This window comes from Luteolibacter rhizosphaerae (assembly GCF_025950095.1).
Classification (GTDB): domain Bacteria; phylum Verrucomicrobiota; class Verrucomicrobiia; order Verrucomicrobiales; family Akkermansiaceae; genus Haloferula; species Haloferula rhizosphaerae.
The window spans coordinates 172,495-286,961 of sequence record NZ_JAPDDR010000007.1 but is presented as its reverse complement, the minus strand read 5'-3'; the positions used below and the strand labels follow the sequence as shown (position 1 = coordinate 286,961).

100 protein-coding genes (2 of these 100 only partly in view) are annotated in these 114,467 nt (G+C 62.8%); 47 read left to right on the top strand and 53 right to left on the bottom strand.

The annotated features are described in order from the left end of the window. Positions 1–512 carry the 3' portion of a LysE family translocator gene (locus OJ996_RS15100; protein ID WP_264514452.1) on the top strand. 112 nt of this gene lie to the left of the window's left edge, so 512 of the gene's 624 nt are visible here — the last part of the coding sequence; the start codon falls outside the window, past its left edge; it ends in the stop codon at positions 510–512. A 47-nt stretch (positions 513–559) separates the two neighbouring features. Here OJ996_RS15100 and OJ996_RS15095 read toward each other — a convergent pair whose 3' ends face one another. Both OJ996_RS15095 and OJ996_RS15090 read right to left on the bottom strand, forming a co-directional pair. Beyond that, positions 560–1,243, bottom strand: a complete 684-nt coding sequence (locus OJ996_RS15095; protein ID WP_264514451.1) for a L,D-transpeptidase — start codon at positions 1,241–1,243, stop codon at positions 560–562. A 66-nt stretch (positions 1,244–1,309) separates the two neighbouring features. Beyond that, positions 1,310–1,765: a hypothetical protein gene (locus OJ996_RS15090; RefSeq protein WP_264514450.1), complete on the bottom strand. Its 456-nt coding sequence runs from the start codon at positions 1,763–1,765 to the stop codon at positions 1,310–1,312. A gap of 127 nt (positions 1,766–1,892) precedes the next feature. On the opposite strand from OJ996_RS15090, the gene OJ996_RS15085 reads away from it, so the two are divergent. Continuing rightward, a complete protein-coding gene (locus tag OJ996_RS15085; protein WP_264514449.1) occupies positions 1,893–2,177 on the top strand; it encodes a 4a-hydroxytetrahydrobiopterin dehydratase in 285 nt (94 codons plus the stop codon). Positions 2,178–2,265: 88 nt separating this feature from the next. Here the strand turns inward: OJ996_RS15085 and OJ996_RS15080 are convergent, their stop codons facing one another. Beyond that, complete coding sequence (locus OJ996_RS15080; RefSeq protein ID WP_264514448.1) at positions 2,266–3,042, bottom strand: VC0807 family protein; 777 nt, start codon at positions 3,040–3,042, stop codon at positions 2,266–2,268. 77 nt (positions 3,043–3,119) lie between these two features. Between OJ996_RS15080 and OJ996_RS15075 the strand changes: the two genes are divergently transcribed. Both OJ996_RS15075 and OJ996_RS15070 read left to right on the top strand, forming a co-directional pair. Continuing rightward, positions 3,120–3,593, top strand: a complete 474-nt coding sequence (locus OJ996_RS15075) for a GNAT family N-acetyltransferase (RefSeq protein ID WP_264514447.1) — start codon at positions 3,120–3,122, stop codon at positions 3,591–3,593. 25 nt (positions 3,594–3,618) lie between these two features. Then, the gene (locus OJ996_RS15070) at positions 3,619–3,948 is read left to right on the top strand and encodes a DUF3820 family protein (protein ID WP_264514446.1); all 330 of its coding nucleotides are present in this window, start codon (positions 3,619–3,621) and stop codon (positions 3,946–3,948) included. Between the two features lies 1 nt (position 3,949). Here OJ996_RS15070 and OJ996_RS15065 read toward each other — a convergent pair whose 3' ends face one another. From OJ996_RS15065 to OJ996_RS15045, 5 genes are all read right to left on the bottom strand, one after another. Then, positions 3,950–6,679, bottom strand: a complete 2,730-nt coding sequence (locus tag OJ996_RS15065) for a hypothetical protein (RefSeq protein ID WP_264514445.1) — start codon at positions 6,677–6,679, stop codon at positions 3,950–3,952. A gap of 86 nt (positions 6,680–6,765) precedes the next feature. Further along, entirely contained in the window at positions 6,766–7,236 is a 471-nt protein-coding gene (locus tag OJ996_RS15060) for a GNAT family N-acetyltransferase (protein WP_264514444.1), read from the bottom strand. Between the two features lie 93 nt (positions 7,237–7,329). Next, on the bottom strand, positions 7,330–8,361 hold the full coding sequence (gene fbaA / locus OJ996_RS15055) for a class II fructose-bisphosphate aldolase (RefSeq protein ID WP_264514442.1): 1,032 nt from the start codon (positions 8,359–8,361) through the stop codon (positions 7,330–7,332). Between the two features lie 194 nt (positions 8,362–8,555). After that, on the bottom strand, positions 8,556–9,155 hold the full coding sequence (locus tag OJ996_RS15050) for a PEP-CTERM sorting domain-containing protein (protein WP_264514441.1): 600 nt from the start codon (positions 9,153–9,155) through the stop codon (positions 8,556–8,558). Between the two features lie 23 nt (positions 9,156–9,178). Beyond that, positions 9,179–14,110, bottom strand: coding sequence for a beta strand repeat-containing protein (locus OJ996_RS15045; RefSeq protein ID WP_264514440.1), 4,932 nt, complete (start codon positions 14,108–14,110; stop codon positions 9,179–9,181). Between the two features lie 77 nt (positions 14,111–14,187). Here OJ996_RS15045 and OJ996_RS15040 point away from each other — a divergent pair, with 77 nt between their 5' ends. After that, positions 14,188–14,484: a DUF6916 family protein gene (locus OJ996_RS15040; protein ID WP_264514439.1), complete on the top strand. Its 297-nt coding sequence runs from the start codon at positions 14,188–14,190 to the stop codon at positions 14,482–14,484. Here the strand turns inward: OJ996_RS15040 and OJ996_RS15035 are convergent. From OJ996_RS15035 to OJ996_RS15010, 6 genes are all read right to left on the bottom strand, one after another. Continuing rightward, positions 14,481–14,972 (bottom strand): GNAT family N-acetyltransferase, encoded by a 492-nt coding sequence (locus OJ996_RS15035; RefSeq protein ID WP_264514438.1) that lies wholly within the window; start codon positions 14,970–14,972, stop codon positions 14,481–14,483. The two genes, OJ996_RS15040 and OJ996_RS15035, sit on opposite strands and share 4 nt — an antisense overlap. A 2-nt stretch (positions 14,973–14,974) precedes the next feature. Beyond that, positions 14,975–15,496: a phage tail protein gene (locus OJ996_RS15030; RefSeq protein WP_264514437.1), complete on the bottom strand. Its 522-nt coding sequence runs from the start codon at positions 15,494–15,496 to the stop codon at positions 14,975–14,977. Between the two features lie 7 nt (positions 15,497–15,503). Beyond that, positions 15,504–16,013, bottom strand: coding sequence for a phage tail protein (locus tag OJ996_RS15025; protein WP_264514436.1), 510 nt, complete (start codon positions 16,011–16,013; stop codon positions 15,504–15,506). Positions 16,014–16,026: 13 nt separating this feature from the next. After that, positions 16,027–16,527, bottom strand: a complete 501-nt coding sequence (locus tag OJ996_RS15020; protein ID WP_264514435.1) for a phage tail protein — start codon at positions 16,525–16,527, stop codon at positions 16,027–16,029. A gap of 24 nt (positions 16,528–16,551) precedes the next feature. Then, the gene (locus tag OJ996_RS15015; RefSeq protein ID WP_264514434.1) at positions 16,552–17,085 is read right to left on the bottom strand and encodes a DUF6916 family protein; all 534 of its coding nucleotides are present in this window, start codon (positions 17,083–17,085) and stop codon (positions 16,552–16,554) included. Between the two features lie 175 nt (positions 17,086–17,260). Continuing rightward, positions 17,261–18,133 carry a helix-turn-helix transcriptional regulator gene (locus tag OJ996_RS15010; protein WP_264514433.1) on the bottom strand — a complete coding sequence of 291 codons (873 nt, stop codon included), beginning with the start codon at positions 18,131–18,133 and terminating at the stop codon, positions 17,261–17,263. A gap of 123 nt (positions 18,134–18,256) precedes the next feature. Here OJ996_RS15010 and OJ996_RS15005 point away from each other — a divergent pair, with 123 nt between their 5' ends. From OJ996_RS15005 to OJ996_RS14990, 4 genes are read left to right on the top strand one after another with little or no spacing between them, the layout of a single operon-like run. Further along, positions 18,257–19,216 carry an aldo/keto reductase gene (locus OJ996_RS15005; RefSeq protein WP_264514432.1) on the top strand — a complete coding sequence of 320 codons (960 nt, stop codon included), beginning with the start codon at positions 18,257–18,259 and terminating at the stop codon, positions 19,214–19,216. Between the two features lie 39 nt (positions 19,217–19,255). Continuing rightward, positions 19,256–19,903, top strand: coding sequence for a cyclase family protein (locus tag OJ996_RS15000; RefSeq protein ID WP_264514431.1), 648 nt, complete (start codon positions 19,256–19,258; stop codon positions 19,901–19,903). Continuing rightward, a complete protein-coding gene (locus OJ996_RS14995; protein WP_264514430.1) occupies positions 19,900–21,390 on the top strand; it encodes a UxaA family hydrolase in 1,491 nt (496 codons plus the stop codon). The genes OJ996_RS15000 and OJ996_RS14995 overlap by 4 nt, the downstream gene beginning before the upstream one ends. A 24-nt stretch (positions 21,391–21,414) precedes the next feature. Continuing rightward, entirely contained in the window at positions 21,415–22,485 is a 1,071-nt protein-coding gene (locus tag OJ996_RS14990) for a mannitol dehydrogenase family protein (RefSeq protein ID WP_264514429.1), read from the top strand. A gap of 4 nt (positions 22,486–22,489) precedes the next feature. Here the strand turns inward: OJ996_RS14990 and OJ996_RS14985 are convergent, their stop codons facing one another. After that, positions 22,490–23,230, bottom strand: a complete 741-nt coding sequence (locus tag OJ996_RS14985; RefSeq protein WP_264514428.1) for an exosortase-associated EpsI family protein — start codon at positions 23,228–23,230, stop codon at positions 22,490–22,492. After that, entirely contained in the window at positions 23,227–24,213 is a 987-nt protein-coding gene (locus OJ996_RS14980; RefSeq protein WP_264514427.1) for an exosortase/archaeosortase family protein, read from the bottom strand. Before OJ996_RS14980 ends, OJ996_RS14985 begins: the two co-directional genes overlap by 4 nt. 69 nt (positions 24,214–24,282) lie before the next feature. On the opposite strand from OJ996_RS14980, the gene OJ996_RS14975 reads away from it, so the two are divergent. Further along, the gene (locus OJ996_RS14975; protein ID WP_264514426.1) at positions 24,283–25,209 is read left to right on the top strand and encodes a ribose-phosphate diphosphokinase; all 927 of its coding nucleotides are present in this window, start codon (positions 24,283–24,285) and stop codon (positions 25,207–25,209) included. A 16-nt stretch (positions 25,210–25,225) separates the two neighbouring features. Here OJ996_RS14975 and OJ996_RS14970 read toward each other — a convergent pair whose 3' ends face one another. Together OJ996_RS14970 and OJ996_RS14965 are read right to left on the bottom strand one after the other, a co-directional pair. Further along, entirely contained in the window at positions 25,226–25,666 is a 441-nt protein-coding gene (locus tag OJ996_RS14970; protein ID WP_264514425.1) for a hypothetical protein, read from the bottom strand. A 32-nt stretch (positions 25,667–25,698) separates the two neighbouring features. Then, the gene (locus OJ996_RS14965; RefSeq protein ID WP_264514424.1) at positions 25,699–28,290 is read right to left on the bottom strand and encodes a carboxypeptidase-like regulatory domain-containing protein; all 2,592 of its coding nucleotides are present in this window, start codon (positions 28,288–28,290) and stop codon (positions 25,699–25,701) included. A 301-nt stretch (positions 28,291–28,591) separates the two neighbouring features. Between OJ996_RS14965 and OJ996_RS14960 the strand changes: the two genes are divergently transcribed. The 4 genes from OJ996_RS14960 to OJ996_RS14945 all read left to right on the top strand — a co-directional run bounded on the left by OJ996_RS14960 (position 28,592) and on the right by OJ996_RS14945 (position 30,721). Further along, entirely contained in the window at positions 28,592–29,179 is a 588-nt protein-coding gene (locus OJ996_RS14960) for a 50S ribosomal protein L25 (protein ID WP_264514423.1), read from the top strand. Between the two features lie 60 nt (positions 29,180–29,239). Continuing rightward, positions 29,240–29,827 carry an aminoacyl-tRNA hydrolase gene (gene pth, locus OJ996_RS14955; RefSeq protein ID WP_264514422.1) on the top strand — a complete coding sequence of 196 codons (588 nt, stop codon included), beginning with the start codon at positions 29,240–29,242 and terminating at the stop codon, positions 29,825–29,827. 13 nt (positions 29,828–29,840) lie between these two features. Continuing rightward, positions 29,841–30,131 carry a 30S ribosomal protein S6 gene (gene rpsF / locus OJ996_RS14950; protein ID WP_264514421.1) on the top strand — a complete coding sequence of 97 codons (291 nt, stop codon included), beginning with the start codon at positions 29,841–29,843 and terminating at the stop codon, positions 30,129–30,131. Between the two features lie 68 nt (positions 30,132–30,199). Beyond that, positions 30,200–30,721: a single-stranded DNA-binding protein gene (locus OJ996_RS14945; RefSeq protein WP_264514420.1), complete on the top strand. Its 522-nt coding sequence runs from the start codon at positions 30,200–30,202 to the stop codon at positions 30,719–30,721. A 69-nt stretch (positions 30,722–30,790) separates the two neighbouring features. Here OJ996_RS14945 and OJ996_RS14940 read toward each other — a convergent pair whose 3' ends face one another. Together OJ996_RS14940 and purE are read right to left on the bottom strand one after the other, a co-directional pair. Next, positions 30,791–31,954, bottom strand: coding sequence for a 5-(carboxyamino)imidazole ribonucleotide synthase (locus tag OJ996_RS14940; protein ID WP_264514419.1), 1,164 nt, complete (start codon positions 31,952–31,954; stop codon positions 30,791–30,793). A gap of 81 nt (positions 31,955–32,035) precedes the next feature. After that, on the bottom strand, positions 32,036–32,530 hold the full coding sequence (purE, locus tag OJ996_RS14935) for a 5-(carboxyamino)imidazole ribonucleotide mutase (RefSeq protein WP_264514418.1): 495 nt from the start codon (positions 32,528–32,530) through the stop codon (positions 32,036–32,038). A 125-nt stretch (positions 32,531–32,655) separates the two neighbouring features. On the opposite strand from purE, the gene OJ996_RS14930 reads away from it, so the two are divergent. Together OJ996_RS14930 and OJ996_RS14925 are read left to right on the top strand one after the other, a co-directional pair. Continuing rightward, positions 32,656–33,618, top strand: a complete 963-nt coding sequence (locus OJ996_RS14930; RefSeq protein WP_345783789.1) for a homoserine kinase — start codon at positions 32,656–32,658, stop codon at positions 33,616–33,618. Between the two features lie 5 nt (positions 33,619–33,623). Beyond that, the gene (locus tag OJ996_RS14925; protein WP_264514416.1) at positions 33,624–34,166 is read left to right on the top strand and encodes a hypothetical protein; all 543 of its coding nucleotides are present in this window, start codon (positions 33,624–33,626) and stop codon (positions 34,164–34,166) included. A 7-nt stretch (positions 34,167–34,173) separates the two neighbouring features. Here OJ996_RS14925 and OJ996_RS14920 read toward each other — a convergent pair whose 3' ends face one another. Further along, the gene (locus OJ996_RS14920) at positions 34,174–35,562 is read right to left on the bottom strand and encodes a hypothetical protein (protein WP_264514415.1); all 1,389 of its coding nucleotides are present in this window, start codon (positions 35,560–35,562) and stop codon (positions 34,174–34,176) included. Positions 35,563–35,696: 134 nt separating this feature from the next. Here OJ996_RS14920 and thrC point away from each other — a divergent pair, with 134 nt between their 5' ends. From thrC to OJ996_RS14905, 3 genes are all read left to right on the top strand, one after another. After that, positions 35,697–36,992 (top strand): threonine synthase, encoded by a 1,296-nt coding sequence (gene thrC / locus OJ996_RS14915; RefSeq protein ID WP_264514414.1) that lies wholly within the window; start codon positions 35,697–35,699, stop codon positions 36,990–36,992. 54 nt (positions 36,993–37,046) lie between these two features. Beyond that, on the top strand, positions 37,047–38,258 hold the full coding sequence (locus tag OJ996_RS14910) for a DUF2264 domain-containing protein (RefSeq protein WP_264514413.1): 1,212 nt from the start codon (positions 37,047–37,049) through the stop codon (positions 38,256–38,258). Between the two features lie 100 nt (positions 38,259–38,358). Next, a complete protein-coding gene (locus OJ996_RS14905; RefSeq protein WP_264514412.1) occupies positions 38,359–40,491 on the top strand; it encodes a hypothetical protein in 2,133 nt (710 codons plus the stop codon). Positions 40,492–40,522: 31 nt separating this feature from the next. Here the strand turns inward: OJ996_RS14905 and OJ996_RS14900 are convergent, their stop codons facing one another. From OJ996_RS14900 to rpe, 4 genes are read right to left on the bottom strand one after another with little or no spacing between them, the layout of a single operon-like run. After that, positions 40,523–41,086 (bottom strand): hypothetical protein, encoded by a 564-nt coding sequence (locus OJ996_RS14900; protein ID WP_264514411.1) that lies wholly within the window; start codon positions 41,084–41,086, stop codon positions 40,523–40,525. Between the two features lie 48 nt (positions 41,087–41,134). After that, entirely contained in the window at positions 41,135–41,986 is an 852-nt protein-coding gene (locus tag OJ996_RS14895) for a peptidylprolyl isomerase (RefSeq protein WP_264514410.1), read from the bottom strand. Next, positions 41,986–42,930: a hypothetical protein gene (locus OJ996_RS14890; protein ID WP_264514409.1), complete on the bottom strand. Its 945-nt coding sequence runs from the start codon at positions 42,928–42,930 to the stop codon at positions 41,986–41,988. Before OJ996_RS14890 ends, OJ996_RS14895 begins: the two co-directional genes overlap by 1 nt. 42 nt (positions 42,931–42,972) lie before the next feature. Next, positions 42,973–43,641: a ribulose-phosphate 3-epimerase gene (rpe, locus tag OJ996_RS14885; RefSeq protein ID WP_264514408.1), complete on the bottom strand. Its 669-nt coding sequence runs from the start codon at positions 43,639–43,641 to the stop codon at positions 42,973–42,975. Between the two features lie 106 nt (positions 43,642–43,747). On the opposite strand from rpe, the gene OJ996_RS14880 reads away from it, so the two are divergent. Genes OJ996_RS14880 through holA form a run of 3 tightly spaced genes read left to right on the top strand, consistent with a single transcriptional unit; the run spans position 43,748 to position 45,837 of the window. Then, a complete protein-coding gene (locus OJ996_RS14880) occupies positions 43,748–44,098 on the top strand; it encodes a hypothetical protein (RefSeq protein WP_264514407.1) in 351 nt (116 codons plus the stop codon). A 58-nt stretch (positions 44,099–44,156) separates the two neighbouring features. Next, entirely contained in the window at positions 44,157–44,684 is a 528-nt protein-coding gene (gene tadA, locus OJ996_RS14875) for a tRNA adenosine(34) deaminase TadA (protein WP_264514406.1), read from the top strand. A gap of 31 nt (positions 44,685–44,715) precedes the next feature. Then, positions 44,716–45,837 (top strand): DNA polymerase III subunit delta, encoded by a 1,122-nt coding sequence (gene holA / locus OJ996_RS14870; protein ID WP_264514405.1) that lies wholly within the window; start codon positions 44,716–44,718, stop codon positions 45,835–45,837. 304 nt (positions 45,838–46,141) lie between these two features. Here the strand turns inward: holA and gloA2 are convergent, their stop codons facing one another. From gloA2 to OJ996_RS14845, 5 genes are all read right to left on the bottom strand, one after another. Further along, positions 46,142–46,528 (bottom strand): SMU1112c/YaeR family gloxylase I-like metalloprotein, encoded by a 387-nt coding sequence (gene gloA2 / locus OJ996_RS14865; protein WP_264514404.1) that lies wholly within the window; start codon positions 46,526–46,528, stop codon positions 46,142–46,144. Positions 46,529–46,538: 10 nt separating this feature from the next. Continuing rightward, positions 46,539–48,617, bottom strand: coding sequence for an MFS transporter (locus OJ996_RS14860; RefSeq protein WP_264514403.1), 2,079 nt, complete (start codon positions 48,615–48,617; stop codon positions 46,539–46,541). Positions 48,618–48,683: 66 nt separating this feature from the next. Beyond that, positions 48,684–50,759, bottom strand: coding sequence for a hypothetical protein (locus OJ996_RS14855; RefSeq protein WP_264514402.1), 2,076 nt, complete (start codon positions 50,757–50,759; stop codon positions 48,684–48,686). Positions 50,760–50,811: 52 nt separating this feature from the next. Beyond that, the gene (locus OJ996_RS14850; protein WP_264514401.1) at positions 50,812–52,869 is read right to left on the bottom strand and encodes a hypothetical protein; all 2,058 of its coding nucleotides are present in this window, start codon (positions 52,867–52,869) and stop codon (positions 50,812–50,814) included. After that, positions 52,869–54,926: a hypothetical protein gene (locus tag OJ996_RS14845; protein WP_264514400.1), complete on the bottom strand. Its 2,058-nt coding sequence runs from the start codon at positions 54,924–54,926 to the stop codon at positions 52,869–52,871. Before OJ996_RS14845 ends, OJ996_RS14850 begins: the two co-directional genes overlap by 1 nt. 509 nt (positions 54,927–55,435) lie before the next feature. Here OJ996_RS14845 and dnaE point away from each other — a divergent pair. Then, complete coding sequence (dnaE, locus tag OJ996_RS14840; protein ID WP_264514399.1) at positions 55,436–58,942, top strand: DNA polymerase III subunit alpha; 3,507 nt, start codon at positions 55,436–55,438, stop codon at positions 58,940–58,942. A gap of 104 nt (positions 58,943–59,046) precedes the next feature. Here dnaE and OJ996_RS14835 read toward each other — a convergent pair whose 3' ends face one another. The 4 genes from OJ996_RS14835 to OJ996_RS14820 form a co-directional block, all read right to left on the bottom strand. After that, positions 59,047–60,750, bottom strand: coding sequence for a M56 family metallopeptidase (locus OJ996_RS14835; RefSeq protein WP_264514398.1), 1,704 nt, complete (start codon positions 60,748–60,750; stop codon positions 59,047–59,049). A gap of 80 nt (positions 60,751–60,830) precedes the next feature. Further along, the gene (locus tag OJ996_RS14830) at positions 60,831–62,459 is read right to left on the bottom strand and encodes a M56 family metallopeptidase (RefSeq protein ID WP_264514397.1); all 1,629 of its coding nucleotides are present in this window, start codon (positions 62,457–62,459) and stop codon (positions 60,831–60,833) included. A 7-nt stretch (positions 62,460–62,466) separates the two neighbouring features. Continuing rightward, positions 62,467–62,847: a BlaI/MecI/CopY family transcriptional regulator gene (locus tag OJ996_RS14825; protein WP_264514396.1), complete on the bottom strand. Its 381-nt coding sequence runs from the start codon at positions 62,845–62,847 to the stop codon at positions 62,467–62,469. A gap of 123 nt (positions 62,848–62,970) precedes the next feature. Next, a complete protein-coding gene (locus tag OJ996_RS14820; protein WP_264514395.1) occupies positions 62,971–65,991 on the bottom strand; it encodes a DUF7133 domain-containing protein in 3,021 nt (1,006 codons plus the stop codon). Positions 65,992–66,204: 213 nt separating this feature from the next. Between OJ996_RS14820 and OJ996_RS14815 the strand changes: the two genes are divergently transcribed. The 7 genes from OJ996_RS14815 (at position 66,205) to argB (ending at position 78,255) form a co-directional block, all read left to right on the top strand. Next, on the top strand, positions 66,205–67,113 hold the full coding sequence (locus tag OJ996_RS14815) for a nucleotidyltransferase family protein (protein ID WP_264514394.1): 909 nt from the start codon (positions 66,205–66,207) through the stop codon (positions 67,111–67,113). A gap of 864 nt (positions 67,114–67,977) precedes the next feature. Continuing rightward, positions 67,978–72,429: a DUF1800 family protein gene (locus OJ996_RS14810; RefSeq protein ID WP_264514393.1), complete on the top strand. Its 4,452-nt coding sequence runs from the start codon at positions 67,978–67,980 to the stop codon at positions 72,427–72,429. A gap of 20 nt (positions 72,430–72,449) precedes the next feature. Beyond that, entirely contained in the window at positions 72,450–73,964 is a 1,515-nt protein-coding gene (locus OJ996_RS14805; protein ID WP_264514392.1) for a DUF1501 domain-containing protein, read from the top strand. A 2-nt stretch (positions 73,965–73,966) separates the two neighbouring features. Then, complete coding sequence (locus tag OJ996_RS14800) at positions 73,967–74,464, top strand: hypothetical protein (protein WP_264514391.1); 498 nt, start codon at positions 73,967–73,969, stop codon at positions 74,462–74,464. 102 nt (positions 74,465–74,566) lie between these two features. Next, the gene (locus tag OJ996_RS14795) at positions 74,567–75,529 is read left to right on the top strand and encodes a phosphotransferase (RefSeq protein ID WP_264514390.1); all 963 of its coding nucleotides are present in this window, start codon (positions 74,567–74,569) and stop codon (positions 75,527–75,529) included. Beyond that, a complete protein-coding gene (locus OJ996_RS14790; protein ID WP_264514389.1) occupies positions 75,526–77,334 on the top strand; it encodes a hypothetical protein in 1,809 nt (602 codons plus the stop codon). Before OJ996_RS14795 ends, OJ996_RS14790 begins: the two co-directional genes overlap by 4 nt. Positions 77,335–77,376: 42 nt before the next feature. After that, positions 77,377–78,255, top strand: coding sequence for an acetylglutamate kinase (gene argB / locus OJ996_RS14785; RefSeq protein ID WP_264514388.1), 879 nt, complete (start codon positions 77,377–77,379; stop codon positions 78,253–78,255). A 72-nt stretch (positions 78,256–78,327) separates the two neighbouring features. Here argB and OJ996_RS14780 read toward each other — a convergent pair whose 3' ends face one another. Beyond that, positions 78,328–79,260 carry a hypothetical protein gene (locus OJ996_RS14780; RefSeq protein WP_264514386.1) on the bottom strand — a complete coding sequence of 311 codons (933 nt, stop codon included), beginning with the start codon at positions 79,258–79,260 and terminating at the stop codon, positions 78,328–78,330. A gap of 238 nt (positions 79,261–79,498) precedes the next feature. Here OJ996_RS14780 and OJ996_RS14775 point away from each other — a divergent pair, with 238 nt between their 5' ends. From OJ996_RS14775 to OJ996_RS14750, 6 genes are all read left to right on the top strand, one after another. Next, complete coding sequence (locus OJ996_RS14775; protein WP_264514385.1) at positions 79,499–80,389, top strand: NAD(P)-dependent oxidoreductase; 891 nt, start codon at positions 79,499–79,501, stop codon at positions 80,387–80,389. Positions 80,390–80,406: 17 nt separating this feature from the next. Then, complete coding sequence (locus OJ996_RS14770; RefSeq protein ID WP_264514384.1) at positions 80,407–81,135, top strand: alpha/beta hydrolase; 729 nt, start codon at positions 80,407–80,409, stop codon at positions 81,133–81,135. Between the two features lie 6 nt (positions 81,136–81,141). Next, entirely contained in the window at positions 81,142–81,540 is a 399-nt protein-coding gene (locus OJ996_RS14765) for a hypothetical protein (RefSeq protein ID WP_264514383.1), read from the top strand. Positions 81,541–81,705: 165 nt separating this feature from the next. Beyond that, on the top strand, positions 81,706–82,473 hold the full coding sequence (gene hisF / locus OJ996_RS14760; protein WP_264514382.1) for an imidazole glycerol phosphate synthase subunit HisF: 768 nt from the start codon (positions 81,706–81,708) through the stop codon (positions 82,471–82,473). Between the two features lie 188 nt (positions 82,474–82,661). Beyond that, entirely contained in the window at positions 82,662–83,165 is a 504-nt protein-coding gene (locus tag OJ996_RS14755) for an RNA recognition motif domain-containing protein (protein ID WP_264514381.1), read from the top strand. Positions 83,166–83,353: 188 nt separating this feature from the next. Then, on the top strand, positions 83,354–84,430 hold the full coding sequence (locus OJ996_RS14750) for a PIN/TRAM domain-containing protein (protein ID WP_264514380.1): 1,077 nt from the start codon (positions 83,354–83,356) through the stop codon (positions 84,428–84,430). A gap of 77 nt (positions 84,431–84,507) precedes the next feature. Here OJ996_RS14750 and OJ996_RS14745 read toward each other — a convergent pair whose 3' ends face one another. The 10 genes from OJ996_RS14745 to OJ996_RS14700 all read right to left on the bottom strand — a co-directional run bounded on the left by OJ996_RS14745 (position 84,508) and on the right by OJ996_RS14700 (position 91,550). Further along, positions 84,508–84,876: a hypothetical protein gene (locus OJ996_RS14745; RefSeq protein ID WP_264514378.1), complete on the bottom strand. Its 369-nt coding sequence runs from the start codon at positions 84,874–84,876 to the stop codon at positions 84,508–84,510. 68 nt (positions 84,877–84,944) lie between these two features. Beyond that, positions 84,945–86,411, bottom strand: coding sequence for an NAD(P)H-hydrate dehydratase (locus tag OJ996_RS14740; protein WP_264514377.1), 1,467 nt, complete (start codon positions 86,409–86,411; stop codon positions 84,945–84,947). Between the two features lie 17 nt (positions 86,412–86,428). Next, the gene (locus OJ996_RS14735) at positions 86,429–87,034 is read right to left on the bottom strand and encodes an N-acetylmuramoyl-L-alanine amidase family protein (protein ID WP_264514376.1); all 606 of its coding nucleotides are present in this window, start codon (positions 87,032–87,034) and stop codon (positions 86,429–86,431) included. A 103-nt stretch (positions 87,035–87,137) separates the two neighbouring features. Further along, positions 87,138–88,010 carry an arrestin family protein gene (locus tag OJ996_RS14730; protein ID WP_264514375.1) on the bottom strand — a complete coding sequence of 291 codons (873 nt, stop codon included), beginning with the start codon at positions 88,008–88,010 and terminating at the stop codon, positions 87,138–87,140. Between the two features lie 88 nt (positions 88,011–88,098). Next, a complete protein-coding gene (leuD, locus tag OJ996_RS14725) occupies positions 88,099–88,701 on the bottom strand; it encodes a 3-isopropylmalate dehydratase small subunit (RefSeq protein WP_264514374.1) in 603 nt (200 codons plus the stop codon). A 30-nt stretch (positions 88,702–88,731) separates the two neighbouring features. Next, positions 88,732–89,235 carry a DUF2059 domain-containing protein gene (locus OJ996_RS14720; protein ID WP_264514373.1) on the bottom strand — a complete coding sequence of 168 codons (504 nt, stop codon included), beginning with the start codon at positions 89,233–89,235 and terminating at the stop codon, positions 88,732–88,734. Between the two features lie 14 nt (positions 89,236–89,249). Beyond that, a complete protein-coding gene (leuC, locus tag OJ996_RS14715; protein ID WP_264514372.1) occupies positions 89,250–90,674 on the bottom strand; it encodes a 3-isopropylmalate dehydratase large subunit in 1,425 nt (474 codons plus the stop codon). 95 nt (positions 90,675–90,769) lie between these two features. Further along, positions 90,770–90,985, bottom strand: a complete 216-nt coding sequence (locus tag OJ996_RS14710; RefSeq protein ID WP_264514371.1) for a hypothetical protein — start codon at positions 90,983–90,985, stop codon at positions 90,770–90,772. Between the two features lie 145 nt (positions 90,986–91,130). Continuing rightward, positions 91,131–91,283 (bottom strand): hypothetical protein, encoded by a 153-nt coding sequence (locus OJ996_RS14705; RefSeq protein ID WP_264514370.1) that lies wholly within the window; start codon positions 91,281–91,283, stop codon positions 91,131–91,133. A 141-nt stretch (positions 91,284–91,424) separates the two neighbouring features. Next, on the bottom strand, positions 91,425–91,550 hold the full coding sequence (locus OJ996_RS14700; RefSeq protein WP_264514369.1) for a hypothetical protein: 126 nt from the start codon (positions 91,548–91,550) through the stop codon (positions 91,425–91,427). Positions 91,551–91,707: 157 nt separating this feature from the next. On the opposite strand from OJ996_RS14700, the gene OJ996_RS14695 reads away from it, so the two are divergent. From OJ996_RS14695 to OJ996_RS14685, 3 genes are all read left to right on the top strand, one after another. After that, positions 91,708–92,709 (top strand): aspartate-semialdehyde dehydrogenase, encoded by a 1,002-nt coding sequence (locus OJ996_RS14695; RefSeq protein ID WP_264514368.1) that lies wholly within the window; start codon positions 91,708–91,710, stop codon positions 92,707–92,709. Between the two features lie 78 nt (positions 92,710–92,787). Next, entirely contained in the window at positions 92,788–93,669 is an 882-nt protein-coding gene (locus tag OJ996_RS14690) for a polyprenyl synthetase family protein (RefSeq protein ID WP_264514367.1), read from the top strand. 307 nt (positions 93,670–93,976) lie between these two features. After that, positions 93,977–94,369, top strand: a complete 393-nt coding sequence (locus OJ996_RS14685; RefSeq protein WP_264514366.1) for a PIN domain-containing protein — start codon at positions 93,977–93,979, stop codon at positions 94,367–94,369. A gap of 10 nt (positions 94,370–94,379) precedes the next feature. Here OJ996_RS14685 and OJ996_RS14680 read toward each other — a convergent pair whose 3' ends face one another. Next, positions 94,380–94,595 carry a hypothetical protein gene (locus OJ996_RS14680; RefSeq protein WP_264514365.1) on the bottom strand — a complete coding sequence of 72 codons (216 nt, stop codon included), beginning with the start codon at positions 94,593–94,595 and terminating at the stop codon, positions 94,380–94,382. Between the two features lie 156 nt (positions 94,596–94,751). Here OJ996_RS14680 and OJ996_RS14675 point away from each other — a divergent pair, with 156 nt between their 5' ends. Both OJ996_RS14675 and OJ996_RS14670 read left to right on the top strand, forming a co-directional pair. After that, on the top strand, positions 94,752–96,179 hold the full coding sequence (locus tag OJ996_RS14675) for an aminotransferase-like domain-containing protein (protein WP_264514364.1): 1,428 nt from the start codon (positions 94,752–94,754) through the stop codon (positions 96,177–96,179). After that, a complete protein-coding gene (locus OJ996_RS14670; RefSeq protein WP_264514363.1) occupies positions 96,176–97,099 on the top strand; it encodes a DMT family transporter in 924 nt (307 codons plus the stop codon). Before OJ996_RS14675 ends, OJ996_RS14670 begins: the two co-directional genes overlap by 4 nt. A 6-nt stretch (positions 97,100–97,105) precedes the next feature. Here OJ996_RS14670 and OJ996_RS14665 read toward each other — a convergent pair whose 3' ends face one another. Both OJ996_RS14665 and OJ996_RS14660 read right to left on the bottom strand, forming a co-directional pair. Next, positions 97,106–97,372 (bottom strand): VF530 family protein, encoded by a 267-nt coding sequence (locus OJ996_RS14665; RefSeq protein WP_264514362.1) that lies wholly within the window; start codon positions 97,370–97,372, stop codon positions 97,106–97,108. Next, positions 97,369–97,785: a DUF5069 domain-containing protein gene (locus OJ996_RS14660; RefSeq protein ID WP_264514361.1), complete on the bottom strand. Its 417-nt coding sequence runs from the start codon at positions 97,783–97,785 to the stop codon at positions 97,369–97,371. The genes OJ996_RS14665 and OJ996_RS14660 overlap by 4 nt, the downstream gene beginning before the upstream one ends. A 95-nt stretch (positions 97,786–97,880) precedes the next feature. Between OJ996_RS14660 and OJ996_RS14655 the strand changes: the two genes are divergently transcribed. After that, positions 97,881–98,468, top strand: a complete 588-nt coding sequence (locus OJ996_RS14655) for a hypothetical protein (protein ID WP_264514360.1) — start codon at positions 97,881–97,883, stop codon at positions 98,466–98,468. A gap of 3 nt (positions 98,469–98,471) precedes the next feature. Here OJ996_RS14655 and OJ996_RS14650 read toward each other — a convergent pair whose 3' ends face one another. The 3 genes from OJ996_RS14650 to OJ996_RS14640 form a co-directional block, all read right to left on the bottom strand. After that, positions 98,472–99,356 carry an HvfC/BufC N-terminal domain-containing protein gene (locus OJ996_RS14650; RefSeq protein WP_264514359.1) on the bottom strand — a complete coding sequence of 295 codons (885 nt, stop codon included), beginning with the start codon at positions 99,354–99,356 and terminating at the stop codon, positions 98,472–98,474. Continuing rightward, positions 99,343–100,206: an MNIO family bufferin maturase gene (bufB, locus tag OJ996_RS14645; RefSeq protein WP_264514358.1), complete on the bottom strand. Its 864-nt coding sequence runs from the start codon at positions 100,204–100,206 to the stop codon at positions 99,343–99,345. Before bufB ends, OJ996_RS14650 begins: the two co-directional genes overlap by 14 nt. A gap of 74 nt (positions 100,207–100,280) precedes the next feature. Further along, positions 100,281–100,724, bottom strand: a complete 444-nt coding sequence (locus tag OJ996_RS14640; protein WP_264514357.1) for a hypothetical protein — start codon at positions 100,722–100,724, stop codon at positions 100,281–100,283. A gap of 140 nt (positions 100,725–100,864) precedes the next feature. Between OJ996_RS14640 and OJ996_RS14635 the strand changes: the two genes are divergently transcribed. Beyond that, positions 100,865–101,809, top strand: a complete 945-nt coding sequence (locus OJ996_RS14635) for a GNAT family N-acetyltransferase (protein ID WP_264514356.1) — start codon at positions 100,865–100,867, stop codon at positions 101,807–101,809. Between the two features lie 9 nt (positions 101,810–101,818). Here the strand turns inward: OJ996_RS14635 and OJ996_RS14630 are convergent, their stop codons facing one another. Continuing rightward, complete coding sequence (locus OJ996_RS14630) at positions 101,819–102,787, bottom strand: 6-phosphofructokinase (protein ID WP_264514355.1); 969 nt, start codon at positions 102,785–102,787, stop codon at positions 101,819–101,821. Between the two features lie 231 nt (positions 102,788–103,018). Between OJ996_RS14630 and OJ996_RS14625 the strand changes: the two genes are divergently transcribed. The 3 genes from OJ996_RS14625 to OJ996_RS14615 all read left to right on the top strand — a co-directional run bounded on the left by OJ996_RS14625 (position 103,019) and on the right by OJ996_RS14615 (position 105,903). After that, positions 103,019–103,189 (top strand): DUF1328 family protein, encoded by a 171-nt coding sequence (locus OJ996_RS14625; protein WP_264514354.1) that lies wholly within the window; start codon positions 103,019–103,021, stop codon positions 103,187–103,189. 300 nt (positions 103,190–103,489) lie between these two features. Next, the gene (locus OJ996_RS14620) at positions 103,490–104,578 is read left to right on the top strand and encodes a lipid A deacylase LpxR family protein (protein ID WP_264514353.1); all 1,089 of its coding nucleotides are present in this window, start codon (positions 103,490–103,492) and stop codon (positions 104,576–104,578) included. Positions 104,579–104,646: 68 nt separating this feature from the next. Further along, a complete protein-coding gene (locus OJ996_RS14615) occupies positions 104,647–105,903 on the top strand; it encodes a S1 family peptidase (protein ID WP_264514352.1) in 1,257 nt (418 codons plus the stop codon). A 158-nt stretch (positions 105,904–106,061) separates the two neighbouring features. Here the strand turns inward: OJ996_RS14615 and OJ996_RS14610 are convergent, their stop codons facing one another. Continuing rightward, the gene (locus tag OJ996_RS14610) at positions 106,062–111,239 is read right to left on the bottom strand and encodes a fibronectin type III domain-containing protein (RefSeq protein ID WP_264514351.1); all 5,178 of its coding nucleotides are present in this window, start codon (positions 111,237–111,239) and stop codon (positions 106,062–106,064) included. Between the two features lie 634 nt (positions 111,240–111,873). Here OJ996_RS14610 and OJ996_RS14605 point away from each other — a divergent pair. Continuing rightward, positions 111,874–114,467 carry the 5' portion of a choice-of-anchor D domain-containing protein gene (locus tag OJ996_RS14605; protein ID WP_264514350.1) on the top strand. The gene runs 514 nt beyond the window's last position, so 2,594 of the gene's 3,108 nt are visible here — the first part of the coding sequence; the start codon lies at positions 111,874–111,876; its stop codon lies beyond the right edge, outside the window.

Here is a 114,467-nt window from a genome sequence, read left to right as displayed (position 1 = left end):
GGGCCGGAGTCATGGTGGCCTTGGGAATCGCCACCGGATTGGTGATTCATACCTCGCTGGCAGTGGCGGGGATGGCCGTTGCCTTCGAGCGCAGTCCCGTCCTGAGGAAAGGCCTCGCTTGGCTCGCTGCCGTCTATCTCGGCTGGATCGCCTATTGCCTGCTGCGCTCCGCGTTTTCCAAGCCGCTTCCGGCGAGCGGATCCGCGTCCGTTCCGGCACCCGCGGGCAATCCCTACCTGAAAGGCTTCGCCTGCAATCTCTTCAACCCGAAGGTGGTCGTCTTCATAGCGGCTATCTGCGCACCCTTCCTCCGCGGCGAGCACCCTTCATGGTGGCCCTATGCGCTGATTGCCATCGTGGTGATCCAAGGCGGCGGACTCTGGGCCCTGTGGGCGGCCCTGCTGCAGTGGCGACCTCTCCGCACCCGCTACGAGCGCTCTGCACGCTGGATCGACGGGGCCTTCGGCATCGCGCTCATCGCGCTCGCCATCAAGCTGGGGCTCGACGCCTGAGCACGAAAAAGCCCCGCCGTTTCGGGCGGGGCTTCTTGGAGATTCGCTTAGTTGTAGTTCGGCGCCTTGTGCTGGCTGAAGTAGCCGTCGCCGGTGTACATGTTCACCGGGTAATCGGGCAGCGGACCGGCATCCGGCGGCAGCTTGATGTTGCCCAGCGTCGAGTCTTCCGGCTGCGTGCGGGCGATGCTCACGGGCGTGCCGACCTTCACCAGGTTGAAAAACTTCGGCGAGAGGTTCTCATGCATGCGGATGCAGCCGTGCGTGCAGGGCGTGTGCTTTACCCAGCCGGTGTGGAAGCCGTAGTTCGGCTTGAACTCGCACCAGTAGGGCATCGGCGTACCCTTGAAGGACCAGCCGCCCGGCTTGCTGGAGAGCATGGTCTTCTTCACGTTGTTGCCGGAGTAGGCGTAGCCGTGGCTGTTCGCGCGCTTCTTCGCCACCTTGTTGTAGATGGTGAAATTCCCGCTCGGAGTCGGGGAGGACGGCGTGCCCACGGAGACCGGCATGACCATCAGCGGCGTGCTGCCTTCCATCACGTAGACGCGCTGCTTGGCCAGCGAGACCTTCACCTTCACGGCGGAAGGATTCGAAGGCTTCTTGGTCGGCACGTCGTATGACTGATAGGCTCCGAGCGAACCGGAGCTGGAAGTGGTCGTCGTGGTACAGGAGGAAAGCAGTCCGGCGGCAAGTGCCGCCCCGGCGAGCAGGATCGGTTTCAAGGGATTCATAGCGGCTACGTTCGCGCTACCATCCCCAGATTACCGGGGAGTGCAAGTCTGCGAGTCCGCTCCTTTTCACCGCGTGCGTTCCCACGAGGAAACGCTGCCATCCCGGAACAGTACGCTGGCGCGGCGGTAGGGCACGTAGGTCACTTCCGGACCGAATCCGGCGCCGTAGTAGTGGTAGGGTCCGTAGCCATAGTTCGGGCCGAAGCGTCCATAACCCCAGCCGAAGGCGCCGAAGTAACCGTTCGTGGAATACACCGGCGTCGAGCCGTTGTAGTCCCACCGCAGGGTTCGCGCATTGCCCTCGTAGCCGTCGTACTCGCGGCTCGCCCGGCCCCAGGCCAGATACACCGCGTCGGTGCTCATTCCCTTGTCGATCCGTCCCTGTCGGACCATTTCCTTGTGGCGCGCGGGCAGCCCGGCGAACATCCCCGGCTGCGCCGCGATCCGCCCTTCCGGAGTGGAAGGTGCGCACGAGGCAAAAATTCCCGCCGAAAGAGCGGCCACCGGCAGTATCGCTTTCATGCGCTACGCCTACACCCGCAAGGCTCCGCCTGCAAACTTCCGGCATGTCGAAAAAACTGCGTCAAACTCTCTTGCCAAGCTTCAACCGGGAAACGCAATCTCGCGCCGCAAACGTTTCCCTCTCGCCATGTCCGACCTGCTCGAAGACGACGAACTGTCCTCCGCCCTCAAGAAATGCCCCGAGTGGGAATACGAAAAGAAGTCGATCACCCGCACGGTCGAGTTCGAGGAATTCATGGAAGCAATCGACTTCGTCAACGATCTCGCCGAGATCGCTGATGAAGCGCAGCACCACCCGGACATCCGTATCCGCTACACCAAGGTGTCGCTGGTGTTGACCACGCACGATGCCGGCGGTGTGACCGAGGCGGACATCGAGCTGGCCCAGCGGATCGACAATCTCGTCGACTGAGTTCCGGCATCTCTGCCGAACCATTCTGATCAAGAAGTCCCGCATCCGCGGGCCTTTTTGTTTTTGCGGGGAGGGACTGGAAGCCGGCTTACCGCGGCATCATCAATTCCTCATCCTTCAAACCCGTCAGCTCGCGCAGGCCTTTCAGGAGCCGCGTCAGGATCAGGAACAGGATTCCCATCAGCGGCAGGCCGATGATCAGGAAGCCCGCGCCCGTCAGCTTGCCTACGATCTCGTTGTATTTCTCCAAGGCATCCACGGCCTTCTCATTGAAGCCGCGGAAGAACCACAGCGCCATTCCCACGTTCAACAGAGCGCTCAGGAAGAAGGAACCGGCGAACATCCGCGTCGCCCCGTTGAGCAGCATGGCATAGCGGGTTGTCTCCTGGCGCTCTGCGACCTTCGACTCGATCTTCGGGATGTCGAAGATACTGTCGTTGTAGAGGAAGACCCGCAGCAAAGGAGTCGTCGACTTCTGCGAGCTAAGGATTGCGAAGCCGAGGATCAGCGGGATCAGCCCCTCCTTGATGCCGAAGAGGATATCCGCATTCGGCTTCACGCTGCCGTCCTTGTTCCACAGGTAGAGGGTCAGGCCGCCGGTGAGCAGCACGGAGACCAGCCCGAGGGCGGAGAAAAAGTTGCCCTTCTTGGTCTGGATGAAGTGCCAGATCCCGTAGCCCAGCGGCAGCGCCAGCGCGATCACCATCGACCACAGCGGCCCGATGTGCCATGGCCGCACCGTCTTGCCGAGCTTCTCCTGCAGCACGGGATCCTTCCCCAGGAAGCTGAGTACGATCACCGGCAGCAGCACGTTGATCAGGATATTCGCGAGCGGGTGTTCTTGCTTGGGCTTCGCTTCAGGCATGGCAATCGCCCGCAGGGAAGCGGGTTGCGGCGGATATGGGAATGCAAAATCCTTGGGTTTCCCGTAACAGCGATCCCGTGACCGCCGCTCCGCTTCTGTTCTCTCCCCATCCGGATGACCGCGAGGCGTTCATCCGCCTCTTCACCGACCCGGAGCTGAGACGCTATCTCGGCGGTCCGCTTTCGCTCCCGCAGGCGGAGCTTCGCGCTGACTCGATCATTGTTGGAGAAGAAGCAGGCCTGAGCGTGATCCGCCCCGCACCGGATCACGAGGCGATCGGCCTGATCTGGTTATCGCCTTATCACGATTCTGTGGAAACCGAGCTGTCCTTCGTGCTGCTGCCGGACTGGCAGGGCAGGGGATTCGCGTTCCGCGCGGCATCGGAAGCCCTCATGATCGGGTTCCGCGATTTGGATCTTCCCCGGATCGTTTCGGAAACCCAAGCCGCGAATGTTGCTTCCATTGCACTACTCAAACGCCTCGGCATGAGGCTGGAGCGTCGCCTCGAACGTTTCGGCGCGGAACAGTTGCTCTTTGCCATCTCGCGCTGATCCTCTAGCTTCCGCAGCAGACGCGATGTTCCAGCTCACCGACATCGACCGCGAAGATTTCCGCAATCTCCTCAACGAGATCGCCCGCACCTACATGCCCTTCGGCAAGTACGGGCGCACCGCCGTCCCGCCCCTCGGCATGCCGATCTACGATCTGCCGGTAGAGTATCTCTTCTGGTTCAAGGAGCGCGGCTTCCCGAAAGGCAGGCTCGGCGAGTTGATGGCCATCGTCTGCGAAGTGAAGGGCGTGGGAATGGACTCGCTCTTCGATCCCATCCGCCAGGCTCGCGGAGGCCGGGTCACCTTCCACCCGAAGCGAAAGAAGGTGCACCGGTTCCCGGATTCGGATTCCTAGCTCAGCGATCCCGGCTCACGTCCAGCCGCACGAATCCCCGCGGATGCGCGACCCGTTGCGCGGGCGTGGCCCATACGGTGACCAAACGTTGCCCTACCTGCACCTGGGGATCCGGATCGGTCACGGTATTGATGAAGAACCCGGCGGGTGGCACCGCGAACGTCTGGAGATCCGAGCTGTAGGCGATCTGGTAGCGGAACTCACCGAACAAGCTGACTCCGGTGGCGCCGGAAGTGAGCGGCACCTTCGGATGGCGGTAACGGGCCCCCATCTCCAACTGCAGGCCGCCGCTGTTGTAGGTGAAGGTTTCCATGCGCGGCTTCAACGACGCATCTGCCATGAAGCGCGCCATCGCGTGGGCATTCTCCGCAAGCAGCGGCACACCGTCTCCGTCGTCGTCGAGCGAATCGGCCTTCCGCGAGATCAGGACATCATCGAAGAACGTGAGCAGAGGGAAGCCTCCGCTGAGATGGCTCGACGCGATCACCGGAAAACCATTGGCATCGAGAACCATCGCGAGATCCGGACCCAGGCTACCCATTCCACCGCGCGTGTTCACGAATCTCCCCTGCGTTTGAGGCGTGGTGGCCACCCCGTCGAAGAAGCGTGTATGGTGGAGGCTGCCCCCGTCCCGCGTGCTGTGCGCGCACACATCGATCCGGTTCCCCGAGGCCACGGCTCGCACCGTTGCCCCCGGACAGTCGAACGGAAGGTTCTGGCTCAAGACCGCGCCACTGGAGTTGAAGCGTAGGTCCTTGATCAGATTTCCTTGGCCGGTCAGCACGTGCGGAACACCGGAGGACGGAATCACGCAGGCCGTATTCAGCGGCAGGGTTCCTCCCGCGCCGAGTGTGAGAACATTCACCGTCACCGGCGCCAGGAGCTTCGCGCCGTTGGCGACATTGATGTTCGTGCGGAGCTTGACGATGCGTACACCGGGATCGACGTAGGAGATCGCGTAAGCCCCATCCGCCCGCACGGCCAGATCGATGCCGGTCGGATCGCCGGGGATGATATCGAGCGGATACCACTGGCGGCGGATGGTCTCCAAGCCGGGTGGCGGTTCTGGTGGCGTGCGGGTGATCAGTCGGCCCGTGCCGTCCTCCGCGGTGAAGGTGAGGTAGAGGCGATCAGTGGCATCCGAAGCCAAGCGCAACGGAGCCCGCTTCGCCCGCTGTCTCTGGAAAACTCCGCTGACAACCGCGCCGACCGGTGCAGTGGCATTCGCCGCGCTTCCGAAGTGCTGGCCATAATGAATCTCGCCGCTCGTATCAAAAGTAAGCGCACCTTGCAGGGTGACGAAGTAGGTGAGCCCGCTGGCCGTGGTGACCAGCGCGTTGGCGAAGTGCGGGCCGTCCGTCGTCCCCACGTCCGTAACCAGATCCGGCCCGTGGCGCTCGGTGACAATCTTCGGGGTGCGGTAGACGCGCTCCGAAAACAAGTCCGCCTGCGTGGCCACGGATGCCAGCAGCATCACCTCTCCCTTCGGGTTCAGAGCCAGCGCGGGCGCGAAGCTATGCTGGTAACTCGCATCCAACGCTGCGGAGGTATCCGTCGTCACCGGCTGGGCCCATGGGCGGGCAAAAGTGAAGTTGGAGTCCGTCGTGTTCGTATCATCCTCGAAGACAAACGCCGGATCTCCCGCACCGTTGGTCGCCAGATCCAGATCGCCGCAGAAGTCACTCCCCAACTCTTTCACCACCGTCATCTCCCAGCCAATGGCAGGCACCCGTCTGCGAAAACGAATATCCCGGGTGAAGGCGTCGAAGATCACGAAGACATCCCGCTTGTAGCCCACCAGCGGCTCGCCCGTCGCATCGAAGCTCATCTCGAGATTCGATGAGAAGAAATCGAACTCGCTCTCCATTTCATCCGCCGCCGTGATCGTCTGCACCGTCCACGATCCGCTGGCATTGTCCGCGTAGCGGATCGCCCGAACCGGTGTCTCACCGGATGAATCCGTGAAGGAATAAGCCACCCCCAGCTTCCCTAGGTGCACATCTACGCTCGGGCGCGTGGCCGCCGGGCAGGGAGCGACATTAACGGGAGCCTGCCATGAAGAGCTGATCAAGGAATAGTAAGAGACTTGCACGCGCTTCAGCGTGTCGCTGTAGGTGAAGATCGCGCGCGGAGTCGTCGTCGGCACCACCAGCCCGCCATAGGTGTCGGTCAGCGAGGGAGCGAAACCGGTATTGGCACCCGTGGTCACCGCTACCGGTGCTGCCCATACGCTGGTCTTGTCCGTGAATCTCGCGCTGCCATCCGTCGCCGTGAATGCCAGCGAAGGCCGCGAGAAACCATTCCCCGAGGCCACGATGCTCACCCCCCCGGTGGCAGCGGTCGATCCCCCCGCCACGGCGACCGTGTGGATGGAAAGCACGCCACCGCTGGTTCTCTCGTAGACGACCACATCGCCATTCCCCAGCACGGCGGCGGCTTGGACCGTGTAGTCCGTCCCCACATCCAGATCCAGATGAGCGACGCTGAGCGTCGAGCTCAGGAGCGTCTGCACTGCGCTGAAGCCGCTGCCGCGGTTCGGCCGCATGGAGTAGGTCAGCGTCGTGGTGCCGGAGGATACGGTGGTGTGGACCGTATGAATCCGCCCGGCCGGATCCACCGCCACCGCGCAGCGGGTGCCAGCTTCAGGGCCGGAGGCGACGGACTGCCAGACCCAGTCGAGCCCGTGCAGCGGAGATATCAGGAGGAGAAGGGGAACGAGGAACCGGATCATAGAGGAATGGGATTGTTCCTCCCCATTCTGGCATTCCGGTTTCCGAAGTTACATGATTTCTGCTCCCACCTGATATTTTCCTCCAGTCATCCCGGATCGGAAACGAATCGGGACTCCATGATGAAGTTGATCAGAATCTGATCTCCGATCAGCACCTGATTGTCCCTCACTAGCACGAATCCGTGCTTCTCGAAGAAGGGCCGCGCCGTGATCGACACCTCTGCGAATAGCCGCTTGATGCCCATGCGCTCCGCCTCGGCTTTCACCGCGGCCATGATTTCCGACATGACCCCACGCCGCGCATAGACCGGGTTCACATAGGTGCAGTCGATGTGCCCGTCGGGATCCATTTCCATGAATCCCGCCACCTCGCCTTCGATCTCCTTCACGAAGGGCTGCTTCCTCTCGCAGCGCTCCCGCCACTTCTCCCAATCGATCTTCCCGTTCGACCATGCGGCCAGTTGCTCCGGCGTGTAGTCCGCCGCGGCGAGACGATGGATTGCCTCATGGTAGATCCGCCCGATCTCCAAGTGATCTCCCTCCCGATACCGTCTCACCATCGTGACGAAGATCTCATCGATCGCGTCCTTTCCGGTCCAAACAAAAAAGGCGGACCCGTCACCGGGTCCGCCTTCTTCAAAGGATCTCGCTCAGACGGTTCCGAAGATCGTCTTACCGGCGGAGAGCAGGTCGTTGCAGGCTTCCTTCATGCGCTCGCAGAGGCCCAGCTCGGCCTTCTTCAGGTAGGAGCGCGGGTCGTAGGTCTTCTTGTCGCCCACTTCGCTGTCGATCTTCAGCACGCCTTCGATGTTCTGGCAGATGTGCGTCACGATCGGGCGGGTGAAGGCATACTGCGTGTCGGTGTCGATGTTCATCTTCACCACTCCGTAGTCCAGGGTCTCGCGCAGGTCGCTCTCGGAGGTGCCGGAGCCGCCGTGGAAGACCAGGTCCATCTCCGCTGCCGCGCCGTGCTTGTCGGTCACTGCCTTCTGGCCATCGCGCAGGATGGAGGGCTTCAGCTTCACCGCACCCGGCTTGTAGGTGCCGTGCACGTTGCCGAAGGTGGCGGCGAAGAGGAAGCGGCCGATCGGGCTGAGCGCCTCGTACACCTGCACCATGTCCTCGGGCGTGGTGTAGAGCTTGTCGGAGGGCAGGCCGGAGGTGTCGTGGCCGTCTTCTTCACCACCCACGCAGCCGGCTTCGACTTCGAGGATGATGTCCAGCTCCGCGCACTCCTTGAGCAGCTCTTGGGAAATCTTGAGGTTCTCGTCCAGCGGCACCACCGAGCCGTCGAACATGTGGCTCTGGAACAGTGGGCCCTTGCCAGCGGCGATGCGCTCGCGGGAGGCCTGCAGCAGCGGCTTCAGGAAGCCCTCGACCTTCGCCGGGTGGCAGTGGTCGGTGTGCAGCGCGATCAGGACATCGTACTTCTCGGCCAGGCGATGGCAGGCCTCGGCCAGCACGATCGCACCGAAGGCGGCATCCTTCACCGAAGTGCCGGAAGCGAACTCGCCGCCACCGGTGGAAACCTGGATGATGCCGTCGGACTTGGCCTCGGCAAAGGCGCGCAACGCACCGTTGATCGTGGTGATCGAGGTGACGTTGATGGCCGGGTAAGCGTAGCCACCTTTCTGGGCGGCATCGAGCATGGCGCGGTATTGCGCGGGAGTTGCGACGGGCATGGCGGGGAGCGGGGTAACGGACGATGGGCGGCAGCGCAAGGCCGGAACGTAGCAGTGGCCGCGGTACGCAAACCGCGTGCCAGTTGCTTTCCTCACTCCTCCGCCCTCAAGGTGACATTTGTGTTGGAAAAGGATCGGGCGAGGCAGGGAAACCCGCCTCGCCCGGAACTTTCGCAACGACAACGAATTGATCTTCAAGCGCGCCGGCGACGGCGCAGCAGGAGCGGCGCGAGGCCGAACAGAAGCAGTGAGGACGGCTCCGGCACCGCACCCGTCAGGATCGGCGCACCGGTATCTTCAAAGGCCCAGCCGGTCACGACCCCGCCCGGGTTGTTCGCCGTCACCTCGATCAGCAGCCAGCCGAAGTAGGGACCGTCGGAGTCATTCGTGGTGAAGGAGAAACCGATGTAGCCTTCCACTCCCTCTTGGAACTGGCTGGTGCCGGGCCCCATGTGGGTGCTCGATCCTCCCGGCGAACCGGCGAAAACCAAGGCGCCGTTGATCTCCACCCCCTCATCCAGTCGCAGGATGCTGGAGGTGTTCAGCACGCCATCGGCCACCGGGTGGAAATCCACGCTGGTGGAGATGACCGAGCCGCCGAAGAAGGGGTTGATGTCCCAGCCCGCCGTCTCGGTGGTGCTGGAGCTCATCCCGTCGATATCGATGTAGATCCCGTCGAAGTTGGTCGGGATGCTGAGGTTCACGACGCCGCTGTAGACGATCGCGGCATCGGCGCTACCGCTGGCGGCGAAGAGTCCCGCTGCCAACAGGCCGAGAATGGAAGTGGTTTTCATAGGCGATGGGTGGGGATCGGGATTCAGGGTGCGAATTCGACGCGGACTCGGAAGAAGCGGGCCTTGCGCCCGTCGGAGAGGAAGAACGGATAAGGCACGCCCACGAGCTCGTAGGCACCGCCGGCCAGCAGCACCTGCGGGGTCGCCGCGGAGGTCTGCCAGGTGGTGAGATCCGCGCTGAACTCGACGTGGTAGCTCAGGCCATCGGTCGCGTAGCTCACGCGGCGCATGAAGAGGGCCTGCATGCTCGGTGCCCCGTTGGTATTCGTGATCTCGTGGAAGGGACGGCCGCGCTGGTTGAGCGTCCGGTTGCCTGCCACCACCGGTGCGTCCAGCACCTGCGGCGAGGAAACGGTGGGATCGGTGCCGAAGGCGAACTCCAGCAGGTTGACCACCCCGTCGCCATCGTAGTCGTCGTCTTGGCCCAGGTCCTCGCCGGTCATCCCGTAGGAGGACAGCCACGCGAGGTAGGCGTTGGCGCTCACGTTGACCGTGAACTCGGTGAAGCCCGTCTCACCCAGCGTATCGGTGCCGGTGATGCGCACGGTGTAGTTGCCCGGCGCGGCGTTCGGATAGTTCCAAGTCCAGGCTCCGGCCGTGCCGCTTACGGAACCGAAGGGATTGCCTCCGCTGGTGGCGGTCAGGGTCACTGCTTCGTTATCCGCGTCGGAGAAGGTTCCGGTCGCGTTCGCGGTCTGGGTCTGCTCGATCGTCACCGTCAGCGGCGCACCGTTCACGGCCAGCACCGGTGCGGCGTTGGTCACGTTGACCGTGCTTTGAACCGTCGGCGCCGGCAGGTAGGTCGCGTTGCCCGCCTGGTTGGCATTCACCGTCACGTCACCCGTGCCGCTGAAGCTGAGCGTTCCTGCGCTGATCTGGCCGGGGCCGCTCTGCAGCGAGAAGGTCACCGCCTCGCCGCTTGCTCCGCCGGTGGCCGAGAGCGGGATCGTTCCCGTGTGGCTGATCGTGGAGGGCAGCGAGAAGGTGATGGCCTGCGTCTTGCGAGCCGCGGAGTAGGTGAAGCTCGTCTGCGTCACCGAGTTCGACAGGCTGGTGCCGTCGTTCGCGCTGATCGTCACCGTCACCGGGCTGGCCGTCTCGGCCACCGGGGTGTAGGACCAGCTCCAGGTGCCGTTCACGTTCTGGGTGATCGTGCCGATGCTGGCGCTCAGGCTCACCGTCTGGGCCGTGTCCGGATCGCTCCAGGTGCCGGTGTTGGTCAGCTCGTCGCTTACGAAACCGCTGACCGCTGCCGTATTGGCCGCTACCACCGGAGGCAGGTTGCCTTGGTAAGGAGTCACCGTCGCATCGTTCGCCGCGCCCGTCGCCGGGTCGTTGGTCACCACGTTCGCGAAGTTGCTTCCGGAGACGGTGCCCTGCACCGAGATCGAAGTGCCCACTGCCAGGTCGACTTCGGCTTGGAAGGTCAGCGTCACCGACTTGCCGGCCGGCAGGTCGCCGATGACCAGTGCGGAGGTCAGATACTCGTCATGGGACTTGCCCGTGGGGATCGCACCGTTGGCTTCGCCGGAGTGCGGCAGGCGCCGTTCGCCGGGGATCAGGTAGCCATACATCAGCTTCTCGCGGGCGCTGCTCTCGTAGATGTCGCCGAGGCCGAACTGGTGACCCAGCTCGTGCATCACGGTGGTCAGCAGGTCCATGCGGTTCTGGCCGAGGCTGCCGGGGCCCGCCTTCAGGCGGCCTTCACCCGCGAACTCTTCGTCGCTCGCCGGGGTCTCGTCGATGAACCACCCGGTCGTCGCGGCATCCGAGTCCAGCTCGATGAACCCGGGGCGGCTGGCTCCCAGGTGCAGGCCGTGCAGATCGGCCACCGTCACGCGGACCGCGGAGAGAAGCTCTTGCTGGGCGGGATTCAGGCCGGTGGCCATCCAGCGTTCGCGTGCCGCGGTGGTGATCACATCCAGCTCGTCCTGCGTGAGGTTTGTCGTCACGCGGCCGGCAGGAGCAGTGGTTTCGCCCTCTTCGATCGCCGGCTCGGCGATCTCGGCCGGAGCCGGAAGCGGCAGGAATTCGGGATCGAGCATCAGCGGCAGCGATGGTGCCGTCGGTGGCACGGCCGCCGGGATGCTGGCATTGTTGTTGAAGACCGTGGTGCCCGCGCCGATCTGGGCGAGCCCACCGCCGGACAGGTTGGCGCTCTGGATGTTCGTCGCGCTGACCGCGCCGGCGCCCGGGCCCTTCACGTTGACCTGTCCGCCGTTGTTGATGAGGTATTCGATCGGACCGATGTTGGTCCCCGAGTCGGCGGTATTACCGGAGAGGTCGAGGTTCATCACCCCGCCGATGCGACTGTCTGCATAGAAGACCGGCGCACCTACCGCGGCGTCGTCGTTCTTGAAGGTGTTGCCGTTCACCGTCGCATTCATCACGCAGCCGGCGGCTTCGGAGGTGATCTCCACCACGCCGTCGCCGTTGCTATTGCCGTGGCTGCGGATATTGTTGTTGCTGACCAGCACGTTGGCGGTCTTCGGCACCGCATCGCGCAGGCGGATGCGGGCGCCTTCGAAGCCATTACGGCGGGACACCGCATCGGTCTGGCCGATCATGTTGTTCCGCACCACGATGTTGGCAGGCGTGCCGTTTGAGAGCGCACGACCGCGGACTTCCACCGTGAAGGCATCATCATCGGTTTCGTCGATCGTGTTGTTCTCGATCAGCACGTCGAACTTGGTTGGTGCGGGATCCCCTCCATTGATACCCCCGGCATCGCCTGCCGTGATGTTCACGCCGATGCGGCCTGCTTGGTTGTCCAGAGCATCGCCGTCCATCGTGTTCCCCGTGAAGAGGAAGGAGCAGGCCGAGCTGCCGCGGGCGCGGAGATTGACGTTACCCGCGGTGAAATTCCCCATGTAGAGGTCGTGGAAGGTGTTGTTGCGGATGTTGACATTGCAGGTCGCGCTGCCGTCCGCACTGAAGTCGATGCCGCCGAATCCACCCAGCTTCGCGGTCGCCGAGTTGGCATCGTGATCCCACTGCACGGCATCTGCGAAGCTCGAGTTCGCCACTTCCACATTCAGGGTGCCGCTGCCCGAGTGGACGATCTGTACCCCTTCCCCGTCGGAGAGGTTTCTGAAGCTGCAACCGTTGAAAATCTTGATCGCTCCCGATACCGCGCCGGTGAAGACCGCCTCCACGCCGTCCGCTCCTTCCAGCCCGTGGGCAGCGGTATTTTCCATGTCCACGTTGTCGAGACGTAGTTGGGAGAAGCTCACCCCGTTGTTGCGGAAGTTGATCCCGCGCTCCTGGTGTCCCGTGCTGTCATTCCCGGCATCCACGGCACCGTGGAAGCGGCGGATGATCGTGTCCTTCACGGACAAGGTGCCGCTCAGGTCGCGCACGAAGATACCGGCACTGTCGGTCGATACCGTGTTGGAGGATGCCAGGCCGATGTCCTGGATCGTCATGTTGGTGAGCGTGAGGCTTGCCGAGTTGCGGATGTCGATACCGTCGCAGGCCAGGTTGGAAAGCGTGCCGCCGTTGATGGTGACACCGGCGGTCTGGTTCTTGATGAAGATCGCGTCGCCGTCGCCGTCGTTGTCGGGGATGGCGTCGCCACCCGGGTCCGAGGTCGCGACCGTCTGGCGGGTGCCGGCAATCGTGGTCGAAGCGAAGGTAACCGCGGCATTGCCTCCTTCGATGCGGATGCCGTGTCCCGCTGCGCTGCCCGAGAGGCTCGGCATCGAGACCGCGCCGAAGTTGGTCACACCGGTGGAGCCATTGAGGGAGATACCGGTGTTCAGTCTGCCATTCACCGTTACGGCCGCGAAGTTCACCGCTGCCGCCGAGCTGGCGATTGAGATCCCGCCGCCATTCGCGCAGGTGATATTCGTGGCGCCGCTTACCGTGAAGCTGCCGGGGATTCCGCTCAGGAAGACGCCCGTGCCTCCGGCATTCACCGAGTTGACGGTGATCGTGCCCACCGTGATGTTGGTAGCTCCGGTGCCGCTGCTCACCCGCAGCGCCGATCCGTTGGTGGAGGTCAGCGCGCCCACATTCATCGCCAGGAGGCCTACGCTGGCTCCGTTGACTGCGTGGTTGTTCGTGCTCGTGATATCGAGGCCCGAAACCGTGTTGTTCTGACCCAGGGTCAGTGCCACGGCGGTGTGGGAAAGGGTGGGCCGTGTACCGGCGCTGATCAGCGTGGTGCCGTTCACTTGCAGCACGCTACCCGCGCCGATCAGTCGCTGGTCGTTCAGCAGGGTCAGGCCGCCGGTGTGCGTTCCTTCGTAGAGGTAGATCACGTCGCCCGCTTCATCCGGAGCACTGCCGTCGTTCAGCTTGGTGAGGGTCTTCAGCGGCGAGATCGCGGTGCCGGTTCCATCGCTCGCGGCTGCGGGATTCACATACCACACCGGCGTGTCCACCGCGATGGTCACGGTGCCCGTGCCGGTCAGGCCCTTGGCGTCCTTGATCTGATAGACGAAGCTGTCGTTGCCTTCGAAGCCCGCGTTCGGCGTGTAGGTGAAGCTGCCGTTGGCGTTGAAGACGACCTGGCCGTTGGCCGGAGACACCGTCACTTGGTCGAAGCTGAAAGTGTCACCGAGGAACTCGCGGTCGTTGTCGAACGCTGAACCCGCCACAACCCTCTCCGGGCCGGTGCCGGCCGCCACGCCGACCTTCAAGGGCGTGTTGCCGATCGCCTGATAGCTATCGTTCAGCGCGAGCGGCGAGATGTTCTCCTGTCCGTTGAGCTGGTGTGTTTTCGGATCCAGCGGCGCATCGAAGCTCACGCCCGTTGCCGTTTGGTCGCCCGTGTTGGAGATCACCGCGCGGTATTCGATCACGTCACCATCGTTTGCCGTGCCGGCCGGAGCGCCGTCGGTCGGTAGCGAGTCTTCCAAGGTGGCTTGGATCACGGGTGCCGCTTGGGTCGTCGGTATCTGGATGAGCGACCCGAGGAGGAAGGGTAGGACGGTGCTGAAACGGGGTTTCATGGGATCTGGAAGGGGACGGTGTGAAAAGCGTGAAAAACAAACTATCGGTGCTCACCCGGATGAACTAGACCGCTGTCGTGATCGACGCAGGCGAGTTAACCCGGGAGTTCTTCGAAACTAAGATCGGTGAGGTGTTCACGTTGGGCACGCAGCCGGTCGTGGAGTTGAAATTGCTGGAAGTGGTGGCATGGGGTGCCCAGCTCGCCAATGGCGGGCGGGATCCCTTCAGGCTTGAATTTACCGGTCCTGCAGGACTGCGCATGCCGCAGCAGATTTACCGGATGACGCTGGCTTCAGGTGAAGCGATGGAGCTGTTTCTGGTGCAAGTCGCGGATGCCCCGGAAGGCTCGCGTGTCGAAGCGATTTTCTCCTAACAGCTCCGCCATTCCATGAGCTGATAGACTTCGCTGTCGCCCGGCTTCGCTTCGAAGCCGAGCCTTTCGTAAAGCTGTCGAGCCGGGTTCTGATGCTCGACGTGGATGGACAGGCTGCAGCCCGCGGCGGCCGCGCTTGCTTGCAGGTCCCGCAGGATCGCGGTGCCGGTTCCCCGGCCGCGGAATCCGGAATGCAGGGTGATGTCCACGATCCGGTGCTCACCCTTGCGATGATCGAGAACCAGGCGACCCGCATCTTCGCCCGCGAGGGTGATGATGTGCCACTGTGCCCCTGGCATGTGCAGGTGGTAGTGGGCGGTCTGTGCGCTGAACTGGTGATCGATGAACACCTCCTTCTGCTCCCGCTCCCAGCCGGTGACCGCCAACTCGTCTTCCCGCGTCTGACCGTAGAGAACCCGCATGAAAGCGAGGTCTCCGTCGGTTGCGGGGCGGAGTTGGTAGAGCAGTCCTTCATCGGCGGGAATCATGATTAGCCGCGTGGCGGGAAGACCCCCTGCATGGCGATGCAGAAGTTCAGGCAGAGATAGGGCATCATGTTGTTGTGCGGCAGGCTGCCTCCGGTGGGAGCCAGTTCCGTCAGGGCCATCAACTCGTAAGGGCCGGTGTTGGCTCCGTAGAGATCCACCCCGCCACCGGGTAGCATGTTGTTGGCTGGCGAGCCCAGGTCGTCGGAGCGGTCCTGCGAGCCACCCAGCACGTGGGTGTGAATCGGAATCTCCGATTGGAGCAGGGTGACATTCTCGCTGCCCGCCATTTCCCCGAGGAAGCGATCGGATAGTCCCGGACCTTGGCCGGCGGCCACGGCCGCATTTCCCTGCATGTCCGGCAGTGCGAAGGTGGATTTACCATCGCCGCCATAATAGGTTCCCAGCAGGGAGAAGAGCGCGGTATTCTGGCTGATGGGCAGGAGTTGCCCGTTGCAGAAGGCCCAACCCCGCGGCGCGAAGTTGAAGGCGAAGATGCGGATTTCAGCAACAAAGGGATCGGCCATGGCAGTCTTAGGTTTGGCTCGGAAAGATTCCGAAGAGCGAGATGATGTAGTTGATCACCAGGTAGGGCTGCATGTTCTCATGCGGCTGGGATCCTCCGACGGGCGTGATGCCTTGCACCCCCATTGCCGAGGGCGGGCCTGCCGGTGAATAGATGTCGGCTGCGGCATAGACTTGGCCTGTCGGGGAGGGCCCCGTCGCCGAATTGCTGGAAGCCAGAAAGGAATGCGAGTGATTCGGGATCTGGGAAGTGCTGAGCGTTACGCTTTCCACGCCCGCCGCCTCGCCGATCTGATAGGTCACTCCGCTTGAGCCGGTGCCCATGTGGATCGGCACGCGGCTGGCGAGGTTCGGCAATGCGAAGGTGGACTCACCATCCCCGCCATAGGTGGTTCCGATCAATTGGAACAAAGTTTCGTTTTCGGAGATCGGCAGGATCGATCCGTCACAGAACATCCAGCCGGCGGGGGCGAAGTTCCCCGCGAACATCCGGATTTCTCCTACATAAGGTTGGGCCATGAGTCGTGAGGTTTCAGGTTTGGCTCGGGAAGATGCCCTGTAGGGCGACACAGAAGTTCAGCGTCAGGAAGGGCTGCATGTTCTGATGGGCTTGGCTGCCACCGATGCTGGTGACCGTCTGCGGCGCCATCGGCACCAGACCGGTCGCGGAGCCATAGGCATTGCCTGCGGCGCGGCCCGGAAGACGGTTGGATGGATCGTCCGTCGCGGCACCGGTTGGCGTGCACTGCACCATGTGGGCATGGGTCGGCAGCTCCGAGATGGTCACGGTGTGGGCCTCCTGGCCGGCGGCCTGGCCTTGGGTGAAACCGGCGCCCATGTGGATCGGCACCCGTCCGCGCAGGTTGGGCAGCGCGAAGTTAGTCTGGCCGTTGCCGCCATACATGGTGCCCATCAAGGAGAAGAGCGCTTGGTTCTGGTTGATGGGAAGGAACTGTCCGTTGCACAACGCCCAGCCTTTCGGCGGGAAGTTGAAGGACATGATCCGGATTTCAGCGAGGAAGGGTTCGGCCATGGCTCGGAAAGGAAAGGGATCGGGTCAGACGGCGCGGGAGATGATCGCTTCGCAGCGGGCTTGGACGGTGGGTCCTCCCACCGACACGAAGTAGAGGCCGCTTTCGCCCAGGGCCTCGTGGCTGAGGGTCACCATCCCGTCGCCGGGCAGGTTCCCCTTCGGGATCTTGAAAAGGAGGGAATACCCCTCGAAGCGCTTCTGGCCGCCGGCCATCACCAGCAGCGGCCCCACGGTCTCCAGGATCAGGTCCAGCTTGCCGCCGCCTTCCGGACTGCCGCGGAAAGTCTCGCCCACGTGCTGGGCATAGCGCTCGCGTTCGCTCGCCACGCTGGAGTTGGAAACGGTCGTCTCGGCGGCAGCTTCGTTCGCGGCTACCTCTTCGGTCTCCGCGATACGCGGCGCGGCGGTCTTGGAAACGGCAGGCGCGGCGACTTCCTCGTCTTGCTTCCACGGCCAGATCGCGGCTGCGACACCGGCCAGACCGCTGGCACCTGCGAGCGCGATGACGCGCCGTCTGCCCGGAGAATAACCTCCGGGACTATCGGATCCTGAAACCATGGGAGTGAGGGAAGGGGTGAAGATGTGCTGCGGCACGGGAGTGTCGCGGATGCACGCCCACGCTTTCACCCCAAGCTTCGGTTTCCGTCAATCCTAAGTTTCAATTAAACTAAATTATATCGCGTTTTGAAAGTTTTGGGAATGTTATTAAATTGTCACAATTGGGCGTTAAGAGTTAAGTTGCATCGATTCTTGCCGATGCCCGGCGCTTCAGGAATTCCGCGGGTGAGATTCCGTGGATACGCTTGAAAACACGGGAGAAATGAAAGGGATCCAAGCCGAGCGCCTCCGCCACCTCGCGCACGATCAGCCCGCCGCCATCTAGCAGGGCGGCCGCGTGCTGCATCCTCCGGCGTAGCAACACGTGATAGGGCGACGCGTGACCATGCATGGCAAATAGGCGCGAGAGATACGCCGGATCCAAGTGGCAGGCCGCCGCCAGTTCTGTCGCCGTTTTCAGCCCCAAAAACTGAGCATCAATGCAGTCCCGGCATCTCAAATAGCTCTGGTAGGATTGCTCCCGCCCTCCCGTTCCGATCGCGCCATCCGCCAAGGTTCTCAGCAGGATCTCCGTCTGTAGCGCTGCGATCTTCTCCGCCTGCGGTCCTGATCGGCGCCCGCTCTCCAGCACCGCCTTGAAGGCCTCTTCCACCCGCTCCGGATCTCCCGCGCTGCGGAAGCTCCCCGGCACCAGCGCTGCCAGCTTCAAAAGCTCGATTCCCTCCTGACCTGAGAAATCCAGGAAGTACTTCTGCGGCGGATCATCGGGATCCGCCGCAATCACATGCCCGCAGCCCGGCCCGTAGGAAAACACGCTGCCCCGCTCCAAGGCTCTCTCTTTTCCCCCCAAGCTTACCCTTCCTTTCCCTGCCGTCACGAATTCCACACAGAGAAAGGGGAAGTCCTTCCTCTCCACCCGGAAGTCCGCCGCACAGCGCTCCCAGCCCCCGCACACCACCGTCAGCGGATACCCCGGAGCGGGATTCAGGTTCAGGTAAAACCGCCGCGCCTCCCGCACCTGCCGCGAGACAAATTCTGGTGGCTCCAACGCCGGATGATCCATCCTTCCAACATCTCCAATCCTAGCATCAGGTCAAGAATCGTCATGGATTGGCCAAGAACCGCCATGGTCCCCACCACCCCTTTAGCCCATGCTGACCCCCACAAACCCATGAAATACCGCCCGCTCGGCTCCACCGGACTTGAGGTCTCCGTCCTCGGCTTCGGCGGCTCATCCCTCGGCTCCGTCTTCCGCCCGGTCACCCTCGACGATGCCATCGCCACCGTGCACGCCGCCTTGGAGGGCGGCATGAACTTCATCGACGTCTCGCCTTCCTACGGCGAAACCCTCGCCGAACTCCGCCTCGGCCGCGCGCTGGAAGGCATCCCGCGGGATTCCTACATCCTCGCCACCAAGATCGGCAGCTACAGCGAGCCCCGCGGCGATTACGATTTCTCCCGCGCCAGCACCGAGCGCAGCGTCGAGCACAGCCTGAAGCGCCTCGGCGTCGACCACATCGACCTCATTCAGTGCCACGACATCGAGTTTGCGGATCACAATCAGGTCATCGATGAAACCCTTCCGACGCTCCATAATCTGAAGGAGCAAGGGATCGTGCGTCACATCGGGATCACCGGACTCCCGCTCAAGATCTTCCCGTCCATTCTCGATCGCGTCCCGCCCGGCACCGTGGAGACCGTTCTCTCCTTCTGCCACTACGAGCTGAATGACACCTCGCTCGCTGACCTCATTCCCTACCTTCAGGAGAAAGGCGTCGGCATCATCAATGCCTCGCCCACTGGCATGGGTCTGCTCACGCAGCGCGGCGCGCCCTCGTGGCATCCATCCACCCCCACTATCCAGGCAGGCTGTCGGAAAGCCATGGAGCACTGCCGCTCACGTGGCGTCGATATCGTCCAACTCGCCCTTCAGTTCGCCTGTGACAACGAGGCGATTGCCAGCACCTTGGTAGGATCCGCGAATCCCGATAACATCCGTGCGAACATCGCCTACCTCGATCAACCCTTCGACCGCGACCTGCTGGCCGAAGTAATGGAGATCCTCGAGCCCATCCACAACTTTAACTTCACCCGCGGCCTCCCCCAGAACCGCGACCCCATCATCGGCTAGCTTGCTTCTTCGACATTCGTCATTCGTCATTGTATCTACATGCGCTTCTTCGATCTCTCCCAACCGCTCTTCGATGGCTGCCCGAATTGCCATGTGCACCCGCCCGTGCGTTTGCCGCGCAGCGCGGATCACCCGGTGGATGGTTGGCGCATGGAGGAGTTTCACATGGCCTCGCACACCGGCACGCACCTTGATGCGCCGCTGCATAAGATCGCAGGCGGCGCCTCCATCGATGAGCTTCCGCTCGAAACTTTCTGCGGAGAACAGACCATCATCGACCTCACTCATCTCCCCGCTTCGCATGCCATCGGCCCCGCGGATCTCGATGGGGCAGGGGATGTTAGCGATCGCATCCTTCTTCTCAATACCGGCTGGGGTCACAAGCGGGTCATGACAGACGAGTGGATCCATCGCTCGCCCTACCTTTCTCCCGCAGGCGCGCAGTGGATGGTGGCCCAAGGGGTGCGTGCCGTCGGCATCGATCACTTCTCCATCGGCGGCACCGGCCCGGACAATACTCCCACGCATGAGATACTCCTCGGGAATGGGGTGTGGGTCATCGAGGAGCTGTGCTTTCGTCAGGGCTGGCGCGAGTTCGCACAGGGTGCCACCTTCATGGCGCTACCTCTGCTCGTGCCCGGCTTCTCGGGCTCACCTTGCCGTGCGGTCCTCGTGCAAGTCCCATGAAGCTCCTCGTCCAGATCCACCCGGATGACAATGTGGCCGTCGCGCCACAGGCCATCGCCGCGGGTACGCGGGATGAAAGCGGGCTGCTCTTCGCGGCGATTCCCGCCGGGCACAAGGCTGCCCTGCGCCCCATCGCCGCGGGCGATCCCGTCATCAAGTACGGCTTTCCCATCGGGATCGCCAGCATCGCCATCGCAGCCGGGGATCATGTCCATGTCCACAATGTTCGCACCGGTCTCGCGGAGAATACCCGGCTGAAGTACGATCCGGATCGTACTTCAATCGCGCCGGAACCGGACCCTCCCGTCTTCATGGGTTACCGTCGGCCGGATGGCAGGGCCGCCACCCGGAACGAGATCTGGATCATCAATACGGTGGCCTGCGTGAATGTTCCCAGCCAGCGGATCGCGGATCTTGCCGCCCGCGAGTTCCTCGTTCCCGGCGGGCCCATCGATGGCATCCACGCCTTCACGCATCCTTACGGCTGCTCCCAACTGGGCGATGACCTCGGCTACACCCGGAAGATTCTCGCCGGTCTCGTCCGTCATCCGAATGCCGCCGCGGTCCTGATCCTCGGTCTCGGTTGTGAGAACAACACCCTCAAGTCCTTCTTGGCCGAGGCTGGCACGCTCGATCCACAGCGTGTCCGCTTCTTCAATGCGCAAGAAGTGCAGGACGAGATCGAGCACGGTCTTGAAGCGATCCGTGAACTCGTTGCCTATGCCTCCGGATTCAAGCGCGAGCCCATTCCCGCCAGCGAACTCGTGCTTGGCATGAAGTGCGGCGGCAGCGATGGCTTCAGCGGTATCACCGCGAATCCCTTGGTCGGTCGCATTGCTGACCGGCTTTGCGCTTGGGGTGGCACCGCCATCCTCACCGAGGTGCCAGAGATGTTCGGCGCCGAGGCTCCGCTCTTCAACCGCTGCGATAACGAGCAGACCTTCGACGAAGCGATCGGGATGGTGAACCGCTTCAAGGATTACTTCCGACGCCATGGCGAAGCGGTCCACGAGAATCCTTCGCCAGGTAACAAAGAGGGCGGGATCACCACGCTGGAGGAGAAGTCGCTCGGCTGCATTCAGAAAGGGGGGCGCGCTCCGGTGAAGCAGGTCGTCGGCTACGGCGACTCCGCCCGTCAAAGCCTCGGTGGTCTCTGTCTGGTCGAGGCCCCCGGCAACGACGGTGTCTCGAGCACCGCCCTCGCCGCCGCAGGAGCCCATGAGATCCTCTTCACCACCGGTCGCGGCACTCCGCTCGGCGTTCCCGTGCCGACCTTGAAGATCGCCTCCAATCACGAACTTGCTGCCCGCAAGCCGAACTGGATCGACTTCGATGCCGGCCAACTCCTCGACCCCGGCGTCTCCGCCGGCCAAGTCACTGATGACCTCATGACCCTCATTCTCGACGTCGCTTCCGGCAGGCAAGCCCGCAACGAGCGCAATGGCTTCCGCGAGATCACCCTCTGGAAGCAAGGCGTCACTCTCTAGCGATCCCAAGTCTCCCGCCTTCTCATGATCCTCCAATTCGGCGCCGGCAATTTCCTCCGCGCTTTCGTCGACCTCTTCGTCTCCCAAACCGGCTTCGACGAGATCGTCGTGGTCCAATCGACCGGCATCGAAAGAGCGGAAGCAATCAATCGTGCCGGCGGGAAGTACCACGTCGCCATCCAAGGCTATTCCGAAGGCCGGGTGATCGATGAGGTGGAAGAAGTCTCGTCGATCTCCAGCGCGCTCCATGCAGACACGCAGTGGGACGAGGTGCTCGCAGTGGCCCGGCGGCCGGATCTCCGCTGGATCGTCTCGAATACCACCGAGGCTGGCTTCGCCCTCGACCCTGCCGATCATGTAGGGTCCGTTCCGCCCGCTTCCTATCCTGCCAAGCTCCTCGCCGTGCTACTCGCCCGTCATGAAGTTGGCCTACCGGGACCGACCATCCTCCCCTGCGAGCTCATCGAGCAGAATGGCACCAAGCTCCGCGAACTTGTGCTTGAGCAAGCCATTCGCTGGAACGCGGCGCCCGTCGCGCAGGAATGGCTGCGCGATGCCTGCGTCTGGGTGAACAACCTGGTCGACCGCATTGTTCCCGGTCCTCCAAAAAATCATCCGCTACTCTCCAGCGATCCACTGTTGCTCAGTGCGGAGCCCTTCGCGCTCTGGGCGATCGAAACGGCCGAGGCTTTTCCTCTCCGCCATCCCGCCGTGATTTCGGCAGGGGACATTGAGCCGTACTACCTGAGGAAAGTCCGCATCCTGAACGGCCTGCACACTGCTCTCGTTTGTCGTGCCTTGCCGATGGGGATCGGGACGGTCGGGGAATGCTTGGACCACCCCGAACTAGGAACGTGGCTGGAGGATCTCCTCTACTACGAGATCGTCCCCGTGCTTGAAGGTCGGGTCGAGAATCCCGCCGCCTTTGCCAAAGCCACGCTCGATCGCTTCCGGAATCCATTTCTCGAGCACAAGCTCTCCTCCATCGCGCTCAATCACGAAGCCAAGCTCCGCGTCAGACTCATCCCTACCTACGAGGAGTATCGTAGCAAGTTCGGGCGCAAGCCGCCGCTTCTCTCCGCCTTGATCGGCTGAAGGGTCAATTGACCGCCGCGATCTGCTTCCACTCGATGTTCTTGGCGGAGATGTCGCCCAGCAGGGATTTCACCTTCTCGTCCGCCATCTCCAGCGGGGGGAGCTTCTCCAGTCCTGCGACCGTCGTCCCCTCCGCTTTGAAGGGCATGCTCACGAGCACGTAGGCCCATTGCTGCGCCTGGCCCTTCTTAAGCCGGTCTTTCATGTCCACCAGCGCCCGCTCCGAATGGCTCTCGGTGATGTTCTCGTGACCTACGAAGAAGTAGTAGGTCAGATAGTTGAGCTCGACGAAGTCGTCGTTCGATTTGCCGGTCGGTAGCTTGATCTTGGATAGCAGGCGTCGCGTCGGCACCGTGCCCGATCCCGGGATCTCCAGGCTGGTCTTCTCGGAATTGTAGATGACGTGGCCTTGGGCGCCCATGCAGCGCTCCGGCCGGTGAATCGAGTTCGCGAGGTCTTTTCCGGAGAGGACGATCGAAAGGTCAGCGGAGTCGGCAAAGCGGCGTCCGATCGAGTCGAATTCGCCCTCACGCACCAGAATGCAGCGAGCCTTGGAGAAGCGGGTGTCCTTTGCCAGCGAGCCGATCTCCTGCGGAGTGGGGTCTACCTTCTCGGTCATCCAGCCTCCCAGATTCTCCGGAATCTCCATCTTCATCGCCGATCCCGTCACTTGGAACGGGGGCAGGAAAAAGATGGTGGAAAGCCCTGCCGCGAGAACCGCTGCCAGAATGAAGCCGCGTTTCATGGGACGGATACGGTGCTGGCCTTCGGTTCGGATTCACCCACCACCCGGCGCACCTGCCGCTTCCGCGGGCGCTTCCAAGGGAGGCCTTGTTCGAGGGCGGAGTGCACCAGCAGCAGCAGGAACAGGGAGATGGGATAGAAAATCACCAGGCCCGACCAATCGTGCCAAGTGTTGGCGGCGAATTTTGGATCGCCGAACTCGGAAATCACGAAGATCGAGGTCAGCCGCATCATGTTCCCCAAGATCGCCAGTGGGAAGGCGGAGAGCAGCAGGATCGCCTTCTTCCAAAGCGAGACCTTGGCCAGGTAGGCCCAGACCGAGGAGATCATGATCAGCGCCATCAGCGAGCGGATGCCACCGCAGCCTTCGTTGATCTCCAGCGGCTCCCAAGTCCCGTGCGCGGAGAAGATCTGCGTACCGCGGACGATGGTTTCGATGCCGAACAGGCTCGAACCCCACTGCGCCATGTGCGTGGAGAGCACTTGGAGATGCGTGGTGGCCTGCTGGAACTGCGGCACCGGGATCCCGATCCACAGGAAAAACAGCGGGAAGAACAGCACCCGGGACACCGGCCAACCCCACAGGTAGAGCGAGGCCCCCCATAGGATCATCGGCAGACCGCCGATCGCCAGCCGTGGCTGGCCGCAGCGATGCGCGATCACGAAAAAGGCCATTCCGAGGATCGCCGCCGCCATCCCGATCCCCATCCCCTTGGCACCTTGGGCCAGATTCTTCAGGTTCTTCCACTGCCACGCGATCAGTCCGACCATGATGATCGGCACCATGAACCCGTGCTCGAAATCGTTTTCCGAGTTCCAGGTGCTCTGCAGCCAGGCGGCAGGGGTGTGGGTGCCGGCATTGCCGAAACCTTGGACCACGAAGTAGAAAATCGCGACGATCAGGCCGCACAGCGCCGGTGCTACCCATAGGGGCAGACCTCGCTTGTCCTGGGCCGGGGGTGATGGCGGGTTCGGACTTTCCATCATTCTGCGGGATGCAGGGTTGCCGATTCGAGCGGGACTGTCAACAATCCGGCCCCGCCGCCGTCCTGCATGAAACTCATCAGTGGAACATCCCACCGCGCGCTCGCCGAGCGCATCGCCGAAACCCTTGGCACACCGCTCGCGGATGTCCATGTCACCGCGTTCCCGGACGGTGAAACTTTCGTCAAAATCAACGAGAACATCCGCGGTGACGATGTCTTCATCGTGCAGCCCAGCTGCCCGCCCACCAATCACAACATCATGGAGTTGCTGATCATGGTGGATGCCGCCCGCCGCGCCAGCGCCGGCCGGATTACCGCCGTGATGCCCTTCTTCGGCTACGCCCGCCAGGACCGGAAGGACCAGCCCCGCGTGCCGATCACTGCCAAGCTGGTGGCAAACCTTCTCACCTCCGCCGGCGTGGGTCGGGTCCTCACCATGGACCTCCACGCTCCGCAAATTCAGGGTTTCTTCGATATTCCCGTCGATCATCTCTACGCGAAGCCCGCTCTCATCCACTACCTGCGCGAGCGCCACCCGGATGCTTCGAACATCACGGTCGTCTCTCCGGACGTCGGCGGCGTGAAGATGGCCCGGGCCTATGCCGACGCCCTCGGCGCGGACCTCGCGATCGTCGCCAAGCACCGCATCAGCGCCACCCGCGTGGAGGCCATGAACGTGATCGGCGACGTCGAAGGTCGCGACGTGATCCTCGTGGACGACATGACCGAGACCGCCGGGACCCTCACCGCTGCCGCGGAAATCCTCGGCAAGCACGGGGCCAAGCGCGTCTTCGCCGGGGTTTCGCACGCCGTCCTTGGCGAGCTGGGCCGTGAGCGGATCAAGAACTCCGTGATCGAGGAAATCATCACCACCGATTCGGTTCCGCAGGCGACCGGGGACAAGGTTCGCGCGGTCGGCATCGCCCCGCTCCTCGGCGAGGCGATCCGCCGCATCCACGGCGGCCAGTCCGTCACCTCGCTCTTCGAGGTTTGAGGCAGCTTCCGATCCGTCAGTCGGATCCCAAGATCTCGATCACTTCCCCGCTCGTCGCGTCCAGTGTGACCTTGGCGTGGTAATCACCACCCAAGGCACCGGGCGGGAGTTCCTGCACGAAGATCACGGTTACCTTTCCGTTCGCCTCGCTGACCCTCACGGGGGCACTCTCAGGCACGGCGACTTTTCCGGCACAAGCAGCTCGGGCGCTTTCGATCGCTTTTTCGCGGGTCATGGTGGTGAGGGGAGCGGAATCGCTCGAGGGGGCGGCAGGCTCTACAGGCGTCTCGGTCGCTGCGGGAGACGCCGGCTTGGCCGTGACGACCTTCTCTTCTGGCGGAGGCGGCTGAATTGCGGCTCTGGCCTCGACACCCGCGACTTTGTGTTCGCGGAAGACCAAGACCGCCAGCGCGATCCCGAATGCCACGAGGGCTCCGATCAGAAGTTTCGGGTTCACGGCTAACAATCTCGCGTCTTCTTCGCCTCGGATCAAGGCGTCGCTCGCCGAGTCGGTCCCGCGGTGTAAACCTTTGCCGCACTATTCAGAGGATGTCCCGCTGGCGAGTTCCCGCTGGCATCCCCCACGTAATCGTAAGCGAAGATCGGCATTCCCTTGGCATTCGCATAGTTGCCGTCCGCCCCGGATGGTCCCACTCCCCGCCCCACCGTCCGGAAGACCGTTGGCGTATGGGTGTGGAAGATTCCGACGGTGTAGACCGCTCCGGTCGCGTTTGGCGCGGGAGCGGCCGGGTTGTCGGCCGGGGTGGCACCGGGATCGACCCATGCCCCCTCCAAGTTCGTCACCCAAGGCCCGAATACCTTGGTCGTGAGCTCGTAGTCCTCCTTGTTCGAGTTCGTGTTGAGCTGCACCCAGAAGGCCTCCTCGCGCCGCTGCGTCGCGGTAGCGGAGGCCTTGGTGCTGGTCCAAGAGGCATCGAAGGCGGCCACGCAGGTCGCGGCACCCTTGATGTCGTTCGCAGCCGGGAAGCGCACCGTGAGCGCTCGCATCGGCGTGGTGTATTCCTGCCCCTCGATCGTCACCTTGCCGCGCAGGTTGAAAGCACCCGCGACGCGCTGCTTGAAGTTGTCTTCGATCTGGTTGGTTGAAAGGGGATACCAGGTGTTTGAGCCGGCCCGGCTGATCTCGATCTTGAAGTTCGAGCCGACCGCCCCGCCATCGACCTTGATCTCAAAGCGGTTGGTCTCGAGCAACTGGCGCTCGGCGTTCGTGACGACGAGGTCGATCTTCACCTCCTCGATCTTGTCGACGATCAGGTACGAGTCGTAGGCCCCGTCGCCCACGTTCGCCACCAGCATGTTCACTTGGAAGACGTCGCCGGTGTCGGTCACCGGCAGCGTTACTTCACGCCACGCGGTCCGGCCCGCCGCGTCGAAGGCGGCCAGCCCCATGTTGTTCATGGTGTTCGCCTCCGCCGCGAAGCCCCCGCCCGACTGCGTGCGCAGAACGATCGCGAAATAGTCGTTGTACTTACTGCCGAAGTAGCCGCCCGGAACCTCCGTGGTGATGAAGCGGTAGCGCACCTTCAGGGCCTTCGTGCCGGGGCTCACGGCCGCCGTGCGGGAGGCGAGTTGCGGGCCTTCGCCGAGCGTGGCCAGCTCCATGTCGTAGTCCGGGCCTACCGCAAAAGCACCGTTGGCGGGCGTGGCTAGCGCTCCCGCACCCGTGTCGCCCTCATCGTGCGCGATGATCGTGGCCGCTCCGGGGGAGACTTCCCAGCCTGCGGTCGTGCCGGTCGAAAAGTCGTTGTTGGCAATCGCACTGGGGGTCTTGAAGCCGATCACCTTTACGGTGGTCGATCCGCCCGTGCCCACCACCGAGGTGGTTCCGATCAGGCCGCTGGCGGTCGATGCTTCCAGGGTGATGGTGCGGTCGGGCAGTCCGGTGAAGATCACCGCTCCGTTCCCACCGGAGATGCCGGACTTCACCACGTTCGGGCTATCGCCGATCGCTGCGAACACATCGGCCCCGGGCACCGGATTGCCGAGTTCGTCCACCACCGTGACCGTCAGGCTGTAAGTCCCGCTCCAGAAGACGAAGCTGCTGCTCATGCTGCGCCCTAGCTCGTCCTTTGCAGTGATGGTCAGCGTGTTCTTGCCGTCTGCGAAGTTCAGCGGATTGATTGTGATCGTATTGCCGCCAATCACCAGCGAGCTGGCCGGAACCGTTCCCAGGTTAAGCTGCGCGGTGACCTCGTCCGGATAACTCGTCAGCACGGCATCAATCACCTCGAAGCTCATCGAGGTGGAGCGGGGGTAGAGCACGTCCAGCGCCCCGTCCGCGACCACGATTTGCCCAGCCGAGCTGCCTTGGTCGGCATCGGTGGACTTCACCGGCAGCAGGCTCCCAGCGGTCGTGCCGCCGCCGCCTTTTGCCTTCCAGGCGAAAGCGAAACCGTCTTCGAGAACCGAGCCCTTGCCGCTCCAACTGATGGATGGAGAGCTCAGCGTGAGCGTGCAGCTCTCACCTTTCTTCACCGTTCCCCGCCGGGGATCGACCACGGCTTTGGTGAGCTTGCCCTTCAAGCTGACCGTCTCGTCTTGGCCGAGGAAACGGGCCGTTCCGCCGCCGCTCACCACGCCCTTGGCGTCAGCGCTGAGCTGGATATCCATTTTCGCCACCAAGGCCTTCGCGGCGCGTGCATCGATCGCGAAGACCGAGCCCTTGGGAATGAGCGGGTCCTTGCCCCCTGCGCTTTTGCCGGTGATGTAGCCATCCGTTTTCAGGCTACCGTTCAGCTTGATCGCACCACCGGGGCCGGTGGCCGTCAGCTTGACGCTCAGCCCGCTATTGGTGGCCTTCTGGGACCCGGAGATCGTGTAGGTGTTCGGCGCCAAGGTCATGGTGCCTGCCAGTGCACCCTTGGGCCCCAGTGCCACGGTGATCGTGCCCGCCTGCGGAGTGCCGCCGGGAGGGGTGATGGTGATGGGTAGCGTCCCGTTCAGCTCATGGGGGGCGAGAAGGACGCTGAAGCGATATTGTCCGTTTCCGGGGATCTGGGCCAAGATCTGACCCATCGTGGAAAGCAGGCAGAACAGCAGGAGGAAGAGCCGCTTGTACATGGTTCGGGGGAGGTGGGGGTTGGGTTCGCGCGCGGGAAACGCACGCAGGGGGAGGTTCACGGTTGCCATGCAACCGGGTTGTGGGGAGGGAGGGGGAGGCCCGATAAAAAAATCGGGGGAACGGGTCGGATCCTATCTCGGTCCTGACTCCGAGACAAGGAGTTTCAAAGAACGGGTGCGTTCGGGCTTTGCAAAATGGCCGGAACAAAATTTTGACAAAACCGGGGCGGGCCGCTACAGACCCCGCCCCCGGCGGTGAAGCTCACCGTCCGGAACTCGAATCATCACGCCCTTTTCCGCCATGGCCAAGAAGCACGTCCTGCAAGCCGAACCGCGCCAACGCACCGGTTCCGGAGTCCTCAAGCAAATGCGCCGCGAGGGCTGGGTGCCCTCCGTGATCTACGGGCGCGGTGCTGAAAACAAGAACCTGAAGGTCAACGCGAAGGCCTTCGACGAGCTGCTGGCCCACGCCACCTCGGAAAACATTCTCATCAACCTTGATCTCGGCGGTGCCAACCAGCTCGCCTTCCTCAAGGCCGTCCAGCACGACCCGCTTAGCGGCAAGCCGCTGCACGTGGACTTCCTCGCCATCGACGAGAAGTCGGAAATCACCGCCCAGATCCCGGTGCACCTCCTCGGTGAGCCTGCCGGAGTGAAGTCCGGCGGCATGCTCGAGCAGCTCAGCCACACGCTGGAAGTTCGTTGCGCTGCTTCCGTCCTTCCGGAAGTGCTGGAGTTCGATGTCGCCCACCTCAACGAAGGCGACTCCCTCCACATCGGTGATGTGAAGCTCCCGGCCGGTGTCTCCGCTACCCACGCGGATGAAGTGGTGATCGCCCACGTGGCGAAGACCGCTGCCGCCGTGTCCGAGAGCGCAGGTGCCGCCTGATCGACATTCTGATTCTCAAGCCCGGGCCGCTTCGCGCGGCCCGGGCTTTTCTTTGGACACTTGGAAAGCGGAACTTCCATCGAGCTCATCGTCGGCCTCGGCAATCCCGGCAGGCAGTACGAAGCCACGCGCCACAATGCCGGCTTTATGGTCCTCGATCGCATGGCCGCCCAAGCCGGCGTCGCTTTCGAGTCGAAGCCGAAATGGCAGAGCCATCTCGCGAAGCTCCCGAGCTCCGGCCTCCTCCTGATGAAGCCGCAGTGCTTCATGAATCTCAGCGGGCGCCCGGTTCACCAGATCCTCTCCTTTCACAAGTGGCACCCCCGCCAGGTTCTGGTGGTTTACGACGATGTCGCCCTACCCCTCGGCAGGCTGCGCCTTCGTGAGAAAGGCAGCGCCGGAGGTCACAACGGGATCAAGTCGCTGATCGAGCATTTGGGCGGCGACGGATTTCCCCGTCTCAGGGTCGGCATCGGCGGCTCGGACCCCGGCGAAATGGTCGGCCACGTCCTAGGAAACTTCAGGGAAGAGGAGCGGGAACTGCTTGAAAACACGCTTGCAAGGGCTGTGGAGGCCGTGCAGCTTGCGCACTCCCAAGGCGTCCCGACCGCCGCCAATCTTTACAACAGTAACAACGGAACACCCTAACAAAGGTCCCACCATGAGCAGGAAATACGAAGGACTGATCGTCCTCAACACCAAGTCCACCGAAGGCACCAGCGTCGAAGAACTCGTCAACGCCGTCTCCAAGGAAATCGAAGCCGAAGGCGCCAAGCTCGACGAAGTCCAGCAGATCGGCCGCCGCAAGTTCGCTTACAACTCCCGCCACCTCGAGAGCGGTCACTACGTGAACTACTTCTTCAAGGCCGAGCCGGCTGCGATCGATCGCATCTCCGCCAAGCTCAAGCTGAACGAGAGCGTTCACCTGCAGCACTTCCAGCGCGTCGCTTGATCCGCGCGGTGCTGTTCGGACGAACGGCGCTTGCCACAGCCCTCCCGCATCCGTAGCCTGATCCTGTCATGGCCAACCTCAACAAAGTCCTCCTGCTCGGCAATCTGACGCGCGATCCGGAGGTCCGCTATACCCCGAAGGGCACCGCCGTTGGCGACCTCGGCATCGCCGTGAACCGGCGCGTGAACGATGGCAACGGCAACTGGTCGGATGAAGTGACCTTCGTGGACGTGACCGTCTGGGGCACGAACGCGGAGAACGCCCAGAAGTATCTCACCAAGGGCCGCGGTGTCTTCATCGAAGGCCGCTTGCAGATGGATACTTGGGAGGACAAGCAGTCCGGCCAGAAGCGCAGCAAGCTCAAGGTGGTCGCCGAGGTCCTCCAGTTCCTGCCGGATGGCAAGGGCGGCACCCCGGGCAGCGGCGGCGGTGGTGGCGGAGGCTACCAACAGCGCGGCGGTGGTGACCCCGGCTACCAAGGTGGTGGCGGCGGCGGTGGTGGAAACTACCAGCGCTCCGGTCCGCCACAGGGTGGCTCTCCTGCCGATCCCGGCGATTACCGGGACGAAGAGGACGACATCCCGTTTTGATTCACTGAAAGGCCGGGCGAACAGCCCGGCCTTTTCTTTTTCCAAGGTCGCGGTAGCTTCGCCGCCCTGTTAGACCTTTCGTCCCTGCTCCAGCAGGCTCGCCTTGATGGCCGCAGCCCGCTGCAGCCCTTCGTCGGCTTCTGCCCCTAGGAAGTTCGCATGTCCCATCTTGCGCCGGCCGATGGCGCGACGTTTGCCATAGAGATGCAGGAAGGCGGAGCCGTCCGCGAAGAGCGGCGTCCAGTCCGGTGCTTCGGTCTCACCCGGCCACATGTCGCCGAGCAGGTTCAGCATCACCACCGGGGAAAGCAGCTTGGTCGAGCCGGCAGGCAGCCCGCAGATCACACGCACCTGCTGCTCGAACTGCGAGGTCGCGCAGGCATCCAGCGTGTGGTGTCCGGAATTGTGTGGGCGGGGTGCCATCTCGTTCACCAGCAGGGAACCATCCGGCAGGTGGAAGAACTCCACGCCCATGATCCCGCGGTAGTCGAGGGCCTCGGCCACCTCGCAGGCGATCACCTTGGCCTCGGCCGCCACCGCCGCACTCACGCGCGCCGGCACGATCGAGACATCCAGGATGTGATGACGGTGCCGGTTCTCCGCCGGGTCATACGCCGCCACCGAGCCGTCCCCGGAGCGGGCCACCATCACGGAAAGCTCGCGCTCGAAAGGGATGAAGGCCTCCAGCACCGCACGATCAGTTCCGAAGGATGCCCACACGGCGGCAGGATTCTCACCGCCCTCCAGCTTCTGCTGGCCCTTGCCGTCGTAACCGAAGGCTGCGGTCTTCAGCACCGCGGGCGTGCCGATCGTCTTCAGAGCCTCGGCCAACTCCTCTGCCGAGGCCACCACGGCGAAGGGCGCGCAGGGAATGCCGTTCTCCTTCAGGAAATTCTTCTCGCGCTCGCGGTGCTGGCAGATCGCCACCGCGTTCGGGGATGGATGCAGCGCGATTCTCGCGGCCACCGCCTCCATCGTTTCGCGCGGGATGTTCTCGAACTCCACCGTCGCCACCGCCGCCTTGCTCACGAATTGCTCCAGCGCTTCCGGGGAGTCGAAGGGCGAGTCGATCGCCTCATCCGCCACCACCATGGCCGGGGCTTCCAGACCGCCGGTCCAGACCAGCGTGCGGTAGCCCATGCGGCGGGCCTCCATGCAGAACATCCGGCCGAGCTGGCCGCCGCCAAGGATGCCGAGCACGGCACCCGGAGGAATGACTGGAGATGATTTCACGGGTTCGATGCGAAGCGGGGGAGGGGGGATACACGGCTCCCGCGGAAAAGGGAATACCCGGTTCCGTCGTTTTTCCTCGGCTCAGCCTAGGGTGGGCAGCTCCGCAGCCTTCACCGTCTCGTTCTGCTTCTTGCGGAAAGCCTGCAGCTTCTCCAGCAGCGCCGGATCCTCACCCGCCAGCATCGCCACGGCGAAGAGCGCGGCATTGATCGCCCCGGCCTTGCCGATCGCAAAGGTCGCCGTCGGAATCCCGCCCGGCATCTGCACGATCGAAAGCAGCGAATCCATGCCCTTCAGCGCATGGGACTCCACCGGCACGCCCAGCACCGGCAGGTCGGTGATCGCGGCGGTCATTCCCGGCAGGTGGGCTGCCCCGCCTGCACCGGCGATGATCGTCTTCAGGCCCCGCCCGCGGGCTTCCGTGGCGTAGGAGTAGAGCTTGTCCGGCGTCCGGTGGGCGCTCACCACCTCCGCCTCCCACGCCACGCCGAAGTCCTCCAGCGTGCGTGCCGCATGCTCCATCGTCGGCCAATCCGACGTGCTGCCCATGATGATTCCGACCAGCGGGGTTGCCATGCCCGAGAGACTCAAGACGCGAAGACTCAAGAGGCAAGACTTGAATTCCCGGGAGGCGGCATGCCGCAGAACTCCAGTCTTGGGTCTTGAGTCTCGGGCTCTTGGGTCTTTTGCTCCCCGCGCTCATGCTGAAGGAAGCCATCCAGGAAGTCCGCGTCTTCGCGCCCGCCACCGTTGCCAATGTCGCCTGCGGCTACGACGTGCTCGGGTTCGCCATCGACGCGCCCGGGGACGAAGTCATCGTCCGTCATTGCGACAAACCCGGCCTGCACATCACCAAGATTACCGGTGACGAAGGCAAGCTCCCCAAGAACCCGGAGAAGAATACCGCCGGCGTGGCAGCGCTCGATCTGCTCCGCCACCTCGGCATGACCGATCTCGGGATCGAGATGGAGATCCACAAGAAGATGCCCTTCGGCTCCGGTCTCGGCTCCTCCGCCGCCTCCGCGGTCGCCGGTGCCTTCGCCGTGAACCGCCTGATCGGCGAGCCGCTATCCAAGAAGCAGCTCCTGCCCTTCGCCATGGCCGGCGAGGCCTCGGCCGACGGCGCATGGCACGCGGATAACGTGGGCCCCTGCCTCCTCGGTGGCATCGTCTTCATCCGCAGCAACGACGAACTCGACGTCGCCCAGCTTCCCGCGCCCAAGAACCTCTGGGCCGCCGTCGTCCATCCGGACATCGAGGTCCTCACCAAGGTCGCCCGCGAGATCTTGCCGAAAGACATCCCGCTCGTGAATGCCACCCAGCAGATTGGCAATCTCGGCGGCTTGCTCTGCGGCATCATCCAGGAAGATTACGGCCTGATCTCCCGCTCGATCCACGACGTCATCGCCGAGCCTCGCCGCCAGAAGCTCATCCCCGAGTTCTACAAGGCCAAGCGTGCCGCCCTCGCCGCCGGTGCCCTCGGCTTCTCGATCTCCGGTGCCGGCCCCAGCGTCTTCGCCCTTTGCGAAGGCGAGGAAACCGCGCGCAAGGTGGGCGAGGCGATCTCCAAGGTCTTCTCCGCCATCCCGCTTGGGAACCAAGTCTACGTCTCGAAGATCAATCCCCACGGCGTGCACGTGGTGGACGAGAAGAAGCCGAAGTAGTCGGGATGAATCCGCTCCGTTTCCTCCTCCTCTCCGCGACATCCCTCTTTGCTGTCTCGCTGGTATCCTGCGTTTCGGTCGATTACCCGCAAGCGACCGCGGCGGAACTCGAGATGGGACGCGCCCTGACTCCGCCGAAGGGTCAGGGCCTGCTCGTCGTCTATCGCAAGCCCGGCATCTCCATGACCACCGGCAAGGTTCCGACCATCGTGCGCGTGGATGGCAAGCCTCACGGCGCCAACCACGCCGGGACCTTCGTGGTGGTGCCGGTCTCGAAGGGCCCGCATGTCATGCACATGGATCCGAATCCATCCTTGGCGCGCGGGATCCTCAGCCACTCCTTTCAGGCTTCGCCCGGCAAGTGCTACTTCATCCGGCAGGATGTGGAGACGAAGGTCGACAAGATCCTGTTGGTTCCCACCCCTGCGCCCGTCCCGCGCATGGAGCCCGTCTCCTCTCCCGTATCCGAAGCCGTCGGCCGCGCGGAGGTCGCGAAGTGCAAGCAGCTCGGCGGAAATGGCGTGATCAAGCTCGCGGGTCGGCCTTGAGTCAGCCTCATGGCAGCGCCGTCTGCTCCGAGCGGAAGAACCGCCTCCCGTAGATCGGTTCGAACTGGGCCTGCCGCCATGTCCCGTCTCCCGTTACCGGTGCCGCGTGCTCGAACCACGTGCCCGCCGTCATCGTTGCGGATGACTTCAGGGAGTAGGTTGCACCGGCTGGCGTATTGTAGAAGAGCTGCTTCCCCGCATAGCCATCCCGCATGATCAAGCGCGGTGCCGCCAGCGGGCGCGCGGGATTACGCGTATCCCAACTGAACTGCACGATGGTGAATTCCGAGGGCCGGGTCATCGCCACGCCGATCATCAGCTTCACCACATGCGAATCCACGTCCGCTTGGGTCATCGTCTGGCCTAGACCGCATTGCACGAAGTAAGCCTGTGAAGCAGTCGTTCCTTGAAGCGCCCCGCGCTGGTAGATCTCTTGGAGAAACGATTGTACATTGCCGCGGAGCTCGGTCCATAGCGCGCTGTTGTTAGACCGGCTCGCGCTGATCGATCCCAACCGTGTCACGTTCGTGCCAATCCAATTCAATGTGCGCTGCAAGGAAATGTAGCGGTTCTCCGGATTCCCTCCGTCGAGGTGCCGTATGCCCCAGGGGATGATGTTACCGCTAACCGTCGGCTTAATGATCGGGCAGACGTAAACCGCCGCCAGTGCATCCTGCTGCGAGGTGCTCAGCGTCGTGCTCAAGTTATCCGCCACCAGCGGCAGTTGCGTTCCCGCCGGAGAACTCCAGATCCCTTCGCCTGTTAGAGAGTCGTTCTTCACCCAGGCCGCCGCCATGCTGCCGCTCGCGCCGAAGCTCGTCGTCGCGCCGTTGATGCTCGCGTTCAGATAGGGATAGTAGATCGCCAGCGAACTCGCGGAGCTGGGGGCATTCTGCGTCGTCCACTGGGTCATCGCGGTCACCGTGGTGAGCCCGGGCGGTGGATCCAGGATCAGCATCGCCCGTCGCTCCTTCATCGCATCCCGCCAGATCTGGAGCGTGCCCGGCACCTCTCCCGCAGGCAGTAGAGTCAGCTCCGGGCAGATCAGCACACCGAAGTCGCGGATCAGCGGCAGCGCATGCCTCCCGCTCATCGCGAGCGCATCGCCCTCCAGTGCCGATCTCAAGCTGCCACCCGGATTGGCCCGGATCACATGCAGCGCCGCCCCCTGCTGGGCGAAGAACCTCCGCGCCTGAAGCTCGGCCGGCCAGGCGACCGGGTTGCTTGAGCCGTAGAGACTTTCGAACTGCACCGAATTCACCCGCACCGGCGCGCCCACCGGCCCCTTGGCGAAGCGGCCGATGATCGCGGCCTGCACCGGTTCCTGCTCCGCCCCCGTGGCACAGGCCACCGCCAGCGAAAATAGGACGGGAACGATCGGGAATGGCCAGCGCATGACTCTTTTACACGCATTTGACGGCCGGGGATTTCACGCGAACTGCCCGCCGGATTGGCCCGGTTGACTCCTTTTATCATCGACTCCCCGCCCTTCAGGTTCCCGAATTGCCGCGCCGCGGCGGCCTTCCACCGATGCTTTACCACTCGACCAACAATCCCGCCCATCGTGTCGATCTCAAGGAAGCGATCCTCCGCTCCCTGCCGCCGGATAACGGTCTCTACATGCCGGATACCCTGCCCGTGCTCGGCCAGGACTTCTGGTCGATCTGGCGTGAGCTCAGCTTTCAGGAGATCGGCTACGCGGTGGCGCATGCCTTCTTCCATGAGGATGTCCCCGCTGCCGCGCTCAAGGAAATCGTGGAGGGCACTCTGGCTTTCGACGCTCCCTTGATCTCGCTCTCTCCGGGCGATCACATTCTCGAGCTCTTCCACGGCCCCACGCTCGCCTTCAAGGATTTCGGAGCCCGCTTCATGGCCCGCCTGATGGCTTGGCTGGTGCGCGGTGACAATCGCGAGCTCACCGTGCTCGTCGCCACCTCGGGCGATACCGGCGGTGCGGTCGCTTCCGCCTTCCATCGCGTTCCCGGCACCCGCGTCATCATCCTCTACCCGCAGGGAAAGGTCTCCGGCCTTCAGGAGAAGCAGCTCACCACCCTCGGCGATAACATCTCCGCGGTGGAGATCGATGGCACCTTCGATGACTGCCAGCGTCTCGTGAAGTCCGCTTTCCTCGATCGCGAGATGTCGGAGCGCCTGAACCTCACCTCGGCGAATTCGATTAATCTCTCGCGGCTCGTCCCGCAGAGCTTCTACTACATGCATAGTGCCCGCCAGTTGCCGGAGGGCGTGGAGCCCGCCTTCGTCATTCCTTCGGGGAATTTCGGGAATCTCACCGCCGGCCTGCTCGCCGTGCAACTCGGCCTGCCGGTGAAAAAGTTCATCGCCGCCACGAATGCGAACGACGTCGTCCCCGCTTACCTGAAGAGCGGAGATTACCAGCCCCGCCCCAGCACCGCCACCATCTCGAACGCGATGGATGTCGGCGCCCCCTCGAACTTCGCCCGCATGCAGGCGCTGTTCGGAAACTCGTGGGAAGCGATGCGCGGTAAGATCGAAGGCTCTTCTTTCACCGATGACCAGACCCGCGCCGCCATCCGCGAGGTGAAGTCGCTCTTCAACTACGAGATCGATCCGCACGGTGCCGTCGGCTGGCTCGCCGCCCGCAGGTGGCGTGCCGCGAATCCCGGTAATGCCACCATCACGCTGGAGACCGCGCATCCCTCGAAGTTCCTCGATGTGATGGAGCAGGAGATCGGCAAGGACGCCGTGGAGATCCCGGAGCGCCTGGCCATCCTCGCCGATCGCGAGAAGGTCGCCTCCCGTCTCCCCGGGGACGAGGCCGCCTTCAAGCAGTGGCTGAATCCCTGATCTGTGGGAGGCGCTTTTACGGGACAAGCGCGTGCGGGCCGCTAGGCTCGCGCCATGCGTCTTCCTGCGGCCATCTCGCTGATCTTTTCCCTCCTGCTCTCTCCTCTGCACGCGCAGACCGGGCGGCAGGATCGCGAGTTCTCGGTGAAGGCGCTCGATCGCATCGCGCGCCCGGTCCTTGAGAACCTCGCCACGGGAAAACTGAAGCAAGAGCTGCCCCTCGGCCCCGGTGAAAAGGACCGCGCGAAGTGGACCTACCTCGAAGCCTTCGGCCGCACGATGGGTGGCATCGCCCCTTGGCTCGCTCTCGGAGCGGATGAGTCACCGGAGGGCAAGCTTCGCGCCCGCTACATCGAACTTTCCCGCAAGGCCCTGGTCATGGCCACCGATCCCGCTTCGCCGGACTACATGAACTTCACCGAGGTTGGCCAACCGCTCGTCGATGCCGCCTTCCTTTCCCAAGCTCTCATCCAGGCCCCCGATCAGCTCTGGGCTCCGCTCAAGGAAAGCGAGAAGGCGAATCTGGTAGCCGCCCTCAAGCAGACCCGCGCGATCAAGCCTTATGAGAGCAACTGGCTGCTCTTCTCCGCGCTGGTGGAAGCCGCGCTCTGGAAACTCACCGGCGAGTGCGAGATGGCACCGATCAAGTATGCCCTGCAGAAGCATGAGGAGTGGTATCTTGGCGATGGCACCTATGGCGATGGCCCGGAGTATCACTGGGACTACTACAATAGCTTCGTCATCCAGCCCGCCATGCTCGCCGTCATCGGAGTCTGCCGGGAGAAGCAGGATCCGCTTGGTGAATCGTGGGCCCGCGTGCTTGCCCGTGCGAAGCGTTACGCCTCCGTGCAGGAGCGTCTCATCTCGCCGGAGGGCACCTACCCGGTCATCGGTCGTTCCAGCGCCTACCGCTTCGGTGCCTTTCAGCATCTCTCCATGATGGCCTGGCGCAAGGAACTACCTGCGGCCACCTCGCCCGCCGCCGTCCGCGGTGCCCTCACCGCCGTCATCCGTCGCACCCTTGAAGCTCCCGGCACCTTCGACAAACAGGGCTGGCTGCAAGTCGGCGCCGTCGGCCACCAGCCTTCCATTCGCGAGGGATACATCTCCACCGGCAGCCTCTACCTCTGTCTCGCCGGTCTTCAACATCTCGGCCTTCCCGCGAACGATCCCTTCTGGACCGCCGCTCCCGAGCCATGGACCCAGAAGCGCATCTGGGCCGGAGAGGACATCAAGGCCGACCAGTCCCACAAGGAGAGGAAGTAGCGGTCCACGCATGTGCCATGTGTTGGCATCGTGGATGACGCTGCGGGTTAAGTTTGCCCGATTTGTGGGATGACCTTGTCTTGGTCTGATTTTTCACCTGATGGTGGCACCGGTGGATCTCGATTCGGACAAGCAAGACCTCGTCGATGTCGTCCTCATCCCGCTCAAAGAGGATCAGGCCTCCCGCAAGGTATTGGAGGACACGCTCCGCCTCGCTTCGGGGATGCCCACCTCGGTGGCTCCCGACGCGTTTCCTGTCGTTACTGACCGCATGCGGTCAACGGCGCTTACGAGCAAGTTTCGTGCGCTTGTGCCCCGACTCGCGACGCTGCTCGTGTTGACGCTATCATTGGGATTTCTCTTTTCTCCTGCCACGCGTCAGTCGCTTTGGCGCATCCGCATGGCGACGGATTCCTTCGATAAGTTTATCCCCAATGAGGTGGAGGAACTCTTGATAGGCGAGCCGGATGACGAGGACGCGAGGTCTTGGATCATGTCTCGGATCGCTCACGACCAGCGTCTCGTCGCGATGGGAGATCTCCAAGGAATTGATGATGCGCGGAGATGGAAGGCGGTATGGGAAGCCCATGAGGAAGATCCCGCTCACTTTTATGCATACGTCTTAGCCTATAGAGGAAGTTGGTACAAATGGCCGGAGAACTGGGTGGCCACCGGCGAGAAACTGGATCCCGATAACGGCTGGTTCGCGCTCATCGACGCCTGCTCCCGGATTGGCGATGTCATCGAGCCAGCGACAAGAAAAACTAAGAAGGGTTGGGGAAGCAGGGCTGTCATAACTCCTGCGAAACCGGCGAGGGTGAAGGACGAAGCCGAGTTGAAGGTCATTCTCGCAGAGATTGATCATGCGTTGGCCCTACCGGCTTGGACCGATTTCCGATCTCGGCTTTCGGCACTGCGCATGTCGGCTTGGTCTGCTCCGGTGGATTATCCGGAGCAGCTTCTGTTCTCTCAGTTCAAGAGGCAGCATCCGGAGGGTCGCCCCTTTGACTCTGGATGCCTCGATCAACTTCCGCTCTTATTTCAAGGAGCCGCACTTCATTTCGCGAACACTGGCAATCGCAGGGAACTGGATGAACTTGCCAGGCGCTACGAACGGATCTTTCAGACCTTTTGTAAGAGGGATCAGTCGGATCTGAATCAGGGCGTCATCTTGTGGCAGGCGGCTACCCTAGGAGCAAAGGCCATCGAGGACGCGTACGGCATCATGGGTGATCCGGCCGTGGCCGCGAGATTCAAGAGCTTTGCAGAGGCACCTCGTCGTGCGGAATTGAAGGACGCATCGAGGATTCCGCGGGGCAGTTTTACGGATCAACGCGCTAGCAATCTCGCTGAAGGCTGGACCATCGGACGCTATCCAGGGGTTAGCGCTCTCATGGAGTCCGAGTTGCGAGGCGGCAGGCTCGCCGAATACGCCATGGGGGAACGCGTGCTGATGCACGTCCTCTCCGCTCTGCTCTGCTGCATGCTCGGCCTCATCCTTTTCACCGCACATTATCCGCGTCCGGGCCTCCGACGTCTCGCAGATCGCCTGCTGCAGTTGCTGGCATGGCGGGATTGGCTCTGGATCGTCGGCCTCGGAATGGCATTGCCGATCGCACTTTATCTGTTGCTCCAACGACTTCCTTGGCCGGGCTTCCGTAATCACACCATGGAACGGTCGCAGACTTTTCTCATGGCCTTGCAACTGACGGGTCTCGCACTCTCACTCCTGCTCTGCACCGTGGAGGTGGCGCGATGGCGCCTCGCCAAGCGGGCCTGGGGGGTCGGGTTCGGGTGGCGGCTTATCGATGCGGGACCGGCCTTCGCACTCTTCGCCTTGGGCTCCATGCCTGTCATGTCAGCGGTTCCCACGCTTGCCCATATTCCGCGTATGGACGGGGACTGGATTGAAGCCGTCATCGCAACGGTACTTGGATTACCCGCGCTCTGGGCCTCGATGATCCTCGTCGGCTGCTATCTGAAGAAATCGCCACGCCGCCTGCATCGCCTCATCCTGCTTCGCGCTTGCACCCCCGTAATGGCCTTGGCTCTCGGTCTATCGGTTCTCTCCATCTTCGTGATCCACGCGGAGGAGAAGAAGTGGACCGCCCGCATTGAGTTCGAATCCGTGACCAACAAGGACCACTACGCCACCGGCTCCCGCGCCGGCTTCGAGCACGCGAGGTGGATCCACTCGGAGTTGAAAGCGATCTTCGGGCCCGGTCCCGATTGAACCTCCGCTCATCGCGTGCGTTGGCAGGAACCTACCCCGGCAAGGAATTCAAGTAAGCCTCGCAGCATCCTTTCACCGTGAATCGTCCGTCCCGGTGTCCTGTTACCGCCAGCGCATATTGGACGACACTGCCGACGAGCCCTACGAAACCGACAAGGATCCCTGCCAACACCGCGATCAAACTCTCGTCCGAGGACAGGAGCATTCCACCCGCCACGGCGATCGCGACGCCGGCGGCGAAGATACCGAGCCAGATCAACCGCTTTCGCATCAGGCGGGACCGGGCGGCTTGGCTCATGCTGTAGGTGATATGCGCCTTCTTCTGGAGGACCAAGGCTAGTAGCAGGAGCACTAGCGGACTAAGCAGGATGGTGATGAAGACCCATTGCGGCGTCCATGTAATCTGCTTCCTCTTCCTCCATCCCGAGGGAGGCACATCCTCGTTGGTGTGGATGCAGCGATTCGGCAGTTCCGCCCCGTCGCGCACCACGAGGAATTTCCCCTCTCGATAGAACTTCCGCTCACCGTCGTGCGCCAGAGCTCCGGCTAAGTCGGAGGGTGCCGCATAGGGATTCGGGGAGGCTGAAGGTTCCATCGGGCGGCTTCTAGCAGGCCCCGCGAGCTACCGCCAGAACCTTCGTCATCAAGCCCTCTCGATCACCGCGGTCTCCCTTAGCTTGATTGCCAAATCCTTCAGCACCTTCAGCCGCCGCTCGCGCACCAGCTCCTCGCGCACGATCTCTGCCACCTCGTCGAAGGCCTTCACCTCCGCCTCCCTCACTTCCTCCACCTTCACTAGGTGCAGCGCCTGCTCGTAGTAGAAGACCGGACTTACCTCACCGGCTCGCAGCGAGAACAACATCGCCTCGAAGGGATTGAACACGCGCTGTTGCTCGATCCAGCCCAAGTCGATCTCCCCACCGCGCTTCTTCGTGTGCTCCTTCGCCAGCGCCGCGAAGTCCTCTCCCGCCAGCGCCCTCGCCCGCAGCTTCAGCATCGCCTCGTAGTCATCCCACGGATCGCCTCCCTCGGGGAAGCGCACCAGATGCAGAGGGCGCGCCGCCGCCGTGGTCCGGAAGCGTGGGCGGTTCGTCTGATACCACGCTTGCAGATCCGCATGGCTCAATTCGGGAAGCTCCTGCCACAGTTCTTCCGTAAAGCGCTCCATCCGCATCCGCGAAATCGTCTCCGCCCGCAGCGAATCCCGCTCGGCATCCAGCAGATCCCAAGATGCCCCGTGCTCACGCCATTGCCGCAGCGTGTTCTCGAAGGCCGTGCGGACCTCCTCACCGGATGGCATCGGCACCCGCCGCTCCGCCTCCTGCGCCAGCAGGATGCCATCGGTCGTTTCCTCCTCCGCCTGCGTCCGGAACTCCTCGTCGCGCTCGCAGCAGGACACCTCGCTCAGCAGCTCCGCCTCCGCCTTCAGCCGTGCAAAGGCCTCCTCGATTAACCCTGGATCCGCCAGCTCACCATTGACTCTCAGCATCGGCATCAGCGCTGGGGTGTCGGCGGCACAGGCGAAATCTCACGGAAATTCGACCGCGCATCCAGCGTCGCACGGAACTGCTGCAACTGCGCCGGCGTCAGGATCTCCGTGAGCCGCGAAACCTTCTGCTCGGAGGCGGCGCGGTGTGCCTCGTTCATCCGTTTTTGCATCTCGGCCGGGTTGCCCATCACCGCCGGATCATCCAAGAAGCCCGACATGTTCTCGAAGGCATCGTTGTAAAGGCCCCCCATCATCTCCATCGATTCCGACATCAACTCCCAACCCGCAGGCCTCTTCGCGAAGGATTCCTCGCTGATCTTGCGCATCGCTTCCATCGCTTGATCGCGCTGCTCGATGGAAAGATCCACCTGCCGGACCAAATCGGCGAACTCGGTCGCTGCCTTCGCCTCGATGTCGTTCTGCCGCTCGCGGACTTTCAGATCTTGGTAGGCCTGCATCTGCTCGTCATCGAGCACATCCTTCAGGGCGTTCTCGAAGACCGCCACCGAGTTGCCTGCTTCCGCCACCATCTCGGAAGGCGTCTTGCCCTTCCCTTTCAGGTCCTTGAATCCCTCGCGCCGCCCGCTCAGCAGCGCGTTCACCGCCGTCTTCTGCTCTTCGCTCAGGCCCAGAGCCTCGGAAAGCCGGTTCAGCCGTGCATTGTTGGTTCGCTCGCCCGCACTGCTGAAGCTCACCTGAAAGTTCCGCTCGGCAGCCGAGATTTCCGGATCTCGCTCGGCACTACCCTTGGCACTGGGCCGCTGCTTGAGCACCAGCGGACGCTCCGAGCGGTCGCCCGACTTCGAATCCATCCCGGCCCGCGGCTTCTTCCCCGCATCGGCCATTTCTGCCGTTTTCTCCGCAGGCGCTTCCCCGGACGGCTTGGCGATCCAGCCTATGGCAAAGCCGGCCAGAGCGGCTCCGATGGCGATGAGATTCGAGGACTTCATGACATGCTGATAGCGCCGCTGGCGCCGCTTTTCGTCCCTTGGTTAGGCCTCCCGGATCTGCCGGATCGCCGCCGCCATATCCGGCGCCTTGAAGGTGGAGGACCCCGCCACCATTACGTTCGCCCCGGCTTTTGCGCAGCGGGCCGCCGTCAGCGCATCGATCCCCCCGTCCACCTCGATGTGGAAGGCCAGCCCTTGCTCCTCGCGCCACTTCACCGCCGCCTCGATCTTCGGCAGCACCTCCGGCATGAAGGCCTGCCCGCCGAAGCCCGGCACCACCGTCATGCATAGCAGCAGGTCCGCATGCGCCAGATGCGGCAGCGCGGCCTCCAGCGGCGTCGCCGGATTGATCGCCAGACCCGCCTTGCATCCTGCATCCCGGATCTTGCGCAGCGTGGAATCCACATCGTGACCTGCCTCCACGTGCACCGTGATCAGGTCAGCACCCGCCGCCACGAATCGCGGCAGATAGTGGTCCGGCCGCGACACCATCAGATGCACGTCCAGGTAAATGTCGTTCGTCTCGTGCACCGCCTGCACCATCGCCGGTCCGAAGGAAATGTTGTCCACGAAATGCCCGTCCATCACGTCCAGGTGCAGCCAATCGGCACCGGCATTGATCGCGCGCGTCACTTCCTCCCGCACGCGGGAAAAATCAGCGGCCAGCAGGGAAGGGGCGATTACTCGGTCTCGATACGTCGGCGGGATCACGCGGAGAGCCTAAGTTCCAAGTCAGAAGTGCCAAGTTCCAAGAAAGGCAGGCCGTCGCCGGCTCTTGAGTCTTGGCTCGTCCGGGCTCTTCCCTCTATCTTGTGCGATGGACAAGATCTCCGCATCAGACTCCCGCTCCGTTGCCTGCATTGGTTTGGTCATGGGCGTCCTGGTCATCGCTGGCGGCATTTTCGGGATTTGGCTTCAGGGCGAGTTCTACCCGCCGGCCTTGGAGGAATTCACCCAAGCCACCGAGAAAGAGATCCGCATGGCATTTTTCCTGCCGGGCGCCGTCACGCTCGCCGGCGGCCTTCTTGTCGCCCCCGTGATATTGAGCAGCCCGCTCACCCGCGGCTGGACTGCCTCTCGCCGGGCACTGGTCTATGCCCTGTTCGCCGGGTCCGTCATCCTCCTCTGCTACCTCGCCGCGGTCTCCGCCGCCGCAAGAGCAGCCTGACTCCCCGGCTTTCTCCTTTGGCACTTGATACTTCTGACTTGGAACTTATCCCAGCCCCGTGGACCCCATCATCGATCTCGCCAGCGACGACTACTTCATGGCCCAAGCCATGCGCGAGGCGAAGCGCGCCTACGCCGCCACCGAGGTCCCCATCGGCTGCGTCATCGCCCGCGAGGGCAAGATCATCGCCCGCGCTTGGAACCAGGTCGAAACCCTCCGCGACGCCACCGCCCACGCCGAAATGCTCGCCCTCACCGCCGCCCAGAATGTCCTCGGCGATTGGCGGCTTGAGAAATGCACCCTCTACGTCACCAAGGAGCCCTGCCCCATGTGCGCCGGGGCCATCGTCCACTGCCGCCCGGAGCGTGTCGTCTTCGGCTGCCCAGACCCCAAGGCCGGCGCCGCCGGCGGCTGGATCAACCTCCTCGACGCCAATCCGCCCCTGAATCACCGCTGCGAGATCACCTCCGGCGTGCTTCACGACGAGAGTCTCGCCCTGCTCCAAGGCTTCTTCCGCGAGGCCCGCGAGCGGAAAAAGAACGGCGAATCCAAGACCCGCCCCGGCTCCGGCCCGCTGGAGCTTTGACAGGTCTCCTCCCCCCGGACCATCCTCCCCCGTGGCCGCCGCCAAGCCGAACTCGAACATCTTCGCCATCGTCGGCAGCGACGACGGGCGCGTGAAGGAAGAAGCCCTCCGCCTCCACCGGGAACTCACCGGCGGCAATGACGACGGCTTCACCCACGAAACCATCGACGGCAATGCCGACAACTCCGAGGGCGCTTTCCAGATCTGCCGCTCCGTCGTCGAGGCCCTCAATACCATGCCCTTCTTCGGCGGGGAAAAAGTCGTCTGGCTGAAGAACGCCAGCTTCCTCATCGACGATGTCACCGGCCGCTCGGAGCGCACCCTCTCCGGCGTCGACTCCCTCAAATCCTGCCTCGAGGCCGGCCTCGGCAAGGGCGTCGTCTTCCTCCTCAGCGCCACCGGCATCGACAAGCGCCGTGCCTTCTGGAAGTTCCTCGAAAAGAACGCCCAGGTGAAAGCCTACGACAAGATCGATACCTCCCGCGAAGGCTGGCAGGAGGAAGTCGCCGATCTCGTCGAAAAGCGCGCCAAGGATCTCGGCCTCCGCTTCGAGCCCGAAGCCCTCGAACTCTTCGTCATGCTCGCCGGCGAGGCCACCCGCCAGATCGGCAACGAACTCGAGAAGATCGACCTCTACCTCGGCCCGGACCGTCGCGAGGTGAATGCCGACGACGTCCGCCGCATGGTCCCCCTCAGCCGAGCCGGCGTCGTTTTCGAAATCGGCAATGCCCTCCAGACCGGCAATGCCGCCCGCGCCCTCGAACTCATCGACCACCAGCTCGAGCGCGGCGAGAACGCCATCGGTCTCATGCGCGCCTCGATCATCCCCACCGTGCGGAATCTCTTCATGGCGAAGGTCCTCGCCGAGAAGCGCCTCCCCATGCGGAACTACAAGGACTTCGCCGCCGCCGTCGACCGCCTCCCCGAAATGGAGCGCCTCTGGCTCCCGCAGAAGAAAACCGGCGGCGTGAATATCTACCCGCTCTTCCTCTGCCTCCGCGGTGCCGAAGCCTTCAGCATGGAAGGCCTCCGCGGCGCCATGGAGTCCACCCTCAAGGCCGATCGCTCCCTCGTCACCACCGGCCTCGACCACCGCCTCGTCCTCCATCGCCTCGTCGCCGAAGTCACCTCCGCCGCCGCCAAGCGCCGCTAACGTCCCCCCACGGTAGCGGAAGGACTCTCGTCCTTCCGGCTTCTCGCGCCCGCCTGGGATATCGCCGCGCTCTATGCTCTTGGTTCCCCGTCGGTGAACTCCGGGTTTGCATGCTTCGCACCTTGTCCTTCATCGGATCCTCCGTGTATTGGTCCCCACTCAAATGTCCCAACGGGACTAAGCAACAAAGCCCCGGGTTGGCCACAGGCCTACCCGGGGTTAGACCACCGCAGATATCCTACCTCGAAGAGGTTGCGGACCTTGGCGTCCACCCGCATCCCTCCATCTACCCGTCTCTAACAAATCACCCCTCGTAAAGCTCTAGCGGCAAACCGTCCGGATCCGCAAAAAACGTGAACCTTCTCCCCGTCAACTCATCCACCCTTACTGCCTCCACCTCCACCCCTTTCTCTAACAAAAACGCCACCGCCGCATCCAGATCCCCCGTGGCAAACGCCAGGTGCCGCAACCCCCGCGCCTCCGGATACGACGCCCTCTCCGGCGCCCCCGGAAACGAGAACAGCTCGATCTGCGTCCCATCCGGCAACTCCAGGTCCAACTTGTACGAATCTCGTACTTCCCGGTAAGTCTCCCGGATCACCTGGAACCCCAGCACCTCCGTATAAAAGGCCTTCGAGCGCTCGTAATCGCCCGCGATGATCGCCACATGGTGAATACCTCGGATCTTCATATCGGCTGCTTCAGTCTTCGGTTTCGATCACTTCCCGGAGCTCCCGCCCCATCACCTGCGTGATCTCGTATTCGTAGATGCTCATGGAAGGCTTCTCCGCGGAGATCCCCGTCAGTTGATCCGCCCGGATCGCCCGCTTTTCAAGCTGATGGCTGAGCATCGCCATCGCTCCCGTCAAAATGCCTGCCAGCAGATAAGCAGGATAGACCACGCGCGATAGGGTCACCCGCTTCAACAAATACTCCTGCTTGCTGAGAAGTCCGCGCAGACCCACTGCGATCATCCACCCCTGCGCCAGCGAGGACAGAGCCACATAAGCCATCGCCACCGGAGGCTTCAGGTTCCATGGCAGCAGCGCCCAACCCGCCAGCGGCATCGCCAGCAGCATCCAAGCCACCAGCAGCCACGGGATCCACTCCCGCTTCCAAGCAAGCCCTGCAAAGCCTGCCTTCTTCCTCAAACGCCACCGCGCGATCAGCACCGGCAGCGGGATCGTCAGCCACACGCCTAACAGAATTACCATCATCGGCGCGGCGAACTCGATCGCGATCAAGCTCCATTCCCTCGCTCCCGTCCCCGGCAGCCGTAGCAGGAGCCAGCCTGCGGCCAGCGGGGCGATTACTCCTGCGCCCATGATCCACATCCGGTCCTTCCGGTCGAGCAACTGGCTCATCTGCCCGGCCAGGATCCGGCGCAGGGCCCCGCCCCGGAAGCGGTAGAGAAAGACCGCCAGCGCGATCATCCCCAGACTCGCCGACCACGCGCCTAGCGCGATCTTGGTGATGAACTCGTGCTCGGCCACCCGCGCGGGCTTCAGCTCCTCGTCCGTGATCCCCGGAGGCTTGAGCACCTGCTTCTGCACCGTCGGCAGGGAGAGCCCCGCCAGCGCGCCTGCCCGCTTCTTGAAATCCTGGTAGCCACCCTTCGCCGCTTGGATCTTGTCGCGATACTCCTTCAGTCGCTGGTCGATCCCTTCCAGCCGCCCGGCTTCCTCCAGGTTCATCTTCCGCGCCGCCTTCGCGGTTGCGGAGAAGCCGCCGCGCAGTACCGCCTGCTTCACCAGTGCATCGATCAAGCTGCACTCGGGAGTCGTTACCAGCAGCTTCGCCAGCGCCTCCCATTCCCGGATCAAGGCCCGCATCGCCTCGGCATCGCCGCTCTCTTGGATGCGCTCGCACTCCACTCGCAGCATCCCGATCACTTCCCTCAGAGGCAGCAGCCGCCCTCCTTCACCTGCCATGTAGGCCACCCCCTGCATGCTATGTGGCCAATCGTTGTCGTGCGGCAGCAGCCGGACCCTCGCCGCCAGCAGCTCGCGTTGTCGCGTATCCAGCCGTGGCATCGCCACCGCCTGCCGCAGCAAAAGCTTCGCCCGCTCGAGCCCTTGCGGATCCTTCAGGACATACTTCGCGGGAACCTTGGCGGCCTTCTCTTCCTCGCTCCGCGGGATGCTCTCGATCGCCTTCCCCGCCTCCATCGCGAATGCCATCAGCGGATACCATGCATTCCCGGGATCGATCTCTTCCCCGATCTTGAGGAAGTCCGGCGGCACATCCTTGTGCTCGCGAATGTACTCCGAAGCATACTCGGCGAAGAACTCCGGCCGTGTCGGATCGAGATCCCACAGCGGCTTCCAGCGCCGCGCCTTCGATGTCTGCGAAACATCGCCGAAAAGCCGCAGCCGCTGCTCCGCGCTCAGTTCCCTCTTCCATTCGGGCTCCACCTCTTTCCCCGCCGGGCCTAGCGGACTCATGCTCCCGAGTCCTCCCAGCGATTGGATATCCAGCAGCGTGGGCTTCACCGAAACCCAATACATGATCCCCGTCAGCAGGAGCGCCGCGTACAAGCACCAAGCCGCGACATGGCCGAGCACCCTGCTCCAGCCCGGTCTGCCATTCTTGTTAGATCCTTCCAACCGGTCCGCCGCCTTCAGGATCTCATCACCCTCCGCTCCTCCCGATCTCGCAATCGCCTCGCTCAGCAGCCTCTCGCCCGCCACCTGCATCTCCGCATTCGCCCTCAGCGGATCCGTCGCCGCGGCGATCAATCGTTCTCCTGCTTCCGGCATTGGCGATGAACTATCAGACATCGGCAGGGCAGGGGAATCCCGCTCTTCATCAGTAATGGGTTTCCATCGAAGACCGGACTGATCCCATCATCTCGTCTCGATGCGGCCATCCAGAGCTTCCCGCAGCCTCTCGAAATAGGAAGTCGCCAGCCAATGTTCATGACTGCCTCGCGGAGCAGTTTCGGCGCTCACCGCCATCCACCGGTCCTGCTTCACCCAATATCTCTCCTCGGCATGATGAAGCATGGCCATCGTCGCCATCAGCACCATCCCGCCGAGATAGGCCGGAATCACCACCCGACTCAGGACACAGCGCTCTAGCAAGCGGGCATGTGACGAGAAGAGCGCCCGCATTCCCGCCCCGATTAGCCAAATCAATCCCGCCGCCACTCCACCGGTCGCAGTGAAGAGCAGCGTCCGTGGCAGCCCCTCCGCTTCCGTGATGTCGAGATCGATGAAATCCGCAGCATTGATGAGACCATCCGGAGCGCCGGTCTTCGGGTCGAATGCCGGGATCGACAGCCCGTAGATGACAATCGCCGCGATACCCATCGGTACCGCCAACCACCCCGCCCATGACTTGGTCTCACATAGCCCTAGGAAACCCGCTCGCTTCCGCAGTTGCCTTCTTGCGATCAGGATCGGCAGTCCCATTATGATTAGCAAAGTCGCCAAGAACTGCCCCACCGGAACCGCCATCCCGTGCAGACCGCCATTCCACTGGCGACAACCCAAATCGGTAAGCCGGCTGAGAAGCAGCAGGCAAACCATCGGAAATAGGATCCCGCCCGCGAAGATCCAGGCATGGTCGCCGGGTCGGATCAGTCCCGACAGCACACACGACATCTTGCGCGCAAACAAACCTCCCCGGAATCGGTACAAGGCGATTGTCAGGCTCGCGAGCCCCAGCATCACCCAGCCCGTCAAAGCCAGCCAGCTATCCATCAAGGCGTAGTCGGCAAGCCGCCCGGGCTTCAGCTCTTCGTCTTGAATCGCCGGCGCGTCGCTCGGGCCGAAACTCTCGAGCGGAGCCACTGCGGCGAGATAGGCCCCGCGGTGCTCGATCGTGTCATTCCGCGCCTCCCCCGCCGGGCTTTCCCGGCGCTGCCTCGATAGGTGATCGTAGGCCTCCCTCAGTCTGCGGAACCTTGCTTCAAGCTCGCTCTCGCCCAGCTTGCTTGCCGCGTCTCTCAGATTGCTGATTGGGAACACGATGTCTCCACCGATGAAGAGCCCGTCGAGAAGACCGGGCCGCGCAAGCTCAAGTTGCCGCCGGGCGAGTGCTTCCCATATAAGCGCCAACTCCCTCAGTCCCTCCCGATCTCCGTTCAGGCCGCACTGCTCGGCCTTAGCTGCGATCACGTACGAGGTGGAATCGATCGGCCTTCGGTCGAGACGACTCTGAAGAAGGGCTTTGCCCATCCCATCCACGAGATCCCTTGGGCTTTCCAGTGCCTCGAATCGCGCTTGCGCAATCTCCCCGCGGTAGCTCTCCCACTTCGGCAGCGCGACCGCCTTCTTCAGAAGACTCAGCGCCTCCTCGAATCGAGCCTCATCCTCGATTTTCCATTGCTCGATGGGCAGTGGCTCACCCTTTTTCCGGCGCGGTCCGGGGATCGATTTGACGCACTTTTTTGCCGCTTGGTTGGCAGCGAGATAGAGGAAGTAGCCATTTTCTGGGTCGATCTCTCCCGCGGTTTTAAGAAGGCCCGCATGCAGTTCCTTGCGACCTTGCGTAAGGAGGAAGCGGCAATGGTCTGCAAGGTAAGCCGCATTGTCCGGGTCGCTTGCCAGTAGGGCTCCCGTATCATCGGCGATTAGCAGCAACTGCCCCGCCGTGGCGTTTCGCTTGGCAAACGACTCCGGAAACTCAGCGGGGTATTCAAGGTCCAGGAACGCCCTGATCAGTTCCCGCTGTTGAACGAGTCGGAATACCTGCACCCCCCCGAGTAGCAGCGAGACCGCCAGCATCACCCCGACCACGGGCCGTCCCCATCTCCTCCTGGGCCCTACTTGTCTCCCCGCTTCCTCAACTACCTCTGCTGAGATCTCCCTACCCTCCATCATCCCCCGCAGTTCCCGCTCCGCGGTGGTCTGCATCTCCGCATTCTCCCTCAGCGGGGTGACAGCGGCGGCAATGAATTTCTCGGCGGCGTCAGACATCGCGTTTCTCTAGCAGAACTCCACCTTGGAAGGGAATATCGCTCTTTCCCGATCACTCCCTCTCCGCATCAAGAACCCTTAGTGAATCCGCCCGGATCTGCAATGCGGTCTCATGATCGAACCGGCTCGCTGCAGGCACCGCTGGATCGATCTTCGTGAAGCTATCTTTCGCAATCCATGCCTTCTCTTGCGCATGGAATAGAAAGCTAGCTCCCGCCATCAGAAGCATTCCGCCCGCATAGGCGGGAATCACCGCGCGGCATAGCACCATCCCCTTCAGGACTTCCCCGCGTCCGCGGACCAGCACTCCGAGGAGCCCGATCAGGAAGTGCCATACTACGCAGACCCCCGCAGCGATCATGCCCGCTTGAAAAAGCTCCGGCGTCCCTTGTCCGTGTTTCCCTTCTCCTATCGTGCAGCCACCTACCCACGCGACGATTGCTGCAAGAGCCGCAAGCCCTCCCACCCACTGCCAGCGGCTCGTGGAATGTCTGCCCCAGCCGAGATCCAGCCGCCAGGCTGCGACCATGACCGGCAGGGATACCATCAGGGCCAGTGCTGCGGCGATGCGCACGGCATCTCCCGGTATAGTTCTGCTGACGCTCCACTCCGCGCCCGCGAGTGCTGGGATAGTCTCCGCCGCCAGATAGCAGGTGAATGGCAGAACAATCCCTAGTCCGACGATCCACGCATGATCCTTCACGGTCACGGTTCTCAGCAGGGAGAGCGATAGCAACCTCGCCTGCTTGCCATGGCGGAACCGGCACAAGGCGGCGAGGCCCGCGGCAATCAGCAGCACCACCGAGCCACCGTAACAAAGGATCCTGTCGAACAACACATGCTCCGCTTTCGCCCCGGGCTTCAATGACTCGAAATCCAGCGGCTGCGTGCTCAAGGAGTCCCATCGCGTTCGCGTACTTGCAATACTACCTTTGCCGTAAAACTCCTCCGTAACTCGACTCTCCCGTGTTCTCCAAAGCTCCTCGAGAGCGGCTTGAGTTTTCCGGATCTGCTCACCCTCGTGATCTAGTCCCAAGGTCCTCGCCGCCTTCTCCATCGTGACAGGAGAGGGCGACCTCAATACAGCCGCTGCCCATAGGGAATCCGTGGTAGTTGAACTGGCATTCTCCAGCACCCGCTTTGCCAGAAGCTTCTGATTCTCGTGAAGCTTCAGGAATGAATCTTTCTCTCCTTTCGAGGCAAGTTCCTCTGCCTGTGCGGCGATGGCGTCGCCCAACGCCCGGGGGACAAAGTAATCATTCCCCCCCTCGGACGAGACGTACTCCTGCACGAAGAATCGTCCGATTACGTCGTCTCCCGGATGTAGCACGGCGAGCCGCCGCGATAACATCTCGTCCCGATAGGAATCGAACTTCGGTTTCTCCGCAGCCTCTTTCATGAGCCCTAGGGCCTCCGTTAACAGCGCCGGATCCTTGATCTGATAGCGGATTCTTTTACCATATCCCAAGGTATGCACCGCCGTCCGGGCCTTGTATCCCGCCGCCAGATAGCGGAACCAACCGTTCTCCGGATCAATCTCATCTGCGGTCTCGATGAAGTCGGCTGGAAGTTTGTTCCACCTTGCCAGCGACTTGACGTGCTCGGCATAGAGAACCGCATCTTTTGGGGATCGCTGGTGCAGCTTCAAGTAGCCGTCCCAATAGTTTTCACTGGTACGGCCGAACAACAGCTCCTCCTGATCCGGGGTGAATTCCCCCAGGAATTTGGCGGGTTCCATCACCAGGTTCCGATGAAAGGGGATGAAGTGCCCGAAGGATTGGATCGGATCGGACATTCCGATCAATGCGTAGCTCGCCGATTTCCAGCGCCTGAGATCCCGGAAACCGATGGCAAGAGCCACCACTGAGATGAGACCGACAATCCCGTAGAACCACGGAACGGCTTGTCTTTCCCCGCCTGCCTTCTCCAGCCGCCCCGACAGTAGGACTGCCTTCCCCTCTTCAATTTTCCCGCGCTCTAAGGCATCGCGCAGCTCCTCCCCCGCCATTACCTGCATCTCCGCATTCTCCCCCAGCGGAGCGACCGCAGCGGCGATGAATCGTTCCTCGGCTGCCACTTCCTCCGCTTCCGGATTAGGGTTCGTTTGCATCATCTCACCCCCTCGAAGGCCGTCCGCAAACGTTCCAGATAAGACTCCGCCAGACGATGCTCGTAAATGCTGACTGGTGCGCTCTCTTCGCTTACGCCCATCCAACGGTCCTGCGCGATCCGGCGGCACTCTTCCGCGTGGTAAAGCCGTGCAGCCGCCGGCATCAGGAACATCCCCGCCACGTATGCCGGGACCAGCGCCCGGCTGACCATGCTTCTCTCCAGCATCTTGCCGTGAGCCGAGAAGATGGCCCATCCCCCGCAGCCCACAAGCCACGCGAGGCCGAGTGCGATCATGCCCGTGGAAAAGAGCAGCAGCCACTGCGCAGGCCCGTCCGCTTCCATGATGTTCAGATCGACGAACTCCGATTGCATGCCGTAGAGCCCGCCCCAGTGCTCGGAGTCCGGCTCGCTCGCCGGTATGACCGCTCCGTAGCTCAAGATGCCAATCACCACCAACCCCGCGGCTACCCATCCCCACACTGGCCGCTGCATTCCTAGGCCCAGGAATCCCGCCCGGCTCGCCACGGCTCTCTTTACCAGCAGCACCGGCAGTAGAAGCATCAGCACCATCGTGCCGAGCCATTGTCCCATCGGGATCGTCATTCCGTGGATTCCCGCACTCCATTCGCGGGCTCCCAGCGGCGTGAATCGGGTGATCAGCATCCACAGGGCGAAGGGCAGCAGGATTCCGCCCCCGATCACTCTTGCATGATCGCCCGGCCGGATCAGCCCGCTGAGTAGTCCGGACATCTTGCGCGCCATCATTCCCCCGCGGAAGCGGAAGAGGGCCACCACCACGCTGGCCAGCCCGAAGATCGCCCAGCAGAGCAAAGCCAAGCCGCGATCCACCATCGCATATTCGGCCAGACGCCCTGGCTCCAGATCCGCCTTCGTCGCCACCGGCATGCTGGCGATCGCGAATTGCTCGAGCGAACTCGCCACCGCCTGCTGCGATCCATGCCTCAGGGTCGTTTCCGACCGCTCGTCCACATGCGGGTTCTCGCGAGGGGACCTGGTCACCGTTAGCAGCGCCTCCTTGTAACGCCGGAACTTCTCCACCAACTCGCGTTCGCCCAGCTTGCTTGCCGACTCGGTGATATTGTCGATCGGGTTCACCAACCCACCCGCTGTTACGATTCCGTAGAAGAGCGTAGGATGGGCTTGATCCAAGAGACGCGGGACAAGGGTCTCCCACACTGTGGCAAGTTCGCGTAGTCCTTCCCGATCACCATTCCGTCCGCATTCCTCGGCCCGCGCTGCCAGCACATAGGGGATGTTGTTGAACCAGATCCCGTCGTTCTGGATTTGGAGGTAAGCCTTCCCCGTACGATCCACTAGATCCCGCGTCTCTCCTAGCGCTTCGAAGCGACCGCGGATGATCTCGCTGCGATGAGTGTTCCACTCCGGCAGGGCAATCGCCTTCCGCAGCAGCGCGAGCGACTCCGCATAGGCATCCGCTTTCTTGATCGTCCATTTGACCGGATCGCCTTTCTTCCAAGTAGGGTCGGGATCGGATTCCACGCTGCCCTTCGCCGCGTTCTCGGCTGCCATGAAAAGGAAATAGCCGTTCAGGGGATCAATGGCCTCCGCGGTCTTCAGGAAGTCTTCCGGCAAGCGGCGATAGTCCTTGAGCAGCCGCCGGCTATGGTTGGCGAAGTAAGCCGGATTCTTCCGGTCGCTTTCCCACAGCGGCTCCGTTTCGTTGAAAAGCATCCACCGCTGCGCCTCCGTCGCATCCTCCTTGGCCAGCCACCGGGGAAATTCGTCCGGGTATTCCAGATTGATACTCGCCTTGATCATCTCCCGCTGCTCGTAGGCCCGGAAGACTTGCCACCCGCCGGAAACCAGCGCGATCACCACCGCCGCCGCCACGGCCGCCCGTCCCCCGCGCCCTCGCTTCCGAAGACGATCGGCCGCAATCTGGATCGCCGCATCTTGCTCCGCGTGCCCCTCCATCATCCCCCGCAACTCCCGCTCCGCCACCACCTGCATCTCCGCATTGTCCTCTAGGTGGGAGCGAGCAGCGGAGATGAATCGTTCGGTGGCGTCGGGCATCGCGCGCCTTTTATCAGCGACCCCATGGAACAAGCAATCAGCCTCGCCGCTTCATTCCAACTTATCACCACCTTATTCACAATCCTCCATCCTCTTCCCCCTTCCGCGTATTCCGTGTCTTCCGTGGTTCTACTACTTTTAAATTTCGCGCCCATTCGCGCTTTTCGCGGTAAGAAACCCAGTCCCCCGGCATCCACCAGCCGCCCGCCACCGCTCACTTCACCCACCCCCGGACCCTACGATAATTCGTCCGATTCGAAGGATTCGTGGTGCCTCCCTCTCCCCCTCAAAAACCTATTCGCGGCCTTTCGCGCTTTTCGCAGTAAGAAACCCAGTCCCCCCGGCATCCACCAGTCGTCCGCATCGCTCACTCCACCCACCCCCGGACCCTACGATAATTCGTCCGATTCGCCAGATTCGTGGTGCCTCTCTCCCCCCCTCAAAAAACCTATTCGCGTCCATTCGCGGTTGAAAATCCACACCGTTAGTAGGACCACCCCAGCCCCCGCTTGCCGTCCTCCCCTCCCTACGCCACGCTCCTCGCGCCGCCGATGTCCGATTCCTTCGTCCACCTCCACCTGCACACCGAATATTCCCTCCTCGACGGCCTCGCGCGCACCAAGGAGATCGCCGCCAAGGCCAAGGAATTGGGCATGCCGGCGGTGGCCATGACCGATCACGGTAACCTCTTCGGTGCCATCGAGTTCTTCCTGTCCTGCAAGAAGGCGGGCATCAAGCCCATCTTCGGCTGCGAGATCTACCTCGCCCCGGGGAACATGGAGGACAAGAAGGACATCCCCGGTCGCAAGCGCTCCTGCCACATGACCCTGCTGGCGGAGACCAACGAGGGCTGGACCAATCTCCAGAAGCTCGTCTCCCTCGGCCACCTTGAGGGCCTTTATCACGGCAAGCCCCGCGTCGACCGCACCGCGCTCCGCAAATACGCGAAAGGCATCATCTGCCTCACCGGCTGCATCTCCGGTCCGGTCAATGAATGGCTCCTGCTCGGCGATGAAGCCAAGGCCCGCGACACCATGGCGGAGCTTATCGACATCTACGGCAAGGAGAACGTCTACGTCGAGATCCACGACCACGGCCTGGAGCCCCAGCGCAAGATCACCCCGGGTCTGCTCAAGCTGGCCAAGGAGTTCGGCCTCAAGCCCGTCGCCGCGAACGACGTCCACTTCGTCAACCGAACCGATCACGAGGCACACGATGTCATGATCTGCATCGGCACCGGCCGTCTGGTGATCGATGAGAACCGCATGCGCTACACCCCGGAGGTCTACTTCAAGACCGCCGAGGAAATGCGCACGCTCTTCGCGGAGGTTCCCGGCGCCTGCGATGCCACCTTGGAAATCGCGGAGCGATGCAACGTGGAGATCAAACTCGACTCCACCAGCTCCGAGAAATACCCGCAGTTCGGCACGCCCGATGGCTCGCCGCGCGAGGAATACCTCATGCGCGTCTGCCAGGAGGGCATGGTGAAGCGCTACGGCGAGGAGAAGGCCGCGCAGCCGGAGATCCAAGAGCGCCTCCGCTACGAAGTCGGCATCATCAACCAGCTCGGCTTCGCCTCCTACTTCCTTATCACCGCGGACTTCATCCAGTGGGCCCGGGATCACGATATCCCCGTCGGTCCCGGCCGTGGTTCGGCCGCCGGTTCGCTGGTGGCTTACGTCATGGGCATCACGAATATCTGCCCGCTCCAGTTCGGCCTGCTCTTCGAGCGCTTCCTGAATCCCGAGCGCGTAAGCCCGCCCGACGTCGATATCGACTTCTGCCAGAGCCGCCGCCCGGAGGTCATCGATTACGTCCGCCAGAAGTACGGCGAACGTAGTGTTTCTCACATCATCACCTACGGCACCCTTGGCGCGAAGAGCGTGTTGCGGGATGTCGCCCGCGTCATGGGCGTCAGCTATGGCGAGGCCGACCGCATCGCCAAGATGATCGAGGCCAAGCCCGGCGTGACCTTGAAAGGGGAGTTCGATGCCAAGCCCGAACTCAAGGAACTCATCGAGAGCTCCTCCACCTACCAGGACCTCTGGGACTACGCGCTCAAACTGGAAGGCCTCACCCGCAACGTCGGCATCCACGCCGCCGGCGTCGTGATCGGGGACCGCGAACTGGACGAGCACGTCCCGCTCACCCGCGGTAACGAAGGGGAAGTGGTCACCCAGTACGACATGGGTGCCATCACCGAGGTCGGCCTGCTGAAGATGGACTTCCTCGGCCTGAAGAACCTTACCGTGATTCAGGATGCCGTGGAGCACATCAAGCGCCACACCCCGGACTTCGAGATCGACAAGGTGCCCCTCGATAACAAGGCCACCTTCGACATCCTGAACCGCGGCGAGACGATGGGCGTGTTCCAGCTGGAATCCGGTGGCATGGTCGAAACCTGCCGGAAGTACCAGATCGAGAAGATCGATGACATCATCGACCTTCTCGCGCTCTACCGCCCGGGCGCCATGCAGTTCATCGATCAGATGATCGAGGTGAAGAAGGGCCGCAAGAAGCCCTTCTACGAGCACCCGCTTCTTGAGCAGGTCTGCGGCAATACCTACGGCGTCATGATCTACCAGGAGCAGGTGCAGAACGCCGCCAAGGTGCTCGCCGGCTACACCCTCGGTGGTGCCGACCTTCTCCGCCGCGCCATGGGTAAGAAGGACCCGAAGAAGATGGCGGAGGAGCGCTCGAAGTTCGTCGCCGGCGCGGCCAAGGTGAACAACATCAACGAGAAGCTCGCCAATGCGATCTTCGAGAAGATCGAGATGTTCGCCGGTTACGGCTTCAACAAGTCCCACTCCGCCTGCTACGGCCACATCTCCTACTGGACCGCCTACTTGAAGGCGAATTTCCCGGTCGAGTTCATGGCCGGCCTGCTCTCGAACGAAATCAACAACACCGACAAGATCGGCGTCTTCGTCGCCGAGTGCCACCGCATGGGCATCGAGATCCTTCCGCCGGATCTGAACAAGTCGAAGCTTCGCTTCGCGCCCGAGCAACTCGCGTCCGGTGCCTTCGCCGTTCGTTATGGCCTCGCCGCGATCAAGAACGTGGGGGAGGGGGCCATGGCCCAGGCCATCGCCGACCGCGAGGCCAAGGGTCCCTTCGCGTCACTCGAGGAATTCTCGAACCGCCTCGACTCCAAGTCGGTCAACAAGCGCATCCTCGAAAACCTCGTGAAAGCCGGGGCCCTCGATTGGACCGGTGAGAGCCGCGCCTCGATGTTCAACCGTCTGGAGCAAGTGGTCGCCAGCGCTTCCTCCGCTCAAAAGGACCGCGCCTCCGGTCAGGTCTCGCTCTTCGATACCATGGACTTCGCCGCGCCTGCTCCGGTCAGCGCCGCTGCCTCCGTCGCCATCGAGGAATGGAGCAAGGACGAACGCCTCGCCCACGAGAAGGAACTCCTCGGCTTCTACGTCACCGGTCACCCGCTGGATAAATTCCGCGGCGTGCTCGACTCCGACAAATACATGAAGCTCGGTCTCCTCGATGAGATCGATGTCCAGAACCCCCGCGACCGCTTCCCTTTTGCGGGCATGATCCGCACCTTGGAGAGCAAGGTCACCAAGAGCGGCAAGCCTTTCGGCGTGATGGTGGTCGAGGACTTCACCGGCTCTGCCGAGGTCATCATGTGGGGCGAATCCTTCGTCCCCGCCCGCGATGCCGGCACCCTCGTGCCCGGCAAGGTCATCAAGTTCAAGGCTGCTATTCAGGTCGACGACCGTACCGAGTCCCGCCGCCTCACCGGCTCCGAGATCGGCGAACTCAAGCCCCGCGGCAGCTCTGCCACCAAGGGCGCCGTCGAACTGACCCTCTGGACCGCCCGCCACTCCGAGCGCGACCTGACCGAGATCCGCGAGGCCCTCGCCGCGAATCCCGGCAAGGTCCCCGTCTTCCTCCACTTCCAGAACAGCGCCGGCCGCCGCGCCACGGTCGAACTCGGCCAAGACTACCACGTCAAGCGCACCGACCTCCTCGAGAAGGCCCTCGGCCGCTGGATGGACTAAAGTAGTCCGCTCACTCCGTGAGCGGATGAAGCGACCCCACAGCCCGCTTCACCTCACGAAATGAAGAGGCCGGGCAATCACCCGGCCTCTCACTCGTTCAATCGCTACGGCTTTGTAATCCGCAGCTCCTTGTCGTCGGAGTTCACCACCGTCTTCGTCGTATCCCCGAGGTATTTGAGTGCAATGGTGAGCGGCACGTTTCTCAAGCGCAGCTCCTGGACTCGCGCCGTGCCGTCCACCTTCGGATCCAGCACCACCGGGAAGACCTCTCCTCCCTTTGCGTTCTCCTTCGCCATCTTGTTCAGGGAAACCACCGCCTCCGTCAGCGACACATCCACGAACTCCACGCTCGGAAGGATGATCTTGCTGCCTGCCTCGGCTGCCCTCCCTTTCGGCTTCTCCGGTTCCGGGCGCGGCATGAACTGGAAGTTGTCTTGGTGATTGATCGGCAGGAAGGTGACTCCCGATTCACTGATCGAGAATCTCAGCTGGGTCTGCTTGGCCATCTCCTGCAGCACGGTGAGCATCGAGGCGCTCTTCTGATCCAGGGTCACACGGGACTTGCCGGGATCCGCTGTGCCGCTTTCCTCGCGTGGCTTGCGGATCACGAAGTTCACCCCCTTCTTCTCCGGATCCAGCTCCACGCTCTTCGCTCGGACGAAGTCGATGGCCTCTTCCAAGGAAGTGTTCTCGAACTTCACCACGGGGATCACCGTCGTCTGCAGCTTCTTGAAGATAATATCCGTCGTCGGATCGACCTTCGGCTCCTCCGCCGCTGCCGGAGGGGCGACAGGGGCCTCCGTTCGCTTCGGCTCCTCCGCCTTCGTCGCGCCAAACAAAGTCAGCAGCCCGATCATCGTCACCCCGCCCGCTTTCCAGGCAGGATGGCTAGCGCGATGCCTGGAGATATCGCGGATTCGCGTCTTCAATTCCGAACTGCTTTCGAAGATCCCCACGAAGCCCAGTTGCAGCCCGGAGCGCGGTGCCACAGCCTGCAGCTTCAGCAGCGCGTTCCCATAAACGGATCGCCGGTCCCTGCCGCCCAGTGAAAGCACCTGAGCATCGCAAGCCGTCTCGCGGTCGGCCCGCATCCTCGCAAAAGCGAACCACAAGATCGGATTGAACCAGTGCAGCGCCTGCAGGATGCAGCATAGGCCATTGACCGGCAGGTCCAGCCGCTTCACGTGCGTCAGCTCGTGCAGCAAGATCAACCTCGCCTCAGCCTCGCTGAAGCTCTGCAGGAAATCCGCCGGCAACAGCAGCACGGGCCTCAAAAGTCCAGTCACCGCCGGGCTCTCCACCTCCGCCGATACCACCACCCGCGGCAATCTCCCCAGCCCCACCTCACGTGCCGCCTCCTCGACCGATGCCAGCAGCGCCTCATCCACAGCCACCGCTCCCTTCGTGATGCGGCGCATGTTCCGGCGATAGCCAGCCATGCCGAATACGAACACCGCCGCGCTCCCGGCCAGCCAGACCAGAGCCCACGAGTTCACCGTCATCGTTGTCGGCGCCACCTCGCCTAAAGGCTGATCGACACCCGCAATCAACGCAGCCCCGCTAACTGCCGCGACCTCAGGAACACTCGCCTCCACCGCCGGAGCCTTCCGCGGTAGAATTCCGAACGGCACCGTCGGGACTACCGGCAGCACCAGCACCAACACCAGCGGCATCCACAACGCATATCGCCACTGCGGCGGCAACCACCGGCGGACCAGCAATTGCAGGCCCATGATCACCACCGCCAGTGCCGAAGCACGCAGCGTCGTGGCGAGTAACCAATCAAACAAAGATTCGAGCACACTCATGGCAGGAGATTCAGTAGGATTCTCTTCTAACGGATGGATCGCCGGGGGCGGCCTTCCCGCCACCCCCGGCAGGGCTTCACTTACTTCCCGAAACGAATCACCTCGTCGTTGGCCGAGAGCGGTTCCTTCGCCGCCTGCGAGATGGACTTCACCGCCTCGGATAAAGGGATGTTGCGCAGTCTCAGCTCCTTGATCGCTGCATCCTTGTTCGCATTCGAACTCAGCTCGATCACCGGTGCCTTCCCTTCTTCCGCCAATTCTGCGGCCTTCCCGTTCAGGAACTCCACCGCCTCGGCCAACCTCACGCTCTCAAAATCTAGGACCGGGATCACGATGTGCGATGCCATCTCCATCGCCTCGCCCTTGAGCTTGCCTGCATCTTTGTCAGCGACCGTCCTCGGCGACAGCGTCACCGCGAAGGGATCCACCCTCATCGCCAGGCCGGATGCCTCCGCCACGTTCTCGATCGCCTTCCGCAGCGACACATCCTTCAGCTCCAGCGTCACCGGCGTAACTTGGAAGTCCTTCGGCGCCTTGATCACGAAGTTCACACCTCGCTCCGCCTGATTCTTCGGCGCCGGATCGAGCTCGTTGGCGCGCAGCCTCAGGAAATCCACCGCCTCTTCCACAGAGCTATCCTTGAAGCTCACCCTCGGGATCTTGATCGCATCCAGCTTCTTCTCGATCGCCACCTGCCGCGGATCCTTCGGCTTGCGCTCCTGCGCTTCGGTCGCGCCTAACAGAGTCAGCACGCCCGTCAGTGCGATCCCCGCCGCACGCCATCCCGGATGGGATTTCCGGTGCGTGGAGATATCGGTGATCCGCGTGCGCAAGTTGGAGTTGCGCTCGAAAATCCCCACGAATCCCAGACTCAATGTCGAGGCCGGAGCGCAGAGCTGCAGCTTCAGCAGCGCATGCCCGTAGTCGGCACGCCGGTCCGTCTTGCCGAGCGAAAGCACCTGCGCATCGCAAGCCAGCTCGCGGTCCTCTCTCATCCGTGCAAAGGCAAACCACAGCAGCGGGTTGAACCAGTGCATCGAGTGCAGCACGCACACCAGCCAGTTCACGGGCAGATCGCGCCGCTTCACGTGCGTGAACTCATGGAGCAGGATCAATCTCGCCTCCGCATCGCTGAATCCGCGCGGGAATCCCGCAGGCAAGAGCAGTAGCGGCCTCAGCAGTCCCGTCACCGCCGGGCTCTCCACCGCGGATGACATCAGCACCTCCGGCACCTTCCGCAGACCCGCCTCTCGCGCGCTCTCTTCTAACAGACCCTTCAAGCTGGCATCTTGCCGGCACGCCGCCTTCTTCATCCGCTCCAGGTTTCGACGGTAGCCCGCTACTCCCATCCCCAGCATCACCGCCGCTCCCGCCATCCACACCAGGCCGGCATAGACCATCGGCGTCAGGCCTTGGCGACTCTCCGCCGGTGTTGCCACCGCGGGCTTCGCCTGCGGTAGCGCGGAAGTTTGCACCGCCTCCACAGCCACAGGCTCCGGCTTCTCACGCTGGGGCATGATCCCGAAAGGCACCTGCGGCAACATCGGTAGCACGAGCACCAGCAGCATCGGCAGCCAGAGTGCATGGCGCCACGTCGCCGGCAGATGGCGGCGCAGCATGAATTGAATCCCGAGGATTACGACCGCGAGCGCCGAGGCGCGGAGGGTGGCGGCGAGCACCCATTCAAACATTGAGTCCAGCGTGTTCATGGCATGGTCAGGGTTCTTTATCGATGGATTGATCGAGAATCTTCTTCAGCTCGCGCACCTCTTCCGGAGTGAGGCGTGCGTTCTTTGCGAAGTGGACGAGCAGCGGCTTCGCTGCTCCCTGGAAAATCCGTTCCATGAAGGAGGCGCTCTCCGCCTTCACGCAGTCCTCGCGCTTCACCGCGGGCGTGTAGAGCTTGGCCGCTCCTCCTTCATTCGTCTGCAGCGCGCCCTTCTCCACCAGCCGCGTCAGCAGCGTCCTCACCGTGTTCTCCGCCCAGCCCGTATCGCCGCGGAGCACCTTCGCCACCTCCGATGCCGTCCGGGGAGAGGACTCCCACAGCACTTCCATCACGGCCCATTCGGATTCAGATATGTTCGGCGCATTCATTCTTGCTCCTCTCATTCACCACAATTGTAGTGATGTGTCCACTACATTTGTGGTGAGCGTGCCTAAAAAGAAGACCGCCCGTCCCCGGGCGGCCTCCAGAATCTCTGAAACAGGCAGTTCGCTTCAGCCCCCGGTCGCCCGCAGCGAGACCAAGTATTCGATCAGCGAGGTGAATTCCTCCACCGTCAATGTCCCGGCCAGACCCGGCGGCATCATCGACTGCGGCATGTGGACTTCTTCCTTCACGTCCTCGCGCTTCACCTTGCTCACCTGCCCGGCGATGTCCCGGATCTCCACGATCCCATCCGCCTCGCCCGTCACGAATCCCATCTTCGCCGTCCCGTCCTTCAGGTTGAACATGGCCGTCTGGAATCCTTGGGCCACCACCTTGTTCGGCTCCAGGATCGAATCGACCAGATAGTCGCGCGTGAACTTCGCTCCCGCAGCGCCCAGATACGGGCCCTTCTGCTCCGCCTTCGGATCGATCGAGTGACACGCGATACAACCTTGCGAGGTGAACAAACGCTGGCCCGTCGCGACATCACCCTTCTGGTCCATGGCCGTCTTTGCCACATCCGCCACCGCCAGCTCGGCCACCTTCTTGCCCCCGGCTCCTCCCGCGGCCACCGCGGTCTTGGCGGCTTTGGCGGCGTCGATGATCTTGCTGCTATCCCAGTTGATCCCGGCTTCGATCTGCTTGTCGAAGCCGGTCAGCTTCAGATCCGCGATCGCTTGGAAGAAGCCCACCTCCTTCGGGTTCTTGTCCACCTCCTGTTGCACCCGCTTCTTCGCCTCGTCCTTTGCCAGCGGGCTGTTCAGCACGGTCAGCAGCGCCTTCCACGCGATCCGGCTTGCGGAGTCTCCTTGCTTCGCAGCGATCTCGCGCAGCGCACGGACCTGTTCACCCCGCACCGAGGCGTTCACGAAGTCGGCCACATAGGGACCGGAGGTTTCAGTGGATTCCTTCTCCTGCGACCATACCGCCAGCACGGCGAGACGATAGGGCATCGAGAGATCCTCGCCGCCTTTGCTCAGTGCCTTGTAGGCATCGGCGCGTTGCGCGAACGGGCGCTTCCCGTCTTTGGCCGCATCTACCAGTAGCATCAGCTGCGTGTTGTTCAGCTCCTTGGATTCCAGCGCCACCAGCAGCGGATCCGCGCCAGAGAGTTTCATCTGCGCCACCGGCAGACGGTTCTTGCCGAGCAGGTCCAGCAGGTCGTTCTGGCGTGCTTGCGGCACCGAGCCGAAGCCCTTTTCGATCGCTGCGCGGATCTTGCCGGAGCCATCCCATTCCACCGGGTCGTAGTAGGGTCCGCGGTCGTCCGGTTGGGTGCTCCACCAGTCTTTGAAGTTCCACTTCTTCTCCGTGTAGTTCAGCCGCGCCAGCGCCGCCAGCGCTTCGAACTTCAGTTCGTAGTCGTTGCTCTTCGCCACCAGCGTGATCAGGCCGTCCACCACTTCCATCTTGTGGATCCGCGAGAGAGCCCGCATCGCGAGCTTCCGGGTCGCCGTATCGTTGGTGGCCTTCAGGCAGGCAGGAATGTTCTCCAGCGAGGCCAGCACCTGCATCGCCGTATGCTCCAGCCGCGGCGAGACGAAGCCTTCCTCGCGCCATCCGGAAGAGGCGGAGAAGATCGCGGGCGCGGCGTCCTTGGCCTTCAGGCGTTCAAGTCCCACCAGTGCTTGCAGCACCACGCGGGGGTTCTTGTCCTGTAGCGCCGTTACGTAGGTTTTCGCATCCACGCCTTCCAGCTCGGACTTGCGATCGGTCATCGCCCGCAGCGCGAATTCGCGCACCGTCTCATCCGCTACCAGTTCGGACAGATACTTGGTACTACCTTTCCCGTAGAGCTGCTTGAAGGTGAAGATCGCCGCCGCTCGCACGGCCGCGGTCTGCTTGCTGTCCTTCGCGATCGCGAAGATCCCTTCGGCGAAGGGCGGCTTCTTCCCGCGCTTCACGATCTCGCGTTGCGTTTCCAGCCGCTGCACCGCGCTCGCGGAGGCGAGCAGCTTCACCAGCTCGTCATCCTTCGCCTTGGTCACATCGGTGTACTTCGCGGGCGTGGCACCCGGATAGGTCACCATGAAAATCTTACCCACCTTCTTGTCCGGCGTGTAGTCGAAGCCACCGTCGCGCCAGTCCGCCAGATACAGCTTCGAGTTCCCGTCCACATCGATGTCCGTGGCCCGCGGCAGTTTCTCGAAATCCTTCTGCTCCACCTTGAAGCTCGCCCCTTCCTTCTTCCACGGGTGATAGTGCACCGTGCCCGTGGTCCAGTCGGTCGAGAAAAGCGCGTCCGTGAATTCCGGCGGGAAGCCCGGCTCGCTCAGCCACAGCGCGCCCGTGCCGGAGCCGCCACCGTAGTCGGCCAGCGGCTTGATCGCCTCGTCGGCGAAGTTCTTGTAGAGCCGCGGGTAGCCGTGGTCGCCCAGCGCCGTGTAGTGGTGGAAGCGCGTGTTCCAGCCCTTGCCGTCGTTCGTGTTGTCCCGGCTGAACATGTCCAGCTCGGGAGAGATCGCCGTGTCGCAGATGTTGCGCAGCATCACCGCATAGGGCTCCACCTGCGATCCATCGGGCCGCACCCGGATCACCCCGCCGCCGTGCAAGGTATACTCGGAGCCGTCGGTCCCCTTGGCTGGCGTCGTGCCGAAGTCGCCCACCGAGATGTAGAGCCAGCCGTCGATTCCCATGCGCACCCCGTTCGTCGTGTGGTCGGCACCGCGCGGGTGCTCGATGCCTCCACCCAGACCGGTCACCAGCACCTTCTTCTCGTCCGCTTCGCCGTCACCGTCCGTGTCTCGGAAGCTGCTCAGGAAGGGCGGGTGGATCAGGTACAGCGTATCGCCCACCAGATGGCCGCCGCGCGGGCTATCCACATCCTTCACGAAGTGCACGAAGTTGTCCGCCTTGCCGTCGCCGTCCGTGTCGCGGCAGCGGATAATCCGCCCCATCTTCGGCTTGTGGCCCAGCGAGCCGTTCTGGTCGGAGGACACGTACACGTCGCCGTTCGCCGCCGCCGTGATCGCCGCCGGATAGTCCGCATTCGGCGGGCCGGCGAATTCCTTCATTTCGAAGCCTTGCGGCAGGGCCATTGCGCTGCCGGCGGCAGCCAATGGAAGCAGATAGATGCTGGGTCGATGCATGGGCGGAGCGAGGATACGGAAGAGCATGGGGGTTTTCTCAATCCCCCGTGTGTGCTACCCGAAAGGGCAGCACCGGAAAATGCCGATCTTGATAAGAGGTGCAGAGATCAAAATAGCCCCCTTTTCGGGTAGGCTGCGGACATCTTCCCGCCTTTCCGCACCTCCCCGGCGAAATCCCTTGCCCCCCGCTTTCCCTCTGCTGAAACCCGACGCGTGATCCGCAAGGCCTTCCTTCCCGGCGCCGGTCTCGGCACGCGGCTCCGGCCGCTCACCGACCTCCTGCCGAAGCCCCTCGTGCCCCTCTTCCATCGCCCCCTCATCGAGTGGGCCATGGACTCCTGCATCGCGGCCGGCATCACCGACTTCGCCATCAATACCCACCACCTCCCGGAGAAGTGGACTTACGCGGAAAGTGAGGATCTCAGCCTCATCGCCGGGAATGGCCTCGCACCGCGCAGGGGTTCCTTCCGGGACCATCCTCTCCACCTCTTCCACGAGCCTGTGCTGCTGGAGACCGGCGGCGGCGTGAAGAATGTCGCCTCATGGATCGGCAGCGATAGCGTCCTCGTACACAATGGTGACATCTACTCCTCCATTCCGCTGGACCGCCTGATCGCCGCGCACGAGGCCTCGGACTGCCCCGTCACCCTCGCCTTGCGGACCGAGGGCACGGCCACCCACATCGCCCTGAATGGGGCAGGGGACCGCGTCACCGATATCCGCTCCAAGCTCGGCATCTCGGATGGCACCCACGTCTTCACCGGCATCTATTGCTTCGATCCCGAGCTCCTCGATCTCATCCCCCCCGGCGAGAAGATCGCCGTCATCCCCGCCTTCCTTGAGCTCGCCCGTCAGGGACGACTCGGCGCCATCATTCTCGATGAAGGCGAATGGCGCGACCTCGGCGATCACGAGAGCTACCTCGCCGCCCATCGCGAGATGGCTCTCGCTCCCGCAATCCATCCGCAAGCGATCATCGACCCCGCCGCCACCGTGTGGGAAAGCGTCGTCGGCCCGGCATCGGAGATCGGTGCCGGAGCCACCGTGACCGGCTCAGTCATCTGGCCCGGAGCAAGCGTTCCCGCGGGGGAAACCGTCGAGAACCGCATCGTCCACGGTTAAAGTGGATTGCCCTACTCGATCACCACACTCCGGCCGCCCCGGAATCCTGCTTGCAGGAGTACTGCCTTTTTCGTCCCGAAGCGGACGATTCATAAAAGCCCCGGACAAAGTCCGGGGTGAAAGCGTCACAGGGATCGCGACCTGAAGGGACGCCTCATGCGGGGCACGTCCGGTGATCTGCGGATCGGCAACGACTCTCCGTAATGGGGAGCTTGGGCAATCAGAGCGATCCCCGCGCCTTGAGCCGCAGGCTCTCTGAAGTGCGGTGAGCATCGCCGCTTTCGAGCGAGTTCCCGCCTTGAATCCAAGGCCGTTGAGAACTGGGGAATCCCACCTTCCACGGATTATATGGATTCCCAGGATTGGACTGATTCAAAGACCGGATCTGGGAGATCTCGATGGAAGTCCCGAGGCATCTTCCTGTGAAGCCTACACGGCCTCATCCGTGCAATCCGTATAATCCGTGGTCAATCTGCCCGAGGCCCCATGGGGATTGCCTCTCAAGAACGAATCCTTAGCGGCATTGAACCCCGGAATCGCTCCGAAAACCGACCGTCCCACGCCCGGTGAAGCCCCTCATCATCGGTCTATTCAATTGACGATTCGCCACTTACGAGCATTCATCAATATTTAGTTGCCTAAAGTACTCAACTTAGTATGGATTACCCCGGTTCGGCGAGCTAGCCCTGCTAGCGACCCGGACCCCTGACCGAGACCTCCGAAGAGGATCGTCGATTTCGCCCACCGTGTTTTCCCACGGCGGCGGTTCCCGCCTGCGCATCCCGCAGGCCGCAGCAGTAACCGAGAAATCCATCCTCGCCCCAAGCCACGTGGCTCTGGCGTTGGAACCCTTTTGTTCTAACCATGAATCCCATTCTATCCAGGCGGCGTCGTGCCGTCCTCCTCGCGTCCCTTCTGTCCGCCGGCTTCTCAGCCAGTGTGCTCGCCGCCCCCAAATATGAATCCGGGTCCCTGACCCTATCCCAGCCGAATGCCGGGACATGGAAGGCGGTGACCTTCACCACTGCCTTCTCCTCGGTCCCGGTCGTGGTCCTCGGCACGCCCACCCATGCGGATGCGGCAGGCTTTGCCGCCCGCGTCCGGAATGTCACCGCCACCGGCTTCGAGTACCAGATCGATGAGTGGGACTACCTCGATGGCGTCCATGCTCAGGAGACCCTGAACTATCTGGCGATTGAGGCGGGCAGCCACACCATCGATGGCAAGGTCTGGCAAGCCGGCCGCACCACCGGGGTCACCCGCACCTTGCAGACCGTTGCGCTCGGCAGCGGCTTCAGCGCGGCACCCGTGGTGCTCGCCCAGGTGGAGTCCACCGCGAATGCGAAGGCGGTGACCAGCCGCGTGCAGGCCGTCACCACCTCCAGCTTCCAGGTGAAGGCCATCACTCAGGAAGCGGACACCGCCGCCCTCTCCAGCGAGTCCGTCGCCTGGATTGCCATCGCACCTTCCACCGGCACGCTCGATGGCGCGGGCTTCCAGGCGGCCAAGACCGGTGCGAATGTGACCGATGCTTGGAAGACCATCACCTTCGGCACCACGCTCAAGCAGCCTCTGATCTTCGCGCAGTCGCAGACCAACAACGGCGCCGATCCTTTCGTGATCCGCCGCCGCAATCTCAGCGCCACCGGCGTGGAGATCTTCCTTCAGGAGGAACAATCGGCCGGCACCGAGACCGCTCACGCCAGTGGTGAGGACGTCGGCTTCCTTGCCATCGGGGAGACCCAGGGCGAGCTGCGCTCGAAGCTCCAGTTCGGCGAGCTGATCCAGGAGCAGGCCACGGCCGGGACATGGCACACGGTGACCTTCCCCCTCAGCTACACGAATCCCGTCGTCGTCTTCGGCCCCACCACGCAGAACGATAGCGAGCCCGTCGGCATCCGCGTCCGGAATGTCACCGCCACCGGCTTCGAATGGCAGCTTGATGAATGGGACTACCAGGATGGCGCGCACGCCCAGGAGAAGGTCCACTACATCGTCGCGGAGGAGGGGCGCTACATCGTCGGCGGCCTGCTTTGGCAGTTCGGGCGCGCTTCCGCGGTGAATCAGGCCGCTTCGGCACTCACCTTTGCGGAGGCTTTCGCGGCGGCTCCCGTGTTACTCACGCAGACCGCTTCGCGGAATGGTGCCAGCGCGGTGAAGTCCCGCGTCAGTGGCGTCACCGCCACCGGCTTTTCCGTGCGCTTGGAAGAGGAAGAGGGCCAGGATCAGACCCACGTCAATGAGACCGTCCATTACCTCGCGGTACAGCAGGGGAATGGCCGCTTGGTCACACCGCCGTATCTCTCGCTGAACTCGGTCCTCACCGCGGCGGATGTCACCGACTTCTTCAAGTCGCAGTCCTTCCCCCGCAAGGTGGCGGACCCTCTGCTCTTCGCGGATGCCCAGACCCGCAACGATACGGATCCGGTCACGCTCCGTTTCCGGAACCTCGGCGCGAGTGGCTCGGACCTTCGCTTGCAGGAGGAGAGCTCGCTCAGTGTGAATCTCGCCCACACCGCGGAAAGGATCGGCTATCTCTCGGTCGCCGGTTCCTTGGATACCGATGAGGACGGCCTGCCCGACGATTGGGAAATCGCCAATGGCCTCGACCCGAACAACCCGGCGGATGCCTTGCTCGATCCGGATGGCGATGGCCTCAATCACCTCGCCGAGCAGACCCATGGCACCAATCCGAATGTCGCGAATGGGGCCGGTACCATCACCGTCACGACCTTGGCCGCGGATGCCTTCGAGAAGGAAGGCGGGACCGCCTCCTTCCTCGTCACCCGCAGCGGGGGCGTAGCCCCGGCCACGGTGGCCTTCACCCTGAGCGGCACGGCCGGCTCCGGTGACTATGCCGTGAAGGACGACCGCGGCGCGACGCTTGCAGGCACGCTGTCTTTCGCCGTGGGCGAGACCTCCCGCACCGTCTTCATCGTTCCCGTCCTCGATGCCTTGGAGGAGTATCCGGAGAGCCTGACGCTCACGATCTCGAATGGCTCCGGCTATTCCGTCGGCACGCCCAAGGTGGCCACGGTGAAGATCAAGGACGCCACCGACGTCGCGGCGAATGAGCAGCTCTTCGTGGCTTACCTCACCCGCCAGGGTACGGCTCAGTCCTATGGCTCCGGCGTCGCGACCCTGTTCCTGAATGGCTCGAAGACCGCGGCCCGCGTGAACCTCAGCTTCAGCGGCCTCACTTCGAATCAGGTGAATGCCTACCTCCGCTACGGCGTTACCTCGGGCGTCGGACCGGAACTCCGGCCCACCCTGCCGATCGGCCAAGTCACGAATGAAACCTGGAGCATCAGTCCCGTCGGCGCGCTCGCCGGGCAGGATCTCATCGACGGTCTCTTCCAGACCGCCGGCAAGTGGGTCTACCTGAACATCGGCACCGGCACCTATCCCGCCGGTGAGATCGCGGGCACCTTCTCGCGTCAGACCGGCTCCGGCACCTTCACGCCTCCACCCGCTCCGCCCACCCCGGCGACGCTCACGGGCGATGCCCTGACGCGCGATGTCTCGCGCTTCCTGACGCAGGCGACCTTCGGCCCGACCAAGGCGGAGATCGACGCGCTGGTGAACTCGATCCAGACCACCTACGCGGGGGATCGTCTCGCTGCCTACTCGGCTTGGATCGATACCCAGTTCGGCTACGATCAGACTAGGTTGCTGGACTACACCGAAGCAGCGGATGCCCATGAGTGGAACCTGCGTGGTGCCTCGCCCTCGAACTTCACGAACAACGACGAGCCGAACTACCATAACCGTCGTAGAGGCTGGTGGCTCATCTCGACCAAGGCCCGTGACCAGCTCCGCCAGCGTGCGGCCTTTGCCTTGAGCGAGATCTTCGTCGTCTCGGAGGAACTCGCCCTGTTGCGGAACAAGCACTACGGCCTGGCGAACTACTACGACCAGCTTGCCACCCGCACGGATGGTAACTTCCGCACCCTGCTCGGGGATGTGAGCAAGAGCCCGGTCCTCGGCAAGTACCTCAGCCACCTGCAAAATCAGAAGAAGGTCACTGATGGCAGCGGCAACGTCCTGATCAGCCCGGATGAGAACTACGCCCGCGAGATCCTCCAGCTCTTCTCGATCGGCTTGGTCGAGCTCCATCCCGATGGCTCCTTGAAGCTGGGCAGCGACGGCTTGCCGATCGCGACCTACGACAACGACGACATCACCAACCTCGCCCGTGTCTTCACCGGCTGGAGCTTCAGCAAGAAGAACGGCGGTTCGGGCTCCGGTTACGCCGTGCAGGACAATACGAGCTTCTTCCAAGGGAATGGCCCGGCTTACTTCCAAGCCTCCTGGACCAATCCGCTGAAGAACTTCGCGGCTTATCACGACACCGGCGCGAAGACCGTGCTCGGCAGCAACATCGCTGCCGGTCTCGGCGGTCAGGCGGACCTTGATGCGGCCTTGGACATTATCTTCGCCCATCCGAATGTCGCGCCCTTCATCAGCCGGCTTCTGATCCAGCGCTTGGTGACGTCGAACCCGAGCCGCGGTTACGTCTATCGCGTCGCGCAGAAGTTCGGGAACAACGGCTCCGGCACCCGCGGTGCACTGAAAGCGGTGTTCCGTGCGATCCTGCTCGATCCCGAGGCCCGCGATCTCTCGCTCGCGCAGCAGGTCGGCTTCGGCAAGCAGAAGGAACCGGTCATCCGCTACATCCAGTTGCTGCGCGCCTTCGATGGCAAGTCGTCGCTGCCGCTCTCGGCCTTGAGCTCCTTCGGCTATCCGGCCGGCCAGCTCGATAACTTCCCCGCGGGCACCACGCTCTATCGCTATCCGAACACCGACAACGCGCTCGGCCAGACCCCGCAGAACGCGCCCTCGGTCTTCAACTGGTTCCTGCCCGGATTCAATCCCGGCGGGGCCCTTGCCGAGGCCGGGTTGGTTGCTCCCGAGCTCCAGCTCAGCACGGAGACGGCGGTCATCCGCACCACCAACTACGCGAACACCATCATCCAGAACAATGCCGGTCAGAACGTGAACCGCTTGGTCGGCTCGACCGATGAACTGGAGGAAAACGTGAAGCTCGATCGCACGGTTTACGAGCAGCTCTACGACGCGCGCATCACCGCGGGCGATAGCGTGGCGCAGGCCTCCACCGTGGTGCTCGACCAGCTCGACCTCCTGCTCACCGCCGGAAACTTCAAGGCGGCTTACGCCAGCGCCGCCACGCCGAATCCACGCAGCATCGTGATCGATACGATCGCTTCGCTCGATCCCGCCACCACCACCGCCGCCCGCGTGAAAGAGCTGCTCTACCTGCTCGCCACCTCCCCGGAATACGTCAACCAGAAGTAAATCCCGACTCTTCCCTTACTATGAAATCTCAGGACAAAGATTCGCTGCAGAACCGCCGCTCTTTCCTCCGCCAGTCCGCGTGCGCTTCGCTCGGGTTGACGGGAGTGATCAACACCTTGGCCCATCTCCGCCTGGTCAACTCCGCCCTCGCGCAGGGCATTCCCGGCGGCGACTACAAGGCCTTGGTCGTGCTCTTCCTCTTCGGCGGAAACGACTCGAACAACCTGCTCATTCCGCGCAAGAACCACGCTTCCTACGCGCAGTACAAGTCCGCTCGCGGCGTGCTGAAGATCCTCGATGAAACCGACTCCGCCTACGTGGCCGGACAGCCTGCATCGATTCCTCTAACAGGAGGTGGCGCCACCTACGGGGTTCACCCGGCGGCAGGCGGCATCGCCGATCTCTTCAATGGCGGGGACCTTGCCTTCGTGGCGAATGTGGGGACCTTGGTTTATCCCACCACGCGGGCGGAGTACAATGCGGGCTCGGTACCCCTGCCTCCGCAGCTCTTCTCCCACTCCGACCAGCAGGTTCAGTGGCAGAGCTCGGTGCCGGACCAGCCCTTCAGCCGCGGCTGGGGCGGTCGCATCGCCGACCTCCTCGCCTCGCAAGGCTATGCTCAGGGGCAGGTCTCGCTTTCGGTCAGCCTCTCCGGGATCAATAGCCTCCAGGTGGCGGATCAGGAGGTGCAGTACGCGGTGACTCCGGAAGGGGCCATCCCCTTGGCCGGTTACGCCGCCTCGGGTAGTCCCTACGGCAATGCGCTCAACAGCGATGGCACCTACAAGACGACCACCGCGGGCAAGCGCCTGAAGGCCTTCGACGACATCACCAACCACACCTACCAGCACCTGCTCGATGACGATCATGCGAAGGTGGTGAAACGCGCCCGGGCGAACGAAGGACTCGTCGGAGCCGCCCTGACCGCTGCGGCGGCCACCGGGGTGGATTTCGACAATCTCTTCCTCAACGCGCAGTCGAACCTCGGGGACCAGTTGAAATCGATCGCCAAGTTGATCGCGGGCCGCACCGCCCTCGGCAACAGCCGCCAGATCTTTTTCGCCAGCATCGGCGGCTTCGATACCCACCAGGATCAGCTCGACGCCCAGACCAATCTGCTCGGCGAGCTCGGCTCCTCCCTGAAAGCCTTCAGCGACACGCTCAAGGCCCTCGGGGTTAACGATAACGTGGTCACCATCACCCACTCGGACTTCACCCGCACCCTGACCCCGAACGGCCAGGACGCCGCCACCGCCGGCTCCGATCACGGCTGGGGCGGTCACCAGATCGTCCTCGGCGGCCCCGTTCACGGCAACCAGATCTACGGTTCCTTCCCCTCCCTCGCCCTCGGCGCCGGCCTCGATGCCGGATCGAGTAACAGAGGTCGTTGGATACCAACAACATCTGTAGATCAGTACGCCGCCGTCTCCGCCAACTGGTTGGGAGTTTCCCCCACCTACCTCGCCGACATCTTCCCGAACCTCTCCCGTTTCGAGGATCCCTTCGGCAGCAGCGCCAACCTCGGCTTCCTCTGACCGTGCGATCCCGGACTCTCATTCTCTCCAGCCTGCTCCTCGCCGCGCTCCTCGCCTCCATCCCGTGGGATGACGGCGAGGCTCCCGCCGAGCGAGCGATCGTCCCCAAGCCCCTCCGGAAGCAGAAGCCAGCCACGGAAATCCAGATCCTCCCCGAAGCCGCCGAGATCGCGGCCCGGCTCCACACCCCGGAATGCACCCCGGCGGAGGACTTGGAGACCCTTGGCCTGCTGGTTTCCATCTTCCGCAGGTCGAATGGCGGCGGGAATCCCGCAGGCGGGGAGAATGACGAGATCGTCGGCCAACTGGCCGGGAAAAACGACAAGAGCTTCGCCGTCCTCCCGCCGAAGCATCCGGCAATCTCCGGCGGCCGCCTCCTCGACCGCTGGGGCACGCCCTACCATTTCCATCCGGTCGGGCGGGACGTCCTCGACCTCCGATCCGCCGGGCCGGATGGAAAGCTCTGGACCCCGGATGACGTGTTTTTGGAGTCTCATTAAGGAATTTGCGGCCCTCGGACTTTGAAATTGAACCGGGAGCGGGCAGGGATCGGTGAATTTCCCCCTTGTCGCGCCCCGGCTCATTTCAAAAATCCCGGCGCGATGCCGACTGACGCGATCCTTCACGCCACCCGACAGTTTCTCGGGATCGATCCCACCGTGACCGTCTCCATGACGCCCATCAAGAAGGGCGCCTCGGGCCGGACCATCGTGCGAGTGAAGACCCCCGGCCGGGATCCCTTCATCGGCATCCATTGGACCGACGAGCGTCCGGATAGCGACAATTTCCTGCCCGTCGCCAAGTTCCTGAAGGCAACCAAGCTGAATGTGCCGGAGATCTTCTATGAGATCCCGCACCGCCGCGTCGCGCTGGTCGAGGATCTCGGGGATACCGATCTCTATTCGCTGAAAGGCACCCCCTTTGAAGAGCGCGAGCCCTACTACCGCTCCGCACTCACGCAGATCGACAAGCTCTTCTACTCGAAAGGGCCGAAGGACTTCGAGCTCATGCCGCCCTTCGATGAATCGCTCTACCGTTGGGAGCAGGAGTATTTCTTCGACCATCTCGTGGAAGGGCTTCTCGGCATGGATGCCAGCGAACTACGGCAGGCGCCGGAGTTCACGGATCTCGCCCGCCGTCTCGGTAGCGGGGCGAAGCATCTCGTCCACCGCGATTTCCAGTCGCAGAATCTCCTCCTCAAGGATGGCAAGTCCTGGTGGATCGATTTCCAAGGCATGCGCCGCGGTCGTCAGGAATACGACATCGCTTCGTTGGTCTATGATCCCTACATGGATCACAGCGAGGAGGATCGGGAGAAGATCCTGGATATCTGGGAAGACATCGCGGAGGACCGGCCGGAGGCCACCATCTTCCGGGAGTGCGCCGCCCAGCGCCTGATGCAGGCCCTGGGGGCCTTCGGAAACATCATCCGCAATCGCGGCGACGAGTGGTATATGCCCCATGTTCCCGTGGCGGCTAGCGCGCTCGCCGGAATCGTAGCGGGTTCCTCGCTTGAAAAACCCCTCGCTCCCGTGCTCGCCAAGGCGCGAGAGTATACTCCGTGAGCGCTCCGTCCCGCCGGACTTTCGTGAATGCCGCCGTCATCCTCGGCGTCGGCCTGTTCGCGCTCGGTGGGGTGTCGGTGGTCCCGCCGCTGCGCGATCTGGAGCGGCGGATGGTGCAGGAGATCTCACTTCGCCTTGATCCCGTGGAGTCCGCCTTCAGCGGGAACGGGAGCCAGGACCGGCCTTGGCAGCGCTGGAAAACCAAGCCAGCTCTCGCGTCGGAACCAGTCCGTATGCTCTCGGTCGATGACGACCCCGATGCTTGGTACTCCTCTTCTCCGCCCTCCCCCGTGGATTGCGCCCTCATGTTCTCGCGCCTGCGAGAGGCAGGCCACAGCACGGTTGGCTGCGGCTATCTGATGGCATGGGACGATCCAGAAGCCTTGGCTCTGCTCGCCTTGCGCAAACAACTCGACGAGCTCGATAGCGCGGTGCTCGGCCTGCCCTTGGCCCGCGGCGCGGTGGCGGAGCCCCTCCCAGCTTCCTTCCTGCGGCTTTCGGTCGATGCCAAGCAGATCGACGGGGATGTCAGTTCGCTCCCGCAGATGAACCGCGTGGCCGTTCCCAATGCCGAACTCGGGGGCGAACGGACGCTCGCAGGCTTCACGATTCTGGAGAACGAAAAGAATGCGAGCGACACTCACCCGCACGTCATCGCCCGTTGGGGAGAGCGAATCATCTTCTCTCTCCCGCTCGCGACCGAGATTGCCGCGCTTAAGATCGATCCGGAGGAAATCCGCATTCTTTCAGGAAGCGAGATCCGCCTCGGCATCGGCGGTCCGGTTATTCCCGTGGATGAGTTCGGGCGGACCCCGATTGCGCCGGATGCTTCAATCGTCGATATTCCGGCATGGAAGATCGTTGCTGAAGACAATCCCGTCCCGCCGGCCCGCGATCCTCTTCTGATTCGAGATCACCGCGACGAGATGCCAGAGGCAGACCGCGCTTGGTCGGATGATCTCCCGCGCGCGGCCCACACTCTCCGCATCGCGCCCCGCTATCAGAAGCCGGTGATCCTGTCGCGTTTGGAGGCCTTGGCAGAAATGGCGCTCTTCGGCCTGATAGTGCTCTTTGCCGCGTGGGCCGCCTCTTTGGAGCGCTTTGGCTGGCGTCTTCTGACAGTCCTGATGGCAGCCGCACTCAGTGCCGAACTCGTTTACCTCTTTGCAGCCCGTCAGAATCTCTGGCTTCCACCTCTGGCGCTCACCATGGTGGGAGTGACTTCGTTTCTTCTCGCGTTCATTCCCGGTCCGGAAAGCGCGACCAAGGTGAAGAAGCATCACGCTCCTTGGGAGATCCGGCCTGATCCGATGCCCGCACCTGAGCCGGCCGTAACGTCGGTCGTTATGCCAGCTCCTCTGGTCGAAGCTCCTTCACCGCTTATCGTTTCCGCTCCCGCACCGCTTCCTCCGCTGAAGCTTCCCTTGGCACCGGTTGAGCCGGAGCCGGTGCCTGTAGCTCCGCCGGAGATTGTCCCCGAACCCGCTCCGGCCTCGCTCGAGCCTGAATTGCCCGCCGTTCGAGTGGAGATCCCAGAGCCTGCTTTCATCGCTGCTTGGATCGTGGAACTGCCGGAGGGTTTCACCCGGATAAAAGTCTCCGCGCTGCCCTCCGAGCCGGGGCCGGAACCAGTGATCGAATCGACTCAGGATTCCGAGGTCACGATCCCGCTTCCCGATGCTCCCGCCGACGTAGAAGAAGTTGCCGTCGAACTCCCACAGCCGCAAACTCCCGCCTCTGCGTCATCCTCTTCTGCCAAGAAGGCTAAGACCTCGAAGAAATCTCGCCGTAAGGGCGGGCGCTAGCATCATCTGCCTTATTCCTTTCTACTTGGAACTTCCCGTCACATGGACCTCCAGCACCCCATCGAAAAAGCCGAAGCCCTAATCGAGGCGCTGCCCTATCTTCAGGCCTTCCGGGGCAAGACCTTCCTCATCAAGATGGGTGGCTCCGCCATGGAGGATCCCGATCTGGTGGCGAAGGTCATGCGCGACATCGTTTTCCTCGAGGTCGCCGGCATCAATCCCATCGTCGTTCACGGCGGTGGCAAGGCGATCTCCGCCGCAATGAAAGAAGCAGGACTGGACGCCCAGTTCATCGGCGGCTTCCGCGTTACCTCGGATGAGGCGATCGATATCGTGGAGAAGGTCCTTTCCAGCGAGATCAATCCCGGCCTCGTCCGCATGATCCGGGAATTTGGCGGCAAGGCGGTAGGCATTGCCGGCACGGATGTTTTCCTCGGCGAGAAAATGTTCGCCAGCGATGCGCAAGGTCAGCGCGTCGATCTCGGCAGAGTGGGGGAGGTTGTCGGCTGCCAGCTCGGCCAGATGGACGCCGCGCATCGCGCCGGTATCGTCCCCGTGATCTCGCCGCTTGCGGCGGAGCTAGCCACCGGTCGTCCGCTCAATATCAATGCCGACCTCGCCGCTGCAGCTCTCGCAAAGGAGCTGCGCGTCGCCAAGCTCGTCTACCTCTCGGATGTTCCGGGGCTCATGATGGATCCCTCCAAGCCGGAGACCTTGATCAAATCCGTCAGCCGCGCCCAAGCCGATGAACTCATGTCGGACGGAACTATTTCCGGTGGCATGATCCCGAAAATCAAGAGCGCCATCGATGCCCTCAATGCCGGTGTCCGCAAGGTTCACTTCATCGATGGCCGCCTGCCGCATGCGCTGCTACTGGAGATTTTCACTCATGGCGGCATCGGCACCGAGGTTACCCGCTGAAGCAGGGCACAAGAAAGACGCTTTCAAAAGAAAGCGCCTTTGCCTGTAAGCAGAATTTCTCAGAAGCGCGCCTTACTGACCTTTCGCCGTTTCTGTGGTGCTCTTGCCAGGCTCGATCAGGGTGCGGAACTGGGTTCCCCAGTCGCGGGCCTTTGGATGGGTCACATTGGTTTCGAGATGCTCCAGCATCCGCACGGCGGCCTTCTTCTGGTCCCCGGCCTTGTAGAGATCCAATTCCATCTGCCACACCATGTCCGGCTGGCCTTCGGAGATCCACTTGTCGTACTCCGGGCTCGACTCCTCCTTCTTCCCCTTCTCGCGGCGGCCGGTGAAGCTCTGACGGACGATGCCTTCGTAGCGGATGCGGCGCTGCCATTGCTCGCGCATGCCTTCGTAGCTGCCCTTTCCGCGGAGTGGCGGGAGCATGATCTGGTCGAAGACTTGGGGCAGATCGAGCGGAGACAGCGGCCACCTCTCCGCCTTCAAGTTGCCCAGTCCGTAGGCGCGGGCGAACATCGATTCGGTGACCGGCTGGCGCAGGGCTTCCACATTGCCTTCAAATTGGTCGGGGTTGCTGAAAATCGAATCCAGCGCCTCCGATGCGCGGGGGGCCAAGCCTGAAACTTCGTCCGGCTTCTCCGCCGCCTCCATCGTCAGCATCAGCCAGCGCAGCTGGTGGCGCAGGCAGCGTTTCAGACCCTCTTGATCGAGCCGCTCGCTTTCGCGGCGCTTCCATTCGCGGAAATCTTGGGCGCTGCGCTTCTGGTCCTTGAACTGTACCTTCTCCACGCACTCCATGTAGAGATTCACGGCGGCCTCATCGCTCGCCATTCCTGCCCGGAAGTCGCCGATCGCGGTGCCCATCCGGGACATCGCCTTCTCTTTTGCCGTATCGCTCAGGGCATCGAGCTTTTCCATCAGGGCTTCCTTGTCCGCCTGCGTCAGCGATTCGGCATTGAGGACGGGGGTGGCAAGCAGCAAGGCGAGGAGCGAGGAACGGAGCATGGGTTTGCAGGGTTGGTCTGGTGAAACGCCGGACGAGCACCGATGTTTTGCATCCTTTTCCGAATTTACAGCTATTTCGGCGTCGCCGCCGCCATCGTCCATGGATCTTGGGTCTCTGAAATCATCCGGTGGATGCAAAGTAGTTACCGGAAAGTTGAATGATACCCTCATGGGTCTTGGCGCCATAAGGACTTCCCTAGGGTAGACAGCCACGGGCTCGTGCTTCAAGCTTCCGGCCATGTCGAAAGCACGCATCGGATTCGTCGGCACCGGCCGCATGGGAGCAAACATGGCCCGCCGGCTGAAGGACCAAGGGTACCCGGTCACCGTCGTCTACGATGCTTTCCCGCAGATCGCCACCGATCTGGCCGCTGAAATTGGCGCCGCTGCAGCCGGGAGCCTCGCGGAAGTCACCGCCGGTGCGGACGTGATCATCACTGTGGTCACCGACGATGCCGCGATGCGCGGGATCTTCGCGGCAGAGGGGGATTCCCTGCTCACCGGAGCCTCCGGCAAGACCTTCATCAACTGCGCCACGGTAAGCCCGGAGGTTCACGTGGAAGTGGATGCAGCCGCTTCGGCCGCCGGGGCCAGCGCGCTTGAGGCTTGCATGGCATCTAGCATTACCCAAGCCCGGCAAGGCACGCTTTACCTGATGGTCGGCGGCACGGCGGATGCTTTTGCCAAGGTGGAACCGATCCTCAAGGATCTGTCCTCATCGCTCCGCCACGTGGGCGGCACCGGCCAAGCGGCGAAAGTGAAGGCACTCGTGAACATGGTGATGAACATCAACACGGCGGGTCTGGCCGAGGGCCTCGGTCTGGGCTCCGCGCTCGGGCTGGACCTCCAGATGCTCAAGGAAGTTTTCTCCCAGACCGGGGCGAATTCCCGCGTGCTGGAAACGGATGGCGACGACATGATTGCCCGCGAGCACGATTGCTATTTCTCCGCTGCGCACGCCGCGAAGGACAGCGGCATCGCCAACCAGCTTGCCGCCGACACCGGCGTGAATGTCCCGCTCTCCCTCGCCACGGAGGCTCAATATCACCGGATGGTGGAACTGGAGCTGGGCGAACTCGACAAATCCGGCATCGCTGAATTGACCTTCCCCGGCCGTACGGTCCACTGATTCCCGCACCCTTACAGATGGATCTTCCCGAATTCCGCAACCGCCAGGGCGAAAAGCTCGATACCGCTTTCCACGAAGGCAGCCGCGAGGGCGTGCTGGTCATCCTCGCCCACGGCGTCACCGGGAACAAGGATCGCCCGCTCCTTGTCAATCTTGCCGAAGGTCTCGCCGCCCGCGGGTGGTCCTGCCTGCGTCTTTCGTGGACGGGTAACGGGGCCTCGGAAGGTGACTTCCGTGATGCCACCATTAGCAAGGAGAGCGGTGATCTCCGCGACGTGCTTGATGCCCTTCCGCCGCGCCTGAAGATCGCTTACGTGGGCCATAGCATGGGCGGCGCAGTGGGCGTGATGACGGCGGCCAGCGAGGAGCGCATCCGCGTGCTGGTCTCCTTGGCCGGAATGGTCCGCACCGAGGAATTCTGTGAGCGCGAGTTCGGCTCCGTGATTCCGGACAAAGGCTTCATGTGGGATAATCCGGACTGCCCGCTTTCCCGGAAGTACGTGGATGATATGGAGTCCATCGGCGATCTCTTCGACGAAGTCGGCCAGATCAACGTGCCTTGGCTTCTGATTCACGGGACCGCGGACGACGTGGTGCTCATCCAGGACAGCCAGGATGCCTACGACACTGCGGAGGAGCCGAAGCGCCTTGTGGAAATCGCAGGGGCTGAACATTCCTTCGACGAGAAGAGCTACCCGCAGGTCATCACCGAAGTCGCGGACTGGCTCGACGAGCACCTTTCCTAGCGCCGAATGCCCGTCCGCGAACATCGGGTTGCTCCGGAAACGAAATGTGATTGCTGTGGAGAGTTCACTCGCAAATGCACGGGAGTTGCTGACACTGCGGTGGAGCAAGGTATTCCCTATTTGGCCCGATGGAATCCGAACTCCTTGGAGGGCGGAATTGCTTTCCTCGTCGCGTTGGGCGAAGGCCTTGGCTTCACCAGCGTGCTCTATCGTTTCGAGTCCAACAGCTTCATGATCTGCGATCCAGAGGACTATGATTGGCACAACCCCACGCTACCCATTGCGTCTCGTGGGCAGGTGATCGGTACTCCCTTGGCTGCCCGGACGTTCCGTGTCTTGGATGAAATATGGCAGCATGATCCTGTCCTGAAATCTTGGGTGACGGGTCTCGCCAAGGATCATTGACTTGTTTCCCTCGTCACTTCCCGCATTCGGCGGGCCAGCTTCCCATTTGGAATTCGAAATTTCTCCCCCGCTCCCCCCTGCGGTTTATTTGATTCGGCAGCCTCTCCATTCAGAACTCAAAGTTCAGCCTTCAAAGTTCGGAGTTCCTTCCCTACCACCCGCCCCGTGCTCGCGAAACGCATCATTCCCTGTCTCGACGTCACCGACGGCCGTGTCGTCAAAGGTGTGAACTTCGTCGATCTGATCGATGCAGGCGATCCGGTCGAGGCGGCGATGGCCTACAACGCCCAGCAGGCCGACGAACTCGTCTTTCTCGACATCACCGCTTCGTCCGACAATCGGGCAACGATGGTCGATGTGGTCCGCCGCACTGCCGAGCACTGTTTCATCCCCCTTACGGTGGGAGGCGGTATCCGCAGCGTGGAGAACATGCGCGAGATGCTTCTCGCCGGGGCGGACAAGGTTGGCATCAACACCTCCGCGGTGAAAGATCCCGGCCTGGTCGATGCTGGCGCGAAGGCTTTCGGCAGCCAGTGCATCGTCGTGGCCATCGATGCCAAGCGGGAAGGTCCGGGCAAGTGGGGCGTCTACACCCATGGCGGCCGCACGGCGGTCGGTCTGGATGCGGTGGAGTGGGCGAAGGAAGTGTGGCGTCGGGGGGCAGGGGAGATCCTGCTCACCAGCATGGATGCGGATGGCACACAGGCCGGTTATGACTGCGAGCTGACCGCCGCCATCTCCGAGAGCGTGGGCATCCCGGTCATTGCCAGCGGCGGTGCCGGGAATCTCGATCACATGGTGGAAGTGCTCGAGAAGGGCAAGGCGGACGCCGTTCTGGCGGCCAGCATCTTCCACTTCGGCAAGCACACGGTGGCCGAGGCGAAGCGCTATTTTGCCGAACGTGGCATCCCGGTGCGGCCTGAGCTGGCATGAGTGCCTGAACGCCAAGCCCGGGCGTTTTTAAAAACTTTGTGGAGCCATTGATTTATGGGCTTGCCGTAAGATGGCCAAGCGTGTAGCGGGGGAAATGTCCGGCGTCCTCATGCCGGTCACGCTTCCTCCAGTCTTTGCGCCATCGGCTCTGGAAGTGGTTTCGAGAAATGGCGTAGCGACTACAGACAATGGACATCTACGTGGGCAACCTGCCCTTCAGCGCCACCGAAGAAGAAGTGGCCGGTCTCTTCGCCGACTTCGGTCCGGTGGAAAAAGTGAAAATCGTCACGGACCGTGAAACCGGTCGCCCGCGTGGCTTCTGCTTCGTGACCTTGGCCGATAGCGCCCGGGTCAAGGAAGCGGCGGAGGCTGTGGACGGCAAGGAGTTCGGCGGTCGCCCGCTGCGTGTGAATCCTGCCGAACCCCGCGAGAAGAAGCCAGGCGGCTTCGGTGGCGGTGGCGGCGGTGGTGGTCGCGGCGGCTTCGGCGGCGGCGGTGATCGTCGTGGCGGCGGCGGCGGTGGCTACGGCGGCGGCGGTGATCGTCGCGGCGGCGGTGGCGGCGGCTACGATCGTGACCGTCGCGGTGGCGGCGGCGGTGGTGGCGGCAAGGGCGGCTACGGTGGTGGCGGCGGCAAGGGCGGCTACGGTGGCGGCGGCAAGGGCGGCTACGGTGGTGGCGACGACTGGTAATCGCTGAGTGTTCAATACAGGACTTTTCCAAGCCTCGCTCTCTAACGGGAGCGGGGCTTTTCCTTTGCCCGCTGCCACCGGGGAGCGCGGGGGCTGGAGAGGGAACTCGGCCCGTCTGCCTCCGGCGATCGGCTTCACCGCTTGGCTCTTGCCGCTTCGCTAGGAATATCGGATGCTTCAAGCACCTCATGGCTCCCGCCTCCGTCAATGTCGCCCGCCTTATGTACCTTTTGGTCTGCGAGGTGGCTGGGGCGGCCATCGCCTTGAGCACCAAGGGCACGCCCGTGGAGGTCACCATGACCACCGGCTTGATCAGCGGCTTGATCGTGGGCGCCTTCTTCATCTGGATTGAGACCCTCATCAAGGGCTTCAGCCTGCGTGGCTTTTCCACCGCCACCTTCGGTCTGCTGGTCGGCATGTTCTGCGCTTGGCTGATTACCCGCATCGACATCTCGAACCTCGTCTCCCTCGCGGTCCGGGACCGCCTGCAGTCGCGCGACGGCACGGAAGTCGTGGGTGCCGAGGCGCTGATCACCACGATCAGCTTCACCATCCAGCTCATCCTTTATGCGAGCCTGGGCTTCCTCGGGGCGGTACTCGCATTGCGCAGCAGCCGGGATGATTTTGCCTTCATTGTTCCCTACGTGCGCTTCCGCCAGGACAGCAGCACCGGCGAGCCTCTGGTCCTCGACGCGGAGTCCATTATGGATGGCCGCGTTCCCGGTGTCGTTCGCTCCGGCTTCCTCCGCGGCCGTCTCGTGGTCCCGCGCTTCGTGCTCGACGAGATCCAGGTCCTCGCCAGTTCGCCCACTCCCGCCAAGCGTCAGCGCGCCGAGCGCGGTCTCGCCTGCTTGGAGTCGATGCGCTCTGCCAAGGATCTTCAGGTCAGCATCGAAGATGCCGCCGTGACTGCGGATGAGACCATGCACGGGCGCCTCGTTCACGTGGCCCGCCTCCTTGGTGCCCGCTTGCTCACCAGCGATGAGAATCTCTGCAAAGTCGCCAAGCTCCGCGGTCTCGACGTGCTCAATCTCGACGAGCTTCTCGATGCCCTCCGCCCCTCGGTTGGCGTGGGCGAGAAACTTCGCCTAGCTCTCGTCCGTGGCGGCAAGGACGAGCACCAAGGTGTCGGCTACCTGCCCGATGGTACGATGATCGTCGTAAATCACGCCGTGAAAAAGATCGGCACCACCCAGGATGTCGTCGTGATCAGCACGCTGCAGACGAACTCCGGCCTCATGGTGTTTGCCGAGCTTGCTGCCTGAAGCTGCGTCTCCGTTTTCCCAGATCGCAGCGCTGTCGGGACCGTCTGTTGTCAGTGCTTCGGAGATCGCCACCTCGCTCAGGTGGACTTCTTTTTCTTCGTCGGCTTCGGCTTGAGAGCCGCAACATATGCGAGGCTTGTCCCGAAGTAATTCTGAAGCGCCCCCGTCTTCGCAAGCAGGGCATCGGGAACTTCGACGTAATCCTTGAGCACCGCTCCGTTCTGCTCGCACAAGGCGGATTTGTATTTCTTCAGGAATGCATCCCGCTCCTGCTCCGGCAGCCGGAGCGCCAGTTTGCCCGCTTTGGTCAGGAAGCTGAACATGTGTCCGTTCAGCGAGGTGTAGGACATGGCGGCGCCTTTCCGTTCCGCTTGCGGCTGGGTGGCAATCAGCGCCTCGTAGTGTTTCAGCGCATTCGCGAACTTCACGTCTTCGGATCTACTCATCGGTACGCTTCTTGTCGTCCGATGGAATCGCAGAAACGGACGCCGCAAGCCAATCAATTGCGGGAGATCTACCTCCTTCTTTCCGCCCAATCCCGCATCGCACCGCCCAGCGCCAGTACTGTCCCGCTGGCAAGGCACACCGGCCCGTCTCCCAAGCACCGCTCCGCCGCTCGTCCACACAGCCATGCCCCCAGCGCCGCCGCATCCGGACCCCCGAGCCCCTGCGCTAGCAGCGTTCCGATCACACCCGACAACACGTCGCCTTGTCCCCCTGACGCCATCCCCGCATGCCCGGTCGGGTTGAAGCGCGTCACCTCGCCTGCCTTCGCCACCAAACTCCGCGCTCCCTTCAAAAGCAGCGTGCACGGATACCTGCTCACAAAGGCTGCGGCCGCCTCCTGCCGCTTCATACCCGCCAGATCCGGAGCCAGCCGTTTGAACTCACCAGGATGGGGTGTGATCACATGCCACTCCCGCAGCAGGTCGAGCCGCCCGGCTGCGGCGAGCCAGTTCAGGGAGTCGGCATCGATCACCGCCGGAATCTCCTCGGCCAAGCGCGCGAGGAGCGTTGCCTGATAGGTTCGTGCGGTATTCCCGAGCCCGGGGCCGATCACCAAGGCGTCGTGGCCCGTCTCGAACGCGCTTCTCACTGGATCGGTCGAAACCCTGACCATCGCTTCCGGGGGCATCGCGGTGGCCAAGTGGGGCAGGAAGCTTTCTTCCACATGCACGCCCACCAAGCCGGCGCCTGCGTGCAGGGCAGAGCTAGCGCAGAGCACCGCCGCCCCGGTCATCCCCGGAGAGCCCGCGAGAATTCCCACGCGGCCCGAGTCGCCCTTGTGGAACTCATGCCTGCGCGGTGGGAGCAGCCCGGGGAAGGCCTCCGGACAGAAGAACTCAAGGCTGCCATCTCCAGGCAGCGGTAGATCCTTCAGAGGGACGAGAATGATCCGCCCGGATCTCTCGACACCATTGCCGCCGGCCATCCCTTGTTTCGGCGCGCCCACGGTGAGAGTCAGATCCGCCGTGACCGCTTCGCCTTCTCCCGAATCCGCATCGAGCCCCGAGGGTAGGTCCATCGCCGCGATGATCGCGCCGTGATGCTCCCTGAGCTCTGCCATTTCCCTGGCTAGCCCGGCGAGCGGCTCCCGCAGCCCGCCCTTGGCCCCGATTCCCAGCAGGCCGTCCAGCAGGAGCAGCGGTCCACTGCTCTGCTCTGGCAGGTCTGCCACCGGCTCTATCCCCAGCTCCCGCAGCTTCTTCCGCGGCAGCTTGCCCCACTCGGACTCAGGCCAAGCCGCCCGCAGCGCCACCTGCCAGCCGGCCCCGCGCAAATGCCGGAGCGCTACCAGCGCGTCCCCGCCATTGTTCCCCTTGCCGACATAGCCCACGGCCAAGCCCGGCAGAGGGAACTGCACCTGCAAGCGCCGCGCGATTCCCGCACCGGCCAGATCCATCAGATGCTCTGCGGAGATGCCGCGCGCAAACGCGGCTTCCTCCAGCGACCGCATGGCCGCGCCGGTAACAAAAGACATGCCCGCACCCTAGCGGATCAACCCGCCCGGCGGAAGCGCGCGATGCCATCCGCGATGCCTTCCGCCAATGCTTGGCGGAACCAACCGGACTTCATCCGGCTGCGTTCGTTCGGATTGCTGACGAAGCCGCCCTCCACGAGGATCGAGGGGCAGGTCGTGTTCCGGATCACGTAGAAGCGCGCGAACTTCACGCCGCGGTTCACGGCACGCACCTTGGACATCATGCCGGAGTGCACGTAGGAAGCCAAAGCGCGGCTCTGCGGCGAGTGATAGAAGGTTTCCAGACCGGACACACCCTGCTTCCAGGTGTAGTTCGTGTGGACGCTCACGAAGATGGCGTCGGAGTAGCGGCTGGCGATGCGGACGCGCTCCGGCAGGGAGATGAAGTAATCGCTGCGGCGGGTCATCACCGTGCGGAAGCCGCGCTTCTTCACCTCGGCCTCAAGGCGGGTGGCGATATCCAGAGCGAGGTGCTTTTCATAGACCAGTCCCCACTGCCCGCCCTTGTCGTGGCCCCCGTGTCCGGGGTCGATCACCACCGTGCGGAATTGCCGGGCCTGTGCCGGTGCTGCCGCGAATACGACCGCCAGAAGCGGTGCAATTAGTCGACGGAATCTTGTCATCACAAAGTTGGTTAAGAAATCAGAAAAGTTTACATTTTTTAAATATAGACGGGCCTCCTGTAAAGGCGAATTAACCCGCAAACACCGTGAAATCCTCAGCGCTTTACTGGAACAGGAAGTTCGGACGATCCGACGCTTTCCGTACCTTGGCCCGCGCGGCGGCTTCCGCCTTCGGGTCGTAGGGGATGCTGTTACCCACCTGCACGACGCCATCGGCAGAGGTCATCAACAAGGGGTCGCCCGCCGCATTCTTGTGCAGCTCCGCCCCGAGCAGCGATCCATCCGGGGAGATCCGGGCATGCACCCAGATCGTCGGAGCCTTCAGGTAGAGCACGTGCATCACCTGCCGGTTGTCCAAGGTGACCGAGGGCTTGCGGAAGGCGAGGTATTCGCCCAGCGAGTGCGTCTGCATCGGCGTGCCGGTGCGGGCATTGATGACCTGGGCGTAGAGCATGCTCTTGCGACCGCTGTTGTAGTCCAGCACGCGATACTCGCGGGTCTGCCCCGCCTTGCCCGGCAGACCGACCTTCTGGGACCAGTAGGGCCGCGCCGTATCGACATTGAAAAGGATCCGGTTCGACACGAAGCCGTCGCGGCTCTGGCCCGGCAGCCGCACCATCGCGTAGACGGAGTAGTTGCCCATCTCCTTGAGCGGATAGATCCGGCTCAGGTCGAAGCTGCGGGACATCGTCTGGCCGAGCGGCACTTTCATTCCGCCGAAGGCCTGCTTGGCCAGCGGGGTCATCGGCACCCCGCGGTTCGAGGTCAGGTTGAAATCAATCCAGCCATACTCCTTGGTTCCTTGGAAAACGATGTCCTGACCGGAGTGGTTGGTCACGCTCACCGTCACCCCGATGGTCTCGCCGGCCACATAGTTGCGGCTGGCCATTTGGATGCGCACTTCCACCTGAGCCGCGGCGGTCCCGGCAAAGGCGAGCAGGAGGAGAATACGCAAAAGGGAACGGAGTCCGGTCATGGGGCGCAGGCCTATCTCAGTGACCGGCCCGCGTCAACCCAACGGAGCCGGCCGGTGCTCTAACCGTTGGTTTCCGGTTTCAAGCGTCTCAAACGTAGTTGAGCCCCTTCGCCAAGGTGGCGATCTGCGACTCGCGGTCCAGAAGCTCTTGAATCGGGTCCCAGCGACCGGCCACCAAGGCGTCGCGTGCGGATTCCGGCATGTTGAAGCCGAAGTCGAGACCAGTGGACGAGCGCACCCGCTTGTTCACCATGTCGATGGTGATTTCCACGGCGGGATCGGCCTCTACGGCTTGGCGGAGCTGGTCGATTTCCGCGGCGGTGAGACTCACGCAGGGCATGGCCAGTCCGGTCGAGTTGCCGAAGAAGATTTCGGCGAAGGACTCGGCGACCACCGCCTTGAAGCCGTATTTGCTCAGGGATTGCGGTGCGTGCTCGCGCGAGGAGCCGCAGCCGAAATTTACTCCGGCGAGGAGGATCGTCGCGTCGTCGAAGCGGCTGTCGTTGAGCGGGTGGTTCGTCTTCTCCCCGGTGTTCGGGTCGAAGCGCACGTCGTAGAAGGCGAACTCGCCGAGACCGTCGAAAGTCACGCACTTCATGAAGCGCGCGGGGATGATGCGGTCGGTATCGATATCGGCGCCGGGAACGAAGACGGCGCGGCCGGTGACGGAGGTAACTTTTTCGAGAGCCATGGGAAATGGTTGGAAAACGGTGGTGTGTGCTTACTCGTCTTCAGCCTCCGGCTCCTCTTCAGCAGGAGCCTGATGCTTCTCGACGATCTCTCCCACCTTCTGCTGGAAGGCGGGCATTTCTTTTTCCACGGCGGGCATCGCCACCTTCATGGCATCCGTCATGATCGAGGGCATTGCGGCCAGGGTCTTCTTGCCGAGCGGCGTGCGGTAGAACTCCGTGAGTTCCACGATCTCGTCCGCGGTGAAGTGTTTGTCGTAGAGTTCCACGAACTTCTTCCGCACGTCGGGCGAGGAGAAGATGCGCACGTACATCTTCCGCGCCTCCTTGCGGATATCGCCGATGGCGGCTGCGGGCACCCCGTTCGCCTTCATCTGGTCGATGAAGCCGTCGAAGGTGCTCATTGCCGTTTCGACGCTGGAGTTCTCGTAATCCATCAGCTCCAGAAGCTCGTCGGTCGGAGACTTCGGGGCCGGATCCGCGGCGTGCAAGACCCCGCAGGCGAGGGCAAGGGCGAGGGACAGAAGCTTTTTCATGGCACTGAAGGCACTTAAGCCACCGCTGCTTGCGGCTCCAATTCGAAGAGTTCGCGGGCATCGGCGATGCTTCCGGAGATTGCCGCCGCAGCGACCATTACCGGGGACATCAGCACCGTGCGACCGGTAGGTGAGCCTTGGCGGCCCTTGAAGTTCCGGTTCGAGGAAGAGGCACAAAGTTGGTCGCCGACGAGCTTGTCAGGATTCATCGCCAGACACATCGAGCAGCCCGCCGCGCGCCATTCGAAGCCTGCGGCAGAGAAAATCTTGTCGATGCCTTCCTGTTCGCACTGGTGCGCCACGATCTGGGAGCCTGGGACGGCGATCGCCTTCACGCCCGCTGCCACCTGGTGACCTTGGATGTACTTGGCCACTTCGCGGAAGTCGGAGAGTCGGCCGTTCGTGCAGGAGCCGATGAAGGCCACGTCGATCTTCTGGCCCTTGATCGGGGCACCGGCGGGCAGCTTCATGTAGGCGAGCGCCTCGTCGATGCTGGCCTTCTCGAGCGGCGTGGCAGCCTTGGCGGGATCGGGGATCGTCTCGGAGATCGCGATGCCGTGGTCCGGCGAAATACCCCAAGTCACGGTCGGCTCGATGTCGGCGGCGTCGACCTTCACGATGTCGTCGTAGACCGCATCCGAATCGGAGGCGAAGGACAACCAGCGAGCCGCCGTCGCGTCGAAATCATTCATGTCCACGTAGGGGCGGCCCCGCAGGTAGGCGATGGTCTTGGCGTCCGGATTTACGTAGCCGCAGCGGGCACCGCCTTCGATCGCCATGTTACAGACCGTCATGCGCTCCTCCATCGACATCGCGTCGAAGACCTCGCCGGAATACTCGTAGGCGAAGCCGATACCACCCTTGGCACCTAGGATGCGGATGATATGCAGCGTCACATCCTTGGCGTAGACGCCCGGGCGAAGCTTGCCGTTCACCTCGATGCGGCGGACCTTCAGCGGCTCCATCGCCATTGTTTGGGTGGCCAGCACGTCGCGGACCTGGGTCGTGCCGATGCCGAAAGCGATCGCGCCGAAAGCCCCGTGGGTCGCCGTGTGGGAGTCACCGCAGGCGATGGTTGTGCCCGGCTGGGTGATGCCTTGCTCGGGCCCCACCACGTGGACGATGCCCTGCTTGCCGGACTTCAGGTCGAAGTAGGTCACGCCGAAGTCGTCGCAATTGCTGCGCAGCGCGGCCATCATCTCCGCGGCGAGCGGATCCACCGGCTGGTCCTGGTTCTCGGTCGGCACGATGTGGTCCACCGTGGCGAAGGTGCGCTGCGGGTATTTCACCGTCAGGCCGAGATCGCGGAGCATGCCGAAGGCCTGTGGCGAGGTGACCTCGTGGATGAGGTGAGTGCCGATGAACAATTGGGTACGTCCGTCGGCCAGCTTGCCCACGGTGTGGGCGTCCCAGACTTTTTGGTAGAGGCTTTTGCCCATGATAGCGATCGCCGGGTTGCGCGGCGGGCGGGGAAAGTGGGCTTCCGGCTCCTGATTGTCAAAGCGCGATCAAGTACGCCTTTGCACCGGCCTCCTCAGCTCATCTGGTAGCACATCACGGCGATCACGCTGCAGAAGGCCAAGACACCTAGGATCCACGCCGAAGCCTTGAGAATTCCGCGGGAGCGGCCGCGATTTTTGCGATCATCGCCAATCCATTGCTGCCAAGCGCTTTCTGTATTCTCGGCGCGGGCACGGTGATAATGGCGGCTGGGGGCTTGGAAACGAGCCCGGGAGTCAGGGGTCTTCATGGGGAGAGGGCCTGCAATTACCTGCACACCATGCAAAAGGCAATCACAGAATTCCTTAACCCCGGTTGACTTACGTAAGGACGAAAAAGCCCTTGCCGGGTATCGGCAGGGGCTGTGGAAAATCGGAAAGTCCGCGGAATATCGCTTACTTCGAGTAGTGCACTTCCGGAGCGGACGGCACTTCTTGGAAGGCCGGGAGCGGGCGGAGCGGCTTTGCCTTCGGCTCGCTGGTGCAGCAGCAGGAGGCGGACACAAGGGCGAAAACAGAGAGGGAGACGATGGCGATTGCGCGGAACATGGCTGGAGTCAAAAGGGGTTTTACGGATTTCGCTAGAAAAATGATTGCAGCACAAAAAATTTGCAGGGTGGACCCACAGGAGGTCCACCCTGCGGTAAGTCATCGTGCAGTGACCCGGGGGTCGCCGCCGATCAACCCGGCTTACTTGGCGGGTGCCACGTAGGTCGGGGATGCGGGTGCCGGAGCCGGACGGCTTTCGCAGCAGGAAGCGGCCAGCAAGGTGCCGAGGGCAGCAGCGCTGAGGGAGACGACTTTGATGAATTTCATGGTAGTTGCTTTCGGTTGGTTTCGACTGCGGAAGGTCTCCGCACCCTCCCGACTCTAACGGACGGCCAAGGCCGCGCAAGGTAAAAGCCGGAAGCGACTTCCACACGATTCTGTTGCCAGACGGGCATCCGGCCCTACACTCGCCGCTCCCAAATCCATGAGCGAATCCAAGCACGTCGCCATCGTCGGCGCCACCGGAGCGGTGGGTGAAGAAATGCGTCTCTGTCTCGAACAGCGGAACTTCCCGGTCGGCAAGCTGACCGTGCTGGCCTCCGCCCGCTCGGCCGGGAAACGTATCCCCTTTGCCGGCCAGGAAGTGGTCGTGCAGGAACTCACCCACGACAGTTTTACCGGGGTGGACATCGCCTTGTTCTCGGCCGGTGGCGGTATCTCGAAGGACTTCGGACCCTCCGCCGCGGCGGCAGGTGCCGTGGTGATCGACAATTCCTCGGCCTTCCGCATGGACGAGGGCGTGCCGCTCGTCGTGCCGGAGATCAATCCGCAGGCCGCGAAAGATCGCCCCCGCGGCATCATCGCGAATCCGAACTGCACCACCATCATCTCGCTGATGGCTCTCGCCCCGCTCCACGAGCTCTTCGGGCTGAAGGCGATCATCGCTTCCTCTTACCAGGCCGTCTCCGGTTCGGGTGCCCAAGGCATCATCGAGCTGGAAGAGCAGGTGAAGGCCATTGCCACCGGCCAGCCCTTCGAGCCGAAGGTTTATCCCCGCCAGATCGCTTTCAACGTGATCCCGCAGGTCGATGTCTTCACCGAGAACGGCTACACGAAGGAGGAACTCAAGATGCTCAACGAGGGCCGCAAGATCCTCGGCCACGCCGATCTCAAGGTTTCCTGCACCTGCGTCCGCGTGCCGGTCTATCGCTCGCACTCGGTGTCCATCACCGCGCAGTTCGAGAAGCCCGTGGACGTGGAGGCCGCCCGTGCCGCCTTCGCCGGGAAGCCCGGGGTGAAGGTGGTCGATGATCCGGCCAACAAGATCTTCCCCGTGCCGCTCGATACCACCGGTAAAGACGATTGCCTCGTCGGCCGCATCCGCAAGAACCTCGTCCTCGACAATGCCCTCGACCTCTGGGTCGTCGGCGATCAGGTCCGCAAAGGTGCCGCACTCAATGCGGTCCAGATCGCGGAAATCCTGTGAAGAGGTGCTGGATGGCAGACGGAAGGTTGCAGATCTTCCTGCCTTCCATCCACGATCTGCCATCTACCATCTGCCTTCATGGATCTCAACGCCTACCTCGCCGACCGCGCCGCGGAAGTGGACGCCGCCCTCGATGCCTTCCTGCCGAAGGCCAAGGAGAAACCGGCGACGATCCATGCTGCCATGCGCTACACCGTCTTTGCCGGCGGCAAGCGCTTGCGGCCGATTCTCTGTCTAGCCGCCGCCGAAGCCTGCGGAGGAGATACGGAGAGCGCGATGCCCCCGGCCTGCGCGGTGGAGATCCTGCACACCTACTCCTTGGTCCATGATGACCTTCCGTGCATGGACGACGACGACCTGCGCCGCGGTCGCCCGACCTGTCACAAGGTCTATGGCGAAGGCATGGCCGTCCTCACCGGTGACGCCCTCTTGACTGAAGCTTTCCTGATCCTTGCCCAGACGACTCCGGCCACACGTTACCCGGGAGCTTCCTACGTTGCGGAGCTCGCCCTGACCGGTGGCTCCACCCGCTTGATCGGCGGTCAGGTCATGGATTTGGAAGGGGAGGGCAAGAAGCTGACCAAGGCGCAGCTCGTGAAGATCCACGAGGCGAAGACCGCCGCGCTTCTCACCACTTCCATCCGCCTCGGGGCGATGACCGCCAACGCCACCGAGAAGCAGCTCGAAGCTCTCAGCATCTTCGGCCGTGCCCTTGGTCTCGCTTTCCAGGTGATCGATGACATTCTCGACGTGACCCAGTCCACCGAGGTTCTCGGCAAGACTGCCGGCAAGGACGCAGCCGTGGAAAAGGCCACCTATCCCGCGATCCTGGGCCTGGAGAAATCCCGCAAGGAAGCGGCGAAGCTCACCAAGGAAGCTCTCGATGCCCTCAAGCCCTTCGGCAAGAAGGCGGCGCGTCTTCAAGAGATCGCGGAGTACTTGTTGAAACGCGAATACTGACCGCCTTACTACGATTTGACAGGTAAGGCGGGCTGCGGCATGGTTGAATCATGCCCAGCGTGAAGATTACCGCCAAGCGCCAAGCAACGCTCCCTCTGGAGACCTGCAAGGCATTGCGAATCGGGCCGGGGGATATCGTCGACGTCGAACCCTTGGTGATCGATAATGAGGAGGTATGGGTTCTGCGTCCGCGTAAATCCGCTGACCGGACTTGGATCGGTTCTCTCCGTGGGGCGATTCGTAGCGACGATCACTCCATGGATAGCATTCGCGATAGCATTGCGAAGGGTCGGCAGCGTGAATCGAAATGAGGGTGGGACTTGATACCTCCGTCGTCTTGAGGCTGTTAATCGGTGAACCGCGAGATCAGGCGGAGACTGCCGCAGAGTTTCTCGATTCGGCCCGCCGTGCAGGCGATCAGATCGTGGTCGATGATCTTGTGGTGGCGGAGGCTTACTTTGCGCTCCAGCACCACTACGGGGTTTCCAAGGCTCTTGCGCTGTCTTCACTCGCGCGAATGTTCCAAGCGGGCGAGATCGTTTCCTCAGGTAGGGCTGCGTCAGTGCTTTCCGGATCGTTTGGGTCCAAGCCGGGCTTCGTGGATCGGATGATCCATGCTCTCTACACGCAGAATGACGGAGAGATGGTGACTTTCGAGAAGTCTGCCGGAAAGCTTACCGGTGTGAAATTGCTCAAGTGAGAAAGGGCCCTCACAAGAACAGGAAGTAGACCGCCAGCACGAAACCGCCCACCCACACCGCCGCGATGTGGGCGATGCCGAAGGAGCGGGCGCCCGGCGTCTCCGCGCGGTGATCGTGATGCGGCCCGAAGAGCGCTCCGTACTTCACCACCAGGAAGCCGCCCAGCCAGGTCCAAGCAATCAGGAAGAGGACGATAAAAATCTTAACGATCAGGGCTAGGGTCATCGGTGGCAGCTAAGGTTCGCCGCTACCATGAACCCGCTGCCCGACAAGCGATAGGTACAGCTGCTAAGAAATCGGATCGGTACAGAATCTGTACTGGTGCCTTTTCATTCCGGCTGTATCTGGCGGGAGAGGAGAAATCCCCTCATCTTTCCTGCCATGGCCACCGTCCTGCCATTGTATCTTGAGCTTGAGACCAAGCTCGCCGGTCTGATCCGTTCCGGAACTTTCCGGCCCGGCTCGCGCTTTCCCTCGGTGCGCCACACCAGCCGGGAACACCGCGTCAGCATTTCCACCGTCACGGAGGCCTACCGTCGTTTGGAGGATGAGGGGCTGATCGAGGCCCGTCCGCGCTCCGGCTACTTCGTCTCGCCGCCCCGGATCTCGGATGACCGCTTCCCGACCACGGCGGCCAAGCCCTCGAAGCCCATCCGCATCGAGCGGGATTCCGCCTTTGATGCGATCATGGAGGTTTCCGGGGATCCGGCCTTCGTGCGCTTCGGCTCGGCCACTCCGGGAGACGACATCGTGCCCGAGCAGAGGATTGCCGCGCTCACCCGCGAGGTGATGAGGAAGCATGGTGCGGCCTCCCTGCGCTACACCCCGCCGCTCGGCCGCCGCGAGCTTCGTGCCGCGCTCTCGCGCCGCGCCTTCGATTTCGGCCTGAATGTCACGCCGGACCAGATCGTCACCACCATGGGGGGGACGGAAGCGGTGCTGCTGGCCCTGCGGGCCGTCACTCGTCCCGGTGATTTGGTCACAGTGGAGACGCCTTCCTATTTTGGAACGCTGCATTTGGTCCGTGATCTCGGCCTGCGCGTGATCGAGATCCCCGTCGATGCCCGGAGCGGTATGGTGGTGGAGGCCTTGGCGAAGGCGCTCAAGAAGCACCGCATTGCCGCCTGCATCGTGCAGCCGCAGTTCCACAATCCCATCGGCTCCCTGATGCCGGAGGAGCGCAAGCGCGAGTTGGCGGCACTCGCGGAACAAAACGACTTCACTATCATTGAGGACGATGTCTATGGCGACCTCGCACACGATGGGCCGCGTCCGCCGTCCATCGCCTCGATGAGCCAGCGGGTGATCCACTGCGGCTCGGTCTCGAAGACCATTGCTCCCGGGCTCCGCGTCGGCTGGGCGATCTCTCCCACCCACCTCGATCAGATCCGTCGCCTGAAGGGCATTCAGAACCCTTGGAATAGCACGCTCTCCGAGTTGGTGGTGGCCGGTTTCCTCGATGCCGGCGGCTACGACCGCCACCTCCGCCGCATCCGGAAGATCTATGCCGAGCAATGCGCCAAGACGCGTGAAGCCGTGCTTCATTGCTTCCCCGATTGTGCCCGCGTGAACCGTCCCGCCGGAGGCTTCGTCCTGTGGGTCGAGATGGCGGAAGGCTTCGACTCGGAAGCCTTCACCTCCGCTGCCATGGAGAAGCAGATCAGCATCGCTCCGGGCACGATCTTCTCCGCTTCCGGCGGGCTGAATCACTGCTTCCGACTCGCCTGCGGTTTCAATCTCGACCAACGCGGTTTGGATGCAGTCGCTACCCTCGGCAAGCTCTCCAAACGTTTCCTTCCTGGCTCATGAATCCTCCCGACAACTCCAAGGCACGGGCAGGGATGATCTTCGGATTGCTGGGCGTGTTGTCTTTCAGTCTCACGCTTCCGGCCACCCGGCTTGCAGTGGCGTCCTTCGATCCGATCATGGTCGGGCTTGGTCGCTCCCTTGTGGCGGCCTTCCCTGCCGCTCTGTTGTTGTTCTTCACCAAGCAACCCTTGCCGGCGCGCCATCAGGTGGGACCGCTTCTTCTGGTGGTGCTCGGTGTGATCATCGGGTTCCCCGTGTGCAGCGCTTGGGCCATGCAGCGCGTCGATGCCAGCCATGGCGCAGTGCTGATCGGCATTCTCCCTTTGGCTACGGCGGTGGCTGCTTTCTTGTGGGCAGGAGAGAGACCTTCCACGCGTTTCTGGATCTCCAGCATTTCCGGTAGCCTTACGGTAGTCGGCTTCTCTTTGTCCGCGGGCAGCGGTGCCCTCTCGCCGGCAGATCTCGCCCTCATTGCCGCGGTCATGCTGGCAGCCTTGGGCTATGCGGAGGGCGGTCGCCTTGCCCGGGTGCTCGGCGGCTGGCAGGTGATTTGCTGGTCTTTGATCCTCGCCTTTCCGATCATCCTCGGTCCGCTCGTTTGGCTGGTGGCCCGGGATGGCTTGGATGCCACGCCCTCCGCTTGGGCCGGATTTGCCTACCTTAGTGTCTTCAGCGCTCTCCTCGGTTTCTTCGCGTGGTATCACGGGCTGGCGCTGGGAGGCGTCGCTAAGGTGGGTCAGATCCAGTTGCTACAACCCTTCTTCACTTTCTGCTTCGCCGCGCTCTTCTTGGGCGAACATCTTACGGCCAAGCCGCTGCTTTGCGCCGGGATCGTTGCGACCCTCATCTTCTTCGGTCGCCGCAAGCCCGGCGTCACTAAACAGCTCAAGCTGGCCGGCGCACCGGTGAACGCAAAGTGAGGGACCTCAAGCGTCAGGTTGAGGAGGTGAAGGCGGCTTGCCGTAACGCTTCAGTTCCCGCACATACCACGCCTCGATCTTCTCCCGGGCCCAAGGCGTCTTGCGCAGGAAGGTCAGGCTCGACTTGATGCTGGGGTTCTCGTTGAAGCAGCGCACGCGTACACGGAATCCCATCTCCTCCCAGCCATGCCGTTCCTGCAGCGTCCGCACGATGGTCTCCAGGGTCACGCCGTGCAGCGGATCCTTCGGGTGTTGGCGGTTTTCATCACTCATGACGCCCGCCCTTCGTCGTGCTCGTAGAAGTCGAACATGGTCATGATCGCATCGCGATTCGCGAAGCCGGCATTTGCCTTCGCATTCGCGAGAAACTCCGATCCGCCATCCTCATCGCGCCAGCCGCGTTTGCGCGCGAAGCCGTTCCATACCAGATAATCGATCGCCTCAAGCCCACGACCGTTCTCCAGACACCAAGCCAGCACTTCGTCGTCGGTCTTTCCGGAGAGCACTTGGGCTTTCAAGTCATCATAGCTCACGCGGAGGAACCCGCAGATCCGCCCGTCGAAACCTTTGCCAAGATACTCGTGATAGTCGGCAGGCAGCTCGCCTTGGGCATGCAGACGGATCTTCTCGCACATCCGCGGGAAATACACGAGTCCGCTGGTCTGGTCGTAAGCACTGCGGGGCATGGGTCGATTCTCTCCGAATCGCCGTCGCCTGCAACTGCTCAATCGCGGCCCTCCGCTGCTTGCAAAAGCCTGCCGACATGCTTGCGTGTGCGACCATGAAGACTCCGATTCTCGTTGCGATCGCCCTGATGAGCGGAACTATGGCTTGGGCTGACGATGCGGGGGATCTCGCTGCGATCCGCGCCCTTTATGCGAAGATCGACCAAGGCAAACCGGTGACAACCGAGACGGTTTCTTTCGCGGATGAAAGCGATCCCTTGGAAGGCACGCTCGTGAGGCGCAGCTACGAGGGCGGTCTGAGCGCTATCAAGCTCTCCTACGTCGCGGGCGATCACGGCGGCACGGACCAGAGCTATTACTTCAAGGATGGCGAACTCTTCTTCATCTACACTCAGGACACGACCTGGCACTTCGCACCGGGTTCCACCGATGAGAAGCCGAAGACCGTGGATACCCTGATCGAGAGCCGCTACTACGTCCGCGATGGCAAGGTGATCGAAGCACTCCAGCGCAGCGCTACCACCAGCGAGGACAAGAAACTGGAAGAGCTCATCGCCAAAGTGGAGAACAAGAAGCTCTCCGGCGATCCGCGTGGCGCCAAGCTGATCAAACGGGGCGCCGGCATCGCCAAGATCAAGACTGGAGAGGAGGCGCTGAAGTTCTTCGCCACGGAGGAGGAGTGAGCCTCACTCGTCCATTGCCACGGCCTGGGAGCCCATTTTGTCCACCCCTCTCCAGTCCTCCTCGTCTCCTGCCTTGATCTCGATCACTTCGCTGCCGCGCGTGGTGATCCAGCCCCGTGATTGCCACTCGGAGAACCACTGCTGCACCTCTTCTGGAGTGGGCTCCGGCTCGACCGGCTCCGCGAAGAGATCCGCCAGCTTCCCGCCCCTCCGCAGCCGCTCTAACAGGATGAACTCGGTCGGATCGAGCCGCACTTGGTGTGCGCCCTTCGGCCCGCGCCAGACCGCCACGTGGGTGGTGATTTCGTCCGTAGGTTCGAACTTCGACGCACTCATGCAGCGGTCCGCCGCCACCGGGATCTCGATCAGTCTCACGTGCGGCTGTAGCTCCAGCTCCGCGCTGCCGAGCTGATTCGCAGCGAGCGGCTCCCGTTCTTCCGCTTCGAAAACCTCCATGGCCGCATACTCCAGCTCCGCCAGCGCCGCGAACCAAAGTCTCTGCGTGGGATCAAGTCCCTGCCATCCGGAGATGAATTTCGCCACCGAACGGCCGAGATGCCGCAGCGTGAAACTTCCGGAAGGATACGCCTGCAGGTAGGCCTCCAGCATCTCCCAGAACTTCTGCTCGCCCGCCATCCGTCGCAGATGCGGGAAATCTTCCGCCACCGACTCCAGCACCCGGAACCAATACTGCCGGTGATAAAGCTCCAAGCGCTCGGCCGGGGATAAGTTCTCCCCCCCCGCCATCAGCTCCTCCGCCTTGGTGAGAAACTCGGTCGAATGTCCTTCGTCCGTAGGCGGCAGATGCGTGCTCCGGCGGCTGCTGCCACGCAGTGGCATCTGCAGCGCTGCGAAAAACTCGCGCTGGATCTGCTCAAGCGGCCGCATTTTCCTCTCGTTTTGCCAGCGCGGTATCGCGCCAGGTCTCCGATTTCTTGGCCTCCGTCCACACCTCCTCGAAGGAGGGAATCCGGCCGTCCCATTCAAGCAAGGTGGCCACCGGACCGCAGCGTTCGATGGCTCGCTCGTAAAGCTTCCACACCGGATCGACCACCGGATGATCGTGCGTATCCACGACGAAACGCTGGTAGCGCGAGTGTCCGGCGATGTGAATCTGTGCCACGCGTTCCGCCGGCACGAAGTTCACATACTCCATCGGATCGAAGCCGTTGTTGATGGAGGAAACGTAGATGTTGTTCACGTCGAGCAGGATTCCCGTGTCCGCAAGCTCGCAGACCTCGGCGAGGAATTGCCACTCGGTCATCTGGTTGTCCTTGAACTCGCCGTAGCTGCTCACGTTCTCCATCGCCAGCGGGATCTCCAGGAAGTCCTGGGCGATCCGCAAGTTCTCCGCGGTCTTCTTCGCCGCCTCGAAGGTGAAGGGGATCGGTAGCAGGTCGTGGCTCATGCTGCCATCCACGCTGCCCCAGCAGAGATGATCGGAAATCCACGGCGTTTTTGTCCGTCGAACTAGCCGCTTGAGGCGCCGCAGGTGTTCGAATTTCACGCCACCGGCATCGCCCGGATACATGCCCACGCCATGCTGGACCACCTTGTATTGGTCGAGAATCCGGTCGAGCACCGAAAGTGCCCGTCCTCCCTCCACCATGTAGTTCTCCGAGATGATCTCGAACCATCCCACTGCCGGCTTTTCCGACAGGATGTGATTGTAGTGCGGCACCCGCAGGCCGATGCCCGTGGCCAGTTCCACGCCGGATGTGAAGCGCGAGTTGCCCATGACCTGAAGCCGCTTGTTAGAGACGGAAAAACCCCGCGGCACCGATTGGCCGCGGGGCGTCCGTTGAGGTGAAATCAGAGGATCTCTTCCTCTTCCTTCTCCTTGACTTTTTCCTTCTTCTCCTTGTCGCCGCCAGAAAGGGAAGTGAGTTCCTTCTTCTCCTTGTCCTTATCCTTGTCCGGGCAGTCGTCCTTGTCCTTGTCCTTCTCGCCGGAGATCAGGACTTCCTTCTTTTCCTTCTCCTTGTCCTTGTCCGGGCAGTCATCCTTGTCCTTGTCCTTCTCGCCGGAGATCACGAGCTCCTTCTTTTCCTTCTCCTTGTCCTTGTCCGGGCAATCGTCCTTGTCCTTTTCCTTGTCCCCGGAGATCACGGTTTCTTCCTTCTTCTCTTTGTCCTTGCCGGGGCAGTCATCCTTGTCCTTGTCCTTACCGGGCACGAAGCTGGCGGCGAAGGCGGTGGAACCGGCGGCGAGTGCGCCGGCGAGTGCGGCGGCCACGAGTGCATTCGAGGCTTTCATTGGGTTGCTTGTTGGTGGTTTTGGTTGGAGCCCGGACAGCATCGGCTTTCGGGCGCTTTGAGTAAGATTCGTTGCCCTTCGGATTATTCCAGTGATTTTCGGTGCATCGTGAAGATGGGGGTATGCACCCGCGAAAACTCATGGACCGTTCGCCCGGCGTCGGCCAATTTTGTGCCGCCATGACCATCAGGACCATGAGTTCCGACGAGGCGAGCACCGTCGGCACCCTTATCCACGAATCCACCAACGCCTGGTATAAGGCGAAGCTCGGTCACGAAATCTTCACCGGGAAGCCGGAGGACTGCAAAATCTTCATCGACACCTATCAGCTTCTCGATCCGGGTTGCTGTCTGGTCGCGGAAGATGAGGGCAAGATTGTGGGTGCCTGCTTCTACCACCCGCGGGAAACCCATGTGGGGGTCGGAATCATGGCCGTCCGACCGGAAGCTACCGGCAAGGGCGTGGGCAAGGCCCTCTTGGACGAGGTGATCAAGCGCGCCGAGGATCTTCCCCTGCGCTTGGTCTCCAGCGCCATGAACCTCGATTCTTATTCGCTCTATACCCGGGCGGGGTTTGGTCCGGTGGCGGTCTATCAGGACATGCGGATTCCCCCGGATGTCGAGTTGCCGCCGCCGCCCGCCGGCCCGGGCAGCGTGCGCATGGCCAATGTCAGCCACCTTTTCGGCATGGCCGATCTGGAGGAAGAGATCTCCGGCATCCGGCGGGCGAAGGACCTCGCCCATTTCGTCCGCAATCCCGGCGGTTACTGGACCACCTTCGTCCACATCGCTCCCTCGGGGAAGATCGATGGCTGGCTCTCCTCCGTCGATCACGCTGGCTGCCGGATGATCGGGCCCGGCGTGATGCGCGACGAAAATGCCGCGTTGGCCCTTCTGCACATGCAGCTTTCACAGGCCCGCGGCGGCTCGCCGGTTTTCCTCATCGGCACCCACGAGTCCTACTTGATCGCAGAGCTATACAAGTGGGGTGCGCGCAATGTGGAAATCCACTTTGCCCAAGTCCGCGGCAGCTTCTCACCGCCGGGAGGCATCATCATGCCGACCTTCCTCCCGGAGAGCGGCTGAGAAATTTTCTCAGCTACAGAGCGACGAGCAGAGCTTCATGATGGCCGGGTCGATCTTGTACTTCGAGTCCACCACGGTGTGGATCGGCAGGTGGCCGAAGGTGCCATCGCGGTAGACCATGATCGCGTTCGTTTCGCCGGCGTGGAGGGAATCGACGGCGGCGACGGCGAACTTGTAGGCCATGATCCGGTCGTGGACGGTGGGGGAGCCGCCGCGCTGGACGTGGCCGAGCACGGTGAGGCGGGCTTCCATCCCGATGGAGTCGTTGATGTAGCGGGTGGTGTAGTCGGCCATCTTGGTGCCTTCCGCCACGATCGCGATGATGTGGTCGCGGCCCTCGTGCTTGATTTCGTGTTTCAGCTTGGCGCCGATTTTTTCGAGATCGTAGGGGATTTCGGTGGTCAGGCAGAGTTCGGCGCCGCAGGCGAGGGCGCTGACCATGGCGAGGTAGCCGCAGTGGCGACCCATCACTTCGATCACGAAAGCGCGCGAAAAGGAGGTTGCGGTGTCGCGAATCGAGTCAACGGACTGCCGGATCATGTTCAGAGCGGTGTCCACGCCGAGGCAGTAGTCGGTGCCGGCGATGTCGTTGTCGATGGTGGCGGGGATCCCGGCGAAGGGGATGCCGAAGTCCGCGTAGAACTGGTTGAGAGCGCGGAAGGAGCCGTCGCCGCCGATCACGATGAGCTTGTTGATGCCGCGCTTCTTGAGGTTCTCGAAGGCTTGGCGGCGGAACTCGATCTCGAAGAAACGCTTCGAGCGCGAGGAGCGCAGGAAGGTGCCGCCGCGGTGGAGGATGCCGGAGATCAGGTCGCTACGCGACTCCACGATCTTGTCATCGATCAGGCCGCGCAGGCCGTCGTATACGAGCCAGGGCTTATAGCCGCGGCTGGCCGCGTAGTCCGCAGCACATTTGATGGCGGGGTTCATGCCCGCCGCGTCTCCGCCGGAAGTGAAAATTGCGATGCCTTCGCTCATGAGGTGCGGGCGCAAGGAAGGTGAGCGCCCGCGCGCTGGCAAGCACGGGATGTGCCGCGTATCGTGCAGCTTGCAACCGTGCGACTTGCACTGGTGGCAGCTTGCACTACGGGTGGTTCGCAATCGTCCGTGTGGAAATATCTCATCCCATTGGTTTTCAATGATGAATCAACGGTGAAGGATTTTGGCCGGGTTCTTGCCATACCAATGCCAGAACAACCCCTTACGCTCATGCTTCACTGGACAATCACCTTTCTCATTCTTGCGCTGATCGCAGGCCTGCTCGGATTCACGGGCATCGCGGGTGCCGCGGTGGGTGTCGCAAAGATTCTCTTCTTCGTTTTCCTAGTCCTTCTCGTGATCTCCGCCCTGTCGAACGCGCTTCGTGGGAAAGCTCCCTGAATGCTTGCGGATGACAGAAAATTTTTTGTCGGCGGACCTCTTGAAAACTAGGTGATTCTCAGCCCCTTCGGCCTTTCCTTTGTTCTCTTGAGCAGGGGCCCCCTGAAAAAAAGACCGGCAGAAATCCCTGTTATGGACGTTGTTGATACGATAGAGGATCTTCTTAGTGCGGCGGTGGACGCTGTCGGCCAAAAGTCTCACTAGATTTCCATTACAAAAATTTGCTGCGGGTAATACCGTGGCGGGGCGGGCGCTCGGGGAGGGGTGCCCGCCCCAACTTTTTTTACGACACCCGTTATGATGAGCGAATTGCGCAGCCGTACCCTATTCCTTCTGCCGCTTCTGGCGGCGCTCCCGGCGCAAGCCCAGTCGGATTCGGATCACGACAAACCGCTGCCGGATTGGGGCAAGGGTTACCTGACCTTCTATTTCGACAACGATCTCTTCGCCGATACCGACCGTGATTACACCAACGGTGCCCGGCTTTCCTGGATTTCCTCGAACCGCGATGCGGAAGATCTCGATAGCCTGCAACAGATCCTGCGCCGCCTGTCGGGTGACTCCGAGAGCTTCGACATTTTCAAGACCATCACCGGCTTCAAGGATCCGAAGGACATCCAGTACAACTACGGCCTGTCGCTCACGCAGTTGATGTTCACTCCGGAGACGGCTTCATCCTACACCCAGCCGATCGGGGAGCGCCGGTACGCCGGCTGGCTCGGACTCGGCTACTCCCTGCACATCAAAGACGATCGCATCCTGAATTCGGTCGAGTTCACGCTCGGTACTACGGGTTCAAACGCCTTGGCGGAGAACTCCCAGGATTTCATTCACAGTGTCCGGGATATCGAGAAGTTCAATGGATGGGACAACCAGATCCCGAACGAAATCACGGCGGATCTCAGCTTCGTTCAGAAGCGCCGGGCGGACTTCGTGAAATGGAACTACGGAGCCTTCCGGATGGACGGGGTTACGGAATGGGGTGCACGCCTCGGCACCTTCCGCACCGCCGCCCACCTCGGTGGATTCTTCCGTTTCGGCTTCAACCTGCCGCCGGATTTCTCGGACCCGCGTCTGTCGGAGACCGCCTACTCGAACCTCTATTTCGATACGGATGATCCGTACACGGGCAATTGGTCGGTCTACCTGCTCTTCGGTGCCACCGGCCGGGGGATTGCGCATGACGCTACCTTGGACGGCCCGCTGTTCCATGATTTCAAGACCGGTAACAACCGTGAACCCTTCGTGGGCGAGGTCTTCGGCGGCGGTGGCATCCGCTACCGGGACGTGGAGTTGAGCTATGTCCACACCTGGCGGACGCAGGAATACGAGGAACAGCGGGGTGAGGGTGCGGATTTCGGTTCCGTCGCGCTGCGGGTTCGCTTCTAGATCCTGCTTCTCTCACCTTTCCGGATTGAACCGGCGGGAGGAGAGTGCATTTTTGCCGGATGACAGGCATGTCCCGCCTCGCCGTCACAGCCTTGGCCATCGCGCTGATTCCGTCTTCGCAAGCGGCGGAGCCGGAGTCGCGCCTGCACTCGCTGGTGCGCCAGCATGCGGCCGGCATGAACTTCCCGGAGATCCTTGCCAAGGATGGGACGAGTTACCGGAAAGTGGTGATCAAGGAGGTCACGGCCGCTTCGGTCCGCTTTACCCACACGGAAGGGGAAAGCACCTTGCCAGCCACCGAGTGTCCGGTGCTGTGGGCCGATCTGTTCGGTTTTTCCGGGGGTACGGGCGAACCGGCGAAGCCGGTGACCACGGTGCAGGCAGGCAATCATGCCGCCCGTTCGATCGCCGTGATCGAGGGAGATCACTCGAACGGCACCGGATTCTTCTGCCGGGCAGAGGGACGGACTTATCTTTACACGGCGGCCCACGTGCTTTCCGGAAACGCCCGCCTGCAGGTGAAACTCCGCAATGGTACCGTGGTGCGGAAGTTCGGGATGCTGGAGGCGGCGGAGGGAGCGGATCTGGTCCGGCTGCCGGTGGAGGAGGAGATTTCCGAGGCTCTGGACATCGCCCCCGAGACCGGCTTGGCAAAGGTGGGCGAGGAGGTGCTGGCCTCCGGGAACGCCGCGGGAACCGGCACCGTGGGATTCGAGAAGGGCAAGGTGCTTGGAGTAGGACCTACCTCCATCGAGATCGATGCCGAGGTGATCCAAGGGAATAGCGGTGGCCCGATCCTAGACGGGCGCAGCGGTCGGGCGCTTGGCGTGGTTACCCACCTCACTGCAGCGCGGGAAGATCGCTGGGCGAAGGACACCCGCTTCTCGGAGGTGAGGCGTTTCGGGTGCCGGCTCGACCGGGAGTGGGAATGGAAGAAGATTCCGATCGAGGCCTTCCTGAAGGAGGGAAGGGCGGTCTTGGCGATCCAAGATCAATCCGAACTGATGATGGCGGCGCTCCAGCCTTCCCAGTGGAAGAGCGAGGTGTTTCGACGGCTTTCTTCGAATCCTCTTTCGCGGGATATCACCGCGCTGGACACGTGGATCGAGGAGCAGCGGACCGGTGGCCAGAAGTTCAGCGAGACGGACCGGAAGAAGCGGTTTCGCGGTGTGTTGGAGAGCGCGCGGCACCGTTCGCGGAGCCAGATGACGGCGTTCAATCACGATGGCTTCACGTGGTTCCATCGGGATGCTGCGGACAAGGAGATCCGGAACCGCGCGGAGATCGACAAGGTGTACGAGCTTTCGATGATGGATCTGCGGTGAGCGCCCCTCGACGTGAGGGGTCGGGCGGTGAGGCGGGGCATCCCCGCCCTCCTTTAGAGGGCCGGTCTTGTGTGGCATCTGACCCAGGGTTGCGCTGCGCTTACCCTGGGCTTTCTCCTTGCCGCTCCGTTGGAGCTCTGGAGTGTCTGGAAGTTATCTCAGGGGGCGGGGGGCTCGAAGATCAGCAGGTAGAAGCCGCGGGCTTGGGTCATCGGCAGGTCGACCGAGTGATTGCCGCGCTGTGCCGGGCTCATGGCTTCGATCTCGGCTGTGGTCAGGGTGTCGACGCGCTTGGTGACATTGTAGAGATCCGCGAGATCGCTGCTGTAGTGGAGGTGGTAGCTGCCGACCGGTTTCAGAACCGGGTAGCTCACCCGCACGGTGTTGTTCGCCTGCGTCTCCGTCTTCAGGCAGAAGCTCAGGTCATCGGTGGAGCTGTTCGGGTCCATGCCGAGGTAGTACTCGTCGAGGTTGCTCAAGCCGCCGTGATCGGAGTCCGAGCCAGTTTCCCCGGCCAGGTTGTGCTGATCCAGCCAGTCCTCGAAGCCCAGCGTCGTGACGGCCACCGTGGCGGGCAGAGAGGCGTTCCCGGCTTCGTCGATCGCCCTCACTTCGTACGTGTAGGAGGTCTGACGGCTGCGTCCGGTATCGGTGAATGCCAGTGCGGCGGTGGTCGCGATCTGGTTGCCGTTGCGGAAGATCCGGTAGCCGGTCACTCCCACGTTGTCGTCCGAGGCGGCCCAAGTCAGGTGCACGGTCTCGTAGTCCGGAGCACCGGCCAATTCGGTCGGGGCATCCGGGGCATCCTCGTCCGCCAAGGTGGCCATCGAGAGTTCGGCCGGGACGGAGGCATTTCCGGCGGCGTCGAAGGCGATCACCTTGTAGACGTAGCCGGTGTCCGGTTCCAGATCGGTGTCGGTGTAGCTCAGGCCCGGTACGGCCACGAGAGGCTCGTCATCGCGCAAGATCTGGTAGCCGACGACGCCGAGGTTATCGGTCGATGCGGACCAGCTCAACTGGATCGAAGTCAGGGCCGGAACGCCGTCGAGGTCGCCGGGAGTGGCCGGGGGATCCTCATCGCTCAGGGTCGTGGTCGAGACCGAGGCCGGATCGGAAACATTGCCAGCGGCATCGATCGCAAGCACCTGGTAGGTATAGGCCGTTTCGGTCTCCAAGCCATTGTCGGTATAACCGGTGCTGGGCACGGTGGCGATAAGGCTACCGTTCCGTTTGATCTGATAGCCGGTCACCCCAAGGTTATCCGAGGATGCCTGCCAAGAGAGACTCACGGATAGCAGTCCGGGGCTGGCTTCCAGCGAGGTGGGCAGCGTCGGCTTCTGCGTGTCCGCCAGCGTGGAGGTCGAGAGCTGAACCGGGCCCGAGGCATTGCCGCTGCCGTCCAGAGCACGGATCACGTAGGTGTAAGCCGTGGCGGGGGTGAGATCGTTGTCCGTGTAGGAGAGGGCCGTCACGGTGGCGATCGGCGTGCCGTTGCGGCTGAGCTGATAACCGGTCACGTCCACGTTGTCCGTAGAGGCGCTCCAAGAGAGCTGGATCGACGACAGGGCCGGAGTGGCGGCGAAGTTGCCGGGACTGGTCGGGCCCTGGGTATCGGCCAGCGTGCTCAGGGTGACACTCGCCGGTGCGGAGGCATTGCCCGCGGCATCAAGCGCGATCACCTGGTAGCTGTATTGCGTGGCGATCTGGAGGTTGTTATCGGTGTAACCCGGGCTCGCCACGGTGGCGATGAGGGTGCTGCCGCGCCAGACCTGGTAGTCGGTCACGCCCATGTTATCGCTCGATGGATTCCAAGCGAGCTGGATCGAGAAGAGACCCGGAGTGCCGGCCAAGGAACCGGGAACACTTGGCGGCTCACCATCGCCCAGCGTGGTGGTGCCGAGCTGGGCCGGAGCCGAGGCATTGCCCGCCTGATCGAGGGCCACGACCGAGTAGTTGTACTGGGTATGCGGGCTCAGGCTGTTGTCCGTGTAGCTGGTGCCGGCGATCGTCGCGATCAGGGTGTTGTTCCGGCGGATCTGATACTCGGTCACCCCGCGATTGTCGCTGGAAGGGCTCCACGAGAGATCGACGGAGAAGGATGCAGGCACGGCGGCGAAAGAGCCCGGGGAGCTCGGCGGCTGCTGGTCCGGCAGGATTCCCACCGCCAGCGGTGCGGGGGCGAGGCTGCCTTGTCCTTCGGGGCTCACCACGTTCGGCGCCACCGAGACATTCACCTGGGTGGCGTAAGTGTCCGGCGTGATACGGGCCACATAGTAGTAACCGGAGCCGCGCAGGCCGGTGACCGTGCCGTTCTGCACCGTGATGTCGGAAGCGGTGAAGTCGTTCACGTCCATGTCGAAGACGATGGTCGCATCGAAGCTGCCTTCCACGGGCGCCACCGGACCAGCCATCTGGCAACGGGCGGCGCGCTTGTTGTACGGGAGCGAATAGGTAATCGGGTTCGCCGGATCGGCGGTCGGCCAGGTGCCTTGGTGGAAGAGCGACCAGGTGCTGCCATCGCTGCTGTACTCCACCTTGAATTGCGAGATGCGGCCCTGGGTCGAGTTCGCGCGCGGGTAGTAGGTGTAGCCGCTGAACTCCCGCAGCGAGCCGAGGTCGATGGTGATGAAGTGCGGGTGATTCGGGCCGTTGACTTCGGAGCCATCGGGCAGGGTCACCTTGTTGTCGGTCTGCCAGTGGTTGGAGGAACCGATCAAGCCATCGATCGCTTTGTCAGGCGAGGTGGAGGCACCGTCGACGCTGTCGAAAGCGTGAACCGAGAGCTGGCCGACGGGGATTTTCACGCCTTCGCCATCGAGGATCTCGAATTCGCGGACGGAAGCGAAGTGCCGCGTGCCCGCGAGGGAGGTGAGCTTGATGAAGCGGGCCTTCGGTGCCGGGAGGAACTCGAATTCATCCGGGTCCAAGCCGCTGATGTAGCTTTGCAGTGCTGCGATTCCCGCGGTGTGGGCGAGGTTCTTAGCCAAGGGCGGCATGGCATCGCCATTGCCCACCGCGCCAGCGCGCACGAAGACCGCGGAGTGTGCGGTGTCCCCGGGGGCGATGTAGCGGCCGTCCGGCCCCAGCGACTCGAAGCGCTGCGGGATGCCATTGATCAGGTTCTGCAGGTCGAGCGGGGTGCCGATGCGGGCATCGAATCCATCTCCGGAGCCTCCGGGCTGGTGGCAGTGCGAGCAATTCGTATCAAGATACGAACGCACCCGGTGTTCCAAGGGGGCGGTGGCGTCGTTAAGCGCCCGCGACTCGATGTAGCTTTCCAACTGGGCGGCCGTCAGGGACACGCTGAATGCTCCGAGCGAATTGAAGGTGTTGAGCTGGTTCGCCGTGCGGTTGGTGGAGGAATAATGGAAGTCCGAGTTCAGGTGGCTGGTGCGGAAGCCCAAGGCCTGTCCGGAGACGTCGTTGTGGCAGATCATGCAATCGCCGCGGGAGGGGAAGCTCCAGGTGCGTTGCTCGGTACCTCCACCCGCTTGCGTGTAGGTGTAAGTGTCCTCGTCACCCTGCTCCAGCAGTTCGGCATCGGTGCCGGTCGCGTTCCACTTGTAGGTGAAGCCGTACTTCCCGCCGCCTGCGGTGCAGACGAGGAAGCGGGTTTCCAGCCGCTTGATCGCTGACGGATTGTTCGCGTCGGTGTTCGTCTCGAAGTGCTTCACGAACACGGTGCCGGCCGGGAAGGTCCAGTTCCCTTCCGGGCTGAAGACGATGTCCTCCGCGGCGGAGTTGAAGGTGCCATCGTTCGGCAGGATGACCCAGCGCTTCTTGGCGGCGGCGTCCGACCAGAGCGGGTTGGGCACGTCGTAGGGGATCACGCCCGGCGCGGTGGCGAGGGTAGCGAGATTCGAGAAGACACCGGTCTGCGAGAGGAACTGGGGCGGCTCGGCGGAGACCGCGGGCAGCGCCAGTTTCATGATCTTGCCGGCGGCGTTGTTAGAGCCGGCTAGATTCATGATGTAGATTTCTCCGGCGCTATCGGTGAAGAAGCCGCAGAGGCCTTTCTTGTAGCCGGTGTCGAAGGAAGAGTAGAGTTCCTGAATGACGGGAGCCCCGCTCGCGGGAACGGTGGCACTCCAGATGCGGCCGCGCACGTGATCGCCGAAGATCACCTTACCGCTCAGGAATTCCGCCCACTTGGTGCCGCGATAACGCGGGCCGCCGATGATGCTGGCGCCTTGGGAATGGTCATACTCGTAGTGCGGCGGGACGTCGGTCCCGGTGAGAGGATTCGGCTTGGTCTTCGAGGTGGGTCGGGTGCCTTCCAGATAGGCCCATTGGCAGTTGCCGCCCTTTGGCACGCGCACCAGTTCCTCGCGGTTGGCTTCGCCCACGTCACCTACCCAGATCTCGTCCGTGACCGGGTCGAAGTGGGCGGAGTGCGGACTGCGCAGGCCGATGGCGTAGAACTCCTCCAGAACGAGTCCATTGGTATCCAGCCAGGGGTTATCGTTCGGGATGCCGTAGCCCTGAGTGTGGCTCGCGGGCCATTCGGCAGGCTTCGGCTGGATCGTATCCGGATGGTCCAACCACCAGTCCGGATTCTCCGTCGGCTGGCGCCGGATCGGATGGGACTTGGTCGGGTCGTTATTTACGTCGATCCGCAGGATGCCGCCGAAGAGGCCCGTGCGCAGCTCCTGAGAGTTATCCAGCGCGTCGCCGCCCAGGCCGCCATCGCCCACGGTGATGTAGAGGAAGGTGTCGTCCCCGAAGAACATCGAGCCGCCGTTGTGGAAACGGTGCGGGTCGTACTGGGAGATCAGGATATTCTCGCTGTTCGTGTCGAGCGTGCCGGAAGCGGGAATCCAGGTGAACTGAGAGACGGTCCAGTAGGTCCGGTCATTGTCATCCACGCCGGTGACCGCGCGCCGGTTGTAGCAAACATAGACCTTGTTCTGACCCGGAGCGCCGCTTTGGGCGAACTGCGGATGAAAGGCCAGGCTGTAGAGGCCTTGGTCCTCGGAAGTCTCCACGCGAGCGGTGAGATCGGCCACCAGCACCTTCTGGCCGGCGGTTGCCGCGGGATTGTTAGGGAAACGCCAGATCTGGCCGTTCTTGCCCACGACCAAAAGATTCGAGGATCCCGGAATGCCCGCGAGCATCATGGGATCGGTGAAGGTCAGGTTCGGGAAGGCGTTGGTCACCGCCCAACCGGAGGGGTCTCCGGGAGGCGAGTTGGGGAAAACGCCATTGAAGTATGCGCCGACGGGCTCGGGCTGATTAAGGCCGGGGAGGGCTGAGGCGGATACCGGGAGGACGGATGTTAGCTGGGTGAATCCGTACAGGCATAGCCCGAGGGAGTGCAGCAGTCTGGGGGGGCGCACGGCAGTATTTTTGGAGTTACCAAGCAGGAGGGGCTATCCGCCGATCGGGGGGACCGGGTGGAGGGGATAGGTCCTCAAACTGGACGGGCTTTTATCATGCAACATCCGTGCCCGGATCAAGTGCTATTCCTACTTTATCGCGTAGGCATAAGCGTACGTAAAATGCTGATATTTAGCATGTAGTCCCATCTATTACGGGGGCTGTAGGGTTTTTCCTTACAGTTTGATGCAGGATGCAATCCAAGGTTGGGAATACGTGGATTGCCGTAAAAAAGGCTGGCCCGGGAGGGTCGGGTTTTTTAAAAGCGCCGGGCACCCCGGTGCCTGCCGCAAATCCTTCGGGGGAGATTTGCGGTGAGAAAAGAGACTGCTGTATCCGCGCTATCGACGCGTCATGACACGCGAAGCTTGCCCGGTCCGCTGGCGAAATCCGGCCAATCACCCTGCCTCCCCATGTCCACCCTCCCTCCCGTCTTACCGTCCGTGATCCAATCCCCCCGGATAAGAGATCTGGCGTGAGAAATGCTCGTATTGATCTTGGCTTGAAGGTTCGCCTGCCCCCCAGACCGAGTCCCGCATGTCCCTGTTTCCCCCCCGTTTCATTCCCTTTCGCGCTGTCGGCATCCTATTAGGCATGGCCGTCGGCTGCGGAGTTGTATCCGGACAAGTGCCGGACACGCTGCGCTATTCGATCTACGCGCCGAAGACGCTCCCGCAGCCCTATGAGCAACAGGGATCCAGTATCGCGATCTCCGGAAACGTGGCGGTCGTCGGTTCGCCACACTATGATAGCGACCCTCTGAGTGGCGGAGATAGCGGTGCGGTGAAGATCTACGATGCGGGCACCGGCAAGCTGCTGCACCGTCTGCTGAATCCGGCGGGAGAAGCATGCGGATACTTCGGCCAGAGCGTGGCGATCTCCGGTAGCCGAGTGGTGGTGGGGGCCTGCAATTCGGCGGGCGGAGTGCTGCAGGCGGGCTGTGCCTATATCTATGATCTCTCTTCCGCTCAACCGACGGTTCCCGTGCATGTGATAGCGAACCCAGCCCCGGTGGAGCAGGATCAGTTCGCCCAGGCGGTGGCGATCGACGGGACGACGCTGGTGATCGGCGCGTGGATGGCGGATGGCGTATCAGCCAACGCGGGGAGGGCGTACGTGTATGATCTTTCCTCCGCGAACCCGACTCAGGCGGAGCTCGTTCTGGAGAATCCTTATCCTGCGCCCGACGACAACTTCGGGGCGGCGGTCGCGGTGGCGGGCTCGCGGGTGGCGGTATCCGCCTACCGCGATAACATGGGCGCGCCGAATGCCGGCCGCGTTTTCGTCTACGACCTGCAGTCCGGCACGCCAACCAATCCCTTGCATTCGCTGACGATGGCTGCAGCGGAGGAGAACGACTGCTTTGGCAACGCCTTGGCCATGGCGGGGGACTATCTGGCCGTGGCGGCGGAGTCGGACGACACCACGGCCACCAATGCCGGCCGGGTGCTAGTCTTCAACCTGGCCGGGCCCCAACCGACCCAGCCGTGGCTGACGCTGGCGCAGCCGCTGGCGCAGCCGAACGGTTACTTTGGTAGTTCGGTGGCGCTGACCGGGGATCATCTGGTGGTGGGTGCCTATCGCGATGATGCGGCGGCGGAGAATGCGGGGACCTGCTATGTCTATCAGCTCTCCGGTGGCGCGCCCGGGACTTTGATCGGAACGCCGGACAAGCCGGTGCCCGCGGTGGCGGATTACTTCGGCAGCGCGGTGAGCATCTCCGGGAACACGGTGCTGGTGGCGGCGCTTCATGATGACCGCGGCGATATCGAGTCCGGCTGCACCTATGTTTACAATCTGAGCTCGCCCACTCCGGACAGCTTCACCTTCGCCTTGGATAACCCGGTGAGCGGCTCATTGGATCGCTTCGGCAGTGCGGTGGCGATCGACGGCAATATCGTTGCGATCGGCTCTCCCGGTTCGGATGCCGGAGCTTCCGCCGCAGGGAAGGTGGCCATCCTTGATCTCTCGGCATCGAAGCCGACGGCGGTGCTGGCGACGCTGGAGGATCCGGCGCCCGAAGTGGATGAGAACTTCGGCGCGGCGGTGGCGGTGTCCGGCAGTCTGGTGGTGGTGGGTGGTCCGGGTGACGACGATGCGGCTGCCGATGCGGCTGCCGATGCGGGGCGCGTGTATGTCTACAATCTGGAGAACCTGCCCTCCAAAACTCCGGCATGGATTCTTGCCAATCCGGCACCCGGCATTGGCGACCGTTTTGGAAGCGCGGTGGGGATCTCGGGTAACATCGTGGTGGTGGGGGTGGAAATGGACGATGCCAGCGGGGCGGACAGCGGGATTGCCTATGTCTACAATCTGGCTTCTCCCACGCCGACGGTTCCGATCCATGTGCTGAACAATCCGAGTCCGGCAGCGGGTGATCATTTCGGGGCCTCGGTCGGGGTGTCCGGGAACCGGGTGGTGATCGGTGCACCGAAGGATGATGCCGGAGCGACCGATGCCGGGGTGGCGTATGTTTATCAGCTCTCCAGCGGCACGCCGACGGTGCCCCTGCACGTGGTCCAGAATCCCGCGCCGCAGGTGGATGATGGCTTCGGCAATGCCGTCGGTATCTCCGGCACGCTGGTCGGGATCGGTGCCAGCGGGAAGGATACGGGTGCGGTGAATGCGGGTGCGGCCTATGCCTACGAGCTGAGTGGTGGTACGCCCACGGTGCCGTTGCATACGCTGCCGAATCCCGATCCATCCGGGGATGATCGCTTCGGTAATGCGGTCGCGGTCTCTGCGCCGCGGATCGTGGTGGGATGCTATCTGGACAACAGCCCGACGGATTCCGGCCGGAGCTATTCCTTCAATATGAGTTCGGCGACGCCGACGATTCCGTCCGCGACGCAGAAGAAGAGCACCTCGACCTCCGGCGATCAGTTCGGGGCTTCGGTGGCGGTGTCCGGAATCATCGTGGTGGTGGGCACGCCATCGGATAACCGCACTGCGACGGACAAGGGCGCGGCCTACATCTTCGGTCCTGCGGCTCCGGAAATCGCGGTGGAGGTGGGCGGCGCGGATCTGGGCAGCGGTGACCCGGCGAGCTTCGGGCCGGTGGCGATCGGGGGGAGCCCGGGGGAACTGAGCATCTCGGTGCTGAATACCGGGATCACCACTTTGTCGGTGAGCGGTCTCAGCCTTATCGGGGCGCACGCGTCGGACTTCAGCTTCGTGAACGGCGGCGG

Coding starts and splice junctions, on each gene's coding strand:
- OJ996_RS15095 (WP_264514451.1), bottom strand. CDS start 1,243: ATGAATCCCTTGAAACCGATCCTGCTCGCCGGGGCGGCACTTGCCGCC.
- OJ996_RS15090 (WP_264514450.1), bottom strand. CDS start 1,765: ATGAAAGCGATACTGCCGGTGGCCGCTCTTTCGGCGGGAATTTTTGCC.
- OJ996_RS15085 (WP_264514449.1), top strand. CDS start 1,893: ATGTCCGACCTGCTCGAAGACGACGAACTGTCCTCCGCCCTCAAGAAA.
- OJ996_RS15080 (WP_264514448.1), bottom strand. CDS start 3,042: ATGCCTGAAGCGAAGCCCAAGCAAGAACACCCGCTCGCGAATATCCTG.
- OJ996_RS15070 (WP_264514446.1), top strand. CDS start 3,619: ATGTTCCAGCTCACCGACATCGACCGCGAAGATTTCCGCAATCTCCTC.
- OJ996_RS15065 (WP_264514445.1), bottom strand. CDS start 6,679: ATGATCCGGTTCCTCGTTCCCCTTCTCCTCCTGATATCTCCGCTGCAC.
- fbaA (WP_264514442.1), bottom strand. CDS start 8,361: ATGCCCGTCGCAACTCCCGCGCAATACCGCGCCATGCTCGATGCCGCC.
- OJ996_RS15050 (WP_264514441.1), bottom strand. CDS start 9,155: ATGAAAACCACTTCCATTCTCGGCCTGTTGGCAGCGGGACTCTTCGCC.
- OJ996_RS15045 (WP_264514440.1), bottom strand. CDS start 14,110: ATGAAACCCCGTTTCAGCACCGTCCTACCCTTCCTCCTCGGGTCGCTC.
- OJ996_RS15035 (WP_264514438.1), bottom strand. CDS start 14,972: ATGATTCCCGCCGATGAAGGACTGCTCTACCAACTCCGCCCCGCAACC.
- OJ996_RS15030 (WP_264514437.1), bottom strand. CDS start 15,496: ATGGCCGATCCCTTTGTTGCTGAAATCCGCATCTTCGCCTTCAACTTC.
- OJ996_RS15025 (WP_264514436.1), bottom strand. CDS start 16,013: ATGGCCCAACCTTATGTAGGAGAAATCCGGATGTTCGCGGGGAACTTC.
- OJ996_RS15020 (WP_264514435.1), bottom strand. CDS start 16,527: ATGGCCGAACCCTTCCTCGCTGAAATCCGGATCATGTCCTTCAACTTC.
- OJ996_RS15015 (WP_264514434.1), bottom strand. CDS start 17,085: ATGGTTTCAGGATCCGATAGTCCCGGAGGTTATTCTCCGGGCAGACGG.
- OJ996_RS15005 (WP_264514432.1), top strand. CDS start 18,257: ATGAAATACCGCCCGCTCGGCTCCACCGGACTTGAGGTCTCCGTCCTC.
- OJ996_RS15000 (WP_264514431.1), top strand. CDS start 19,256: ATGCGCTTCTTCGATCTCTCCCAACCGCTCTTCGATGGCTGCCCGAAT.
- OJ996_RS14995 (WP_264514430.1), top strand. CDS start 19,900: ATGAAGCTCCTCGTCCAGATCCACCCGGATGACAATGTGGCCGTCGCG.
- OJ996_RS14990 (WP_264514429.1), top strand. CDS start 21,415: ATGATCCTCCAATTCGGCGCCGGCAATTTCCTCCGCGCTTTCGTCGAC.
- OJ996_RS14985 (WP_264514428.1), bottom strand. CDS start 23,230: ATGAAACGCGGCTTCATTCTGGCAGCGGTTCTCGCGGCAGGGCTTTCC.
- OJ996_RS14980 (WP_264514427.1), bottom strand. CDS start 24,213: ATGGAAAGTCCGAACCCGCCATCACCCCCGGCCCAGGACAAGCGAGGT.
- OJ996_RS14975 (WP_264514426.1), top strand. CDS start 24,283: ATGAAACTCATCAGTGGAACATCCCACCGCGCGCTCGCCGAGCGCATC.
- OJ996_RS14965 (WP_264514424.1), bottom strand. CDS start 28,290: ATGTACAAGCGGCTCTTCCTCCTGCTGTTCTGCCTGCTTTCCACGATG.
- OJ996_RS14960 (WP_264514423.1), top strand. CDS start 28,592: ATGGCCAAGAAGCACGTCCTGCAAGCCGAACCGCGCCAACGCACCGGT.
- rpsF (WP_264514421.1), top strand. CDS start 29,841: ATGAGCAGGAAATACGAAGGACTGATCGTCCTCAACACCAAGTCCACC.
- OJ996_RS14945 (WP_264514420.1), top strand. CDS start 30,200: ATGGCCAACCTCAACAAAGTCCTCCTGCTCGGCAATCTGACGCGCGAT.
- purE (WP_264514418.1), bottom strand. CDS start 32,530: ATGGCAACCCCGCTGGTCGGAATCATCATGGGCAGCACGTCGGATTGG.
- OJ996_RS14930 (WP_345783789.1), top strand. CDS start 32,656: ATGCTGAAGGAAGCCATCCAGGAAGTCCGCGTCTTCGCGCCCGCCACC.
- OJ996_RS14925 (WP_264514416.1), top strand. CDS start 33,624: ATGAATCCGCTCCGTTTCCTCCTCCTCTCCGCGACATCCCTCTTTGCT.
- OJ996_RS14920 (WP_264514415.1), bottom strand. CDS start 35,562: ATGCGCTGGCCATTCCCGATCGTTCCCGTCCTATTTTCGCTGGCGGTG.
- thrC (WP_264514414.1), top strand. CDS start 35,697: ATGCTTTACCACTCGACCAACAATCCCGCCCATCGTGTCGATCTCAAG.
- OJ996_RS14910 (WP_264514413.1), top strand. CDS start 37,047: ATGCGTCTTCCTGCGGCCATCTCGCTGATCTTTTCCCTCCTGCTCTCT.
- OJ996_RS14905 (WP_264514412.1), top strand. CDS start 38,359: ATGGTGGCACCGGTGGATCTCGATTCGGACAAGCAAGACCTCGTCGAT.
- OJ996_RS14900 (WP_264514411.1), bottom strand. CDS start 41,086: ATGGAACCTTCAGCCTCCCCGAATCCCTATGCGGCACCCTCCGACTTA.
- OJ996_RS14895 (WP_264514410.1), bottom strand. CDS start 41,986: ATGCCGATGCTGAGAGTCAATGGTGAGCTGGCGGATCCAGGGTTAATC.
- OJ996_RS14890 (WP_264514409.1), bottom strand. CDS start 42,930: ATGAAGTCCTCGAATCTCATCGCCATCGGAGCCGCTCTGGCCGGCTTT.
- OJ996_RS14880 (WP_264514407.1), top strand. CDS start 43,748: ATGGACAAGATCTCCGCATCAGACTCCCGCTCCGTTGCCTGCATTGGT.
- gloA2 (WP_264514404.1), bottom strand. CDS start 46,528: ATGAAGATCCGAGGTATTCACCATGTGGCGATCATCGCGGGCGATTAC.
- OJ996_RS14860 (WP_264514403.1), bottom strand. CDS start 48,617: ATGTCTGATAGTTCATCGCCAATGCCGGAAGCAGGAGAACGATTGATC.
- OJ996_RS14855 (WP_264514402.1), bottom strand. CDS start 50,759: ATGTCTGACGCCGCCGAGAAATTCATTGCCGCCGCTGTCACCCCGCTG.
- OJ996_RS14850 (WP_264514401.1), bottom strand. CDS start 52,869: ATGCAAACGAACCCTAATCCGGAAGCGGAGGAAGTGGCAGCCGAGGAA.
- OJ996_RS14845 (WP_264514400.1), bottom strand. CDS start 54,926: ATGCCCGACGCCACCGAACGATTCATCTCCGCTGCTCGCTCCCACCTA.
- OJ996_RS14835 (WP_264514398.1), bottom strand. CDS start 60,750: ATGAGTGTGCTCGAATCTTTGTTTGATTGGTTACTCGCCACGACGCTG.
- OJ996_RS14830 (WP_264514397.1), bottom strand. CDS start 62,459: ATGAACACGCTGGACTCAATGTTTGAATGGGTGCTCGCCGCCACCCTC.
- OJ996_RS14825 (WP_264514396.1), bottom strand. CDS start 62,847: ATGAATGCGCCGAACATATCTGAATCCGAATGGGCCGTGATGGAAGTG.
- OJ996_RS14820 (WP_264514395.1), bottom strand. CDS start 65,991: ATGCATCGACCCAGCATCTATCTGCTTCCATTGGCTGCCGCCGGCAGC.
- OJ996_RS14810 (WP_264514393.1), top strand. CDS start 67,978: ATGAATCCCATTCTATCCAGGCGGCGTCGTGCCGTCCTCCTCGCGTCC.
- OJ996_RS14805 (WP_264514392.1), top strand. CDS start 72,450: ATGAAATCTCAGGACAAAGATTCGCTGCAGAACCGCCGCTCTTTCCTC.
- OJ996_RS14795 (WP_264514390.1), top strand. CDS start 74,567: ATGCCGACTGACGCGATCCTTCACGCCACCCGACAGTTTCTCGGGATC.
- argB (WP_264514388.1), top strand. CDS start 77,377: ATGGACCTCCAGCACCCCATCGAAAAAGCCGAAGCCCTAATCGAGGCG.
- OJ996_RS14780 (WP_264514386.1), bottom strand. CDS start 79,260: ATGCTCCGTTCCTCGCTCCTCGCCTTGCTGCTTGCCACCCCCGTCCTC.
- OJ996_RS14775 (WP_264514385.1), top strand. CDS start 79,499: ATGTCGAAAGCACGCATCGGATTCGTCGGCACCGGCCGCATGGGAGCA.
- OJ996_RS14770 (WP_264514384.1), top strand. CDS start 80,407: ATGGATCTTCCCGAATTCCGCAACCGCCAGGGCGAAAAGCTCGATACC.
- OJ996_RS14765 (WP_264514383.1), top strand. CDS start 81,142: ATGCCCGTCCGCGAACATCGGGTTGCTCCGGAAACGAAATGTGATTGC.
- OJ996_RS14755 (WP_264514381.1), top strand. CDS start 82,662: ATGGACATCTACGTGGGCAACCTGCCCTTCAGCGCCACCGAAGAAGAA.
- OJ996_RS14750 (WP_264514380.1), top strand. CDS start 83,354: ATGGCTCCCGCCTCCGTCAATGTCGCCCGCCTTATGTACCTTTTGGTC.
- OJ996_RS14745 (WP_264514378.1), bottom strand. CDS start 84,876: ATGAGTAGATCCGAAGACGTGAAGTTCGCGAATGCGCTGAAACACTAC.
- OJ996_RS14740 (WP_264514377.1), bottom strand. CDS start 86,411: ATGTCTTTTGTTACCGGCGCGGCCATGCGGTCGCTGGAGGAAGCCGCG.
- OJ996_RS14735 (WP_264514376.1), bottom strand. CDS start 87,034: ATGACAAGATTCCGTCGACTAATTGCACCGCTTCTGGCGGTCGTATTC.
- OJ996_RS14730 (WP_264514375.1), bottom strand. CDS start 88,010: ATGACCGGACTCCGTTCCCTTTTGCGTATTCTCCTCCTGCTCGCCTTT.
- leuD (WP_264514374.1), bottom strand. CDS start 88,701: ATGGCTCTCGAAAAAGTTACCTCCGTCACCGGCCGCGCCGTCTTCGTT.
- OJ996_RS14720 (WP_264514373.1), bottom strand. CDS start 89,235: ATGAAAAAGCTTCTGTCCCTCGCCCTTGCCCTCGCCTGCGGGGTCTTG.
- leuC (WP_264514372.1), bottom strand. CDS start 90,674: ATGGGCAAAAGCCTCTACCAAAAAGTCTGGGACGCCCACACCGTGGGC.
- OJ996_RS14710 (WP_264514371.1), bottom strand. CDS start 90,985: ATGAAGACCCCTGACTCCCGGGCTCGTTTCCAAGCCCCCAGCCGCCAT.
- OJ996_RS14705 (WP_264514370.1), bottom strand. CDS start 91,283: ATGTTCCGCGCAATCGCCATCGTCTCCCTCTCTGTTTTCGCCCTTGTG.
- OJ996_RS14700 (WP_264514369.1), bottom strand. CDS start 91,550: ATGAAATTCATCAAAGTCGTCTCCCTCAGCGCTGCTGCCCTCGGCACC.
- OJ996_RS14695 (WP_264514368.1), top strand. CDS start 91,708: ATGAGCGAATCCAAGCACGTCGCCATCGTCGGCGCCACCGGAGCGGTG.
- OJ996_RS14690 (WP_264514367.1), top strand. CDS start 92,788: ATGGATCTCAACGCCTACCTCGCCGACCGCGCCGCGGAAGTGGACGCC.
- OJ996_RS14685 (WP_264514366.1), top strand. CDS start 93,977: ATGAGGGTGGGACTTGATACCTCCGTCGTCTTGAGGCTGTTAATCGGT.
- OJ996_RS14680 (WP_264514365.1), bottom strand. CDS start 94,595: ATGACCCTAGCCCTGATCGTTAAGATTTTTATCGTCCTCTTCCTGATT.
- OJ996_RS14675 (WP_264514364.1), top strand. CDS start 94,752: ATGGCCACCGTCCTGCCATTGTATCTTGAGCTTGAGACCAAGCTCGCC.
- OJ996_RS14670 (WP_264514363.1), top strand. CDS start 96,176: ATGAATCCTCCCGACAACTCCAAGGCACGGGCAGGGATGATCTTCGGA.
- OJ996_RS14665 (WP_264514362.1), bottom strand. CDS start 97,372: ATGAGTGATGAAAACCGCCAACACCCGAAGGATCCGCTGCACGGCGTG.
- OJ996_RS14660 (WP_264514361.1), bottom strand. CDS start 97,785: ATGCCCCGCAGTGCTTACGACCAGACCAGCGGACTCGTGTATTTCCCG.
- OJ996_RS14655 (WP_264514360.1), top strand. CDS start 97,881: ATGAAGACTCCGATTCTCGTTGCGATCGCCCTGATGAGCGGAACTATG.
- OJ996_RS14650 (WP_264514359.1), bottom strand. CDS start 99,356: ATGCGGCCGCTTGAGCAGATCCAGCGCGAGTTTTTCGCAGCGCTGCAG.
- bufB (WP_264514358.1), bottom strand. CDS start 100,206: ATGGGCAACTCGCGCTTCACATCCGGCGTGGAACTGGCCACGGGCATC.
- OJ996_RS14640 (WP_264514357.1), bottom strand. CDS start 100,724: ATGAAAGCCTCGAATGCACTCGTGGCCGCCGCACTCGCCGGCGCACTC.
- OJ996_RS14635 (WP_264514356.1), top strand. CDS start 100,865: ATGGACCGTTCGCCCGGCGTCGGCCAATTTTGTGCCGCCATGACCATC.
- OJ996_RS14630 (WP_264514355.1), bottom strand. CDS start 102,787: ATGAGCGAAGGCATCGCAATTTTCACTTCCGGCGGAGACGCGGCGGGC.
- OJ996_RS14625 (WP_264514354.1), top strand. CDS start 103,019: ATGCTTCACTGGACAATCACCTTTCTCATTCTTGCGCTGATCGCAGGC.
- OJ996_RS14620 (WP_264514353.1), top strand. CDS start 103,490: ATGAGCGAATTGCGCAGCCGTACCCTATTCCTTCTGCCGCTTCTGGCG.
- OJ996_RS14615 (WP_264514352.1), top strand. CDS start 104,647: ATGTCCCGCCTCGCCGTCACAGCCTTGGCCATCGCGCTGATTCCGTCT.